Annotated in this window: 104 protein-coding genes and 1 riboswitch (1 of these 105 running past the window's edge); of the genes, 60 read left to right on the forward strand and 44 right to left on the reverse strand. The window is 52.3% G+C overall.

Annotated elements, in window-relative coordinates; genetic code table 11:
- Nucleotides 1–99: 99 nt before the first annotated feature.
- The 9 genes from VV869_RS06615 to VV869_RS06655 form a co-directional block, all read right to left on the reverse strand.
- Nucleotides 100–402, reverse strand: coding sequence for a hypothetical protein (locus VV869_RS06615; RefSeq protein WP_337734197.1), 303 nt, complete (start codon nucleotides 400–402; stop codon nucleotides 100–102).
- A 3-nt stretch (nucleotides 403–405) separates the two neighbouring features.
- Nucleotides 406–912 (reverse strand): hypothetical protein, encoded by a 507-nt coding sequence (locus tag VV869_RS06620; protein WP_337734198.1) that lies wholly within the window; start codon nucleotides 910–912, stop codon nucleotides 406–408.
- Between the two features lie 113 nt (nucleotides 913–1,025).
- A complete protein-coding gene (locus VV869_RS06625) occupies nucleotides 1,026–2,000 on the reverse strand; it encodes a hypothetical protein (RefSeq protein WP_337734199.1) in 975 nt (324 codons plus the stop codon).
- Nucleotides 2,001–2,374: 374 nt separating this feature from the next.
- Nucleotides 2,375–3,214, reverse strand: coding sequence for an abortive infection family protein (locus tag VV869_RS06630; RefSeq protein ID WP_337734200.1), 840 nt, complete (start codon nucleotides 3,212–3,214; stop codon nucleotides 2,375–2,377).
- Nucleotides 3,215–3,370: 156 nt separating this feature from the next.
- Nucleotides 3,371–3,952 carry an SLATT domain-containing protein gene (locus VV869_RS06635; protein WP_337734201.1) on the reverse strand — a complete coding sequence of 194 codons (582 nt, stop codon included), beginning with the start codon at nucleotides 3,950–3,952 and terminating at the stop codon, nucleotides 3,371–3,373.
- A gap of 447 nt (nucleotides 3,953–4,399) precedes the next feature.
- Nucleotides 4,400–5,659, reverse strand: coding sequence for a Y-family DNA polymerase (locus VV869_RS06640; protein ID WP_337734202.1), 1,260 nt, complete (start codon nucleotides 5,657–5,659; stop codon nucleotides 4,400–4,402).
- Nucleotides 5,659–6,063: a LexA family protein gene (locus VV869_RS06645; protein ID WP_337734203.1), complete on the reverse strand. Its 405-nt coding sequence runs from the start codon at nucleotides 6,061–6,063 to the stop codon at nucleotides 5,659–5,661. Before VV869_RS06645 ends, VV869_RS06640 begins: the two co-directional genes overlap by 1 nt.
- 397 nt (nucleotides 6,064–6,460) lie before the next feature.
- Nucleotides 6,461–7,492 carry an L-threonine 3-dehydrogenase gene (tdh, locus tag VV869_RS06650; RefSeq protein ID WP_337734204.1) on the reverse strand — a complete coding sequence of 344 codons (1,032 nt, stop codon included), beginning with the start codon at nucleotides 7,490–7,492 and terminating at the stop codon, nucleotides 6,461–6,463.
- 156 nt (nucleotides 7,493–7,648) lie between these two features.
- On the reverse strand, nucleotides 7,649–8,842 hold the full coding sequence (locus VV869_RS06655) for a glycine C-acetyltransferase (RefSeq protein ID WP_337734206.1): 1,194 nt from the start codon (nucleotides 8,840–8,842) through the stop codon (nucleotides 7,649–7,651).
- Between the two features lie 186 nt (nucleotides 8,843–9,028).
- Here VV869_RS06655 and VV869_RS06660 point away from each other — a divergent pair, with 186 nt between their 5' ends.
- From VV869_RS06660 to VV869_RS06675, 4 genes are all read left to right on the forward strand, one after another.
- Complete coding sequence (locus VV869_RS06660) at nucleotides 9,029–9,955, forward strand: LysR family transcriptional regulator (protein ID WP_337734207.1); 927 nt, start codon at nucleotides 9,029–9,031, stop codon at nucleotides 9,953–9,955.
- A gap of 183 nt (nucleotides 9,956–10,138) precedes the next feature.
- Complete coding sequence (locus tag VV869_RS06665; protein ID WP_337734208.1) at nucleotides 10,139–10,642, forward strand: DUF4174 domain-containing protein; 504 nt, start codon at nucleotides 10,139–10,141, stop codon at nucleotides 10,640–10,642.
- 142 nt (nucleotides 10,643–10,784) lie between these two features.
- Nucleotides 10,785–12,638, forward strand: a complete 1,854-nt coding sequence (gene malZ / locus VV869_RS06670; RefSeq protein ID WP_337734386.1) for a maltodextrin glucosidase — start codon at nucleotides 10,785–10,787, stop codon at nucleotides 12,636–12,638.
- A gap of 562 nt (nucleotides 12,639–13,200) precedes the next feature.
- Nucleotides 13,201–14,634, forward strand: a complete 1,434-nt coding sequence (locus tag VV869_RS06675; RefSeq protein ID WP_337734209.1) for a glyceraldehyde-3-phosphate dehydrogenase — start codon at nucleotides 13,201–13,203, stop codon at nucleotides 14,632–14,634.
- A 127-nt stretch (nucleotides 14,635–14,761) separates the two neighbouring features.
- Here the strand turns inward: VV869_RS06675 and VV869_RS06680 are convergent, their stop codons facing one another.
- Complete coding sequence (locus VV869_RS06680) at nucleotides 14,762–15,244, reverse strand: hypothetical protein (protein WP_337734210.1); 483 nt, start codon at nucleotides 15,242–15,244, stop codon at nucleotides 14,762–14,764.
- 177 nt (nucleotides 15,245–15,421) lie between these two features.
- On the opposite strand from VV869_RS06680, the gene VV869_RS06685 reads away from it, so the two are divergent.
- From VV869_RS06685 to VV869_RS06695, 3 genes are all read left to right on the forward strand, one after another.
- Nucleotides 15,422–15,862, forward strand: a complete 441-nt coding sequence (locus VV869_RS06685) for a DUF3319 domain-containing protein (protein ID WP_337734211.1) — start codon at nucleotides 15,422–15,424, stop codon at nucleotides 15,860–15,862.
- A 31-nt stretch (nucleotides 15,863–15,893) separates the two neighbouring features.
- Complete coding sequence (locus tag VV869_RS06690; RefSeq protein WP_337734212.1) at nucleotides 15,894–17,108, forward strand: Lcl C-terminal domain-containing protein; 1,215 nt, start codon at nucleotides 15,894–15,896, stop codon at nucleotides 17,106–17,108.
- Between the two features lie 71 nt (nucleotides 17,109–17,179).
- A complete protein-coding gene (locus VV869_RS06695; RefSeq protein ID WP_337734213.1) occupies nucleotides 17,180–17,674 on the forward strand; it encodes a hypothetical protein in 495 nt (164 codons plus the stop codon).
- Between the two features lie 41 nt (nucleotides 17,675–17,715).
- Here VV869_RS06695 and VV869_RS06700 read toward each other — a convergent pair whose 3' ends face one another.
- From VV869_RS06700 to ppsA, 3 genes are all read right to left on the reverse strand, one after another.
- Nucleotides 17,716–18,966, reverse strand: coding sequence for a sugar efflux transporter (locus tag VV869_RS06700; protein ID WP_337734214.1), 1,251 nt, complete (start codon nucleotides 18,964–18,966; stop codon nucleotides 17,716–17,718).
- A gap of 122 nt (nucleotides 18,967–19,088) precedes the next feature.
- Nucleotides 19,089–19,862, reverse strand: a complete 774-nt coding sequence (locus tag VV869_RS06705) for an alpha/beta fold hydrolase (RefSeq protein ID WP_337734215.1) — start codon at nucleotides 19,860–19,862, stop codon at nucleotides 19,089–19,091.
- Nucleotides 19,863–20,098: 236 nt separating this feature from the next.
- Nucleotides 20,099–22,468, reverse strand: a complete 2,370-nt coding sequence (ppsA, locus tag VV869_RS06710; RefSeq protein ID WP_337734216.1) for a phosphoenolpyruvate synthase — start codon at nucleotides 22,466–22,468, stop codon at nucleotides 20,099–20,101.
- 219 nt (nucleotides 22,469–22,687) lie between these two features.
- Between ppsA and ppsR the strand changes: the two genes are divergently transcribed.
- A complete protein-coding gene (ppsR, locus tag VV869_RS06715) occupies nucleotides 22,688–23,521 on the forward strand; it encodes a posphoenolpyruvate synthetase regulatory kinase/phosphorylase PpsR (protein WP_337734217.1) in 834 nt (277 codons plus the stop codon).
- Nucleotides 23,522–23,890: 369 nt separating this feature from the next.
- Nucleotides 23,891–24,556 (forward strand): hypothetical protein, encoded by a 666-nt coding sequence (locus tag VV869_RS06720; protein ID WP_337734218.1) that lies wholly within the window; start codon nucleotides 23,891–23,893, stop codon nucleotides 24,554–24,556.
- A 344-nt stretch (nucleotides 24,557–24,900) separates the two neighbouring features.
- On the opposite strand, the gene fruA is transcribed toward VV869_RS06720, so the two are convergent.
- Genes fruA through fruB form a run of 3 tightly spaced genes read right to left on the reverse strand, consistent with a single transcriptional unit; the run spans nucleotide 24,901 to nucleotide 28,744 of the window.
- A complete protein-coding gene (gene fruA / locus VV869_RS06725) occupies nucleotides 24,901–26,646 on the reverse strand; it encodes a PTS fructose transporter subunit IIBC (protein ID WP_337734219.1) in 1,746 nt (581 codons plus the stop codon).
- A complete protein-coding gene (pfkB, locus tag VV869_RS06730; RefSeq protein ID WP_337734220.1) occupies nucleotides 26,643–27,626 on the reverse strand; it encodes a 1-phosphofructokinase in 984 nt (327 codons plus the stop codon). Before pfkB ends, fruA begins: the two co-directional genes overlap by 4 nt.
- Nucleotides 27,623–28,744: a fused PTS fructose transporter subunit IIA/HPr protein gene (fruB, locus tag VV869_RS06735; protein ID WP_337734221.1), complete on the reverse strand. Its 1,122-nt coding sequence runs from the start codon at nucleotides 28,742–28,744 to the stop codon at nucleotides 27,623–27,625. The genes pfkB and fruB overlap by 4 nt, the downstream gene beginning before the upstream one ends.
- A 267-nt stretch (nucleotides 28,745–29,011) precedes the next feature.
- Here fruB and cra point away from each other — a divergent pair, with 267 nt between their 5' ends.
- From cra to VV869_RS06770, 8 genes are all read left to right on the forward strand, one after another.
- Nucleotides 29,012–29,995, forward strand: coding sequence for a catabolite repressor/activator (gene cra / locus VV869_RS06740; protein ID WP_337734223.1), 984 nt, complete (start codon nucleotides 29,012–29,014; stop codon nucleotides 29,993–29,995).
- A gap of 441 nt (nucleotides 29,996–30,436) precedes the next feature.
- Nucleotides 30,437–32,410 carry a S8 family serine peptidase gene (locus VV869_RS06745; RefSeq protein WP_337734387.1) on the forward strand — a complete coding sequence of 658 codons (1,974 nt, stop codon included), beginning with the start codon at nucleotides 30,437–30,439 and terminating at the stop codon, nucleotides 32,408–32,410.
- Nucleotides 32,411–32,419: 9 nt separating this feature from the next.
- Nucleotides 32,420–32,839, forward strand: a complete 420-nt coding sequence (locus tag VV869_RS06750) for a hypothetical protein (RefSeq protein WP_337734224.1) — start codon at nucleotides 32,420–32,422, stop codon at nucleotides 32,837–32,839.
- A gap of 345 nt (nucleotides 32,840–33,184) precedes the next feature.
- A complete protein-coding gene (locus VV869_RS06755; protein WP_337734225.1) occupies nucleotides 33,185–33,661 on the forward strand; it encodes a GNAT family N-acetyltransferase in 477 nt (158 codons plus the stop codon).
- A 46-nt stretch (nucleotides 33,662–33,707) separates the two neighbouring features.
- Entirely contained in the window at nucleotides 33,708–34,277 is a 570-nt protein-coding gene (locus VV869_RS06760) for an NADPH-dependent FMN reductase (RefSeq protein WP_337734226.1), read from the forward strand.
- A gap of 163 nt (nucleotides 34,278–34,440) precedes the next feature.
- Complete coding sequence (locus tag VV869_RS24435) at nucleotides 34,441–34,830, forward strand: GFA family protein (protein ID WP_443147298.1); 390 nt, start codon at nucleotides 34,441–34,443, stop codon at nucleotides 34,828–34,830.
- 121 nt (nucleotides 34,831–34,951) lie between these two features.
- Complete coding sequence (locus tag VV869_RS06765; RefSeq protein ID WP_337734227.1) at nucleotides 34,952–35,410, forward strand: GNAT family N-acetyltransferase; 459 nt, start codon at nucleotides 34,952–34,954, stop codon at nucleotides 35,408–35,410.
- 456 nt (nucleotides 35,411–35,866) lie between these two features.
- Nucleotides 35,867–37,612 carry a response regulator gene (locus VV869_RS06770; RefSeq protein ID WP_337734228.1) on the forward strand — a complete coding sequence of 582 codons (1,746 nt, stop codon included), beginning with the start codon at nucleotides 35,867–35,869 and terminating at the stop codon, nucleotides 37,610–37,612.
- A gap of 29 nt (nucleotides 37,613–37,641) precedes the next feature.
- On the opposite strand, the gene VV869_RS06775 is transcribed toward VV869_RS06770, so the two are convergent.
- The 7 genes from VV869_RS06775 to VV869_RS06805 form a co-directional block, all read right to left on the reverse strand.
- Nucleotides 37,642–38,595 carry an SDR family oxidoreductase gene (locus VV869_RS06775; protein ID WP_337734229.1) on the reverse strand — a complete coding sequence of 318 codons (954 nt, stop codon included), beginning with the start codon at nucleotides 38,593–38,595 and terminating at the stop codon, nucleotides 37,642–37,644.
- Between the two features lie 60 nt (nucleotides 38,596–38,655).
- On the reverse strand, nucleotides 38,656–39,333 hold the full coding sequence (locus VV869_RS06780; RefSeq protein WP_337734230.1) for a potassium channel family protein: 678 nt from the start codon (nucleotides 39,331–39,333) through the stop codon (nucleotides 38,656–38,658).
- Between the two features lie 105 nt (nucleotides 39,334–39,438).
- Complete coding sequence (locus VV869_RS06785) at nucleotides 39,439–40,737, reverse strand: amidohydrolase (protein ID WP_337734231.1); 1,299 nt, start codon at nucleotides 40,735–40,737, stop codon at nucleotides 39,439–39,441.
- A 68-nt stretch (nucleotides 40,738–40,805) separates the two neighbouring features.
- Nucleotides 40,806–41,900: a lipocalin-like domain-containing protein gene (locus tag VV869_RS06790; RefSeq protein WP_337734232.1), complete on the reverse strand. Its 1,095-nt coding sequence runs from the start codon at nucleotides 41,898–41,900 to the stop codon at nucleotides 40,806–40,808.
- Nucleotides 41,900–44,359, reverse strand: a complete 2,460-nt coding sequence (locus VV869_RS06795; protein WP_337734233.1) for an ABC transporter permease — start codon at nucleotides 44,357–44,359, stop codon at nucleotides 41,900–41,902. The genes VV869_RS06790 and VV869_RS06795 overlap by 1 nt, the downstream gene beginning before the upstream one ends.
- Nucleotides 44,340–45,011 carry an ABC transporter ATP-binding protein gene (locus VV869_RS06800; protein ID WP_337734234.1) on the reverse strand — a complete coding sequence of 224 codons (672 nt, stop codon included), beginning with the start codon at nucleotides 45,009–45,011 and terminating at the stop codon, nucleotides 44,340–44,342. The genes VV869_RS06795 and VV869_RS06800 overlap by 20 nt, the downstream gene beginning before the upstream one ends.
- A gap of 223 nt (nucleotides 45,012–45,234) precedes the next feature.
- Nucleotides 45,235–46,605, reverse strand: a complete 1,371-nt coding sequence (locus VV869_RS06805) for an MATE family efflux transporter (protein ID WP_337734235.1) — start codon at nucleotides 46,603–46,605, stop codon at nucleotides 45,235–45,237.
- A 284-nt stretch (nucleotides 46,606–46,889) separates the two neighbouring features.
- On the opposite strand from VV869_RS06805, the gene VV869_RS06810 reads away from it, so the two are divergent.
- Complete coding sequence (locus VV869_RS06810) at nucleotides 46,890–48,350, forward strand: SDR family oxidoreductase (RefSeq protein ID WP_337734236.1); 1,461 nt, start codon at nucleotides 46,890–46,892, stop codon at nucleotides 48,348–48,350.
- A 161-nt stretch (nucleotides 48,351–48,511) separates the two neighbouring features.
- On the opposite strand, the gene VV869_RS06815 is transcribed toward VV869_RS06810, so the two are convergent.
- The 4 genes from VV869_RS06815 to rsuA all read right to left on the reverse strand — a co-directional run bounded on the left by VV869_RS06815 (nucleotide 48,512) and on the right by rsuA (nucleotide 51,866).
- Nucleotides 48,512–49,168 carry a DUF2913 family protein gene (locus VV869_RS06815; protein WP_337734237.1) on the reverse strand — a complete coding sequence of 219 codons (657 nt, stop codon included), beginning with the start codon at nucleotides 49,166–49,168 and terminating at the stop codon, nucleotides 48,512–48,514.
- 8 nt (nucleotides 49,169–49,176) lie between these two features.
- Nucleotides 49,177–50,367, reverse strand: a complete 1,191-nt coding sequence (locus tag VV869_RS06820; RefSeq protein ID WP_337734238.1) for a Bcr/CflA family multidrug efflux MFS transporter — start codon at nucleotides 50,365–50,367, stop codon at nucleotides 49,177–49,179.
- Between the two features lie 199 nt (nucleotides 50,368–50,566).
- Nucleotides 50,567–50,917 carry a hypothetical protein gene (locus tag VV869_RS06825; protein WP_337734239.1) on the reverse strand — a complete coding sequence of 117 codons (351 nt, stop codon included), beginning with the start codon at nucleotides 50,915–50,917 and terminating at the stop codon, nucleotides 50,567–50,569.
- 253 nt (nucleotides 50,918–51,170) lie between these two features.
- On the reverse strand, nucleotides 51,171–51,866 hold the full coding sequence (gene rsuA / locus VV869_RS06830; protein ID WP_337734240.1) for a 16S rRNA pseudouridine(516) synthase RsuA: 696 nt from the start codon (nucleotides 51,864–51,866) through the stop codon (nucleotides 51,171–51,173).
- Between the two features lie 270 nt (nucleotides 51,867–52,136).
- Here rsuA and VV869_RS06835 point away from each other — a divergent pair, with 270 nt between their 5' ends.
- Together VV869_RS06835 and VV869_RS06840 are read left to right on the forward strand one after the other, a co-directional pair.
- Nucleotides 52,137–52,631, forward strand: a complete 495-nt coding sequence (locus VV869_RS06835) for a GNAT family N-acetyltransferase (protein WP_337734241.1) — start codon at nucleotides 52,137–52,139, stop codon at nucleotides 52,629–52,631.
- A gap of 166 nt (nucleotides 52,632–52,797) precedes the next feature.
- Nucleotides 52,798–54,543, forward strand: coding sequence for a DEAD/DEAH box helicase (locus VV869_RS06840; protein ID WP_337734242.1), 1,746 nt, complete (start codon nucleotides 52,798–52,800; stop codon nucleotides 54,541–54,543).
- A 108-nt stretch (nucleotides 54,544–54,651) separates the two neighbouring features.
- Here VV869_RS06840 and VV869_RS06845 read toward each other — a convergent pair whose 3' ends face one another.
- Nucleotides 54,652–56,811 (reverse strand): TonB-dependent hemoglobin/transferrin/lactoferrin family receptor, encoded by a 2,160-nt coding sequence (locus VV869_RS06845; protein WP_337734243.1) that lies wholly within the window; start codon nucleotides 56,809–56,811, stop codon nucleotides 54,652–54,654.
- Between the two features lie 482 nt (nucleotides 56,812–57,293).
- On the opposite strand from VV869_RS06845, the gene rplY reads away from it, so the two are divergent.
- Entirely contained in the window at nucleotides 57,294–57,572 is a 279-nt protein-coding gene (gene rplY, locus VV869_RS06850) for a 50S ribosomal protein L25 (RefSeq protein ID WP_337734244.1), read from the forward strand.
- 78 nt (nucleotides 57,573–57,650) lie between these two features.
- Here rplY and VV869_RS06855 read toward each other — a convergent pair whose 3' ends face one another.
- The 3 genes from VV869_RS06855 to VV869_RS06865 form a co-directional block, all read right to left on the reverse strand.
- Entirely contained in the window at nucleotides 57,651–57,920 is a 270-nt protein-coding gene (locus VV869_RS06855) for a DUF1289 domain-containing protein (protein WP_337734245.1), read from the reverse strand.
- 261 nt (nucleotides 57,921–58,181) lie between these two features.
- Nucleotides 58,182–60,560 carry a DNA polymerase II gene (locus tag VV869_RS06860; RefSeq protein ID WP_337734246.1) on the reverse strand — a complete coding sequence of 793 codons (2,379 nt, stop codon included), beginning with the start codon at nucleotides 60,558–60,560 and terminating at the stop codon, nucleotides 58,182–58,184.
- A 48-nt stretch (nucleotides 60,561–60,608) separates the two neighbouring features.
- On the reverse strand, nucleotides 60,609–61,382 hold the full coding sequence (locus VV869_RS06865; RefSeq protein ID WP_337734247.1) for a nucleotidyltransferase domain-containing protein: 774 nt from the start codon (nucleotides 61,380–61,382) through the stop codon (nucleotides 60,609–60,611).
- Between the two features lie 299 nt (nucleotides 61,383–61,681).
- Here VV869_RS06865 and VV869_RS06870 point away from each other — a divergent pair, with 299 nt between their 5' ends.
- Nucleotides 61,682–62,008: an HI1450 family dsDNA-mimic protein gene (locus VV869_RS06870; RefSeq protein ID WP_261602550.1), complete on the forward strand. Its 327-nt coding sequence runs from the start codon at nucleotides 61,682–61,684 to the stop codon at nucleotides 62,006–62,008.
- Between the two features lie 142 nt (nucleotides 62,009–62,150).
- Here the strand turns inward: VV869_RS06870 and emrD are convergent, their stop codons facing one another.
- The 6 genes from emrD to cydH form a co-directional block, all read right to left on the reverse strand.
- The gene (gene emrD, locus VV869_RS06875) at nucleotides 62,151–63,332 is read right to left on the reverse strand and encodes a multidrug efflux MFS transporter EmrD (protein WP_337734388.1); all 1,182 of its coding nucleotides are present in this window, start codon (nucleotides 63,330–63,332) and stop codon (nucleotides 62,151–62,153) included.
- A 371-nt stretch (nucleotides 63,333–63,703) separates the two neighbouring features.
- Nucleotides 63,704–64,303 carry a GTP cyclohydrolase II gene (locus VV869_RS06880; RefSeq protein WP_337734248.1) on the reverse strand — a complete coding sequence of 200 codons (600 nt, stop codon included), beginning with the start codon at nucleotides 64,301–64,303 and terminating at the stop codon, nucleotides 63,704–63,706.
- Between the two features lie 476 nt (nucleotides 64,304–64,779).
- The gene (locus tag VV869_RS06885) at nucleotides 64,780–65,142 is read right to left on the reverse strand and encodes a hypothetical protein (RefSeq protein ID WP_337734249.1); all 363 of its coding nucleotides are present in this window, start codon (nucleotides 65,140–65,142) and stop codon (nucleotides 64,780–64,782) included.
- Nucleotides 65,143–65,256: 114 nt separating this feature from the next.
- Nucleotides 65,257–66,558, reverse strand: coding sequence for an alpha/beta fold hydrolase (locus tag VV869_RS06890; protein ID WP_337734250.1), 1,302 nt, complete (start codon nucleotides 66,556–66,558; stop codon nucleotides 65,257–65,259).
- Between the two features lie 161 nt (nucleotides 66,559–66,719).
- Nucleotides 66,720–67,985, reverse strand: a complete 1,266-nt coding sequence (locus tag VV869_RS06895; protein WP_337734251.1) for a patatin-like phospholipase family protein — start codon at nucleotides 67,983–67,985, stop codon at nucleotides 66,720–66,722.
- Between the two features lie 105 nt (nucleotides 67,986–68,090).
- Nucleotides 68,091–68,180, reverse strand: a complete 90-nt coding sequence (gene cydH, locus VV869_RS06900) for a cytochrome bd-I oxidase subunit CydH (protein WP_337734252.1) — start codon at nucleotides 68,178–68,180, stop codon at nucleotides 68,091–68,093.
- A gap of 145 nt (nucleotides 68,181–68,325) precedes the next feature.
- Between cydH and VV869_RS06905 the strand changes: the two genes are divergently transcribed.
- The 5 genes from VV869_RS06905 to panP all read left to right on the forward strand — a co-directional run bounded on the left by VV869_RS06905 (nucleotide 68,326) and on the right by panP (nucleotide 73,736).
- The gene (locus VV869_RS06905) at nucleotides 68,326–68,928 is read left to right on the forward strand and encodes a hypothetical protein (RefSeq protein ID WP_337734253.1); all 603 of its coding nucleotides are present in this window, start codon (nucleotides 68,326–68,328) and stop codon (nucleotides 68,926–68,928) included.
- A gap of 388 nt (nucleotides 68,929–69,316) precedes the next feature.
- Nucleotides 69,317–70,798, forward strand: a complete 1,482-nt coding sequence (locus VV869_RS06910; RefSeq protein WP_337734254.1) for a sodium-dependent transporter — start codon at nucleotides 69,317–69,319, stop codon at nucleotides 70,796–70,798.
- 3 nt (nucleotides 70,799–70,801) lie between these two features.
- On the forward strand, nucleotides 70,802–70,903 hold the full coding sequence (locus VV869_RS06915; protein ID WP_337734255.1) for a MetS family NSS transporter small subunit: 102 nt from the start codon (nucleotides 70,802–70,804) through the stop codon (nucleotides 70,901–70,903).
- Between the two features lie 483 nt (nucleotides 70,904–71,386).
- Complete coding sequence (locus VV869_RS06920) at nucleotides 71,387–71,899, forward strand: hypothetical protein (protein WP_337734256.1); 513 nt, start codon at nucleotides 71,387–71,389, stop codon at nucleotides 71,897–71,899.
- A 172-nt stretch (nucleotides 71,900–72,071) separates the two neighbouring features.
- The gene (gene panP, locus VV869_RS06925) at nucleotides 72,072–73,736 is read left to right on the forward strand and encodes a pyridoxal-dependent aspartate 1-decarboxylase PanP (protein WP_337734257.1); all 1,665 of its coding nucleotides are present in this window, start codon (nucleotides 72,072–72,074) and stop codon (nucleotides 73,734–73,736) included.
- A 361-nt stretch (nucleotides 73,737–74,097) separates the two neighbouring features.
- Here the strand turns inward: panP and torR are convergent, their stop codons facing one another.
- The gene (gene torR / locus VV869_RS06930; RefSeq protein ID WP_337734258.1) at nucleotides 74,098–74,814 is read right to left on the reverse strand and encodes a two-component system response regulator TorR; all 717 of its coding nucleotides are present in this window, start codon (nucleotides 74,812–74,814) and stop codon (nucleotides 74,098–74,100) included.
- A 198-nt stretch (nucleotides 74,815–75,012) separates the two neighbouring features.
- Between torR and torC the strand changes: the two genes are divergently transcribed.
- From torC to VV869_RS06955, 5 genes are all read left to right on the forward strand, one after another.
- Nucleotides 75,013–76,179: a pentaheme c-type cytochrome TorC gene (gene torC, locus VV869_RS06935; protein ID WP_337734259.1), complete on the forward strand. Its 1,167-nt coding sequence runs from the start codon at nucleotides 75,013–75,015 to the stop codon at nucleotides 76,177–76,179.
- A 70-nt stretch (nucleotides 76,180–76,249) separates the two neighbouring features.
- Nucleotides 76,250–78,781, forward strand: coding sequence for a trimethylamine-N-oxide reductase TorA (gene torA / locus VV869_RS06940; protein ID WP_337734260.1), 2,532 nt, complete (start codon nucleotides 76,250–76,252; stop codon nucleotides 78,779–78,781).
- A 255-nt stretch (nucleotides 78,782–79,036) separates the two neighbouring features.
- Complete coding sequence (gene torD, locus VV869_RS06945) at nucleotides 79,037–79,696, forward strand: molecular chaperone TorD (protein ID WP_337734261.1); 660 nt, start codon at nucleotides 79,037–79,039, stop codon at nucleotides 79,694–79,696.
- Between the two features lie 202 nt (nucleotides 79,697–79,898).
- Nucleotides 79,899–80,471, forward strand: a complete 573-nt coding sequence (locus VV869_RS06950) for a hypothetical protein (RefSeq protein ID WP_337734262.1) — start codon at nucleotides 79,899–79,901, stop codon at nucleotides 80,469–80,471.
- Between the two features lie 449 nt (nucleotides 80,472–80,920).
- On the forward strand, nucleotides 80,921–82,609 hold the full coding sequence (locus tag VV869_RS06955) for a DUF262 domain-containing protein (RefSeq protein WP_337734263.1): 1,689 nt from the start codon (nucleotides 80,921–80,923) through the stop codon (nucleotides 82,607–82,609).
- A 183-nt stretch (nucleotides 82,610–82,792) separates the two neighbouring features.
- Here the strand turns inward: VV869_RS06955 and VV869_RS06960 are convergent, their stop codons facing one another.
- The gene (locus tag VV869_RS06960) at nucleotides 82,793–83,551 is read right to left on the reverse strand and encodes a DeoR/GlpR family DNA-binding transcription regulator (protein WP_337734264.1); all 759 of its coding nucleotides are present in this window, start codon (nucleotides 83,549–83,551) and stop codon (nucleotides 82,793–82,795) included.
- 225 nt (nucleotides 83,552–83,776) lie between these two features.
- Between VV869_RS06960 and VV869_RS06965 the strand changes: the two genes are divergently transcribed.
- The 10 genes from VV869_RS06965 to VV869_RS07010 all read left to right on the forward strand — a co-directional run bounded on the left by VV869_RS06965 (nucleotide 83,777) and on the right by VV869_RS07010 (nucleotide 92,333).
- A complete protein-coding gene (locus tag VV869_RS06965) occupies nucleotides 83,777–84,739 on the forward strand; it encodes an ABC transporter substrate-binding protein (RefSeq protein WP_337734265.1) in 963 nt (320 codons plus the stop codon).
- Between the two features lie 35 nt (nucleotides 84,740–84,774).
- Nucleotides 84,775–86,466, forward strand: a complete 1,692-nt coding sequence (locus VV869_RS06970) for an ABC transporter permease (protein WP_337734266.1) — start codon at nucleotides 84,775–84,777, stop codon at nucleotides 86,464–86,466.
- Nucleotides 86,454–87,491, forward strand: a complete 1,038-nt coding sequence (locus tag VV869_RS06975; protein WP_337734267.1) for an ABC transporter ATP-binding protein — start codon at nucleotides 86,454–86,456, stop codon at nucleotides 87,489–87,491. The genes VV869_RS06970 and VV869_RS06975 overlap by 13 nt, the downstream gene beginning before the upstream one ends.
- Nucleotides 87,488–88,588, forward strand: a complete 1,101-nt coding sequence (locus tag VV869_RS06980) for an MBL fold metallo-hydrolase (RefSeq protein WP_337734268.1) — start codon at nucleotides 87,488–87,490, stop codon at nucleotides 88,586–88,588. Before VV869_RS06975 ends, VV869_RS06980 begins: the two co-directional genes overlap by 4 nt.
- Nucleotides 88,572–89,126 (forward strand): histidine phosphatase family protein, encoded by a 555-nt coding sequence (locus VV869_RS06985; RefSeq protein ID WP_337734269.1) that lies wholly within the window; start codon nucleotides 88,572–88,574, stop codon nucleotides 89,124–89,126. The genes VV869_RS06980 and VV869_RS06985 overlap by 17 nt, the downstream gene beginning before the upstream one ends.
- Before the next feature lie 5 nt (nucleotides 89,127–89,131).
- Nucleotides 89,132–89,584, forward strand: a complete 453-nt coding sequence (locus tag VV869_RS06990) for a phosphatase domain-containing protein (RefSeq protein ID WP_337734270.1) — start codon at nucleotides 89,132–89,134, stop codon at nucleotides 89,582–89,584.
- Between the two features lie 133 nt (nucleotides 89,585–89,717).
- A complete protein-coding gene (locus tag VV869_RS06995) occupies nucleotides 89,718–90,008 on the forward strand; it encodes a hypothetical protein (protein WP_337734271.1) in 291 nt (96 codons plus the stop codon).
- 174 nt (nucleotides 90,009–90,182) lie between these two features.
- Entirely contained in the window at nucleotides 90,183–90,794 is a 612-nt protein-coding gene (locus VV869_RS07000; protein WP_337734272.1) for a rhomboid family intramembrane serine protease, read from the forward strand.
- Between the two features lie 483 nt (nucleotides 90,795–91,277).
- Nucleotides 91,278–91,628 (forward strand): hypothetical protein, encoded by a 351-nt coding sequence (locus tag VV869_RS07005; RefSeq protein ID WP_337734273.1) that lies wholly within the window; start codon nucleotides 91,278–91,280, stop codon nucleotides 91,626–91,628.
- 105 nt (nucleotides 91,629–91,733) lie between these two features.
- Complete coding sequence (locus VV869_RS07010) at nucleotides 91,734–92,333, forward strand: GNAT family N-acetyltransferase (protein WP_337734274.1); 600 nt, start codon at nucleotides 91,734–91,736, stop codon at nucleotides 92,331–92,333.
- Between the two features lie 63 nt (nucleotides 92,334–92,396).
- Here the strand turns inward: VV869_RS07010 and VV869_RS07015 are convergent, their stop codons facing one another.
- The 3 genes from VV869_RS07015 to hutX form a co-directional block, all read right to left on the reverse strand.
- Nucleotides 92,397–92,600, reverse strand: a complete 204-nt coding sequence (locus tag VV869_RS07015) for a hypothetical protein (RefSeq protein WP_337734275.1) — start codon at nucleotides 92,598–92,600, stop codon at nucleotides 92,397–92,399.
- Nucleotides 92,601–92,739: 139 nt separating this feature from the next.
- The gene (hutZ, locus tag VV869_RS07020; RefSeq protein WP_337734276.1) at nucleotides 92,740–93,300 is read right to left on the reverse strand and encodes a heme utilization protein HutZ; all 561 of its coding nucleotides are present in this window, start codon (nucleotides 93,298–93,300) and stop codon (nucleotides 92,740–92,742) included.
- Nucleotides 93,301–93,305: 5 nt separating this feature from the next.
- Nucleotides 93,306–93,782 carry a heme utilization cystosolic carrier protein HutX gene (gene hutX / locus VV869_RS07025; protein ID WP_337734389.1) on the reverse strand — a complete coding sequence of 159 codons (477 nt, stop codon included), beginning with the start codon at nucleotides 93,780–93,782 and terminating at the stop codon, nucleotides 93,306–93,308.
- Nucleotides 93,783–94,314: 532 nt separating this feature from the next.
- On the opposite strand from hutX, the gene VV869_RS07030 reads away from it, so the two are divergent.
- From VV869_RS07030 to VV869_RS07100, 15 genes are all read left to right on the forward strand, one after another.
- Nucleotides 94,315–95,127, forward strand: a complete 813-nt coding sequence (locus tag VV869_RS07030) for an energy transducer TonB (protein WP_337734277.1) — start codon at nucleotides 94,315–94,317, stop codon at nucleotides 95,125–95,127.
- A gap of 3 nt (nucleotides 95,128–95,130) precedes the next feature.
- Nucleotides 95,131–95,823 carry a MotA/TolQ/ExbB proton channel family protein gene (locus VV869_RS07035; RefSeq protein WP_337734278.1) on the forward strand — a complete coding sequence of 231 codons (693 nt, stop codon included), beginning with the start codon at nucleotides 95,131–95,133 and terminating at the stop codon, nucleotides 95,821–95,823.
- Entirely contained in the window at nucleotides 95,820–96,242 is a 423-nt protein-coding gene (locus VV869_RS07040; RefSeq protein WP_337734279.1) for an ExbD/TolR family protein, read from the forward strand. Before VV869_RS07035 ends, VV869_RS07040 begins: the two co-directional genes overlap by 4 nt.
- Nucleotides 96,239–97,075 (forward strand): heme/hemin ABC transporter substrate-binding protein, encoded by an 837-nt coding sequence (locus VV869_RS07045; protein WP_337734280.1) that lies wholly within the window; start codon nucleotides 96,239–96,241, stop codon nucleotides 97,073–97,075. Before VV869_RS07040 ends, VV869_RS07045 begins: the two co-directional genes overlap by 4 nt.
- A 20-nt stretch (nucleotides 97,076–97,095) precedes the next feature.
- Nucleotides 97,096–98,133: a FecCD family ABC transporter permease gene (locus VV869_RS07050; RefSeq protein ID WP_337734281.1), complete on the forward strand. Its 1,038-nt coding sequence runs from the start codon at nucleotides 97,096–97,098 to the stop codon at nucleotides 98,131–98,133.
- Complete coding sequence (locus VV869_RS07055; protein WP_337734282.1) at nucleotides 98,130–98,945, forward strand: heme ABC transporter ATP-binding protein; 816 nt, start codon at nucleotides 98,130–98,132, stop codon at nucleotides 98,943–98,945. Before VV869_RS07050 ends, VV869_RS07055 begins: the two co-directional genes overlap by 4 nt.
- A 470-nt stretch (nucleotides 98,946–99,415) precedes the next feature.
- Entirely contained in the window at nucleotides 99,416–100,423 is a 1,008-nt protein-coding gene (gene purR / locus VV869_RS07060) for an HTH-type transcriptional repressor PurR (RefSeq protein ID WP_337734283.1), read from the forward strand.
- A gap of 276 nt (nucleotides 100,424–100,699) precedes the next feature.
- Nucleotides 100,700–100,805, forward strand: a riboswitch (cyclic di-GMP riboswitch).
- A gap of 127 nt (nucleotides 100,806–100,932) precedes the next feature.
- The gene (locus tag VV869_RS07065; protein WP_337734284.1) at nucleotides 100,933–101,526 is read left to right on the forward strand and encodes a TfoX/Sxy family DNA transformation protein; all 594 of its coding nucleotides are present in this window, start codon (nucleotides 100,933–100,935) and stop codon (nucleotides 101,524–101,526) included.
- 320 nt (nucleotides 101,527–101,846) lie between these two features.
- Nucleotides 101,847–102,239, forward strand: coding sequence for a hypothetical protein (locus tag VV869_RS07070; RefSeq protein ID WP_337734285.1), 393 nt, complete (start codon nucleotides 101,847–101,849; stop codon nucleotides 102,237–102,239).
- 149 nt (nucleotides 102,240–102,388) lie between these two features.
- Nucleotides 102,389–102,979 carry a carboxymuconolactone decarboxylase family protein gene (locus VV869_RS07075; protein WP_337734286.1) on the forward strand — a complete coding sequence of 197 codons (591 nt, stop codon included), beginning with the start codon at nucleotides 102,389–102,391 and terminating at the stop codon, nucleotides 102,977–102,979.
- Between the two features lie 12 nt (nucleotides 102,980–102,991).
- The gene (locus VV869_RS07080) at nucleotides 102,992–105,220 is read left to right on the forward strand and encodes an FAD-dependent oxidoreductase (protein ID WP_337734287.1); all 2,229 of its coding nucleotides are present in this window, start codon (nucleotides 102,992–102,994) and stop codon (nucleotides 105,218–105,220) included.
- 4 nt (nucleotides 105,221–105,224) lie between these two features.
- On the forward strand, nucleotides 105,225–106,403 hold the full coding sequence (locus tag VV869_RS07085; protein WP_337734288.1) for an ABC transporter substrate-binding protein: 1,179 nt from the start codon (nucleotides 105,225–105,227) through the stop codon (nucleotides 106,401–106,403).
- 64 nt (nucleotides 106,404–106,467) lie between these two features.
- Nucleotides 106,468–108,198 carry an ABC transporter permease gene (locus VV869_RS07090; protein ID WP_337734390.1) on the forward strand — a complete coding sequence of 577 codons (1,731 nt, stop codon included), beginning with the start codon at nucleotides 106,468–106,470 and terminating at the stop codon, nucleotides 108,196–108,198.
- Complete coding sequence (locus VV869_RS07095) at nucleotides 108,164–108,871, forward strand: ATP-binding cassette domain-containing protein (RefSeq protein WP_337734289.1); 708 nt, start codon at nucleotides 108,164–108,166, stop codon at nucleotides 108,869–108,871. The genes VV869_RS07090 and VV869_RS07095 overlap by 35 nt, the downstream gene beginning before the upstream one ends.
- Nucleotides 108,872–108,912: 41 nt before the next feature.
- Nucleotides 108,913–109,527, forward strand: a complete 615-nt coding sequence (locus VV869_RS07100; RefSeq protein ID WP_337734290.1) for a CDP-alcohol phosphatidyltransferase family protein — start codon at nucleotides 108,913–108,915, stop codon at nucleotides 109,525–109,527.
- A gap of 94 nt (nucleotides 109,528–109,621) precedes the next feature.
- Here the strand turns inward: VV869_RS07100 and VV869_RS07105 are convergent, their stop codons facing one another.
- Entirely contained in the window at nucleotides 109,622–111,946 is a 2,325-nt protein-coding gene (locus VV869_RS07105) for an FdhF/YdeP family oxidoreductase (protein ID WP_337734291.1), read from the reverse strand.
- Between the two features lie 779 nt (nucleotides 111,947–112,725).
- On the opposite strand from VV869_RS07105, the gene VV869_RS07110 reads away from it, so the two are divergent.
- The 3 genes from VV869_RS07110 (at nucleotide 112,726) to VV869_RS07120 (ending at nucleotide 114,942) form a co-directional block, all read left to right on the forward strand.
- On the forward strand, nucleotides 112,726–113,631 hold the full coding sequence (locus tag VV869_RS07110; protein WP_337734292.1) for a LysR family transcriptional regulator: 906 nt from the start codon (nucleotides 112,726–112,728) through the stop codon (nucleotides 113,629–113,631).
- Nucleotides 113,632–113,746: 115 nt separating this feature from the next.
- Nucleotides 113,747–114,577, forward strand: coding sequence for a formate dehydrogenase accessory sulfurtransferase FdhD (gene fdhD, locus VV869_RS07115; protein WP_337734293.1), 831 nt, complete (start codon nucleotides 113,747–113,749; stop codon nucleotides 114,575–114,577).
- Between the two features lie 167 nt (nucleotides 114,578–114,744).
- Nucleotides 114,745–114,942 carry a DUF2986 domain-containing protein gene (locus VV869_RS07120; protein ID WP_337734294.1) on the forward strand — a complete coding sequence of 66 codons (198 nt, stop codon included), beginning with the start codon at nucleotides 114,745–114,747 and terminating at the stop codon, nucleotides 114,940–114,942.
- Here the strand turns inward: VV869_RS07120 and punR are convergent.
- Nucleotides 114,939–115,343 carry the end of a DNA-binding transcriptional activator PunR gene (punR, locus tag VV869_RS07125; protein WP_337734295.1) on the reverse strand. It continues 498 nt past the right edge of the window, so 405 of the gene's 903 nt are visible here — the last part of the coding sequence; its start codon lies beyond the right edge, outside the window; it ends in the stop codon at nucleotides 114,939–114,941. The two genes, VV869_RS07120 and punR, sit on opposite strands and share 4 nt — an antisense overlap.

Genomic DNA, 115,343 nt, shown 5'->3' on the forward strand with positions numbered 1-115,343 from the left:
TTGTACTCTTTCCAGTTATCTGTTCGGTAAGTGCTTTTTCCCATGAGGGTGGCCTGTCAGTAAACGTCACAAGATCAGATCACTGACTGCAAGAAAAGTTCACGCCGATTTAGTCAACAAAGCCGTAAAAAACTCCTCTGTTGGTTCAACAACTTCTGTACTTAGTGGATTTTTGATAGCAGATGATAAATCATCTATATCATCATAACCATCAATAAAAAGGACTTCACCCTCATCAGGTTTATATTTACCATCAAACTCAATTTCATCTTCAGCTTTATCAAATGTTTCTTCCTGTGCTGTAAGATAATTTGTTAATTCGTTTTGTACGTCACTTGACAGTTCAAATCTTACTATTCTTTTTGAAGGATCATTTGTAAGCGCAAAAAGATTAAACGACATATATTACTCCATTAACATACTATTTGATATTTGTTTCACTTCTTTGATGCTTTTCGGACTTCTGATCACTCTTTTTGCCATAAGCACATAGACCATACCACTATCAGACTCTACTTTGTAAAACCTGAATTTAGCTATATACAAAAGAGGATGGGTTGGAATATATGAAATAAACCATACTGCCACAAACAATATCCCAACAATTAATGCAGTTATTTCAAAATTAATTTCTGCTACTTTCATGATTATGGGGGCAATATAGCTACCAAGAAATACAAGCAGCAAGTAGTCCGCAGACTCAACTTTTTTTGCTTTAAAATTAATTATCTCAGCTTGCTTTCTTACGAGAGAAAGAATTAAAAAAGGTAAAGTCATTCCCATGACGGCAACGGCTGCAAGTTGGTAAAAAACAGTGTCCAACCCCACCGAATAGTACCTTACACCAGCCAAAGCTAACAATGCTGGTGAAAAGGCTGATAAAAAGAGTATAGATTTAAGACAATTTCTCAATATGTTCTCCTTGTGAGGCTAACGCCTGAAATAAGGTGCTCCGCTCTAAACTAGCACAGCGCTTCAAGCCTCATACCAAAACCACGAATGTGGCAGTACACCTTGATTGTTTGTTATACCTTAGATTGCGAATGAGCTTCTACTTTACTACTAGGGGTATTTCGAGACATTGCTTTACTTAGTTCCACAACATTTTCCATAATTTTAGGATCAAACTCTGTCGTATTCTTCTTAGTAAAAGCGCTATCGCTACTAATATTCCAGTGCTGAAACGCATCTTTAACTTGATCCCAACTTGCATTGGCTCCATACGCTTCTAAATAAAACTTACCGAAATTGATGGCATGTCTGCGCTCTGAGTTTTTTAGCGATTCATGCATATATGAATTACTAAAAATGAATGCATAACGTGCAAGAGCAACAAACATTGCAACGACCACTAACCCTCTAAACGTTATGTAGAGAAAATATGTCCATGTAAATCCCTGTGAGTTATGGAAAATTTCAGCGCCGTAGAAAGTTGAGGCTATCATAAAGATAACGCCACAAACGATAGACAAAGCGCCGACGCCTGACCACATTTTTGAAAGCCAATGAAAATTATTTTCTTTAGATTCAAGTCCAGTCAATGCTGTGTTGACATAATTTTGTGACTTACTTTCTATCTGCTTTCTACTTTCTTCTGTATACTTTGCCTTTTCTTGTTCTAGTTCTATATAGGCTGCTTCCAGTTGTTTTTCTCTGTCTCTAATTTCTAATTGTTTACTATTTAGCTCAACTTTCTGCGCACTTATTAAAGCTTCTGACTGTTTCCGACGAGAAATAATTTCTTGTTCACGTTCCTCATAAAACCTTTCTCGTTCGCGAGTTTCCAACATAAGCTCTTTTTCATGCTTTAACTGCTCTTCTTTGAGCCTTTTTCTACTTTCGTTTAGTTGTTGCTCTTGATGGTGGAGCAGAGCTTGCTGCTGAGCAATCTGTCGCTGTAACAAATGCTGCCTTTCGTTTAACTCTTCATATGCCAAAGAATACTCTTTATTAATCCGCTTTTCTTCTTCTACATATCGAAGCATATCTTCATTTGCCATAAATTATCCTATTATTTCGGAGGCATAACGAATGAGATGGACTCCCCCTCACCAGGCTTTACCACACTTGGTAAGTCCGCTCTCGTAATTACCGGAGGCCAACTTTGGAATGGAAGCCTATAGAGCCACTCTTACACTGGCCCCGAGACTCGGTCATATACCACAATCATGGCATCAAGGAGCAGTAAACTAGCCAAATGTAGAATGGCAGTCCCAAACCTTACATTACTTGACGCTGCTGACAATCGGAAGAACCCATGTACGTGTTAAGGGGTGCTGGCATGCACTACGAAAACTACCGCATGACACCCTATACACTAAGCCCAACGCAAATCAAAAATACCACGGGCGACAAATCTCTGTTGGATGCATCGTTAGCACGCTTTTGTCGCCTTTCGCTCATCCCACGTTTCTAGTACAAACAACGCTATAGTGTGGGCTGAATGAACTGCTAGACGAGCGTGCCTTGGTTTTAGATTGTATATTTTCCGCCCAGGACCGTGAGCTGAACTAGCATGGGTTCGAAAAGCTCCGATACCATCAACTACAGACAAAATTCCAGACAAGATTTTCTTTAAGTCATCATCTTCAAGACTATTTGTATTGAAACCCAGATCCTTACGAACAACCTTCCATACATTCTGTAGATCCTGTTTCTGAGGTTTTTCTAAGTTTTCATCCTCGATGTAAACTTTAAATATTGATTCGAGGATATTACAAGCAGCCGATACAGCCTCTCTTGGTTCTGTATTTACGTTGCTAAGAGCCCTTTCAAACTCGGCATCAATAGAAGGAATGTCACGACCTTGTATTAGCTCGGATAAAGCCTTGCTCGTCGGTGATGTACCGTCAGAAATAATTCCGCCTGAAATATAAAATAAATTACATCTTGCAAGTACTTTCTCGAGTTGTGTCTTTAGTGTTTGTTTTGGATCTGCCACTTGAAACTGAGCGCCGAAAAAATTCTGGGGCTCTGGAGATTCAGGCAATTCCATATAAGGTTCTATAATCTTACCGAGGATGACTAAAGGAAAATCACACTCTTTGTTTATTTGCTTTAACCAAGCATTGACCTTAACTTGCTTTGAGCCTTCTGGTGGCTCTGATGGTGCATCAGCAAACAAAAAAAGATTATCAATGGATGCATGACTTTCAAACGTTGGAAGGCTATCAGCAAGTACTGCAATAACCGGATTTGGTATATTTTTTTTCATATCTAACCTATTTATTTCCACTTACGTGCTAACGATATGCTAAGGGATGAACAACGATATATCTAAGCTGCAATAAAAGATTTTAAACACTAACAAACAAATATTAAAAACCCTACACGTTGTGAATTCTCCTTGAACAATATGATATATTAAATTTCAAGTGACCATTAAATATATCCACAAACTTTCACCTAGAAGCAAAAGCACATAAGGAATGAACTGGATTGTGAACCTTATCCGTATGTAAAAAGGAAAGTACCATGGGTTATTATAATAATTACTCATGTGGTTCTTGGTATAAAGGTAATCCAGTGAAGAGTGGTTTTCATGTTTCTGTAAAACATCATCGTATTCTTTAGCCAGAGCCGCATACTCTTCTGCTGTGGCACCATCATTGATACTTTTATGAACACGAATTGCCAACGCATTTAGAGTCATACCGCATTGATGAATGCGATCAGAACGAACTGCAAAGTTTGCCAAACTAAGTAGTACGGAGAAAACCAGAATTAGAATAGCCAAGACAACCTGTATGAAGTTCGTATAGTTTGGTGAAAAGCGAGACTCCAAACCAAATGTATCAACTAAAGGGATAAATATCAGTCCCATTGAAAAAAATGTGATAGTCCACAATGAAGCAAGGTTGTGTAGCTGTAAGCGTTCATGAGCGTAAAACCGGCTACATGCTGTTTTACGAATTCTATCGTAAAGCTCTTCTATATGATTTTGTTTTTGCACGATATTCCCTATCAACACAACAATTTATTATACCCGCCACGTCTGATTAGTCCGTTTTAGTACAGCCGTTTAGTCTTCTTTTCCCTGATCACTATTGGTTCAATAGAACATGAAAATCAGCCAAATACCGTTTCTCACATCGGAGCTTTGAGTAGTTTCAGGCTTTTGTCTGTTGGTCTGCCCAAATTCAATGAAACCGACTACGCGTACACAGTACTTCTAAGGGGTGTGTAGTGATCGTTGAACTCTTCACAGACATGCTACCGCCCTTGGATAACGTTACCACCGCCGGACAACACGCAAGCTATCGAATGAAAGTGAGACATTCCCCCAAAATACCATAATCGTTACTGACATTTATGATATGCATCACAATCCACATTTCTTCAGACAGAAAACTAAGCACGCGATTAGCCATGGGGATGATTTCAATGAGCTATCAATGCCCTAACCGCACTTGATAATCGGCAAGTCCCGCCACTTGGTGGTGTACTGCGGGGAGAGGAATTCACGGCGCATCGCCCACTTGGGGGTGATCCCCTGCGCGGCCATGAACACAGTATCTGAACCAAACTTTCCATTGATGCCGTCGAAAGCTTTCATCAGCGTTGGATCTGCTGGGGAGGTGTTGAACAAGTCCTGCTGGGCATGGCGGGCATCTTCCAGGTCAATTAACCCGACGCCCACCTTGTAGTAGCGAACACCCGGAATAAAGAGTGATTTGGCGGCTTGGGATGCGATTTGTGTCAGCTGCCGGGTGTCATCTGTCGGAAAGGCAAACCGGTACTGAAAACGTCTGCTCACTGGCGCTTCGTCGTACGGCGAGTTCCCGGCAAAAATGAGTATCTGGCGGCACAGCGATTGTTGTCGGCGCGCCTTGGCGGCGGCAATACCAGCGTGTTTACACAGTGCCTGCTCCAGTTCGGTCAGGGACGTGATCCGCTGGCCCATACTGCGGGTTGAAAAGATCTGCTTCTTGTCTGCCCTGGCTTCATCCCAGACTTTGCAGGGCTGGCCGTTGAGCTCTCGAACAGTCCGCTCCAGTTCGACATTAAACTGCTTTCTGGCGAGACCAGGCGGCATATCGGCCAACTGCAACGCGGTTTCAATCCCCACCAGCGATAACCGCCTGGCGATACGCCCACCGATCCCCCATATGTCTCGGGTCGTCATCTGCGCCAGTACCGAACGCCATGCCCTGCTCTCATCCAACACACAAACGCCCTGGTAGCCGGGGATTTTCTTTGCCGCGTGATTCGCCACCTTGGCCAGCGTCAGCGACGGCCCCATGCCGACACATACAGGCAATCGACACTCTTTCCATACCGTCCGTCTCAGCAAGCTGCCATGGGCCGCGAAATCCGGAATCGCTTTACTGCAGCGCTGAAAGGAAAGAAAGGATTCATCAATGGAGTAGATATGTTGCTCCGGCGCAAAGCGGCCGATCACCTCCATCATCTTGGCGGACAAGTCACCATAGAGCTCGTAGTTGGACGAGCAGACAATCACGCCTTTGGCTTTACACAGCCCCTTCACTTCAAAGTACGACTTAAATTTTTCAATGCCGGCTTCGCGCGCCTGGCGGTTTGCGGCCACGATACAGCCGTCATTATTGCTGAGCACAATGATCGGCCTTCCGCGCCAGTCCGGCCGGTATACCTGCTCGGCAGAGCAATAAAAGCTGTTGGCATCAACCAGGGCAAACATCAGGCCTCCAGTAACCGGCTGGCCCGGTGGCAGCGTATCGAGCGGACCACTACGCCTTCGACAGAAAACTGATCATCGCCACCGATCCAGATCGGCGGGTACCCAGAAGTTGCAGAGAGTAACCGCCGCTGCCGGGTATCGATGATCTTACAGACGAATTCACCATTGAAATTGGCGACGATGACATCGTGGTCTGTCACCGAGACATGTCGATCTACAATCAGGATATCGCCATCGAATATACCGACACCTTCCATCGAGCGCCCCTGTGCCCGCCCGATAAAGGTGGCACTGGGATGTTCAACCAGGAGTTCATCCAGGCTGAGCGGTAACTGAAGGTAATCGGCGGCCGGGCTTTCAAAGCCGGTGATCCCGGCACTTGCACAAATTGGGATGACGTTCATATTGCAAAATACTGGTTATTTATACAGTATTATTTTCAACGCTACCGGGGCGTTTTGCAAGCGCTCTGTCACTTCAATGGATCAACAGATGAAAAGGTAAGCAGGATGTGCGGACGATTCAGTATCGACAACTGGCTGGCAGACATGGTGAGGGATGAAATGAGACTGACAGGTTTTGCTCTGGAAGGAATTTGAAGGGAGGCCGGAGTGAAAGTGCTTGGCTACGCTATGGGACTAGATGGGACCAAAAAGGAGATGCTGGGACCATCCGTGGGACCGTGATGGGACCAAAATGGGACCATTCGTGGGGCTAAATACCGTCCCATCTTCCATTTTACTGTTTATGCATACAGCACAGTAGAAACGAAAAAGCGCCCCTTTCGGAGCGCTCTCAATCTTATTCCCAATCAAGGATAACCTTGCCGGAAAGCCCGCTACGCATGGCGTCGAAGCCTTTCTGGAAGTCATCAACCTTGAAGTGATGGGTGATAATTGGATTCAGATCCAGGCCTGATTGGATCAGGCTTGCCATCTTGTACCAAGTCTCGAACATTTCGCGACCGTAGATGCCCTTGATGATCAGGCCTTTGAAGATCACCTGGTTCCAATCGATACCCATGTCTGAAGGTGGAATACCCAGCAGCGCAATCTTGCCGCCGTGGTTCATGTTGGTCAGCATGCTGTTGAAAGCCGCCGGGTTGCCCGACATTTCCAGACCGACATCGAAACCTTCAGTCATGCCCAGCTCTGCAACAACATCTTCCAGCTTCTCTTTGGCAACGTTCACCGCACGGGTCACACCCATCTGACGCGCCAGATCCAGACGGTATTCGTTCACATCGGTGATCACCACGTGACGGGCACCGACGTGTTTCGCGACTGCCGCTGCCATGATCCCGATTGGGCCAGCGCCGGTGATCAGCACATCTTCACCGACCAGGTCGAACGACAGCGCAGTGTGAACGGCGTTGCCAAACGGGTCAAAAATCGACGCCAGATCGTCAGAAATCTCGTCCGGAATTTTGAATGCGTTGAATGCCGGGATCACCAGGTATTCTGCAAACGCACCTTCACGGTTCACGCCCACACCAATGGTGTTACGGCATAGGTGTGTACGGCCGCCACGACAGTTACGGCAGTGACCACAGGTGATGTGACCTTCACCTGAGACGCGATCGCCGATTTCAAAACCGCGAACTTCCTGGCCGATGCCGACCACTTCACCCACGTATTCGTGACCGACAACCATCGGGACCGGAATCGTCTTTTGTGACCACTCATCCCAGTTGTAGATGTGAACGTCAGTGCCGCAAATTGCAGTTTTCTTAATCTTGATCAGCAGATCGTTATGGCCAAGCTCCGGCTTGTCCACTTCGGTCATCCAGATGCCTTCTTCAGGCTTCAGCTTTGAAAGCGCTTTAATTTTCATAATCTCTTGTCCGAATGACTCTCCCGCAATGGTTCGGGAGAGTAAAATCTATTCATTGCTCGTTATTCACAACCTGGTCGTACAGTTCCAGGTCATCTCAGGCCCAAGTCATTTCGGGCCTAAGTCGTTTGGGCAACACATGCCCAATTGCCTGGATTAGATGATGCCCATGTCTTTACCGACTTCGATAAAGGCATCAATTGCTTGGTCCAGCTGCTCGCGAGTATGGGCCGCAGACATCTGTGTACGGATACGGGCCTGACCTTTCGGCACCACCGGGAAGGAGAAGCCAACCACGTAAATGCCTTTCGCCAGCGCGCGCTCGGCAAACTCGGCTGCCACTTTCGCATCACCCAGCATGATTGGGATGATCGCGTGGTCAGCACCTGCCAGGGTGAAACCAGCTTCAGTCATGCGGGCACGGAAGTGCGCTGCGTTGTCCCACAGCTGATCACGCAGTGAGCCGCTTTCAGCCAGCAGATCCAGCACGCGCAGAGACGCAGAGACAATCGCCGGAGCAACCGAGTTCGAGAACAGGTATGGACGAGAGCGCTGACGCAGCCAGTCGATCACTTCTTTCTTACCGGAAGTATAACCGCCGGATGCACCACCCATGGCTTTACCCAGCGTACCGGTGATGATGTCGATACGGCCCATCACGTCGTGGTATTCGTGCGTGCCACGACCGTGCTCGCCCATGAAGCCGACGGCGTGAGAGTCATCGACCATCACCAGCGCATTGTATTTGTCTGCCAGATCACAAATCGCAGGCAGGTTCGCGACGACGCCGTCCATCGAGAACACGCCGTCAGTCACGATCAGTTTATGACGCACACCCGCTTCGTCTGCAGCAATCAGTTGTTGCTCCAGCTCAGCCATGTCGTTGTTGGCGTAGCGGAAACGCTTGGCTTTACACAGACGCACGCCATCGATGATCGATGCGTGGTTCAGCGCATCAGAAATGATGGCATCTTCAGCGTCCAGGATGGTTTCAAACAGGCCGGCGTTGGCGTCGAAACAAGAGGTATAAAGGATGGTATCTTCCATTCCCAGGAAGTCAGACAGCTTGCGCTCGAGCTCTTTGTGCGAGTCCTGCGTACCACAGATGAAACGCACTGAGGCCATACCGAAGCCGTGCTGATCCATCCCGGCTTTTGCCGCTTCGATCAGAGCCGGGTGATTCGCCAGGCCCAGGTAGTTGTTGGCACAGAAATTCAGGACTTCCTCGCCCGTGTTAATCGAAACAGCCGCTTTTTGTGCTGAAGTGATCACACGCTCAGATTTGTACAAACCTTCAGCTTTTACTTGTTCGATTTGCTGTTTGATTTGGTCGTAGAATGCAGCTGACATGATGTTCCTCTCATTAGATTCTGCAAATGCACGCCGTAACGTCATTCACCAGACAGTTGTCCATATAATCAGGTTAGGTGATCTGTCTGAAAAAATGTTCAGTTAACAGGATGTTTCAACGCCAGCCATTCTAATCCAAGCCTATTCGGACTATTATCCCCTGACCTGGAAAAGGACTCTTGAACTATGGACACAAATACCCTGATTGCCTTAATGCCGGAACTGGCGGTTTTTAAGATTGTCGTGGATGAAGGCAGCTTCACGGCTGCCGCGAAAAAACTGGGGGTGACCCCGTCAGCGCTCAGCAAGCAGATCTCCCGGTTGGAAACGACGCTTTCGGCCAAACTGCTTGAGCGAACCACTCGCAAACTGGTGATCACCCAGTCGGGCAAGGGGATCTACGATCAATGCTGCACCATTTTACAAACCACCAAGCAGATCGTGGAATTTACCAGCTCAGAGCATGAAACGCCGTCCGGCTCATTGACCGTTGCCGCCCCGAAAGCTTTTTTAAGTATCGTGCTGCAACCGCTGGTTAAGCCGTTTCTGGCCCAATACCCCAATATTGAACTGAAGCTAAAAGCCTCTGACGGAGAAATCGATTTGATCTCCGAAGGCATCGACGTGGTGTTCCGCTTAACAGAAAAGCCAAGCGAAGGGCTGGTGCTGAAACAAATCGGCAAAGTGCGCCTGAGCCTGTGCGCCAGCCCGGATTATCTGGCCCAGCGCGGCACGCCACGCGTCCCGACTGATTTGCTGAACCACGATTGCATCTACCTGGGCGAAACACCGACCGACCACATCTGGGACTTCGTGAAAGATGACGAATTTCATTCGGTTCCGGTCAAAGGACGTTATGCGGTCAATCACTCGCAGATGCGGCTGAAAGGCGTGCTGGATGGTCTGGGGATTGGGATCTTCCCGGATTTTGTGATTAAACGCGCACTGGAAGAAGGCAGCGTGGTGGAAGTGCTGAGTGACTGGACCCTGAAAGGCAACTACCAGGGGGATATCGTCATGCAATTTGCCCAGACGAAATTCATGCCGGCGCGTCTGCGGGTCTTCATTGATTACGTCTCCGAACACTTGCCCCAGTACACGGTAGAATCATAATAAACCTCAAAATCGAACTTTCTTAGCATAAATCCACCCATATTGGCCTCGCAACGCTTCAGCTATACTGGATTAAGCCTAACGCGTATCAAAACACACGATAGCGTGATCCGCCCAACCCGTGGCACCGTTACAAGGATGTAGCCAGGTTTGATTGGTCTCACCCGGTCCAGGAGAGAACCGATGAAAATGATACCGCAACGTTGCTGTCGCACCTTCACCCGTCATGCCCTGCCCCTTAGCGCTCTATGTTGCTTGGCTCTGTTTTTCGGCACCTGGTTGGCAACCGCGCCCGTCGCCCGGGCCTATCCGCCGGACTCCCTGCACTGGCACCATCGCAGTATTCTCTATTTTGCCCCGCAATATGATCAGCACGTTCAGGCATTCCAGCGTGAGGTCCTGATGAACGATTGCCTGCTGCAAGAACGGGATGTGGTCACGATTGTGATCACCCATGACGGCTTCAACCAGCCTGCGAATCTGTTCAGCCCTGAGGACATTCAGATGCTGACACAAAAATATAATATTGCCCCGGATGCCCATACAGCCATCTTAATCGGCAAGGACGGCAAGGAGAAACACCGCTGGAGTGAAGTGACAAATTGGCGCTACCTCACTGAATTAATTGACAGCATGCCCCTTCGCCAGCAAGAAATGGCGATGAAAACCAGCCGCTGTGCTATCTGAAAGAATGTGAAGCATTTCCAAAACTCTTTCTACGCCTCCCGGACTACGCCGTCTAAGCCCCTTCTGGGGTGGATTTCATCACGTGCCAGAGCCAGTATGGTGTCCCACATTAACCTCCCATGCATGGTAGAGAAGAAGAATGATGAAGACACCCTACTTGTTCCATGGTCAGGATGCCTTTTGGGTGACACCGACCCAGCACCACCTGAAAGTCACGATGGTCAGCGAATCCGACCGTCAGATTTCAGCCATTTTTGTCCGCTGCGAACCAGACAACGAGGAAGAGCTGCTCGACATGGCGCGCGGCGAAACCTGCGGCCGCCTGCAATACTGGCATGGGGAGATCCCGCTCAACAGCGATATTCCCCTCACCCACTACTGTTTTAAGATCATGCAGAACAACCGCCAGTGGTGGCTACACGCACAGGGCGTGACCCCGCGGGTGCCGGGCAAAGAAGCCCACTTTAAGTTCAACCGCCGGGATCAACCACCGGCCTGGGTCAAACAGCAGGTGTTTTACCAAATTTTCCCGGATCGTTTTGCCAACGGCGATCCAAGCATCAGCGTCCAGTCAGATGAATACTGCCTGCGGGGCGATGAACGGCCAACGGTCGCGAAAGCCTGGGGCGCGCCGGTGTCTGACTATCATGAAGGGAACGGGCCGAATGAATTTTACGGCGGCGATTTAGCCGGGATTCACAGCAAGCTGGATTATCTCCAGACGCTGGGGATCACAGCGCTCTATCTCAACCCGATTTTTACCGCGCCGAGTAACCATAAATACGACACCACCGATTATCACCAGGTCGACCCGCACCTGGGCACCAACGCACAGTTTGCGGACATGGTCGGGGATCTCCACCAGCGCGGGATGAAAATTATCCTGGATGCCGTCTATAACCATACCTCGGTTGATCATCCCTGGTTTGATAAGCACCAACGCAACACAGGTGAGCCCGGCGCCTACAATCATCCGACCTCAACCTATCGCGAGTACTATCAGTTCGACGGCGACAGCAATGAATACATTGGCTGGAAAGGGATCAGCTCGCTGCCGAAACTGAACTTCTCCAACCCGGCCGTGCAGGACTTTATTTATGCCGGTGAGGAAGCCGTGATCAAGCACTGGCTGCAACCCCCCTATCAGATTGACGGCTGGCGTTTCGATGTGATCCATATGCTGGGAGAAGGCGCCGGGGCGGTCAATAACGCCCACTACGTCAAAGCGTTCCGTGACGCCGCCAAGTCGGTCAACCCCGACAGCTATGTGCTGGGCGAGCATTTCTTTGAAGCCACCCAGTGGCTACAAGGCGATCAGGAAGACGGGGCCATGAACTATTACGGCTTTGCCCACCCGGTACGGGCCTTCTTTGCCGGGTTAGACATTGCCTATCATCGCTGCCAGATCAACGCAGAAGAACTGGTCGACTGGCTCAACGAAGCCCGCGGCAAAATCCCGTGGCAGAACCAGCTCACCCAATTGAACCAGCTGGACAGTCACGACACCATGCGATTCCTGACCATGCTTGACGGCGATCAGGACACCATGAAGCTGGCCCTGCTGATGCTGTTTGCCTATGTCGGGACCCCCTGCCTGTATTACGGCACCGAAGTGGCGCTGGAAGGCGGTCAGGATCCGGACAATCGCCGCTGCTTCCCGTGGGAGCGCACCGAGCAGCCCCATGAGATGCTGGACTTTGTTACCCGGTTGATCCAGTTGCGCAAGTCATCCCCGGCGCTTCAGGAAGGCAGCCTCCAGTGGCTCCATGCCGAACATCAGCAACTGGCATTCGCCCGTACCTTGGACAATACGTTCAGCTTATGCCTGCTGAACAACAGCGACCATGCCAAAACCCTCAGCCTCCCGATCTGGCAACTGGGCGTTGAGCACGCGGTCTTGCAAGATCTGCTCACCGGAGATGAATGGCAAGTGAAAGACGGACATCTGGCAATCACCCTGGCCGGCAAGGAAGGATTGTTGCTGACGCAAGTCTGATCAGAATCAGGGGGAGCAAATCGATATAAATGCTCCCCCGTACAACTAAAGAGCAGCACTGAAGACCAGCAGCATAAAGCGCCAGAAACCGTATACATAGAAGTGAACACCACCAATCAAAAAGAAATCAGCACTGAGTTCGGCTATTTCTTCATCGTCTGACAGCAGTTTTTATGAATGTTATGCTTCTCACGCAGAATAACTCAGCCGAAGCTCCGCCCAATCCCTAAATACCATTACTTTTCACCTGCTTTTCGCAGCCCTTCTTGAAAGAAACTCATTGTTTACGTACTTCGTTTGGACTAAGTCTCTGATCAATGAGCAAAAGGTAAATGAATCGTTAAAAAATAAGTATGACGAATTGATGTCAGCCGTATGACGCCGGACGTGAAAAACATGACCACGATCACTGGCCCGAACCGATCCCGATCACACTTTCCAAGCCATTAATTTTACTAGGATAAAAACGACGCAAACGTTACACTGCGCCGCATAAAAATGACAACAACGAACAGGGTTAATGCCTGTTTCTTTTCCCCAACGTGAAAGGTCCTAAGCAAAGATGAGTCCGGAAAAATATCTTCTAGACTGGCAAACAAGCCAAACCAATGCAGAATCCATCTCACCACTACTTGGCCAGCTATACCGTCAGAAAGGCGTTGAAGTCCTGCTGTTCGGTCGCCAAATCGTGAACGCCTCTGTCATCGATATCATCAAAGCACACCGCTTTGCACGCCGTTACACCGGCAATGAACTATCGCCAGCACAGACTCTGCCACTGGTTCAAGCACTCACCGAAATGGACCTGTCCCCTTGCCGCGTCGATGTTGGCCGCCTGGCGCACGACTATTGGAGCAAGAACGAAGACGAAAACAACCTGACAGATTACCTGCAAACTGCACTGGCTGAGTCACTGAGCAGCTCGCTGTCTCTTGAGTCACGTGATGTCGTACTGTACGGCTTCGGTCGTATCGGTCGTCTGCTGGCTCGCCTGCTGATTGACAAGAGCGGTCAGGGTTACCCACTGCGCTTGCGTGCCATCGTGGTTCGCGGTAAAGGTGGCGACTTGGAAAAACGTGCCAGCCTGCTGCGCCGTGATTCTGTTCATGGTCAGTTCAACGGCAGCATTACTGTCGATGAAGAGCGTAAAGCAATTATCGTGAACGGTAACTACATCCAGGTGATCTACGCGAACAGCCCGGCAGAAGTTGACTACACCGCCTACGGTATCAACAACGCGCTGGTTGTCGACAACACCGGTATGTGGCGTGACGCTGAAGGCCTGAGCCAGCACCTGACCTCTCCGGGCGCTGCGAAAGTTCTGCTGACTGCACCAGGCAAAGGCGACATCAAAAACGTGGTCTTCGGTGTCAACGAGTCTGTGATTCTGGATGAAGACAAGATCATCTCCGCAGCCAGCTGCACCACCAACGCCATCACACCGGTTCTGAAAGCGGTGAACGACAAGTACGGCGTACTGTCTGGTCACATCGAAACGGTTCATTCGTACACCAACGACCAGAACCTGATCGACAACTTCCACAAAGGCGACCGTCGTGGCCGTTCTGCAGCGCTGAACATGGTTCTGACCTCAACCGGTGCTGCGAAAGCCGTTGCGAAAGCGCTGCCGGAAATGGCGGGTAAACTGACCGGTAACGCGATCCGCGTCCCGACGCCAAACGTCTCTATGGCGATTGCCAACCTGAACCTGGAAAAAGATGTTTCTGCTGAAGAGCTGAACAACTACCTGCGTGAGATGTCGATTAACTCACCACTGTCCGGTCAGATTGATTACACACAATCAACCGAAATCGTTTCAACAGACATCGTTGGCTCTCGCCACGCGGGTGTTGTTGACGGCCAGGCGACGATTGCTCAAGATAAGCGTTGCGTGCTGTACATCTGGTACGATAACGAGTTCGGCTACAGCTGCCAGGTTGTTCACTGTATGGAACAAATGATGGGTGTACGTTACAAAACTTACCCAGCAGCTTAATCAATAACTAGCTGAAAGATAACTATAAATAACCTCTTGCTCTTTGCCGCCTCCGCTCCACGGGGCGGCATTTTTCATTTCAGGCCACACCTGAGTCCCTGAACCCACTGCCCGGTTCAGCCTGAACCTAAAATGCATACCCGTTGGCCCCGGCCACAGCGCCGAAGACTGCAACCAAACTGAGGCTCAGCAATCCCTGATGCATGCGGTGCAACCAGACAAAAGCCCGCTCACTATTTTTCACAGCCTGCTGATGAAACCATCGGTGCAGGACCCAAGGCTCCAGCACAAAAAGCACCAGAGTAAAGATCCCCCACACAGCGGTCATCAGGTGCATCCACCAGAACTGTGGATGCAGATAGCGATCCCAGGCATTGAGCGTTTCCAGCATGTAATAGCCGCTGGCGCCGGTGATCAGGGTCGTAAGCTTCGCCTGTAAACCAAACCGGCCCTCCAGCTGTTCAAACAGCGCTAAACGCTGCTCGGCATCCGTCGTCTTTCTGAGGGATGGGATCAGCACTGTCGTCACAAAGGCGACCCCGCCAATCCACATCACCACCCCTGAAACATGCAATACCCTGGCAAGCACCAGAAATTCAAAGTCACCCATAAGCTCTTCCCCTGATTGGATTTTTTCATCAACAGGCTGGCAAAATCACCTTAGACCAATCATACATTTAAAATGTATGTTATTCCATTTCCTTATTTCCTCCTCATTCTTTCCATTTTTGCTGACCATTGTGACTTTATTCTTAGTCACGTTAATCACCATGAGGGAGGAAAAAGCATGTCTCTGTTGAAGTTTCTGGCAAACCCACTCGGCACCCGCCGGGCGCAACGCAACACGCGTCTGTTCAGTTCAGAACCGCTTCTTCCGGTGGTTGAGCGACTGGTTTACCGGGAACATCTGGTGGAAAACGCCACCGGGAACGCCGGAGACTGGAAAGCCAAAGTCAATCAGCAAGTGATCTCCGGTGAGCTGGATGCACTGAAAGCGCGGATCGACTGGTGGTGCGACAAGCAAATCGCGCTGAAATCCGGCTCGAAAGGCCGTGACGACTCCGCCCTCAAGCGTCAGATCGTGATCCATCGCGGCTTCAAAATCATCAACGACTCCGGCGCATCGAATGAATGGTACATGCTGCACCGGGGCCAGTTGTTTAAAGGAACGCGCAAAGCCATTGAACAGAGAATCAACCAGGCCTTGGCGCGAGCGCAATATGCCTGAGATGTCAGTGATGAGAACCCGTAAGGCATTCATGATGATCAAGCTTGTTACACTATTCCTCAGTGCATTCGCCCTGACGGCATGCATCCACGAAAAGCGCCAGCCGACTTACGCTGCATCGGCTTATGATTTACAAGCCGAGACCCTGTTCCCGTATACCGTCGTCGACAGCGGCCAGGATCAATGTTTTGACCAATCCCCGCAAGCCATCCCCTGCCCGCCGACACAACAGCCGTTTGCCGGACAGGATGCACAATATGCTGCCCCAATGTCGCAATATCTCAACAATGGCGACGGCACGGTAACCGACCAGACCACGGGATTAATGTGGCAGAAGGACGCGACACAGATGAGCCTGACACAAGCAGAAGAAGCCGCAGCGCACGCGAACCTCGGCGGCTATTCTGATTGGCGATTGCCAAGTGCTAAAGAATTGTTCTCGCTGGTGAATTTTTCGGGACGCCAGGAAGTAAGCTCGCGCCAGGTGGTGACATCCGCAACCGATGCCGCGCCTTTTCTCGACACCCGATACTTTGAGTTTAAGTCCACGGGATCCCACGACCTGAATGCCGTTTTCGCCACACGGACGCGCCTGGCAAACAGCGAGTTAACCCGTGGTGAAGTGGTGTATACCGTCAACTTCACCACAGGTCAGCTCAAAGCCTATCCAGCCGAGTCCTCGCAAGAGCGCCGCTTCTCTGTCCGGCTGGTGCGGGGGAATCCGGATTACGGCAAGAACCACCTGATTGATAATGGCGACGGAACAGTCTCAGATGTCGCCACCGGGCTGATGTGGAGCACGCTCGACAGCCTGCGACCACTCAGCTGGCAAGATGCCCTGAAATATGCCGAAAACCTCAGCAGCGGCGGCTACGCCGACTGGCGGGTTCCCAATATCAAAGAGCTTCAGAGCATTGTCGACTACCGCCGTGTCGGTACCGGCAAGCCACCGATCTCGCCCCGATTTGTCACCTCACCCTTTCAACGGGAATCCGGAGAAATCGACTATGCCCTGTACTGGAGTTCAACCAGTGTGAAAGGTATTGCCGGCGCAGCCACCATCCAGTTTGGCCGCAGCCCGAGTGATGCACTGCTGGCAAGCCAACACCGTCCCGAGCAGGGGCTGGCGATTCCCGGAGTTCAGCACACCAGCCTCAAAGGCCACTGGGTCGATGATGGCCTGCATGCGCCGGGAAACAACCGACCACAGAAACATTTTGTCCGTGCCGTGAGAAATGTTCACTAGTTCGTCCGTATAACCAGACAACCCAAACTCAACATCACACAGCTCAGATTGCTCTACGAAAGGAAATTGCCATGACGTTAACCCACTCCCATACCCTACTTCCGGCTGAACCCGTCACTCTGGTTCGGGCGACTTATCTCTATCGACAGCTCAATTATTACGTTGAGTTATCCAACGGGAGCAAAGGCACGATTGAGTTTGATTCGATGGCCCATCAGCAACCGGCGTTTGCCGACATCTTCCGCCAGGGCTGCGAAAATGACTTCTATGTCAGCGGCGATCAACTGAGATGGGCAAATGGCGCTGTCGCCTCGGCCACGCTGATCCGGGCCCGTATGACACCTTCACTGTCCTCCGCTCGGCCGTCGCTGACTATCGACGCCGCACCGCAGTCTGTGACCCAACCCAAACAACCCGGAACATTCGGGAAAAGACCCAATCGGGAGCAGGTGCAAATGGCCCAGTTTTCAGAAGATATGATGAAACAACTGCACCGCCAGCAGGTGATTCAGAATATCAATCTGGCCCTGCTGGCGATGTTCGTGATGGTCTTATTCTGGCTGTAACCCACAAATGGATATCAACCCGGCATCATTTAAAAACAGAACTAATGGGAAGAACACTGCGCTGCACGCGTCTGCTGCGACTGCATCCATCGCGCACGAAGCTCGATGATCAACAACAGAGTAAAGGCCAGCGTGATCGCACCCAAGCTGATCAACAGGGCCTGCTTGTAACCAAAAGTCCCCGCAACCACGCCCATCAATGATGTCCCGACCATGGTGCCGGCGGCCATCGCATTGGTATAGAACGCAGATGCTTTCCCGACATGTTCCGGCGCTTCATCCTGAAGCAGACTGATCCCGAGGCCAACAAACACGCCGAAAAACAGACCGTTCAACACTTGCAGCGCCACAAACGTCATTGGCGTTTCGGCCAGTTGCAGGCCGATGTAAAACACAGCCGCCAGCACAAAACTACACAAAATCACCAGACGCTTGCCATAGCGGCTGGCCCAGCGCGCTGACAACAGCATCACCGGGATTTCAAACGCAGCCGTCAGCCCAATCAGGATACCGGGGAAAGAAGTCGACATCCCGAGCGTCTCGGTCAGATACAGCGGAATGCTGGTGATATAGGTACTATTGGCCATATTGGCCAGAAAAATCACCATCCCGAGGATCCAAACCCGCCGTGGCAACCGCGAAGTCCCTCGCGACCCGCTTTGCGCCGCATCCAGCGTTTTCTTTTCAGATGCCCGTGGCACTGGGCGACGGCTGTCACCGGATATCACCTGCCAGGCATACAGCCCCACCAATACCGCAATTGACCCGGCCAGAAGGAAATTTCCCTGAAACCCCAAATGATCCACCGAAGCAAACGCCAGCGCCGGGCCGATGATCCACACCAAGGAGACAGAGGATCGCATTTGTGAGTTGATCCGGGTGCTGTCCTGTCCCGAGCTTTCGGCATAGCGCCGGATCATCGCCAAGATCATCGGGATCGACGCACTGCCCAGCCCCATGAACAGCACGCCGGTCAGCAGCACCTGCCAGAACGCGGTCGCTAGCGAGAAACCCAATGCGGCCGCGGCAATCCCAGACACACCGAACAAAAAGAGTTTCTTATCCGCAACACCCCGATCAGACAGTGCCCCCAAACGGTGGCTGATCACCATCCCCGAGATGGCCACACTGACGGTGTACACGCCAATATAGCTCGGATCCAGGCCAAGCTGCTTGACCAGAAACAGACTCATGATCGGCAAGATAAATGAGAACGCCAACGCCGTGAAACCATTGACGAAAAAATAACGTCCGCCCTCTCCCCGGAAAAACTGCAATGCCGATCGATACATATAGACTCCTTGTGAAACAAACCATAAAGCTGACGCTGATGTTATTCAGCGCCAGGCCATCGACACAACCAGCACATCGCCCGGAGAACAACACCGGGGCCAGGTCAAATAAAATAAGTACGTCAGGATTTCAGAGATAGCCAGTCGAGCAAATGCTGCGCCAGTTCCTGTGGTTTTTCCAGCGGAAGCATATGCCCGCGACCAGATGTGGGCAAAAAATGACAGCGCCCATCTTGAGAATGAGTTTTCAAACGCTGAAACCAGTCGGTTTGGAGCAGTGGATCGCTGTCGCTGTAGTAAAACGAGGTAGGAAAATCAGCCGCTAACAGATCCGCCATCAGATCTTGCCGCGCCGAGGCTGTCTGTAGTTGCAGCTTGAATGTCTGCTCACCCAGCACGCGATCCATCTCAATGATGATGTCAATCACCGATTCATCTCTGCCCGTTTCATACACACGATTTTCATCCGTGCCGGTTTCATCCGACCCATCAGACTGGCGCGCTTGAGGTTTGCGATCCAGAAGATCAGCCGCGCGCTTGCGACTGATCCCCTTGTATCCATAGCGCTCTACCAGTGCCAGCGCTTGCTGTCGCGCGGTGAGTTCTGTCTGGCCCAAGGCACACGGTGTATTGGATATCACAAACAGTTGTCCGACCCGCGATGGAAACTGCGTGGCAAAACGAGTGGCGAGATAGCCCCCCAAAGAAAAACCGACCAAATGGACAGGGGTTTCAGGAAGGGACTGGTTCAATTGGTTGAAATAGGCTGAGAGCGAAGCATGCTGATACGGCGGGAGGTGAATCAGTTCAACGGCAGATTCAAGGTATGGCGTGATCCGGCACCAGAGTTGCGCGGTGCACATGGTGCCCGGTATCAGGTAAATCCTTGGTTTCATTCGCCCTTCATTAGCTCCAACCTTGATTCAGGCATACTAACTGAGCACAACTTGATTATCAAACAGATTACATATTATGAGCCGCTGTTTGCACCGGAGATCTTCTGTCCATGTGGCTCGGGTTAAGCAATCACCATTCTCCAGGTACAAAAAAGTCCGCACCTAGCTTGCCGGACATTCGCCAGCAAGTCATAGGTGCAGACCAGACAGTTAACCAGATACGGTTAGCCTGTTACTTATGCGTGTTTTTCACCCAGGTGCAACCAGGTTTCAACCACAGTGTCCGGGTTCAGTGAAACAGAATCGATGCCCTGCTCCATCAGCCAGTCTGCCAGATCTTCGTGATCCGACGGACCCTGACCACAGATCCCGACGTATTTACCGGCTTTGTTGGCCGCTTTAATCGCCATCGACAGCATCGCTTTCACCGCGTCGTTTCGCTCATCGAACATATGGGCGATTTCACCGGAGTCACGGTCCAGACCCAACGTCAGCTGTGTCATGTCGTTCGAGCCGATAGAGAAGCCGTCAAAGTACTTGAGGAACTCATCTGCCAGAATTGCATTCGACGGCAGCTCACACATCATGATGACTTTCAGGCCGTTCTCGCCGCGACGCAGGTCGAACTTCGCCAGCAGGTCAATGACGCCAGCCGCTTCGCTCACGGTACGGACGAATGGGATCATGATTTCCACATTCTTCAGACCCATGCGCTCACGAACACGTTTAATCGCTTCACATTCCAGCGCGAAACAGTCTTCAAACTTCGGCGAAATGTAGCGAGAAGCGCCACGGAAACCCAGCATCGGGTTCTCTTCAGTCGGTTCGAAGTGAACGCCGCCAAGCAGGTTGCGGTATTCGTTCGATTTGAAGTCAGACATCCGAACGATGACACGCTTCGGCCAGAATGCAGAGGCCAGTGTCGAGATCCCTTCGGTCAACTTCTGGATGTAGAACTCAACCGGATCGCTGTAACCCACGATACGCTGGTCGATTTCAGCTTTCAGCTCATCCGACTGCTCGCTGTAGTTCAGCAGCGCTTTCGGGTGAATGCCGATCATCTTGTTGATGATGAATTCCAGACGCGCCAGGCCAACCCCTTCGTTCGGGATACACGCGAAGTCAAAAGCACGGTCCGGGTTACCCACGTTCATCATGACTTTCAGCGGCAGGCTCGGTAGATCGTCCACAGCAGATCGGCGTACTTCAAAGGCCAGCTCGCCTTCATAAATGAAGCCGGTTTCGCCTTGCGCACAAGAAACTGTGACTTCCTGACCGTTCACCAGCGTGTCTGTTGCATTGCCGCAACCCACAACAGCCGGAATACCCAGCTCACGCGCGATAATCGCAGCGTGACAGGTACGACCGCCACGGTTGGTGACAATCGCCGCAGCACGTTTCATGACCGGTTCCCAATCCGGGTCCGTCATGTCAGCAACCAGCACGTCGCCTTTCTGAACTTGATCCATCTGGCTCAGGTCAGAGACCACGCGAACCTTACCGGTACCGATGCGCTGACCGATGGCACGGCCTTCAACCAGAATGTTACTCGCGCCGCTCAGGTGGAAACGCTCCATCACAGTGCCGTCATCACGAGAGCGAACCGTTTCCGGACGCGCCTGAACAATGAACAGCTCGCCGGTCACGCCATCTTTTGCCCACTCGATGTCCATCGGACGACCGTAGTGTTTCTCGATGATCATCGCTTGCTTCGCCAGGGACTCGATTTCAGCGTCCGTCAGCGAGAACTGCTTGCGCTCTTCGTCGGTGGTGTCCAGGATTTCAACCTGTTTACCCAGCTCGCGACCGCCAGCGTAAACCATTTTGATTTGCTTCGAACCAAAGGTACGACGCACAACCGCCGGATGACCCGCTTCCAGGGTTGGTTTGTGCACGTAGAACTCATCCGGGTTCACCGCGCCCTGAACAACCATTTCGCCCAGACCCCAGGATGAGGTGATAAAGACTACCTGATCGAAGCCAGACTCCGTATCCAGCGTAAACATCACCCCGGATGAAGCGACATCAGAGCGCACCATGCGCTGGATGCCTGCCGACAGCGCAACGCCTTTGTGCTCAAAGCCCTGGTGGACACGGTAAGAAATTGCACGGTCGTTGAACAGCGAAGCAAATACATGTTTCACCGCTTCAATCACCGCATCGATACCACGAACGTTCAGGAAAGTTTCCTGCTGGCCTGCAAACGATGCATCCGGCAAGTCTTCAGCGGTTGCGGAAGAACGTACTGCCACAGACAGCATGTCGTCCCCTTCGCCCAACGTTTTGTAGCATTCACGGATTTCTTGCTCCAGCTCAGCTGTCAGCGGTGCTTCCAGAACCCAATTGCGGATCGTTTCTCCAGCCTTTTGCAACGCACTGACATCGTCCACATCGAGCTCATCAAGCAGATCGTGGATGCGATCGTTTAGATCGTTTGCTTCAAGAAACTGATTGAATGCATACGAAGTCGTGGCATATCCATTTGGTACTTTTACACCGGCATTCGCCAGGTTCGCGACCATTTCGCCCAGTGATGCATTCTTTCCACCGACTTTATCAACATCGTTCATTGATAAAGCGTCATACCAAACAACATTCTGTTGCACGGCAACTCTCCTTTATTGGATTCAACAGTTTATGTGGGCAGCCCCTCAACGAAAACGATTGCTCTGGCAGTTAAAAAAATACTGCGTCACAATAGTGCCTCGCTGAGGTATTTTGTTTTACAAAAAGTATGTAAAACAAGAATAGATACCCTGTCAGGTTATTGTTATAAGTATTAATGCTCTCTAAGTTACAGATAATTTTTAAGGATTCAACTTTTTATGCAGCGCAAATCCAATTTTCGTGATGTGTTTTACGTTTCTGACGGTACAGCGATTACTTCTGAAACACTTGGCCATGCAGTTTTAGGGCAATTTCCCATTGAGACCCGCCAAACGACCCTGCCTTTCGTCGAAACTGCCGAACGCGCCCAAGACGTCCAGCGAAAAATCAATCGCGCCTATGAAGAAACCGGGATCAAACCCCTGGTGTTCTACTCCATTGTGCTGCCGGAAATCAAAGCGGTCATTGAACAAAGCCATGCCAACTTTTATGACATTCTGAATGCCCTGGTCGAGCCGCTCAAACAGGATTTGCAGATGGAGCCCAAACCCATGCTGCACCGCTCTCACAGTATTAGCAAAGATGCTGCCAGTTACCAGGATCGCATCGCGGCCATTGAATATACCCTGGCCCATGATGACGGGGTTTCTCTGAACAATTTAGAGCAGGCCGACATCATTTTGTTGGGGGTTTCCCGCTGCGGTAAAACCCCGACCAGCCTGTATCTGGCCATGCAATTCGGGATCCGCGCGGTGAATTATCCGTTCATTGCCGAGGACATGAACAAGCTGAAACTCCCGGCAGCCATCGAGCCGTTCCGCTACAAAACATATGGCCTGACGATCGGCACCGAACGCCTGGTTGAGATCCGAAATGGGCGCTACGCCAACAGTGATTATGCCAGCCAGGAGCAATGCGAAACCGAGCTGAATAAGGTCGAGGCGATGTTCCGGCGCGAAGCGATTCCGTACCTCAATACCACCTCATTATCGGTCGAAGAAATCTCCACTCGCCTGCTCGATATGAGTGGTCTGAAACGTCGGATGTGTTAATGAGAAACATTTTTATGTTTGCGAAATAACTGAGCGTTTTAGTCAGGCATTTATCTGTAATCTATCTTTAATGTGCGACATACGTCTCATCCTGCACGGTTGCTCGCACATCTTCTTGACAATCACACCCATGGCTCAAACCGGATAAAAATCGGTGTCTCGCTGCCATCTTAACCCCGTCTCACCACAGATTCTCACTAGTGAGAGCCTAATTTTCATTCCAATTCAGTTGGTTATTAAAAACTCATTTTTCTCCCCGTGATTCATCAAAAAATCACCAGCACTTGCAATATGCTTACTTTGAGCTTCATAAATAATTACAACGAGGTTCCTGACATGATGAGGGCAACGCTAGCAATCGGAGTGTTCATGGCTGTAGCCGCTTGTGGTGGTGGTAGCTCTTCCACCCAGACTGCAGACCAGGATCAATCCGCCGGAAAAGAAGTCAGCTTTGCGTTTATCAATACGACTACGCAAGCCGTAGACTACTTCCTCAAACAGAGTGGAGACAGCAGCGCCCTGTTTGATTCCGGCAACCGCGTTGCCAGCAATAGTGTCGAAGCCGTTCAACGGCATACCGAGCGCTGGACGACAAATACACCGCTCACGGTCGATGTCGGAGCAATGGAAACCAACAGCCAGACGGTACTCAATACCGTGTCGGCACTGGTCACCAACAACGGCGAAAAATACTGGCTCCTGTCCTGGAATGACACTGAAGCCGATACCGAGTCTCAACTGACGGCGATCCGCTACAGTCAGCCGACTGATACGGACAAAATCTACATTCGCTTTTTCAGTTTTGCCGATCTCGACATCAGTGTGCTGACCAGCAGTATGTTTGCCAGCAGCAAGATACAAAAAGGTCAGATTTCCAGCCAGCAGATCTTGAATGGCTGTGCCGGGGAGCTTTTTCTCGGCAGCGGCAGTAACTTATCGGCCTTCAGTTTATGCGGGGAAAATGTGGAAGCGGGTCACTCGTACCTGGTGATCATGGATGGCGAGACTCTGGTTCGGGTAGAACAAGAACAATAAAAACATAAGTCAAAACAATAAACTTGGGGAGTAACAATAAATAACAACAACAAATTATAACAATAAAGCGCTAAACACAGTGGAAACACTGTTATTCAACGCACGGAATGTCTACAAACTATAACAGATGGGTCGGCTTGACTGAGTTCTGATGTGCTTTGGCACAATGTGCATGTATAGGGGAATGAACTCACAGCTCGGCGGGCTCAATCAACTGTAGGCAGCGGTGGCAATGCCCCGGCATGAAAATCATGCCGGGGCTTTCGTTTTTATCGGCCTGGCTTAGACTGAGTCAACGGACTGGAACCGAAAACCTGTGCCGAACGCATTCACCAATGGACCAATTACTTGGCTGGTGCCGGAACCAGTTGTACTTGCTCCGTCTTCTTCAGGAAGGCATACGTGACGCCGGTGACCAGAGTACCCGCAGCAATCGCCACCAGATACATCAGCACCGGGGTGATAGCATTCGGGATCAGCAGCACAAACAGCCCCCCATGCGGTGCCATCAGTTTGGCCCCGAACAGCATCGACAACGCACCAGTCAACGCACCACCCGCCATGCAGCTTGGGATCACTCGCATTGGATCGCGGGCAGCAAACGGGATCGCCCCTTCAGAGATAAAGCACAGCCCCAGAACAAAGGACGCTTTACCCGCTTCGGCTTCATTGGTACTGAACTTGCGCTTCGCCAGGAACGTCGCCAGCCCCATACCGAGTGCCGGCACCATGCCTGCCGCCATCACGGCTGCCATCGGCGCGTAAGTTTGCGAAGCCAGTAGGCCGACCCCGAAGGTATAGGCCGCTTTGTTAACCGGTCCGCCCAGGTCGAAGCACATCATCGCGCCCAGAATGATCCCCAGCAGCACAGCATTGGCCGAACCCATGTTATTCAGAAACTCGGTCAGGCCGGTCATGGCCGCAGACACCGGTCCACCGACGATGTAAATCATGATCAGACCGGTAAACAGGCTCGCCACCAGCGGGATGATCAGGATCGGTTTCAGGGCTTCCATCGACTGCGGCAGTTTCAGGCGATCCGCGACAAACTTGGCGCTGTAACCGGCCAGAAAGCCCGCCACAATCCCGCCGAGGAAACCGGCCCCGGTCGAGCTGGCCAGCATCCCGCCAATCAAGCCCGGCGCGAGGCCCGGACGATCAGCAATGGAGAAGGCGATAAACCCGGCCAGCACCGGCACCATCAGGGCAAAAGCCGAGCCACCGCCAATCGTCATCAGCGCAGCGGCCAGCGTGCCCTCTTCTTTAAAAGCTTCAATCCCGAATACAAAGGAGAGCGCAATCGCCAGACCCCCGGCCACCACCAGCGGCAGCATGTGGGAAACCCCAGTCATCAGGTGCTTATAGGCACCGGTTTTTTCAGTGTTATTGCCAGCTTCGGGGGTCGCGCCTGATTCATGGCGGTAGACACTGGCCGTCGCGAAGGCTTTCTCCAGCTCCTGGGCTGTTTTCTTCAGCGCCAGCCCGGTACTGGTTTTGTACAGCTTCTTGCCATCAAAGCGAGCCAGATCGACTTCGATATCCGCCGCAATGATCACCAGATCAGCGGCAGCGATCTCATCCGCCGTCAGCTGGTTTTTCGCGCCAACAGAGCCGCGGGTTTCCACTTTAATGCTGTGGCCCTGGCGCTTGCCCTCTTCTTCGAGGGCTTCGGCGGCCATAAAGGTATGCGCCACCCCGGTCGGACACGCGGTAATGGCGACAATTTTCTTCGTACCCGAGGTTAATTCGGCGGATGCCGCTGTCGTGACTTGCGCTTCTTGCAGTACCTGAGCCTGCGCTACGGCCTGCTCGAGGAATGTTTTGGGATCCGCCAGACAGGCATCAATACCGGATTCATAGACCTTCTTCCCCACGAACCGACGTGTATCAACCGAAGTATTGGCCGCGATCACCACGCAATCGGCTTCGGCAATCTGCTGCTCACTCAAGACACGACCTGAGATGACCGATGACTGACATTCAATATCGGCCGCCCACTTCAGTTCGGCGGCGGCTTGTTCAAGCAAACCGGCGGCAATGATGCTATTGGCAATCCCGCTCGGGCAAGCTGTTACAACTGAAATTCTCATGATATTACCCTCTGTTCCTTGTTCGCATTCACGTGACATCCGGAGACACGGACACTTTCCTGAAGCGCCTGCACTGCGCTGAGATCCTCGACCCCAACCCCGACCTGGCTAACCGCCAGTGCCGACAGTGCGGTGGCAAAACTCAGTGTCTCTTGCTTATTCCATTCATTCAGAACGCCCCAGCACAGACCGGCAACCAGGGTGTCCCCGGCCCCGACGGTACTGACCACATTCATTGTCGGCGGCTGCCCATGCAACCAGCCTTCACGGTTGCGCCACATCACGCCTTCCGCGCCCAGTGACACCACCACATTTTCTACGCCCTGACAGGCCAGTTGCTCAGCCACTTCCATCATTTCGTCCCGGCTCAGATGCTCCCGACCGGCCCAGTCTGCCAGCTCTTCATCGTTGGGTTTCACCAGCCAGGGGGCAGCTTCCAAACCGGCCGCCAAAGCCGCTTTGCTGCTGTCAAAAAACACCTGTTTCCCGGCTTGTTGCAGCGAGCGGATCCAACCGGCGCAGCGTGCAGGCGAAATGCCCTGCGGTAAGCTGCCCGAAATCACAAACACCTCGTGCTGCTCAGCCAGCGCAAAAAGCGTTTCCTCAAATGCGGTAATTGCTGCTTCCGTGACGGCAACGCCGGGAAAGTTGAGATCACTGACCCGACCGTCCGCCTCGACCAACTTGACGTTGATCCGGCTGGCCCCCGGCACGCGGACAAAGCGATCCGCCGCGCCCAGCACTTCAAACAACTGACAGAACGGCTCCTGGTTATCGGCGCCCAGCAGGCCGGTGACCGTGACTTCGGCGCCCAGCTCAGCCAGCACCTTGGCAACATTGACCCCTTTCCCTGCCGGATGCAGGCTCCCCTGCGCGACCAGGTTGACACTGCCCGGCACCAGCGCGGCCAGGTTGCCGGTCAGATCCAGCGCCGGGTTCAGGGTGACCGTGACGACTTTTGGCTTCACCGATGTGCTCATGCTCTGCCCTCGCCCAGTCCGTCTGCAATCGCCAGACCGATCGCTGCCAGCGCCTGATCCCCGTCATCCCCCTGGACGGTAAACTCCAGCTCGTGGCCTTGTTTCACCCCAAGGGCAATCACTTTCATCAGGCTCTTGGCGTTCACGGCTTTGCCGTCCCCATGAAGGTTTTTCACCAGGATATTGGCACTGAACTTCTTGGCCACACTCACCAGCATCGCCCCCGGACGCGCGTGGAGACCATGCGCATTGCGGATCTTGAACACCTGGCTGTTCCCTTCCAGCAGTTCCTCGCTCAGCAGCGACACCACTTTTTCAGCATCTGCGCTGAACAGCTTGTCGGCCTGCTGGTTGTACAGCAGTTTCGCCAGCACATTCAGGTGCGGCAGATGCACACTATTACAGGCGGCAACCATCAACACCCCGCGTACCGGCTGACCATCGACGTCAAAAGCTTGAGCCGGCGTCACAAAAGACAGCGCAGTGCGCGTCACCGATTTGCCGGTTTTGGCCAGCCACAAGCCCTGACCGAGATAGCTCGCGCCACTGGCAATGGCATCTGCCACGCTCTCATTGGTGACCCACTGACGGTTTTTGAGCATCCCGGCAGCAACCGCAATCAGCTGGATCAGGTCGGTGGCCGGAAATGCTAACTGGATCAACCCCGGCTCCAGCTCTGGCTCTAACTGAGCTTCTCCGTTGAGAATGGCAATCAACGCATCGGCGGAGTCGCACTGCTGCAGCTTTTGTTCAACGCCGTCAGCCGACAGCACTTTGGTCAACTGCTTGAGGATCCCCAAGTGTTCATCCGATTTGGCGGCAATCCCAATTGCCAGGTAAGCGGTTTTGCCATCCCCCCAGTCCACGCCTTGTGGGAAGTGGTGGACGATAACCCCGGTTTGCTTCACCAGGCCACGGGTCTCTGTGGTGCCGTGCGGAATGGCGATGCCGTTGCCTAAAAAGGTAGAATTCTGCGCTTCGCGCGCCAGCATCCCGTTGACATACCCTTGTTCGACCAGCCCCTGTTGCTCTAATCCTGCGGCCAACGCTCGGATCGCTGCTTGTTTATTGGCGGCGGCCTGCTGTAGCTGTATATCCTGATGTCTTAGTGACAACATGCGTTATCCCTCTTGTCTGATTCACCCGCGAAAAACCTTTCGCGGCTCGACCTGTCTTCAGTCTAGTTGAGTTTTTATAAAGCTGAAACGTTTCAGCAAAAGTTGAAAATAAAAATTTCAGCACAACTTAAGTTCAATTGAATGCTCTGCTGAAACCTTTCAGCTGACATGCTGAATGGTTTCAGCTAAGATTGCAATTGTTCCGCGCAGGATCCTTTGCGATTATATGATCCGCCGCACAAATTCTGTCAGCAGTGAAAGCAGAGAATGAAACTAGATGAAATAGCCAAACTCGCCGGCGTTTCCCGCACCACAGCCAGCTATGTGATCAACGGGAAAGCCGCGAAATACCGGATCAGTGAAAAGACCCAGCAGAAAGTCATGGCCGTAGTGGATGAGTTCAATTTCCGCCCGGATCACGCCGCAACGTCGCTTCGCGCCGGCAGCAGTCGCTCGCTCGGACTGATCATTCCGGATCTGGAAAACAGCAGTTATGCCAAGCTGGCCAAGCTGCTGGAAAGGGATGCCCGTAAAGCCGGTTATCAGTTGATCATTTCCTGCTCTGATGATGACATCGACACCGAGATGAAAGTGGCCGACAACCTGCTCAGCCGCCGCATTGATGCACTGTTGGTGGCGAGTGCACTGCCGACCGACCATCCTTTCTACGCCAAGATCCAAACTGCGGGCGTGCCGGTGATTGCGATTGACCGGGCGATGAATGATGAAACCTTTGCCAGTGTGATCAGTGAAGATCTGGAAGGGGCGTTCGAGCTCACCCAGAGCCTGCTTGCTGATGACATCTGCGCCATCGGACTCATTGGCGCGGTACCTGAACTCGGAGTCTCGATTGAACGAGAGCAGGGCTTTCTCTCGGCGATTCAGGCTACCCGGCCCGATCTCAAAACACAGGTCGCCTATGGCGATCACTTCAGTCAGGAACAAGGTCAGCAACTGGTGCAACAATGGATTGACCAGGATTGCCTGCCCGACGCGATTCTGGCCACCTCTTATACGCTGTTTGAAGGGATCCTCGATTGCCTGCTTGCCAACCCGGCATTGATGCAGCGGACCCGCCTGGCAACCTTTGGCGATAACCGGCTGCTCGATTTCCTGCCGATGAAGATCCAGTCGCTTCCCCAGCAGTTCGAGCTAATTGCGGACAGTGCCCTGGAGTTGGCGCTTAACGCCACGGCCGGTCGCTACCGAACCGGGGTAGAAGTGATCCCGCGAAAAATCAAACGCCGCTGACGCAAAGACACCGGCTTTCCCCACCCCGGCGGCCCGGTTCGCCGGGAAAATATCACCCAATGATTCCCCTTTTCTGGCCTGCCCGCTCATCCAAGTGACTAAACTTACAGACAATCAAGCATATTTTTGCATTTGATTCGTATAGAAATTCAGACAATAAAGTCACTTGAATGGGAATCAGTCTTAATATTCATCTGGTTCATGTTTACTCTTCCAGTTGAATATCTGATGTGCAGCCAACTTCTTAACCTTCATCTCGTTTTTTCCTCACATCTTCTCAACACAACGGCTATACGTGTTCTGTCACTGAAAAAGTGCACTTATTCATTAAAAGTGAATAGATATCATAGATTTGAATTATAACAATGCTCAAAAAAGGAAGAGCGAATGAAATTGACAAACACAGCTAAAATGGTTCGTTGCCTGTTACCTGTTGCTGCCATGGCGTGCGGCGCTCATGCAACAGCCAACGAGTTGGCAGGTTTCGGAAAGCCGGATATGCCGATGAAATATATCGTAAAATTCAAAGATCAGTCGCAGTCTGGTTTGGCAGTCAGGAGTGCCAGCCCATTCTCCGGGAACCATTTGGCGCAACAATCTTTGCTTGATCGCGTCAACGCTAAAGCCGTTGAACCGATTGGGAAAAAAGCCATTTATAGCGCCGAATTGGATGTAAGTGCGATTCAGACCCTGGCATCAAACCCGGACGTTGAATACGTGGAAATTGACCCGCCACGTTACTTACTGTCTGAAACCCTGCCCTGGGGACAAACCTTCGTCGGTGCCACACTGCTGAGCGACAGCAACGCCGGTAACCGCACCGTCTGTATTATCGACTCCGGTTATGACTTAGCCCACAACGATCTCAGCGGTAACCAGGTCAGCGGCACCAACGACAGCGGCACAGGCAGCTGGTCTTCGCCAGGGAATAATAATGCACACGGCACACACGTTGCCGGGACCATTGCTGCGATCTCCAATAACGAAGGGGTCGTCGGTGTCCTGCCAAACCAGAACGTCAATCTGCACATCGTCAAAGTGTTTAATGAATCCGGCTGGGGCTACTCTTCCAGCCTGGTCAAAGCGATTGACACCTGTGTCGCCAATAACGCCAATGTCATCAACATGAGTCTCGGGGGCAGTCAATCGAGCCGGACCGAAAAAAATGCGCTGAAACAGCACTATGACAACGGCGTGCTGTTGATCGCGGCGGCCGGTAACGATGGCAACACCGCCCACAGCTACCCGGCTTCTTATGATTCCGTGATGTCTGTCGCGGCCATCGATAACCAAAAACATCATGCGGCATTCTCGCAAGCCACCAACCAGGTTGAAATTGCCGCGCCGGGTGAAGCCATCCTGTCGACCGTCACGCTGGGTGAAGGTCGCCTGGCTGACATTTCGCTGGCCGGTCAACGCTATTTTGATCGTGGCGTTGTTCCGCACAACCGCTTGATCAATACCAACGGCAGCTACGTTCCGGCACCCGTACCCGGCAGCATCACCGCAGAACTAGCGACTTGTGATACCAGCGCCGGCAACTATCAGTGTGGCGACATGAACGGTAAAGTCTGTCTGACCGAGCGTATCGGCAATCAGGCTTCCGGCGTTTATCCGGAAGTCGACGCGGTGGCAGCCTGTTACAACGCCGGGGCTTCTGCAGCCATTGTCTACAGTAATACCGCACTGGCCGGCTTGCAGAACCCGTTCCTGGTCGATACCAACAACAGCTATCCGATGGTTTCCGTTTCGGTTGATCGTCAACTGGGTCTGGATCTGACCAACGCTATCGGTCAGGCCATCACCGTCAGCAGCACAACCAACGAAGACTACGAGTACTACAACGGGACGTCGATGGCGACACCGCACGTCACCGGCGTTGCAGCACTGGTGTGGAGCTATCATCCACAGTGTAATGCCAGCCAGGTTCGTCAAGCGCTGACTGCATCCGCAGAAGATATCGATGTTGCGGGTCGCGACAACCGCACTGGTTATGGTCTGATCGATGCCGCGGCAGCCAAAGCTTACCTGGATGCGGGTTGTAATGGTCCGGACGGTACAGGTTCAGGCGCCGAGAGCTTCAGCAACACCACATCCGTTGCGATTCCGGATAACAACCTGAGCGGCATTACCAGCGTGATCGATGTGACCCGTACGGGCGACTCTGGTTCAATCACTGTGGATCTGGATATTACGCACACCTACATCGGCGACCTGAATGTCACCTTGGTGGCACCCAACGGCGCCAGCGTGGTGCTGCACAACAACAGCGGCGGCTCAGCCAACGACATTGTGAAAACTTTCACGGTCAACTACGCTGGTGTGGACTCCCAAGGAAACTGGCAGCTGAAAGTGTACGACAACGCACGTCGTGATACCGGTACCCTGAACAGCTGGCGCATTAACTTCCAATAAGGTTGGATTATGCAAAAATATTGTGCTCCGCAATTGCTTCGCGGGTTCTTCCTGAAAAAAACGCTTCTGGCTTCGCTGCTCATCACCGCAGGTCTGGCCGCCGCGCCGAGCCATGCGTACAACCGGGGAATGCCGATGCCGGGAGAATCTTCGAAAGCGACTCAGTCTCAGGAACAGCAAGCCATCAGCTATTACCTGAAATACAAGCCTGAGATGGAAGCGCAAGCCAAGTCACTGGTTGCCAAGTTGGGTGGCACGGTCACCGATGCCATGCCGGAACGACGCGTACTGATCGTTCAGTTCAAACCCCATGTCGTGGACGAGCTGAACGCAAACAGGCAACGTTACTCGGAGGTCATCGACTATATTGAAGTCAATCCGCAGCGACAGTTGCTCAACGGCACTACCTCGTCACTTAAGCTGAAGTAAGAGTTTACGAAAGCTGACATCAGCAACCAGCATTACCAAGGGAGAAGGCCAACCTTCTCCCTTTCATTTTCAGCACCTCAAACCATGTTCCAGCCGCTCTCACACGCAATTTAACCCGTTGAAACTCATTGATTTTATGAAACATGTCGCACACAATACCCAACACTGTCTGACGCTCTTCAACGTAGAGCATGAAACGATATCGCTCAATCAACACCATCAACGCTTTGTAGATGGACCGAGGTGTTTCATCACCAGAGAGTCAAGCGGGGAGCAACCTAATGAAAAGCTCCCCATGTCATTCGTTCGTTTTAACACCAAATGACGATAAGGAAGGTGCGACGTATGATCTCTTATCGGAATATGACGCAGAAAGATTTTCTGGAATATCGGTCCTATTCAAATGAATTTAGAGGCCAAGAGCTCGCTGATGCCCGGAAAATTTCTTTCGCTGAAGGCATTCAATTAGCCAATCAGGAACTTGATGAATGTCTGCCTCAGGGCTTGGAAACTGACAAAAACTTCCTGCTTTGCCTGGAGGTTGAACAAAATAGCGACACGCATGCCATCGGTTATTTTTGGTACCGCTTAGATGATGATTCCGCGTTTATTTATGACTTTCAAATTTTTCCGCAATACCAAGGCAAAGGGTATGGGAAAGGACTTTACCAGTTATTAGATAGCGCTTGGTCAGATCACGGAATTCATCGCGTTGAACTTCTCGTTGCCTATGACAATGAGCGTGCATTCAAACTCTATCAGGAGATCGGCTTCCAGCCGACAGGCATCAACATGACTAAACCCATCATCAGTAAACAATGAATTGGGCGTCAGCACTCAACAGAAGAAAGTAAAGGGATTATTGTCAATGTACATATTAATTGTCAGCTCAAGCCAGGATCCAAACAGCAGGAGCCGTATTTTGGCCCAAGAATGTCAGCATGCATTCGATGACATGGGGATCAATGCCAAGCTTGTTGATTTAGATGAGCTCAAGGTACCAAACTTTGACAACGATACCATCTATCAAACCGAGCAATATCAATATCTGCACAGCCTGACGATCGAGGCCGCCGGCGTGGTGCTTTGCAGCCCGACGTACAATTGGGGCTGTTGTTCAGAACTCAAAAAGTATATCGAATATGTGGGGTCAACCGATGAAAATCATGTCAGCGCCCTCTTTGACAAAGTGGTGACGTTCGTCAATGCCGCAGGATTACCCCACAGCTATATGGCGCACTCGGCATTAGCCACGTCGTTGATGATCGACTTCAAGTGCATTATCAACCCCTACAATGTCTACGTGCATAACCGACACTGGCTGGATGGCCGCCTGACCGATGAACGCCGGCCTCGCCTGGTCAAATCGATGAAAGTGATGGCCGAGCTGTGCACACTCCTGGAAGGTCGCACCTATCAATCAGAGTGGGAACTCTAAGTTTCCAATTGGATGTGTCGCGCACTTGCAGTAAGGCTCTCAAAACGCGCAGAATAGTGACACTGTCACCCACCAGGAAAGCCGCAATCATGTTGTGCTCATTCGCTGATGAATTGAAAGCCATGTCATTTGCGGCTACCTCAGAAAATTCGGAGTTCAATCAATGGGAAGAACGTATCAAGGCGGTTGCTTGTGTGGCAACATCCGTTTTACCGCAACGGGCGCCCCCAGGAATCCCCACACTTGCTCATGCAAAATGTGTCAACGTCATTCCGGCGCCCTGACACAGGCCTGGGTCGAATTTGATCAAGACCAGGTGACTTGGGATGGTCCGGGTGGACAACCTAAAACCTGGCGTTCCTCAGAGGTATCTTCCCGAAACTTTTGTGACATTTGTGGCAGCACATTAGGTGCCATTGATGATGCCCCGGCGATCGCCCTCGTGCTCGGTGTCTTTGATTCCCCCAACCGCAAAGAACTCCGCCCCCTTGCACATTCCTATGTCTCCAAAAAGCCCAAATGGTGGCGTGTTCAAGTGGATCACGATACCTGACAAACCCGTAAGTGATTGGGTCAACCGCAGCAGATACAGAACTGCGTCCCGTGCCCCGTGATGTAAAGTGATGCCAATGCATCGCCATGTTTCAGCGGTTATATATCCAATAGGAAAATCAGTGCAGTACAAGATTCGAAAAGCATCAATCGATGACGTAACAGCAATTGCTGCAATTCATGTTGCTTCATGGTCTGAAGCTTACGATAGCTTAATGCCCAAGCACTATATTGATCGCTTTACGCTGGCCCATCGTGAAAAGCAATGGGCCAACATTATTGGCCATGAATTGGCTTGGGTCTTTGTTGCTGAAGATCAATCCGACTTACTTGGTTTTCTTTGCTGCGGGCAACCAAAAGGCTACTACAATCCGAAAACTTATGAACTCAGCGCGCTCTACATTGCACCAACGCGATATCACAGCGACATAGGAAGTTGCCTCTATGACACCTGTGAAAAACATTTACTCAATCTCGGGCTGAGCAAATCAAGCTATGGGCGCTGGAGGGGAACCATCGCGCCCATCGCTTTTATCAACGGCACGGTTTCCTGCCAACCGGCAAGGTCAGTGAGGAAGTGATCGATGGGGCCGAGCTCAATGCAACAGTGCTCATCGATCTGGAGTTTTCCAAACACCTCTCTGAATCACTGACGAGCTAGCCCGTTGGGAGCCCTGCGATTCAATACATGATCAATTGCGTTTTCGCTGAACAGATCACCGTTTTCTATTTATCAATCCCTTTACAATGACTGAGAGCATTTTATCCGGGCTAGGTTTTTCCCGGTGTTGAGGCCGGGGAAAACCACACGTTCAGCTTTGGGTGGAATACCAGTAACAAAGTGACATGGATAGACACAGCTCCATGGATTCACAAGCTGACCGAGTGCTTCCGGTCGGCATCACCACACTCAACCTGAAGCCCTCTCAATTGATTGTTGAAATACCCATGCAACCAAGGCCAGAAAAACAGCTACGTTTATAGAAGGTAAGACGCTTTGCCGTGCTTGATAAAATCAGGTCTTACAAGGAGTTGACATGATGAATCATACGAGCGCCACGCCACTCGACGGTGACCACTGGGGCCAGATCAAGGTCCTGATCGTCGATGATCAGAAAAGTGCGGCATTCATTCTGAAGCATATGATGAATGAATTCGGCATTGAAGCGGTTGACATTGCTACGAGCGAGAGTGAAGCATTCAACTTATGCCGGATGAAAAGCTATTCCATCATCATCGTTGACTTTCATCTGGACGGGAAAATTAACGGCTGTGAACTAGTGGATATCTTAGTCGCGCAGGAACTGCTCCCGCCGGATTGCGGGCTAATGATGATCTCGGGCGATCATACGGTCAAAACCGCGATGACCGTCATCAGCTCATCGGTTGATGAATTTCTGTTAAAGCCCGTGTCATCAAGGGAATTGAAAGAAAAGTTACACCGTGTTTATGAGACGGTCATGCTCAGAAGGCCGATCCAGAAAGCCCTGGCAGAGCAAGGCATCAGCCAGGCCATTACCGTGTGTAAGATGCAGCTGGGCACCTATGGCTACCAATTCTCGTTAATCCAAACCCTGGTCGAGTTGCTGATCAAAAACCAAGACTGGCAGCAAATTCAGCGCCTGCTTCCGGTATTGAAAAAGCACAGCCAGCACCCGTTTATTACACGCACGGAAGCGCGCTTACACTATCACCAAGGTGATTTCGAAACCGCCACAAAACTTTTAGAATACCTGCTCCGGTACTCACCACTCACCATCGAGGCCATCGACGAGCTGGTGATTTACCATGAATCGGCAGGAAACCTGGGCCATGCCTTCAAGTACGCGAGCAAGGCCTTAGCGCTGACCCCTCGTTCCTGCAACCGGATCTTGTCGGTATTCCGCTTGTCGGCCACATTTCATGACACCGAAACGCTCGCCAATTTAACCCGGCAACTGGCAGAGAGTCTTCCACTGATGAATGATTCCTGGCGCTATTATTTAGCCGAGTGCTGCGCCAGTATTGAGCGAACTTATAGCGAATACTTGGCCCGGGGGACGGCCCCCCAGTACAGACATCTCGTGAAAACGCTGGTTAACCGGGCCCGACTTAAACTCCCGGCTCCGCAGAAAACCATCGCGATCGCCTATGGCTACCTGACGTTTTCCCGCCTCTACCTGCTTGAGCAAAACGAGGAAAAGGCCAGGCGCTGCCTGATGAAAGCCTTTGCCCGTTTTTTCCATGAGCCTGGCAAGCTGCCCGCAGATTTTCTGGTGAAGGCCATTTTTCCCTCACTGGCATTAGGTGAGCTATATCTCGCCACCCAACTCTATGCTGAGCTTGAGCTCAAAGAAAAACTGTGCAGAGTCACATTTGATGATTTTCACCTCATTCAACACAATGAAGCGTTAACGTCCCGCATCTTGACGCTCTTTGACCAGGTCAAAGAAGCACACCAGCTATCCTTTTGCCACCAGCAACACTCCCTCAGCCTGTATCAACAACTTCTACAGGACTTTCCTTACAGCAGCGAAGTTAACTTAGGCTACCTGCACTGTTTGCTCGCCAGCCGTTTTCTCAATGACCAGGAGATAGAAGCCACCCTGCGAAAACTGAAAGCCGCCCCGCTGCCGATCCCGCACCACGATTGGCTGATGCAACTCACTGAAAAGTACCACCAATGCGGCTTTCACGAACATGATAACAGCGATCACCAACAATCATCTGAGCTTTGGCAACCCGCAGTCGACAAAGCTCGGCTCTTGAAGCTAAAGGCGCGCTGTGAGAACAAAGAGCAATAACATCACTGCCGGGCAGGCTCATCGCCCCCTTAATCTTCCAAAAACAGATCCCGCTGCAACGGATGACCCGGCTTACAGGCATAGTGGTCAAAATCCGTGATGCCCTGCTCACGCAGTACATCTTCATCGATGAAGAAATTGCCGCTGCAAGTTTTGGCATCCCGGGTGATCACCGCATAACAGGCATCGGCCATAATCTCGGGTTTGCGGGAGCGATCTTCAAGCAACTTACCGCCGACCATGTTCTCAATCGCCGAGGTGGCGATGGTGCTCTTCGGCCACAGGGCATTCGAGGCGATATCATACGCTGCCAGCTCTTCGGCAAACGTCATCGCCATCATCGACATCGCATATTTGGAGGTGGTGTAAGCGCCGTGGGCCGCAAACCATTTCGGTTGCAGGCTGATGGGTGGGGATAAGGTAACAATATGTGGATTTGCCGAGCGTCTAAGATACGGTAAGCACGCCTGAGTTAGCAGAAACGTCCCCCGGACATTAATCGAGAACATCAGGTCAAACTTTTTGCTGGGTGTATTTTCCATATCCGCCAGGTGGATCGCGCTGGCATTGTTGATCACCACATCAATGCCGCCGGTTTGTTTGACCACCTGGGCAACCGCCTGCTCAATCGCATCTTCGTCACGAATATCCAGCACCACCGGAATGGCTTTGCCAACGCCCAGCTGATTGATTTCATCCGCGGCCGAATAAATCGTGCCCGGCAGCTTCGGATGCGGCGCTGTGGTCTTTGCGGCAATCACCACCGTCGCTCCGGCTTGGGCGCACCGCTTGGCAATCGCCAAGCCAATTCCCCGAGAGCCGCCACTGATAAAAACCGTTTGGTTATCCAGGGCATTGTCCGGCACATCACCGCCGACCACGCCGAGTTCTTTCTTCTCGACTCTGGGAAGGCTGAACGTCTCGGCCAACACTTCCAGCTGATTGATGAGCCGCCGGGCTTTTTGAAAAAAATTGCGTTTCATGTCGTGCTCCTTCACAAACAAAACGGCTTGCGCTCCAGACTTTCCTCCTGAAAGCCGAAACTATGGGGGATCCTGCTTCTCTCCCCGGTGCTGCTGGCTGGCGCCCACCAGACTGGCCACCACGATAGCCATATAAAATACACCGGTAATGGCTTCAAGATAAACCATGACCCGCGCAACCAGCGACACCGGACTAATGTCACCATAGCCTAAGGTGGTGAGGGTCACAAAGCTGAAATACGTGACGTTGGCAAAATTCTTGCCCCAGGGCAATGGCGACATCCCAGTAAAGGCTTGGGGCGAAAACTCCAGAATAATCAGATACACCATGGCCCACATCAGGCCGAGCAGTAGAAACAGCGCCACCGAGCCGACCACTTTATTGACATCAATAGAACCGGTGAACAGGATCTTTCGGGCGATGATTTTGAACGTACCGAGGAAAAAGCAAAGCATCAGCGCCAAAACCAGAGCGTCCATTTCGCGGGAGGGGAAAAATGCTTTACCGATCGAAACCATCCCCCAGCCGATGACGACAGAGATCAGAAAGCGAAACCAGACTTTGTCGACCTGTAAACTGACCAGGCAGACGGCAAAATTGAACAGTGTGACCCCTTTGAGCACCCAGTCAAACCAGCTGCCGCTGAGGGCCTGGGTCAGGGTGGCGCTGATCAACAGAATGACCAGCGAGGCGGTCAGATAGAAAAAGTTATTCTTGGCACTGATGGTTCTGCCCATGATGACGCACACTCCTCTGCCGAAAGCTGCCAGCAGCTTGATTGCCCTACCCTACAGCTTAGCTGGTGGGTAGGGCCATGCTGACAGATTTCATGCAGGCGCACGTCAGGCCGGGTGCATTTGCAACTCGCTGATCGCATTTAAGAACAATTTGACCGCCGGCAACATCCGACTCTCATCAATGTCAAAATCACCGCTGTGGTGACCGGCAGCCAGATCAGAGCCCACCAGACAATAAATGGCCTTGCCGCCGTTCGCCTGAACCCGCTCGACCAGATAGCCGGCATCCTCACTGGCACCGAAATCTTTTTCCAGCACCACCTGGCTAAATCCGCTACTCAGGCCCAGTTTGGCCAGCATCGCCACCAGCGCCGGATCATTTTCCAGCCCAATGGCCTCGCCCTGGGTTTTGATCTCCAGCGCCACCCCGTGCATCTGGGCCGCGGCTCGGGCAATCTGTTCGACCTGCTGGTACATATAGCTGTTCAGGGTTCGGTTCTCACCCCGGGTTTCCCCCATCAGCACGGCTTTGGCCGGGATCACGTTCCGTCCGTCACCGGCATGAAACTGACCGACGTTGATCCGGGTCATCCCGTCACGGTGGCGGGGGATCGCCAGCATTTGAGTGACTGCGGTACAGGCTGCCGCCAACGCATTACACCCGGCATTGGGTTCGATCCCGGCATGGGCCGCTTTGCCCGAAAAATGCAAATCGAACTTCGAGCTGCAAAGAAAATGCTGCGGATCGCACACCAATGTGCCACTCGGCACATTCATCCCGATATGGGCGGCAAAGAAATAATCGACGTCATCAAGCCAGCCACTTTGCGCAACTGCCTTACCGGCTCGGCACCCTTCTTCAGCAGGTTGGAACAGCAGCTTGATCGTCCCGCACAAAGCATCACGGTTGGCCGCCAGAATTTCAGCAACGCCGAGGCCAATCGCCGTATGCGCATCATGGCCGCAGGCATGGGCCACGCCCGCCTGGAGCGAAGCAAAGCCCAGAAACCGCGGCCGATGTGCATCTTCCTGACTTTCGCGGACTTCGACCGCATCAATATCAAAACGCAGGGCGATGACAGGTCCGGGGCGGCCGGTCTCCAGCACGGCGCCGACACCGGTGATCCCGTCCATTTGGGCCATGAAACTGGCATCAGCCCCCCAGCTCATCGCCCGTTCCCGAGCATGGGCTACTTCGGTTTCATCCCGTCCCATGATGGCGTCACGATGGATAATGGCATCCGAAAAATGCAGTGCATAACCGAGCGACTGCAACAGTCCGGCAATCCGGCTGGTGGTGAAAAACTCACACCAGGCCGATTCCGGGTAGCGATGAAACTCCCGCCGGTGGTTAATCAACCGTTGTCCCAGCGTGTTTTCATCAATCGTTATCGTATTGGTCACAATTTCATCCTAATTCTTTTTATGGCAAACCGACGATCAAGCACAACATCCACCTGTGATGTCGTCACCTAATAGCCGGTCAACTCCATAAATCCCTGTCCGGTATGACTGCCGCTGACCCTGACCGGGCCTTCCCAATAGGAAAACATAAACGGCAACCATTGTTCCTTACGGACCACATCCACTTTCACTTGAATCTGTTGACTCGGGACAGCGATCTGCCACTGCACCGGGTAAAGCTTGCCTTCATGACGGGCATTGGCTATCGGGATCATCCGGATCTCGTCCGCAGAGAGCATCACGGCCCTGCCGTCCGGCCAACTCCGCGAGCCAAAATAATACGGCACCGAATCCGCTTCCCGGATCTGATACAGCATCAAAGCACTGCCATCGTCGAGATGCAGCGAGAACCAGTCCCAGCCCAGCTGACTTTGCGCCAGTCCTTCACTGCTCCATTCCCGATCCAGCCAACCCGGTCCGGAGACCTGATAAGGCAGGCCGTCCAGCACCAGGGTGCCCTCCAGATGCAGAAACGGCGCACTGTAATAGTAAGAAGCGATATCCTGACTGGCGTGTTTGCGGCTGTAGCCGTTCTCGCCCTGAAAAATCAGGGCGCCCTGATTTTGAACCTGCAGGGTTGCGACCATACGCTCATCCGCAAACGACAGCGTCCCCGGAAACGGATTGCTGTCCTCGGAGCGCCATGACCAGTTGTCCAACCAAGCCCGGAATGGATTGCCGGTAACGCCCGCCTGACCAATTCCGCCCCGGGCGAAGCGCTCGGCATGCCAAAGCTGCTTCTCGCCAGTCACGGCCACATGTGCCATGTACATTTGCGGGCTGTGCCAGCCTGCCTCGGCCGTATTACGACCTGCGAAACGGAATAAGGTCCACTGAACACCGAAGGTTTTTCCTTCCGGTGACGTCAGGTTCGCCGTCAAATACCACCACTCTGTTTTAAAGCTCGGGTGGCTGAGATGATCCTGCGGAAACTGCCAGGTCTTGCCGGGCACAACGGTTTCAAAATTCTGATCGTCACCGTCTAGTCCCTGACTCAAAATTTCGACCGTATTGGCCCGCTCCTGCCCAGCAGGCTCACACCCCAGCAACCCGACTGTCAGCAATATCCCCGTCAGCCACGGCACTAATCGTCTGCTACGCATCAGAAAGCCTCCCGCAGTGACAGGATGGCCGAGCGCTTCACCAGCCGCCAGACCGGCCAGGCGCCTGCGGCCAGCAGCACCACAAGTGCCGAGCCCAGCGAAGTCAGGTACTCAAACGGGAAATATTGCACCGGCATGGTCCAGCCGAACGAATATTTCAACACCACGTCAATGAGCAGCTGGGCGAGGATCAGCCCCAACGGCAATGCAATGATCGATGTCAGCAGCCCGATCAGCAGGAGTTGTCCCCCGCCAAGCAAAGCCAGTTCGCGGCCCGTCATGCCCATACAGCGCAGCAGAGCAAACTGGCGCTGACGGGAGACTTCACCGGCCACCGTGGCGAAGAACAAACCGCAAACCGCCACAAATAACGTCAGTTTGCCCAGGGTCGCGGTAATAATGAAGGTCCGGTCAAACACCCGCATCGCCTGCGCCATCAGTTCGACATTGTTACGCACCCGCTCCGGCGGCAGACGGAACCGCTCGCCAATGGCTTTCATCACATCCATGCTATCCGTGCCCGGCTTCAAATGAACGGCCAAACCGACCTGTCCGTTTTGCGGCCACAAGGTCTGCCAACGTTTATGCGACATCATGATCTGACCATAGGGGTTGCCGTAGTCGTAGTAAATCCCGGCGATCTGCCAGCGCTCATTCATCGGAGACGGCAGGTTGATGAACTCACCCGGCTGCCAGCCGCGCTTGAGCGCCAGTGATTCACTCACCAGCACCGCCCGCTGATGATGAAGCTTTTGCCAGTATTCTGGGATCGCGACCTTGATCGACAATGCCTCCTGCTCCTGTTGCGTCCCGCCGATGCTGACCACCTGCAGGGTGCCTTCATCCGTCGGCAGCTCTTTCCGCCACTGCCACCACACCTGGCGCACATCATCGCGTTTCTCCAGCCACTGGGCGATACGCGGGGCAACGCTCATGGACGGACGCACGTAAATGTCTGCCGCCAGACGCTGATCCAGCCAGACCTGGGTGGTATTGCGAAAACTGCCGACCATGGTTTCCATCCCGATGTTCGAGGCCAGAGCCAGCATAAATGCCATCGAAGCAACGCCACGGTAACTCAGGCTGGCGGCGGCATCCGAGAAAAACCAGCGCAACCGGGCCGAGCGTACGAGCAATCCCAGGCTCCTAAACAACTGCCACAGCAAGAACGGCATCACCAGCGCCGAGGCAATCAGAATAAAGGCGATCAGTACAAATCCGGCCAACTGACCATGAGGCAACTGATACACCCCCCAGGCCGCTGCAATAAAGAGACCGGAGAAAAAGGCCTGCCAGGCGAATTCCCGGCCGCTGAAACGCACCAGTGCCATGTGGGTCGACAACCGGGCCGGCTGGGTTTTGATCAGACGGATCAACGGCCAGCCGCAGGACAACAAACAGCCGCACATGGCAATGGCCAGCGAGGCCAGACCCCACTGCCAGTGCCACGCCACTTCCAGGCTGACATTGGCCCCGTACAGGCTGTTCAGCGTCTCCGCAACCGACGGCAACAATTGCTGCGCCAGCACCAATCCCAATAAATTCCCGCCAATCAGACCGAGGACAATCCACCCCAGCAGTTCCAGCAACAACGCCTGGGTCAGTTGGGTCCCTGACACCCCGGCCTGTCGCAACAGCCCGACCAGCGGCTGACGCTGGGTCAGCGAGAGCGACATCGCCTGATAGAAGATGAATAAGCCGACCACAAACGCCAGCATCCCCATCGCAAACAGATTCAGGTGAAACGCATCGGTGAGCGGCTCCAGCGTTTCGCTCTGGTTGTGCTCCAGCTGCAAGGCGGGCGGAAGTTCGGCGGCCAGTTGATTTAATCGCTCATGAGACATCTCGGCACACAGAATGGCAGACAGCCCGGCACTCGGATACAGATCCCGCACCACCGCCATATCGGCGATCATCCGCGGACCGCGGACCCGCTCTTCTTCAACCACCCGCAGCGGGCCTATCGATTTGCCGTTGTCGAGCTTGAGAAACTGCCCGTCCTCAACGCCCATGTAGTACGCCAGTTGCTCACCGACCATGATCGGATACGGCGGCTGCATCAGCGAGAGCATCTGCGCCTGACGATCAGCCGCAGCGCGCACCTTGAAGCTGGACATCATCGCCACCGGATCAATGCCGACGATCTCATAGTCCCGATTGTCATCGGTCACCACCCGGTGTTGATCCATCGGAACGCATTGAGAAAAGCCGGCCCGGCGCAGGTCAATATAGAAAGCCTGAGGCACTTTCATGGCCGGTTGCTGATGACGAATTCGGTAAGGAAAAGGATTGGAAAAAAGTTGCTCGCCCTGGCGGTAGCTTTCCCTGGCTTGCTGATTGACGCCCATGACGCCGACCAACAAGGCAATGCCGAGCGTCAGGCCCAGCCACACCAAAACGATTTGAAACGGGTGGCGTTTGTAGTGCCCCCAGAGCGCCTTAGCTACGGGGCTTAACATGCAGTTGACCTCCCTGCAGTCGAATACAGCCACTCATGTGCTCTGCAACCTGCTTGCTGTGCGTGACCAGCAACAGGGTACAATCGAGCTGGCGGGTCAGGTTCACCAGCAAGCGGATCACCGCCCCGGCGTTGCGTTCATCCAGGCTGCCAGTCGGCTCATCCGCCAACAGAATTTGCGGTTCCATATACAACGCCCGGGCGATTGCCGCCCGCTGCTGCTGGCCTCCGGACATCTCTTCCGGGTAACGGCCGAGCAACGGCATTAAATCCAGCGCTGAGATAATCTGACGCCATAACTCCGGCTTTTCTTCCAGCCCTTTGAGTTGGCGGCAAAAGCGGATATTATCGGCGGTCGTCAGCGTCGGCAGTAAATTAAACTGTTGAAAAACAAGACCAATATTGTTACGACGAAACGCTGTCCGCTCCCGTTCGCTGATGGCATGAATCGGCGTTTCCCCCAGCCAGACTTCGCCGGAGTCCACCGTATCCAGCCCGGCAATCAGGTTCAGCAGGGTACTCTTGCCCGAGCCGCTTTCGCCCATCAGGGCCAATTGCTCACCTTGATTCAGCGCCAGCTCTGCACCCTGCAGTACAGAATGGTATTCAGCCCCATCCTGATAGCCTTTGCACAGCTCCACGAGTCGTAACATCCAATTCCCCAAACGTTTGTAGGTGGTTTCGGCAACGAAATGTACAGCAAAGCCGGGGCATGAGAAAGTACTTTACCCGGCTTACTCGCCATTTTGGTGCAATGCGTTTCAAACCATCTACAAATTAAACAGTCCGTTTAATCCTCAACCACAAAGTTCTTAAAAATCAATAAACTTTATCCATACCACGCGCCCTGTCAGACGAATCGTCCCCAACGAAAACTTAACCGTCGGCCACCAGGTTATTCATCCATGAACGGGACTTAAGCCGAATCGTCGAGCCGACAGACTTCACCAGCTCTTCCACAATTAACATGGCATAAATCCATTCTAACGGTAATTGTAAGATAAAGGCACAGAAAGCCGTCAGCGGGATGCCGATCAACCACTGCGCAACCATGTCCTGATACAGGCAAAACCGAATATCCCCACCCGCGCGTAGCACACCGACAATCATCGTCATCGGAATACTCTTGACCACCACGGCCACGGCGAAGATCAGGAAGAAATGCTCTGCCAGCGCGCGGCTCTCGCCGGATAACGCCGAGAACAGATCCAGCACCAGATCTTTACACAGCACCATCACCAAGGCGACCACCACGGCACAGCAGAAGTTAAACAGAGACACCGCCCAGGCCTGATAGTACGCCGCCTCATGGTTGTTCGCGCCGAGCTGATTGCCGATCAATACCGCCGAAGCGTTGGAAATACCGATCAGCAGTGCCAGTGCAAAAGACTCAATCGGCGTCATCACCGACAATGCAGCCAGCCCCTGCACACCGGATTGTCCGATAATGGCGTGATAGGCAAAAATCCCCAGCGACCATGCCAGGTGGTTGAACGTAGTCGGCATCGACAGCGAGAGGAAACGGCGGATCTTGCCCAGTTCGACAGCCCCCAGCAGCAACCGCAAGTTCATCGCCAGAAGATGCTGACGACGGCTGAGATAGACATACAGTAACACGGCTTCAATCAAACCACTCAGCAGCGTCGCCCAGGCCGCCCCGGCAATCCCCAGCGCCGGAAACCCGAAGTGACCGAAAATCAGCACCCAGTTCAGGAAAATATTCAGCACAATGCCAATCGCACTGAAGAAGGTCGCAATGCCCGGTTGGTGCATCGCCCGCAGGCCAACCGCAATACTGCTGCCCCAGGCCATAGTAAACAGACTGAATGCGGTAATCATCAGGTACTCAGAGCCGAGGGCAATCACCGCCTCAGAATTTGTCGCCATACCGATCACCGCTTGCGGCGCGAACAGAAAAATCAGCCCGGCTCCCAAAGCGGCAAGCAGCGTCATCAAAATCGTCAATGCGGTACTTTGCTGAACGCCCCGACGATTCCCGGCACCCCAGTATTGCGCCGTCAGCAATGCCCCGCCGGTTGTGACACCGAAGATCATCAGGGTTGCGACAAATACCGCCCGGCCGGCAATGCCGATTGCGGCCACATCCAGCTCCCCCAACTGACCCAGCATCATAATGTCAACCAGACTACGGCTGGAGAACAACATGGTTTGCAAAGCAATCGGGAAAGCGATCAACAATAAACGGCGAAGAAATTCACCTTGAAAATGGCGCAGGATAGTGTTCATTTCGAATTACCAACGGGCGAGGCCGACTACAGGACAATGACGGAATCATCTTGAGGCCCGATCGTGAGGTCCTGCTCTCAAAACCTGCTCTTGAAAGCAAGCGGTTGAAAGCAATCACGATCAATGGCGAAGACAGTTCGAATTTTATCCGCTACAGTTTTATAAACAACCAATTTTATTAATTTATCATCGGCTTCCCTCTCGCAAAGTGTCGCCGAGATCTGTTTGGCCGGGCGCGGCAGTACCTGTTATCAGGCGTTAAGTTGCAGGGAGCATGACCATCCATGAGTAAAACGATTCTGGTTGTCGGGGCCTCCGGCTATGTCGGCAGCCACCTGGTTCCGGCGTTAGCCAGCAGTGGCTATCAGGTCAAAGCCACCGGCCGTAACCTGGATCTGCTGCGCAAGCGGGGCTGGACCGAGCTTCCCAACGTATCGCTGGTTGAACTGGATTTAAACCAGACCACAGACTTAGAGCCGCTGCTTGCCGATGTCGACGTGGTTTTTTTTCTGGTGCATGGCATGAACCACGGCCATGACTTTATTGATATCGAAATCGATGCCGCGCGTAACTTCAGTACCGCCCTGAGGCGAAGCACGGTTCAGCGGGTCATTTACCTCGGCGCGTTGCAAGCCAAACAGGGGCATTCCAAACATCTGGCGGCCCGAAAAGCCACCGGCGAGATCCTCCGCGACAGCGGGATCCCCGTGACGGAACTCCGGGCCGGAATTATCGTCGGGCCGGGCTCCGCCGCCTTCGAAGTGATGCGTGATTTTGTTTTCCACCTCCCGGTGATGATCGCGCCCAAATGGGTCAAATCCAGAAACGCCCCCATCGCGCTGCGCAATCTGCTGTACTACCTCCAGGAGTTGCTGCACTTTACTCCCTGTCGCCATCAGATTTTTGATGTCACCGGCCCGGAGATCCTGACCTATGCCGATCAAATGCGTATTCTGGGCAAGTACGCCGGAAAGCAGGTCCGCATTGTGCCGCTGGCTCTCCTGACCCCCACCATTGCGGCCTACTGGCTGAAATTTATCACCTCGGTGCCGACCAATATTGCCCGGGCACTGATCGGTGGGTTACAACTCGACCTGGCGGCCAACAGCTCCGCCATCCAATCCCTGATCCCCCAAACGCTCCTCAGCTACGATGAAGCCGTACAAGAATGTCTGGGCCATGAAAGTGAGGTGGTTCGCAATGAAATCTGGGGATTTGACCCCGATGCCCTCGCCCGCTGGCAACCCGGATATGGGTATTACCCCAAGCAGGCCGGATACACGCTGAAAACCAATGCGACGCCGGAGCAGCTCTGGCAACAAATCCAGCAGCTGGGCGGAGAACCCGGCTACTTTTATGCCAATGCCCTGTGGCGGCTTCGGGAATGGCTTGATTATGCCGCAGGCGGAGAAGCGCTGAACCGTTATCGCCGCGATCCCGACTCACTGGCATTGGGTGACCGGTTGGATTCCTGGAAAGTGATCAACTTAGAGCCGAACCGCTTTCTCTCGCTGCTGTTCGGGATGAAAGCGCCCGGTCTGGGGCGACTGGAATTTACCATCCGAGATTTAGGTGAGTACCGGGAGCTCGACATCCGGGCCTGGTGGCATCCGGCCGGTTTTGCCGGGCTAATGTACTGGTTTGCCATGATGCCGGCCCACCTGTTCATTTTTAAAGGCATGACCCATGCCATTGTCAAACGCTGCCAGGCCGACGCCCGGGAAGGCAAATCCGTCACTGAATAGCGCCTTGCAAAGTCGACGAAAAACAAGACACCACAATACAACAGCGAAACAACAGAAATACAAGAGCAAGACACGGGTACTGAACCCGGAAGCACATCCTATCAAGACAAACGGGGAGACGTTGCCGCCTCCCCGTTTTTACGTGTCTTGTGACATCTGCATTACTGCGCCGCTTGCGTCGGCAACTCCGGTAAATGCGTCCCGTGGTTACACGGATAAACCACATACTCGCCGTGATACTTCACCTTCGACTTGTAGTCCGTGACTTTAAACAACAACAAACCGTGCTGGTATGCCGTATCAATCACCGCTTTGGCATCCCCGCGCAGATACAACGACAGCGGTTTCACCACGTCGCCGGACTCAGCAATGGCTTCGCGGTATTGCTTGGCGCACACCACCAGCGATGCCTGACCATTGGTATGATGGGTGACCTTACGGTTCACTTCAAACTCGGTGGTCACCAGCCAGCCCGCCGCGGTCAGCGCCTGATACAACGCCTGGATCTGCGCGGCTGTTACCGCCGCGGTCAGCGCCTCGGCCGGGTTCAACCCTGTCAGTGTGTTGCAGATCTGAACAAACTGCTGCTTCAGCTGGGCATTCTTACCCATACTACGGGCCTGCTGCTGCCAGGCCAGTAACGTTTTCGCCACACTATGGTCGTAACGCTGCTGCTTGATGGACTTCGTAACCCAGGCGCTGAGAAAGTGTGTTTCACTCACCGGGTTACCGGGTGTTTTCCCGCTTTCAACCGACTCAGCCAGCTCACTCAACCCGTCAGAGACCAATTTTCCGATCTCTTCAATATAAACTGCCATGTGGCTCCTCATGCATCTCGCGACATTAACCAATAAAAACCCGCAGATAATACTGCACAGGACGCCATGGTCAATGCCATTGGCCAGGCTGTGGCATCCGGCATCATCGCCACCGCGCCGCCCACCAGGGTTCCGGTCCCGAAACGCATGGTGCCAGCCAGCGAAGAAGCCGTCCCGGCCATGTGCGGATATTTGGCCAGCAGACACGCCATGGTGTTACTGCCGATGATCGAAATGGTGCCGACAAACAACATCACCGGGATCACCACGCCCCACAAACCCAGCTCAAACACCTGACCACACACCAGACCAGCCCCGGCAAGCAATTGGATCCCCAATCCGAGGCGCAGCATCCAGTGCGAGCCCATTTTGCGCACCAGTCGGCCGTTGAGGCTGGTCATTAGGATCAGCACCACAATATTCAAGCCAAAGAACAGACCGAAGTTTTCGGTACTGACATGGTAGAGATCGATATAAACAAACGAGCCAACCGTCAAAAACGTAAACATCCCGGCGAATGAAAAACCGCTGCTGAAAATCAGACCCACGGCCACAGGCGTGATCAGCATCCGGGCATAATTACGCAACGTCGCACCAAGGTGAAACGGCAAGCGTTTCTCAGGCGGCAGGGTTTCCGGGATCTTGTTCAGCACCGCCAGAATCACGATGACCGCGACCCCAGCCAGCACCCAGAAGATCGAGCGCCAGCCAAACCACACCGACAAGTAACCGCCCACCATCGGCGCCGCCAACGGTGCAATCGTCATCACCAACGTGATGAAAGACATGGTTCGGGCGAACTCTTCCCGTTCAAACATATCCCGCACCAGCGCCTGAATAATCACCGCAGCCGAAGCCCCGGCAAACCCTTGCGCAGCCCGAACCCAGGTCAGCTCGGTGATCCCCTGACTCATAGCACTGACACATCCCGCCAGCGCAAATAAAAGCACGCCAATAATCAATACCGGACGGCGACCGTAACTGTCTGCCAACGGTCCGTGTAACAACTGCCCCACCGCAAAACCGGCGGTATAGGCCGTCAGGGTAATTTGCACCGCCCCGGGCACAACCCCCAAATCTTTGGCAATGCTCGGCATCGCGGGCAGGTACATATCAATGGCTAAAGGCGTGAGGGCAGCGATAGCCCCGAGGATCAGGATCAGTTGAAAGCTCAGCTTCGGGCTGTCAGATGTGGTCATAAAATCTCTTTGCTGGAGGATGTCGGAAGGGTGCTATTGTACGATGAATTAATAGAAAAGACTCTTTCCTGATAGGAAATTATTTATTTCTGTATACCGGAGCCCGATCACGGTTTGTATAAAAAACCCCCGACCCAGGGCTTCACAATTTGCAGTGCTTCAGGCCATTTGATCACAAGGTTAAACCAAGCGGATGCATTCAGCTGAATGTGAATGGAGGGGCGCGGGATGAAAACCACGAGAATGGCCACAACTGCGGCGCAAAGTGATACAGACTGACGAGCTGCTCCCGCCCGGCTACCCCGAGTTCGAGCCGTGGGCTTTCAGCATGAGCCAAACTGAATAAGCCGATCGGACAATGGCTCAGGGAATCGTGCTGGAGCTGCGGTTGACCGTCAGCCAGTTTCACCAACTTGAAACCGGTTAAGGTACAGAGAGAGGCCCACGTGCCAGCAGGCTGGTTGTGGGCATTCACCACAGGCATTGCAACAAGTAATCCCCAGCTTAACAAGCTGGCGGCAAACATCATTCTGATGATGGATTTGCGCATGGATAATTCATTCAATCACTATGGGGAAGCTTGAATACTAAGAGTTTCACCCGGTCATAACAACAAGATGTCATCAAAAGGTGATGAAATTAACAATAAAAAATGCAGGGATAAACACAACCCACCGCTGACGTGGCGCTGTGGCCATTCTGATCGTGGCAGAGCTGCTCTGAATGACATAAAAAAAGGCGGGAAACCCGCCTTGTACTTCGCTATTTTTGCCTGAAAAATCAGACCATCGATCCGATGTGCCTTACTTCATAAATGCGGCAATTTCTTCATCGGTCAGCGGACGATACTCGCCGGGCTCCAGCGTGTCATCCAGCTCAATGCTGCCGACTTGCTCACGATGCAGGCCCACGACTTTATTGCCGACCGCCGCGAACATCCGCTTCACCTGGTGGTACTTCCCTTCCGTAATGGTGATCAGCGCTTCCCGCTCATCCAGAATTTCCAGCTTCGCCGGACGGGTCAGCTCTTTTTCACCCCGGAGTTGCACCCCTTCGGCAAAAGTTTGCACCGTTTCCGGCGGTAGCGGATCGGCCAGTTCAACGTAGTACACTTTTTCACATTCATAACGCGGCGAAGTGATCCGGTGCGACCACTGGCCGTCATCCGTCAGCAGGACCAGTCCGGTGGTATCCCCGTCCAGTCGACCGGCCACATGCAGTTTTTCCGGACTGACTTCATCAATCAGAATAAATACGGTTGGATTAAAGTCATCAACGTGAGAGCAGACAAAGCCCTGTGGCTTGTTCAGCATAAAGTAACGTGGTCCGGTCAGTTGCAGCGTACGGCCGTTGAACTCAACCTCGCACGTATCCGTCACTTTGAGGGCGCCATTTTTCACCACCTCGCCGTTTACTTCAATTTCTTTATTTTTTAATAGCTTACCGGCTTCCTTTCGGGTAATACCCAAGGTGGTGCATAAAAATTTATCAAGCCTCATGACTGGCTCCGCATGGTACAAAAACGCGCATCATATCAATTTTACGGATGAGTACATAGCAACTAAACTGTGCGCATACATGAATCTGTACACGATGAATCAATTCACGTTCTCAACCGCAGACCGGTTGAACATCACACATTGGACAAACAACACAGAATAGAACATTTATGTGATTTCGAGGTCTTTATACATATGAGCAGATCACGTATAAACGCACTGCTTTACCTGAAAGGATTCAATGCAAAACCTAACAAATAAGGTCGTACTATGAATATCTCACTCGTTGCGCCAAGCTTGTCTTCAACGGATGTCCTGTTAAAACTGGTTGAAGAACTCTTTGAGTACGAAGTGCTGCCGCAGAAGTTCGAACAAACGAGCCAGGCGATTCACCAACTCCTGAGTAACCCGGAGCTGGGCCAGGCGTGGTTCATTGAAGTGGAACAAGAAGGCGAAAAAATCATCGCCGGCCATATTGTGATCAGCTACAGCTTTAGCGTGGAACATGGCGGACGGATCGGCCTCATCGATCAGTTTTATCTCAAACCCGAGTGGCGCCAGCAAGGCATCGGGACTGAACTCATCCCGCAAATTGAACAACATATGGGAGAAGCCGGGGTGCATGCCCTCTCGCTGGAGGTCAATATCGGGAACGCCGGAGCCCGGAACTTCTATGAAAAACATGGCTTTATTCCTCGCCGCCAGTTCTGTCTGATGACCAAAGTGATCAAGCAGGAAAAAGTCACGCTCAATATCGCCTCGTAGGCACACCATCACAGCACCAGGCACGCCGGGACCAAACCGGTACTAAAATACGGCTCACGTTCCCGTGGGCCGTTCTGAACACACGACCCCTCGCTATTCTCCCCGCACTTCAGGTACACTTTGCGCTTGTTTCTCCATCGTTTTCCTGAAAAGTAGCCACCCAGATATGTACACCCTTCGCCCCTACCAGCAAGACAGTGTCAAAGCGACCATCCATTACTTTCGCAAGCACAGTACCCCGGCGGTACTCACGCTGCCGACCGGCGCCGGTAAAAGCCTGGTGGTTGCGGAATTGGCCCGCATTGCCCGGGGCCGGGTGCTGGTGCTGACCCACGTGAAGGAGCTGGTTGAACAGAACCACAGTAAATATGAAAGCTACGGCCTCAAGGCCTCGATTTTCTCAGCCGGTCTGGGCCGCAAGGAAACCGACCGCCAGGTAGTCTTTGCGTCGGTGCAGTCAATGGCCAACAGCCTGGATCAATTTGCCAACGAGTTCTCCCTGCTGGTCATCGATGAGTGCCACCGGGTGCCGGATGATGAAAACAGTGCTTACCGCCGGGTGATCAGCCATCTGCAAACCATCAATCCGGGGATTAAAATCCTGGGTTTAACAGCAACGCCTTACCGCTTAGGCATGGGCTGGATTTACAAGTATCACACCCGTGGTCAGGTCCGGACCGAGCAGGATCGCTTCTTCCGCGATTGTATTTTCGAGCTGCCGATCCGCTATCTGCTCGACGAGGGATTCCTGACTGAGCCCAAGATCATGGACATGGCCGTGATCGGCTATGACTTTTCCAGCCTGACCCCGGCATCAAACGGCAAATACCGCGAAGCCGACCTCGACAGTGTGATTGAGCAGTCCGGCCGCGCAACCCCGATGATCATTGATCAGGTCCGCGACTATGCCAAAGACCGCCGCGGAGTGATGATTTTTGCGTCTACGGTCAATCATGCGCAGGAGATCATGGGGTATCTGAACGGTGAAAATGCCGCACTGGTCATCGGCGATACCCCGATCGATGAGCGCGACCGGATCATCGAAGCGTTCAAGCGCCAGGAAATCAAATATCTGGTCAATGTTTCAGTACTGACCACCGGGTTTGACGCCCCGCATGTCGATTTGATTGCCATTCTGCGTCCGACCGAATCCATCAGCTTGTACCAGCAAATTGTCGGCCGCGGGCTGCGACTGTTCGAAGGCAAAAAAGACTGTCTGGTGCTAGAGTATGCCGGGAACTGTTATGACTTGTACCAGCCGGAGGTCGGCGATCCCAAGCCCGACAGTGACAGCGAAGTGATCATGGTGCCCTGCCCTGCATGTGGGTTTAATAACAGCTTCTGGGGCAAGCTGGATGCCGCCGGTTTTCTGATTGAACACTACGGCCGCCGTTGCCAGGGCTACTTCGAAGATGACGACACCGGCGAGCGCGAAGAGTGTGGCTACCGTTTCCGGGCCAAATATTGTGAAGAGTGCGGTGCAGACAACGATATTGCCGCCCGCCGCTGCCATGTCTGCGATGCAGTGATGGTCGATCCGGACAAAAAACTGCGCGATGCGCTGAAGCTCAAAGACGCGATGATCATGAAATGTACCGACCTGCGTCTGGAGCCGGGCAAAAACAAATTTAACAAACCGCAGCTCAAAGTGATCTACACCAGCGATGAAGGGGCTGAAATCAGCGAAGTTTGGACGCTATCGACCAAAGGGCAAAAGGACGAATTTCTTCGCAAGTTCATTAACCCGCACCTGGTTGATCGCCACCGGCCATTCACCGACACGGCCCCGACCAAAGTCGCCAGTAATGAACACCGCCTGCGCCCGCCGGAGATCATTATTGCCCGTAAGAATGGCCGTTTCTGGGCCATCCGGGACAAGCTGTTTGACTTAGACCAGTACCAGAAATCCTGAACGCCTACCCAAACAGAGCAAGCCACATCTCAAAAAGTCATATACAGAAAAGCCGCATGCAGAACATGCGGCTTTGACATGGATACGCACTGTGACCGGTGATTAAGCTTAGAAGCTGTAATCCAGCGTCACGCCCCAGTTACGGCCGGGTTGCGTCCGGCGGTCAATCCCTTGCTCGGAGGCAGTCACCCCTTCCAGGTCCTGATACTGCCAGTATTGCTTATCCAAGGCGTTAAACAGACCCGCACGCAACGTCAGATCATTCACCGGACGATAGTACGCTGTCAGGTCGACCACCGCGTAACCTGGTGCCTTTATGTTCGGCTTCTCGGCAGCTTCCCAGTCGCTACCCGATTTATCATCGACCAACGTGACATTCAGGGCACTCCCCCAGTGTTCGTTCGGCGCATCGTAGCCCAGACCCATCACAGCCGTCAGCGGTGCAATGGTGTCCAGACTTTCACCGGTACGCTTATCCTCGCCATCCAGGTAAGCCACCGACAGTCGTGCATAAGAGCCCATCGGCGCGCCGACCATTTCATCCAGCCACAGGCTACCCTTGAATTCGACCCCGAAGATTTCAGCTTCATCGACGTTTTCATTGGTCGTGATATCCAGACCATTCTCCGTGGTTTTGCTGCTCTTAATGAAGTTGCTGTAGTCGTTGTAGAACGCAGCCAGCTCCAAGGCACCCGTGCGATGATTGGCACGCATCCCGACTTCATATGAACGGCTTTCCTCTGGCTTCAGGTTCGGATTCGATACAATCCGGTAGCCACGAGCTGAGTTGTCCTTGTCATAATACAGCTCATAGATACTCGGAGAGCGGAAGCCCTCACTGTATTGCGCATAAGTACTGAAATTCTGGTTCCAGTGATACACCGCCCCCAGTCGCGCCGTCAGTGCATCACTGTTGTGCTCGGTCAGTCCTGATGTCTGATCCGGCTTTGCAGTATAATCGTCGTAGCGCAACCCTGCGGTCACCACCAGCTGATCCGCCATGAAATACATCTGGTCCTGGATAAACACCGCACGTTTCTCTGAATCTGAATCAGGAACCTCGACATCGCCTGCACGCGATGTGCCGCGATCGAGGAAGTAATCGGTATAATCCAGTTCAAACGAGGCATCCGATGCTGCAGCGCCGTAGGTCAGTGCATGACGATTCCCGGCCAGCGTCAACTCTTTCTCAAGTTGAATATCAAATTGCAGGCTTTCATTTTCACCTTGCCGCACCCGATTCCGGTTGCCGTAACGGCCGGTATGGTCAATGTTATCGTGCTCGGTTTTATTCTGGCTCCAGCTCAATGTCCAGTTCAGCGCATCAAAAGCTGCATTACCCGCCAGCCATTCGTGCTCAATCCCCAGGCGAACCCGCTCATCTTTATCATCGGTACGAACATTGGTGTAGACAAACCCCGGGAACATTCCCCGACCGCCGTCAAAGCCTTCTCGCGACAACGTCCTGCCGTCTGCGCTTCGGGTATAGTATTCCCCCACCAGGCCCACGCGGTGATGCTCATTGAGCTGATAAAATGCTTTACCCAGCACATTGTGTGAGGTCAGGTTTTGCGGATCGGCTGCGCCGCGTTCCGGCCCTTCGATCTCAGCCCCGTCCCCATGAGTTTCGGTTTCATGGCCGTCACGGTGGGTATAGATCAGCAAGGTTTCCAGATCACCGGTACGATTGGCCAGCTCAAATGTAGCCTTGTATTCATCACTTACACTGGCATACCCGGTTTTCACGCCGACATGGGTATCATCCCCGACTTGCAGTACATCTTCCGGGTTCTTGGTGCGCATCAGCACCGTCCCGCCCAGCGCATCACTGCCATACAGGGTCGAGGCCGGGCCTTTATTCACCTCGATTGCGGTGAGCGTGTCCACCTCATAGGTATTCGCATTCATCCGCATCGCATCAGCACCCGGGTTATACGATGAAGGCTGCTCAACACCATCCACCAGCACCTTCACACGATTGCCACTCATCCCTCGGATTGTGAAGTCTTCCATCCCGAAACGACCCCGACCATTCACTGTCACACCCGGCTCATATTTGAGTGCCTGCTTCAAATCGATCGACAAATTATTGTCTATAGCTTCTGAGCTGACCTTCGAAATGCTCCCCGGCACATCCTTGATACTGGCTTCTGAGCGTGTCCCTGAAACCACGATCTCATCAAAGACGGAAACACTTTCCTGTGCCTGAAGTGTTGGTGACATTGCCAGAACGACGGCGCTGGCAACGAGACTGAGCTTAGATTTCATAACCCCTGCTTAATAATATCATTATCGATAAGAAACTTTAGACGAAGTATTACAAATAAAAATGAGAATTACTATCATTATCACGGTGATCTGGATCAAGTTTTCCTAAAGACATCACAGAACAGCAAAATATCGCTTGCGTTATTCCACATTCCCATCATTCAGATTTCCATTCATCGAGATACGGGCCCCAACACCAAACAATGTTGAGCATCCAAGACCTGATAACGAGTCCACAATGAAACGCTTGAGTGCAAAAAAAACGTATTTCCAGGATGGGACAACCCGCACGAGCGCTCATATTTCAAGTGACATGAAGAAGAAGTCACCGGATGAGGGTAGGCCGAAGTTTTTTCTCACGGCTGAAGGTGTTTTTTCTTGCCCCGCGGCCGGGGCAATGTTAGTATCCGCGCTCGATTTACGACATCGAGTAAGGTCGCATTACTCGATATCTTATTTAGTTAATTTAAAGAGATTTTAAGATGAAATTTGAAGCAGTAGTACGTACTGACCTGGGTAAAGGTGCGAGCCGCCGCCTACGTCACGAAGGTAAATTCCCAGCAATCGTTTACGGTGGTGAAGCAGCACCAGTTGCTATCGTCCTGAAGCACGATGACGTGATCAACAAAATGGATGAAGCATCTTTCTACGAAGCGATCACTCTGGTAATCGACGGTGCAGAAGTTCAGGTGAAACCACAAGACATCCAACGTCACCCGTTCAAGCCAAAAGTTGAGCACATGGACTTCATCCGCATCTAATGCGAGTTCATCTCATCGAAAAAAGCGCCCTTGTGGCGCTTTTTTTATTTCCGAATTTGATTCGTTGATCAACACCGGTTACTCATCAAATAAAGAAGTCTGAGGATTTTCAGCGGCCGCTACCGGTTGACTCTGATCCTGTACCTGCACCGCAATCGCCTGCCTTCGCAAACGGAGATATCGCTGACGACACAAGCGGATGGTGTTGCGCTGCTCAGCCGCGGTCATCTTCTGCCAGTTAAAACGCTCTTCCCGATTGCGCATGCAGCCCTTACAGTACCCGCGCTCATTCACCTGGCACACGCCCACGCACGGGCTGGGAATAGAAAAAAATTCCAGCTGTTCCATTCATCCTCCCGTACTGACAGTATTCTAATGATCATAGACCGCTTAATCATAACCCTCTCGATCATCGCCCTTTGAACATAGCCCTTTGCTCGTAGCCCTCAATTCAGCAGCAACATGCCTGCGGTGACACCCCGTCATCATCCTGAGGCGAAGACGTGTTCCGAGACCCTGTCCCCTGCATTTGAAGCCGTTCCCGGATCATACTAAACGAAAAGAAACCGTCTGGAAAAGCCATCCGGGCCCAGGGGGCGGCTATCGCGGCTAAAACAAACCCAACTGCGGCGCGGTGATCTCATCAAAGTGTTTGCCGATAAACGGTAAAATTCCGTCTGCAACCGGTTTGAGCTGTTTTTCAATATAGTGGTGATAATCAACCGTGCTCTGCAAGGCTTCTATCGGCTCCGGACCGTTCAGTGTGATCAGATATTCGATCCAGCCACCGTTCTGATATTGCAGCGGCCTGCCCTGCTGACGGTTCACTTCATCGGCCATTCGCGCAGCCCGGACATGCGGCGGCACGTTTTTCTGATATTCAGATAAGTGACGACGTAACCTTTTGCGATATACCAGCTTGTCATCAAACGCCCCACTGTTGGTCTGCTCGACGTACTGGCGCACATAGTCTTCCACATCCAGGTTATGGAAGACGCGATGATACAGCTGCTGCTGAAACTCTTGGGCCAGCGCAGTCCAGTCGGTCCGGACCGTTTCCAGCCCTTTGTAGACAATGGTTTCCTCGTCGCCTCGCTTCACCAGACCGGCATAACGCTTTTTGCTGCCGGTTTCCTGGCCGCGAATCGTCGGCATCAGAAACTTGTGATAATGCGTTTCATATTCCAGTTCCAGGGCCGATTCCAGGTTATAGGTTTGCCGCAGATGCTCCCGCCACCACTGGTTAATATATCCGACCAACGCTTGCCCGATGGCATCGGCGTCCGCCCCGTCATGAGCCCGTTTTAACGACACAAAAGTCGAGTCTGTATCGCCGTAAATCACTTCATAACCTTTGCCTTCAATCAGCTCGCGGGTCGTTTTCATGATTTCATGACCCCGCATGGTAATTGACGACGCCAGCCGGTGATCAAAGAAACGACAACCCGATGAGCCCAGTACGCCGTAAAATGAGTTCATGATGATCTTAATCGCCTGAGAAAACGCTTTTTCCCCGTCACGCTTGGCCTGATCCCGGGCCGACCACAAAGCTTCGATCATTTCCGGCAGGAAATGTTTTTCCCGATGGAAACGCCCGCCCCGAAACCCGGCAATAGCTTGGTCGTCGGCCTTGCCCTCTTCGAGCAACAACCCTTCAACCAGCCCCAGCGGATCGATCCGGAACGAGCGAATAATGGAGGGATACAGCGATTTGAAATCCAGCACCAGCACCGAATCATACAGGCCCGGTTTGGAATCCATGACGTAACCGCCCGGGCTGGCAATCCAGTTGTCGCTATCGAGGCTGGGCGCAACATATCCGGCCCGATGCAACTGTGGCAGATAAAGGTTGGTAAACGCGGCAACAGATCCACCGACCCGATCCAGCTCTACCCCGGTCAGCCGGCTCCGCTCAATGGCAAAATCGAGCAGATGCGTTTTTTCAAAAATCCGCGTGACCAGTTTGCAGTCCTGCAAGTTATAGCGTGCCAGTGACAGCTTGTCGTGACGAAACATCTGGTTGATTTCCGCCATGCGGTCATGCACGTTGTGGATCTGCTTCCCTTCCCCCAGCAATTCCTGTGACACCGACTCCAGCGACCAGGAACGGAAATTGTAGGTTGCCGTTTTCAGGGTATCGATCCCGTCCAGCACCACCCGTCCCGGTACCGTGATAAACCCCTGATTGGGGTTCTGGCTCGACTGACGCCAGTGCGGAGTTTGTCCGCCCCGCCCGATCCGCAGCGGCAGTTGGTGCCACTCGGCGCGTTTCATCAGCAAACGGCAGTCAAAATCAATCACATTCCAGCCAATGACAATATCCGGGTCAAACCGGACGAACCACTGCTCCAGGGCCTGCAGCAATTCTTTCTCCGACGCAACCCACTGGATCCAGTTCACCGGCTCATCATCAGGTTTCGGCGCCCCGACCATGATCACCCGGCTGTCCATCTCGCTATGCAGCCCGACCGAATAAAGGATGCCTTTCTCAGAACATTCTATATCCAGAGAAACCACTGACAGCTGGGGAATATAGTCAGCGGCTTTGGCCTTCACCTGCTGAAAATCGGTATAACCGGCCCGGGCCTGGCTGACACCGGCAAAAGCAATTCCGCCGCGAATAAACCGTTCCATTAAATAGCGATCCGCCAGACGAATATCGGCTTCAAAGGGCTCAATATGCTCGCTGCGAAGCAAAGCCGCCCCTTGCAGACTGTCCCGGACCGTCTGGCTGTAACAGCCATACATGCGCCGATGTTGAAAGTTTTTCAGGGGCAAGGGACGCCAGGTCGCCGGGATCCCGGCCTCGCGCAGCAGCCGCTCCGCCTGCGGATAATCCTCCTCAGGAATAAAGCAAACCGGATGATCTCCCTGCACCACCAGGCGGCACGGTCCTTCATCCGTTTTGACCCAAAGCACGATCTCAGTCTGACCGCGCGAATCTCTGCTCTGCCTGGTCAGCACAAAGCCTGTTCGTTGCGTTTGCAAAAATACCTCAGAAAACTTCCGGTGACATCAGCAGGCAGGCGATGTCCATCAACCGATCTTACGATCAATTTTATCAAATTCAGCCGCGATCCAGCCGCCGAACGACTCAACCATAAACAGCGACGCTTTTTTCGGCACCTGGGTCCGCTCCACCAGGATAAACAAACGCTCGATTTCAAGGATCTTGTCAGGATAGTGCCGCAGAAAAGCATCCGCACACTGCGGCAAAGAGAGCGCTAAACGTTGCTCACGATGCATGACGAGTGAATAGCAGCTCCAGAGCATTTTCCGGGCGACCGCTTCACAGTAATCGAGATAATTCGCCACCACTTTGGTGGCCATAATTTTGGTGCGGTATTCACCGAGCTCCGCTTTGATATCCCCGTTCATCGCTTTGGCAATGTCCCAACTAGCTTCAAAGCAACCGAAGCGGCTGGCCAAATTGTCGCCATACAGACAGAGACAACAATGTTTGAGCCAGAAACCCCAGCTAAAAATCGCGTCCAGCGATAATACCTCTGCCAGATCGCCGACTTTCAAATCCACTTGGGGGATGATTGGGTGATGCGAAGCAATCCGCCACCGTAAGGTACTCAGAACCGACTGCTCCGAGGCATTCAGCGGCCGCTCCAGAATCAGCGTCAGGTTCAAATCCGATTTGCCGGGTCTCGCTGCGCGTCGGGCTACACTGCCGTGAACATAAATGCTGTGCAGATTTTTGCCCAAACCGGCCTTGAGCTGTTTCACAGCATCCAACAGGACCGGCAGATATTCATCCTGAAACGGCGTTGTGCCGTCAATGACAGGGAGAGTACGTGCCACGCTTTATCCTTTCCAATTGATTACACGATCAAGAATGGTGTTTACGGCTCGCAATTCTAGCAAATCATGCCCCCTGAACGAATCACTGCGATCGATTCGCTGCATTTTTCTCGTGGTACTGGCGTCTCTGTCACCAAGTTGCTCAAAACAGCGCAGATCCCGGAGATGAAGCCGCCCTGCGCACCCAGCCTGCATTATATGCGGCCACTGAATACGATTCGGCACTGACGAGCCATCGCATCTTGATGCCGTTTCAGTATATAATTCAGGCTCACTCACACTTGAGATTTAACGAGTTTATGGATACATCAAACCTGATCGACTATGACGATGTCATTGACGCGGCTTACGATATTTTTCTTGAGATGGCTGCCGACAGCCTGGAACCGGCGGACGTGATCCTGTTCACCGCCCAGTTTGAAGACCGCGGTGCTGCTGAGCTGGTTGAAACTAAAGACGACTGGGCCGAACATGTCGGGTTTGATGTCGATAAAGACGTGTTTGCCGAAGTTCGTATCGGACTGGTGAACGAAGAAAATGACGAGCTGGATGATGTCTTCGCCCGCATGCTGGTCAGCCGCGACCCAGACAATAAGTTCTGCCACATTCTGTGGAAGCGCGACTAACGCCGATTCGGCTAGCACGATGATACGAACACAAACAAAAGGGAGCCAGCGGCTCCCTTTTGTTTGTGTTCGACAAGGCGTTTGTGCCCGTGTCGGTTGTATTCAACCATCAACCACCAGACGCGCCTTGGTCGGTTCACGTTTACGCCATAATCGGCGCGTCCTGACGATGCCCGCGACGAACCCAAACCAAGCTAAAGGCCACTAGCAACGCCATCACTGCCATCACGATCCCCAGGCTCAGTTGATCATTCACGCGCATCAGCGACGCGGCTAAAGTTGCCAGCCCCGCCCCCAGGTTCTGCAAGCCACCCAGGATCGCACCGGCCGTTCCTGCATGATGCGGAAACGGTTCAATCGCAGCCGTCGTGGCTGCCGGGAACAGAACACCGGCCCCGATAAAGTAGATAAAAGCACCGCCAATCAGTGAACTCACCGTCACGAGTCCCGCCAGGCCCGGCAGCAAGATCGTCCCGGTCCCCAGGATCACTGCGCACATCCCCAGGAATAGCACCCGTGCGCTGCCCAGGCGCTTCATCAGCCGAGCTGACATCCAGGACCCGGCCAGATAACCCGGCAGCGGCACCACAAACAGCCAGCTCACCGTTGTCGGGTCCAGTTTGAGCACACTGCCAAGCAATACGCCCGCCGCGGCTTCAAAGACGGCCAAGCCGGCAAAGGTCGCCACCAAGCACAAAACATACCCCTGAAAACGACGGCTCGACAACACATACCGGTAACTCTGCCATACCCGCTCGTTCCGACGCCGCTCTGCCGGTAGCGTTTCCTTAAACCAAGCCATCATCGCCAGCGTGATCACCGCACCGAAAATCAGCAGGAAAACATAACTGGCGTGCCAATCGAATGCCGAGGATAAATAGCCGCCCAGCACCGGCGCAATCAATGGCGAGAAGATGACTCCCATGCTCACCAGGCTATTGGCCCGGTGTAATTGATCACCGTCATAGCAGTCCCGGGTCACTGTCCGGCACATGGCCCCACCACACCCGGTGCCAATGCCCTGAACAAAACTGGCCAGCAGAAACAAGTCATAGTTCGGCGCCAGCAAGGCGCCCACGGTGCCAATCAGGAAGATCGTCATCCCCATCAGGATCACCGGTCGACGACCGATGCGATCAGATAACGGGCCATAGATAAACTGTGATAAGCCGTAAGGGATCAGGTATGCAGCCATCACCGCCTGCAAGTAGGAGGACTCGACAGCAAAAAAGGCAGACATGGCCGGGATCGACGGCACATACATGGTCTGGGTCATTTGACCGGCCGCCGCCAGAATGATTATTAAAAATAACAGCTTTGCCATACCGGCAGCAGAAGATTGCTGGAACACAACCTATCCCTCATCACAGAATAAAATAATGAAAACTTGTCTAAAACTGAGAAAAACAGCCAAAAGGCAGGATAAAACACCAAATCTAAACAACTGGTAAAACTTGATACTCAGTTTTTGCGGATACTTAGATTCAAGTCCTGTTTTACGCTGGAGATACTAATCCGGAAGGTAATAACTGGCAAGCAATTAACTCAGCGTCAGCACGAAAGTTTATTATGAATTGGATTAGTATATCTAATGAATTGGAGCGAATTCAGAGCATGTTTTCGCTCGTTAATGTGAAAAAAGACAATAAAAAAACCCTGCCAGGCAGGGTTTGATGATTCAGGCTGAATGTCGCTTTAATCGAAATTGAACCGGTGCTTACCGTGGCTGGCTTTGGTCCGCAGGTACTGCTCATTGCCTTCTTTGACATGCGCCTTAGTCCCGACAACTTCGGCAATCTCAATCCCGTGGTCTTCCAGCTCTTTGATCTTTTTCGGGTTGTTCGTCACCAAACGGATGGTTGAAATCCCCAGTGCTTTCAGCATAAATGCCGCTTCACTGAAATCCCGCAGATCGTCGCCAAACCCCAAATGGTTGTTGGCTTCATAGGTGTTCATGCCCTGGCTTTGCAACTCATAGGCATCAATTTTGTTATAGAGGCCAATCCCGCGTCCTTCCTGACGCAAGTAGAGCAGCACACCGCCCTCTGCCCCCATTTTTTGGATCGTTTCATCCAACTGCTCACCACAGTCACAACGTGAAGAGTGAAACACATCGCCGGTCAGACACTCTGAGTGCATCCGAACCAAAGGCGGGACAGATCGTTTGTCCGCCTCTTGAAAAATCAGGGCAACATGCTCTTTCCCTGATTCAAGGCCGTTGAAAGAAAGTAGTTCGGCCGCGATGTTACTCTGCAAGCCCACTTTAAAAGGCACACGTGCCCTTACATTCACCATGTTGTTCCTAGTATTTCCGCATCAGCAATGAGACCCGAACGAATACAGTGCCAGCGCACCTCGTCTGCCTGAAGCAGCCATTCGTCCCGTCCATCATTGCCGGTCATGTGACTTCATGTCCAATTACCATCCTAAGTCGTTGATTAAGATGTTCTGGGGCAATTGAACACGCCTTGGTATGGCCTAGATGATATCTAAAATTATTACACTAAAACAGCGCAACCGTGGTCCTTCGGCGCATCAATCCAAGAGACGCAACGCTCTGTGCGCACGAATTGTTATGTTATAACAATCACACCCACAGATCATTATGCACTGATGTGCAATCCTGCGATGAGAAAGAGCACCGAACAAATGAACCAGTATCAGACCGTTTTCCATGCAGCGAAAACGTGCGGTCTCCGTTCAACATCGTGTCGGCAGACACGCTTGCGGTGCTATTTTCAAGGTATTTATTCAAGATCGACATTCAAGTGCTACATCAAGCGATAACGACGCTCTAACGCCGGATGAAGAAACGTGCAGACGGACAACAGCGTCAGGCAGATCACTGTGCCCATAATCACCAGCATTCTCCCCCAGTTGTCTCCCATCATCAGACGATCGACCAGCATCTGGGCAGTGATCATCACCCAGCCAGACGCCACGGCCAATGTCGCCAACTGGACGAACCTTGCTGCCCACGCCTGTCGGACGCACAGGGCAGCTGGGAGCAGCAATAAACACAAAAACCAGCCGATCTCACCACCCCGGAGAAAGTGTGCCGCCAACAGCCAAAAACTCAGCACATTGGCCGATAACAGTCCAATGACGGACAACCTGTCATTGTTGTGTGCCATATCTGCTCCCGTTCATCACTTAGCAATTAAGTTGCAAATAATATACACCTTAATCGAACGTCACGGAACGGGCTCTCGGTCACATCATCACCGGACTGGGTGAGTCGACGATAATTATGGGCGCTGCGCGATGATCACTTCCTGCTCATCGGCCAGCCGGATCAACCGATCCAGGATCCGCTCACCATCCGCGCGCAGCCCGTTATGCTCATATTCGTTGGTCATCCAGGCTTTGGCATTGCCTAACTGACGCAACGTGTCGCAGCTGTAATCAAACTCGACATACATATCTTCCACATAAACAGCAGCAGAAACCGGCACCGGGTTATTCGCCAGCTGCGTCGGATCGTAGAGCTGCGGCCAATCGGATTTCTCGGCCAGGATCTCCGCAGCTGCTTTCAGGGGCTTCAGCGCGTCGAGTTGGTCAAACATCCAGGGGTAGACCATTTCGCCAGTGAAGCAAAACGGCTGGCCCGACGTATACGTGCACTGCGGGTACTCATCCCGGACTCGGTGTGCTGACCAACTGGAGGCACTATGCTGACAATAAATCGCCTCATGCAAAATCGCGTAAATCGGGTTGGTCTGGTAGGACTGCTCTGCCAGCATGGCATTGAGGAAACTATAGCTGAGGGTCGGCTGACCATCGACGTCGACAAAGGCTTGTTCCAGCAGATGATACAAAGCAAGCCCGCCACCGCTGCGGCCCAGGTTAATCCCGATCAACTGAAATTGCTCAACGGTAAAGCGCTGACCGTTCGGCAACCGGACATCGTTTTGCAGTAAGTGATCGGCAATCTGGCAACACAACAGCTGAGCCTGGGGGAACTGAGCAAAAAACGCCGCGTTCTTATCCAGCACCCGCTGGTAAGTCGCACGATAGACATCATCTGCATGTCGGGTCAGCGGCGGGATCCCGCCAGTGATATAGGCCCGACTCAAGCTGCCCGGGTACGCGGATAAATAAGTGAGAATGCAAAAGCCGCCAAAGCTCTGGCCTAACAGCGACCATTGCGCGATCCCAAGCTGAACACGAATCGCCTCCGCGTCACGGACGATATTGTCTGCCCGGAACTGGCTCAGATACGCAACCTGCGCATCTACAGATTGACCGGCCAGGGTCTGAGCACTCACCACCTGGCTATTGCCGGTTCCCCGCTGATCCAGCAACAGCACCCGATATTGTTGCAATGCACGCTTTAACCACCCCGCATTGGCCTCAGGACGTGGCGACGGAAATCCCGGTCCCCCCTGTAGATACACCAACCAAGGCAGATCCTGGTCTTGTTTGTCTTTGGCAACAACTTCGCGGGCGAATACTGAGATGGTCTCCCCTTCAGGTTGCGCGTAGTCCAGAGGCAGTTGGAATTGGTGTGCGCGGCACAACATCCCATCGACAACATAAGCTGACTGCACGATATACTCCTTGTCTGTCGGATTGTCCGTTTTCACGGGATTGATTGGTCAAAGTCGTATCATATCAGACAGATACCCCACAGGCATCCGGCGACCAGCATCACGCCGCTCGGAGAGACATCGAGAAATGAGTATCGCGGGCCGATGAAGCCAGCAGAGCACTAGCGAAACAGGGTGGTTTGTGCGTTGAGCAGCTCGGCGAAGTGTTCCAGGAACTGGCGCCCGACGAGCCGGCCTTCCCGGTAGTCGACTTCGAGATCATCCTTGTCACTGAGTAACGCCCGACTGCGCAATGCCCGCTCCGGGGCGATTTGGATCACTTTCAGTCCATCCGGCGGCTCCAGTAAGAACTGGTTCAGATCTTCGTAAGTCCGATAATAACGGTTCAGCATTTCGATAATTTCGGTACTTTTTCCCTTCCCGGTAATAGCCAGAAAGCGTTCAATGTTATCCGCCGACAGCAACCGCCACTGACCGCTCTTCTCCACAGCGCCTACGGGTTCAGGCGTCGCGGCCACAACCTCGATTTCAGCCTCGATTTCCGTCGAAGGGAGCACCACATGGCTTTCCGGAAACGGCGCATCGTCAGCTTTCACAGGTTTGTCATGCCAGCCTTTCCATTGCTCGAATCGCTGGGTTAGATCGGTGCGGAGCGCTTTGACCTTATCTAACGACTGGTTCAGGCTCAGCTTGTCGATATACTCCGGCAGGACCGCTTCAATTTTCTCCCGCCAGTCGTTGAATGCACCGGTTTCTTCACCCTTCGGACGCTGTAACGGCTCGGTCCGGACAACGATCACTAAATCTGCACCCCGGTGCCAAGCTTCTTTTACCGGAACCGCAGCACTGACACCACCATCCACCCACTCCAGCTCACGTAAACTGACCGGCAGGTTATACAGCACCGGAATTGCACAAGAAGCCCGCAGCACTTCCTGCCAGTCATCCTGGAACATCGGCAGATAAATATCTTCAAGCGTATCTTTACGGGTTGCGCAAGCCAGCGCCGTACGATGACGCAAGACCTGCCGGGCGGTTGCAAGATCCAACTGCAAGGGCCCATGTTCTGCTACCCGCTGCAATGCCCAATCCAAATTCATGGGTTTTTGCTTGCTCAGATACTTATAAAGGTTAAAGAATTCGTTTTCCGTGGTGTAGTCGACGATGAAATGATAGCCAAACTTCTGTTGGCGACTAATAAAAGAGGAGAGATTCAAAGCACCGGCGGAGGTGCCGATATAGAGTTCAAAGGGGTCGAACCCGGCTTCAAGAAATGCATCAAAGACACCCGCAGTAAAAATACCCCGCTGTCCACCGCCCTGGACCACCAAGGCAATTTTGCGGTTACGGGTGCCACTGAGTTTCGCCGAGAAACTGTTAACACGTTGTAAATCAAGATCGCTTAAACTAAAAGGCAGATGATTCATCGAAGTCACTCGTGTCAAAGTTCGTTGGCCACGTCAAGCTGACAGCGTATCACCGATAGTCTAATTGATACAAAAATCATCAAAAGCCCTTGTAGAACAAGGGCATTACATGGTGACCGAGATAATCCCGAAGCTTAACAGCACGCTCATCACAATCACAGCAGTAAAGAGCGCTAGTTTTAAATCGAATTCCATGTTTATTTCCCTACACAAAGCAATGTTTTAACACATTATTAACTCTAATTGGGGGTCAGTTCAAGCTTATTTACAATAAAAGCGCATCATTTTCCGAATGCTGTCACAATTAACTTAACTTAGATCAAAGGAAACTTATCAAGCTATGAAGGTACTGCCTCTTGCATCGGTGATAGGTCTGCTGATGCTCACAACAACGTCTTCCCTTGCCGCAGCGGACAATAACGTTTATGTCACGCCTTATGTCGGCTACAGCTTTTCTGAATCCGCTACTGACGAAAACGGAAACAAGGTTCGGGTTCAGGATGATCCTCATTTCGCGCTAGCCCTGGAAACCGATTTGGACAACGGCCGGGTCGGGTTATTTATCAGCCACCAGCCAACCGAAGTGAAAGGAATTCAGGGCGATGGCTCCCTGACCTACGTTCATTTCCAAAGTGCCGTTCGCTACCAGAGCTATCCCCAGGTCGATACCATATTCGGCCTGTCGCTGGGCACCACAGTCTCGCAAGTCGACTGGTTAGATGAAGATTTACTGTTTTCTGCGGGCGTTTTTACCGGTGCCGAATATAAAATCAGTCACAACACCCGTCTGGTGTTCGAAGCACGGTGGTTAGCAAACCGGCTCGACGGTCAGTCGAAACGGGCCTGCCAAGTGCAAGGCAGCGGTGCAGACTGCCTAATTCGTTTCGATTCTGAATGGCTTAGCCAATGGCAAACCAATCTCGGGCTGAGCTTTTCTTTCTGAGCACATACTCTAAAGGCTAGATTATCTAGCCTTATGCCACCTCCGTATTAAGAACAGCTGTATTTTGATGATTTAACAGTCAGAGTCATCCTTTTCTAAAAATAATATTTCTCCCTATCGAGTTGTGGAACATTAGTTAGATCCTCTAATTATTCCATTTACCCATCTAATTTAGCTTATCTGTCCTACACTCAAACAAAAGTTAACACTAGAACCTAACAGGGTTAACAAACCTACACTCTATTGCTTTACATTCTTAGTCTGGCTAATCTCAAACCAAGAGCGTGGTTGTTCAATCCAGAACCCACGTTACAGGAAGTAAAAATTCAGAATAATTAACTTTGATTCCAAAGTTACATAGAGAATTGAAGTGCATAAGGAGATGCTTATGAAGCGTGAACAATGGGGCTCCCGTACCGGGTTTATCCTGGCAGCGGTCGGCTCCGCAATCGGTCTGGGGAACATCTGGCGATTCCCGTATATGGCTTATGAAAACGGCGGCGGCGCATTTTTTATTCCTTACCTTTTCGCCATGCTCACTGCCGGTATTCCATTTATGATTATGGAGTTCAGCCTGGGTCATAAACTCCGTGGCGCTGCGCCACGTGCTTTTGCGAAGGTTGGCGCTAAGTTTGAATGGCTGGGTTGGTTCCAGGTTTCTATTGCAAGTGTGATCGCCGTCTACTATGTCGCCATCATCGGTTGGGCAATTTCCTACCTGGGCTACTCGTTCACCCAGAACTGGGGCAGCGACACCAACGCCTTTTTCTTCGGCGAGTACCTGAAGCTGGGCGACAACACCCCAACCCAACTGGGTAGCCTGCAATTTCATATCGCGATTCCAATGGCCATTGCCTGGGCGATCACCTTTGCGGCGATCTTTACCGGCGTCAAAGGCGGGATCGAACGCGCCAGTAAGATCATGATGCCGCTGTTATTCCTGTTGGTCCTGGTCCTGATCAGCCGCGTCGTGTTCCTGCCTGGCGCTCTGGATGGTCTGAACTATCTGTTCCAACCGGATTTCAGTAAAATTCTCGATGCCAAAGTCTGGTCTGCAGCCTATGGCCAGATCTTCTTCACCCTGAGTGTCGGCTTTGCCATCATGATTGCCTACTCCAGCTATCTGCCAGAAAAATCAGATATCAACAACAATGCGTTTATGACGGTGTTGATTAACTGTGGTTTCTCCATCACGGCAGGTGTCTTGATCTTCGGCGTACTGGGTTACATGGCACAAGAGCAGGCGAAACCGCTGACAGAAGTCGTTTCGGCTGGGGTTGGCCTGGCGTTTGTCACCATTCCGGCGGCTATCAACTTACTGCCGGCACCGTACATCCTGGGTCCACTGTTCTTCCTGGCCCTGGTTGTTGCAGGCCTGAGCTCGCACATCTCAATCCTGGAAGCGGTCACGTCGGCCATCATTGACAAACTGCATTGGTCCCGGAAGAAAGCGGCCACAGTGGTATGCGGGATCGGATTTGTCGTGTCGATGGCCTTCGCCACCAATGGCGGCCTGCTACTGCTAGATTTGATCGATTACTTCATCAACAACGTAGCCCTGCTGACCAGCTGTCTGATTGAACTGCTGATTATCGGTTGGCTGTTCAAAGCGGCTGATGTTCGCAGCTACACCAACAATATTTCGGAATTCTCGGTTGGAAAATGGTTTGAAATCTGTATCCGCTTCCTGAGCCCTGCCATGCTGGCGGTGATTCTGGGAACCAACCTAGTGAATACCTTTAACGAAGGCTACGGTGGTTACGCGGTTTCTGACCTGATGCTACTGGGCTGGGGACTGGTTGCTGCGATGTTTGTCTTGGCGGTCATCATCAATCTGGCATCCAAAACCCACACTCACCAGGAGGCATAAGTTATGACATTCGGCGCAATTATCATGATGCTGTTCGGACTTGGGATCACCTGGGGAGGCGCGGCTTACTGCATCTCCGTGGCGATGAAACACAAGCAACCGTAATCCTTGATCTCAAAAGAGGCTTCCGATGAAGCCTCTTTTTTATTGATGCGCGCGTATTCAATGATCCTGCGTATTCATTGCTCGTTGCAAATTAACAGCTCCTGGCAAATTAATAGCTCCTTGCGAGCTAATAACTGCTTGCGTATTGATTGCTGCCTACGTGTTCTCAAGGACGGCTACTCCGCTCGATTACTCAGCTCGGATGACATGATTCACTCAGCGCTTCAGCAATAAACTATGAGCCAAATCAATACAGAAACGCATCAAAATTTATCACACAAATGCAAGCTTATAAATTCAACTTTGTTAGCCATGATTCATTCCGGCAAAGATCCCTTTTCCTTCTCGTAATCCTGCCGTTACAATCCACCGACCTTCTGTTCAATTCGATGCACTATTATTCGCTGCTTTTGGGCCGCTTATCAATAGTTCGCGATGCGTTCAGCCATAAATCTAAGAACAGTCTATTCACAAGGAAAGGCAATGAAGTTACCTGCTATTATACTCTCGCTTGCACTCCTCCCTTCTACCGTGCTTGCTGCCGATACCAGCTGTCAGAGTGATAAATATCACCAGTATATTGATGCTTCCCTATCGTGGTACCAGAGTCTGGTCGATATCGCGGTCAAAAAAAATCCGAGTCTGCAAGAAGTTGGGGATTGGTTCCTGGAAGGCCGGAAACACCATTTTGAGCTCAATCGCGAAGCCGTTGACTGGTACTTAGAGAATGATACCGACAAGCTGGCGTTGTCTCAGCCGATCGAATCCTGGCTGAAACTCACGCAGCAGGATGTAAAAGCCCTGTCACAGCAAGACAATGCCCTGGGTCATATGGCGAAACTGTCGTTTGACGATCGCCAAAGCCAGCCGCACCCGAAAAACTATGAGCTGCGCAGTGCCTTTGCCGATCTGCTGACCCACCCGGGCGACATCGATCAGCCGCTCAATATGTACAACGAAAAAATGACCGCAATCGCAGCCATTGAATGTGACTAACGCGCGGGCAGGCCGGACCGTACATGGCCCGGCCTGGCGCCAACTTGCCCCTGATAAGTTCCCCAAAAGCCACCGTGAACGCAACCCATTTGGGCTTTTTACGGGACATAACAGGTAAATTGCATTACATTAACAGCAATTTGCCAATTTCAATTTGAAGCACATATGTCCTATGGCAGTAGATAATCGAAAAGCCGATGCGACGGAAGAATCGCTGCATCGCATCTTTACCGTGCCGGAGGCACCCGATTCGACCCTGGGCCGAATTGAAAAAGAGATTTCAGAAAACCTGAATGCGTTTCTTCAAACGCACATCGCGGCAACGGAAAAGCCGCTGGTCGACATTGAGAAGGACTTTTCTTCGGCAGATATTCCGGAAACCCCTTCTTTTGTCTCTGACCATACCCATTTCCTGCTAAATAAACTGGTTGCCCAGTCGGTCCATACCTCAGCGCCGACTTTTATCGGCCATATGACTTCGGCATTACCTTATTTCCTGATGCCGCTGTCCAAAATCATGATTGGCCTGAATCAGAATCTGGTCAAGATTGAGACCTCCAAAGCCTTTACGCCGCTGGAGCGTCAGGTGCTGGGCATGCTGCACAACCTGATCTTCCACGAGTCTGAAGACTTCTATCAGCAATGGATGCACAGCGCCAACCATTCGCTGGGAGCCTTCTGCTCCGGCGGGACCATTGCCAACATCACGGCTCTGTGGGTGGCGCGCAACCAGGCGCTTCGCCCTGACGGCGACTTCCGGGGCGTGGCTCAGGAAGGCCTGTTCAAAGCCATGAAGCATTACGGCTATGACGATCTGGCGGTGCTGGTGTCCGAGCGCGGCCACTATTCACTGAAAAAAGCCGCCGATGTCCTGGGCATTGGACGCGACAGCCTGATTGCGATTAAAACCGACGACAATAACCGGATCGATCTACAGGCACTGTCACACACGCTGGCAGACCTGAAGTCGCGCAATATCAAGCCGTTCGCCATCGTTGGTGTCGCCGGGACGACCGAGACCGGTAACATCGATCCGCTGGAGCAACTGGCCGATATCGCCCGAGAGCACGACTGCCACTTCCACGTCGATGCGGCCTGGGGCGGTGCGACGCTAATGTCCAACAAGTATCGCTCTCTGCTGCGCGGGATCGAGCGCGCGGACTCCGTCACCATTGATGCCCACAAGCAGTTGTACGTGCCGATGGGTGCCGGTATGGTCATTTTCAAAAACCCGGCTCTGATGACGGCGATTGAGCATCATGCCGAGTACATCCTGCGGAAAGGCTCGAAAGATCTGGGCAGCCATACCCTGGAAGGCTCGCGGAGCGGAATGGCGATGCTGCTGTTTGCCAGCATGAATATTATCAGCCGTCCCGGCTATGAAATGCTGATCAACAACAGCATCGAAAAAGCCAAGTACTTTGCTACCCTGATAGAAGCGCACCCGGACTTTGAGCTGATTTCCGAGCCGGAGCTGTGCCTGCTCACCTATCGCTACGTCCCGGCAGCAACGCAAAAAGCGCTGACACTCGCCTCAGCGGAAGAGAAAAAGGCGTTGCTCAATGCGCTTAATGATCTCACCAAATTCATTCAGAAGCGGCAACGGGAATCCGGGAAGTCATTCGTCTCCCGAACCCGGCTGAATCCAGTGAAATGGGGGCGCAAACTCACCACCGTGTTCCGCGTGGTACTGGCCAATCCGCTCACTACCGAAACCATCCTGAAGGATGTGCTGACGGAGCAACAAGCACTGGCCAAAGAAAGTAGTATCAGCTTGCCGACGATCCAATCGCTGACGGATCGCATCTTAAAACGTGAGCAAATTTCGTACTCCTGAGTGATATAAAAATAGCCTGGCATCAGCCAGGCTATTTCATTTCCATCTCATTTCATATCAATACAAATAAATAAACCACAAATATCTAACACATCATTTTTAATAAGTGCCGGCCAATTATCAGCACTTTTTTCATTCTTGTTTTGCCTGGGTTAAATAGCCGTTAAATCGCGATAACATTACCCAATAAACCCTAACAAACGCCTGATTTTACACGGGAGATTCTTCTTGATTCAGATCAACGAAAGTGCGATTAACTCAAATGACTTTCGCTGGAATCGCTGAAAAACCAGCGATTTATGACAATTTATGAATGAGTCAATTGTGGCCAAGCGATGCTGAAAAAATAAAATTGGTCGGGCTATGAATCCCCGGCAAACATATATCCTTCCCCATGAACCGTGACAAATATCTGTGGGTTTTTCGGGTCAATTTCCATTTTGGCCCGCATCCGGCGAATCAACACATCAATCGTCCGGTCATTCGGCGCTTCAACCCGATGACTCAGCATATTCAGGATCCGCTCGCGGCTCAGCACCACATTCGGATGAGAAGAAAAGGCCACCAGCAACTCGTACTCCGCCTTGGTTAGCTTCACCGGCTCACCATGATGGGTCAGCGCCCGGCGGTTGATATCAAACTGCCAGTTACCGAACGAAATGATATGGCTGTCGTGCGAACTCACAGCCCCTTTTTCACGGGCCTTCTCCGCTAAACCAATGCGCCACAACAGATTTTTCACCCGAACCAGCAGCTCGCGTAGCTCAAAAGGCTTGGTGACGTAATCATCCGCCCCCATCTCCAGGCCGACAATCCGGTCAATACTGTCCACCCGTCCCGTCACCAGAATAATGCCGACTTCAGAGCGGCTTCTCAGCTCCCGGGTCAACAACAAACCATCTTCCCCCGGCAGGTTAATGTCCAGCATCACCAAATCAATGCGTTCATTGGCCATAATTTCCCGCATCTGATCCCCACTGTCGGCCTCACTGACTTGATAACCCTCATTTTCAAAATACCCCACCAGTTTGGCGCGGGTTACAACCTCATCTTCGACAACAAGAATGTGATGACTCATTTTTTACTCTTACTTAAATTCAGCAACTTTTTAAACGGTAGCACAAGGTATACCTGTTAACAATTTTTAATAAAGCAGGCAATCCTGTTCACCCCAGGCCTTAACCTTATTCATATCATGGAATTAAGATAAAACCAGAAAAAATATTAGTTCACCGTCATTTACGAACATATTCATACTGTAACGGAATCTTCCAATATGAAAAAACTTTGGCAAAAAATAATAAAGCCAAGCAGCAAGTATTCCATCCTTGCGCTGGTCGTGGTCGGGATTGGGATCTCCCTGGCGGGAACCTTTGTGGTTCATAAAGGATTTGAAGTCACCTCAACCATCGAGTTTTGTACTTCTTGTCACACCATGGAGCAGAACTACGCCGAGTATAAAGAAACGGTACACTTCAAAAACGCTTCCGGCGTCCAGGCGCAATGCGTGGACTGCCACCAACCGAAAGATTTTCCAGGCAAAGTGTTCCGTAAATTAGAAGCGGCCAAAGATCTCTATCACCACTTTGTCACCGGCAAAATCGATACACCGGAACAATTCGAAGATCACCGACTCGAAATGGCCCAGACGGTGTGGGACCGCATGAGTCGCCAGAACTCGAAAACCTGTAAGAGCTGCCATTCCTATGACGACATGGATCACAGCAAACAATCGGCGAAAGCGGCCTTCGAAATGAAGAAAGCAGCCGCTGAAGAGATGAACTGTATCGAGTGTCACAAAGGGATTGCCCACGAACTGCCAAACATGGCCGGTGGCTTCCAGAAAGACTTCCAGGCACTGCAAGCCACTGCCAATGCTCAGGGCGCGACCGCAACAACCCTTTACTCACTGGGTGAGAAAATACTGTTTGCCACTGCGGATGCCAACGGCAAAGTGCAAGGGAAGCTGCTGCCGGCTTCTGAAATTGAGGTGCTGGGCCGTCAGGACAACATGCTGAACATTAAGATCACCGGCTGGCTGGAAAAATCCGGCAAAGGACGGGTAATGACCGAGTACATGGGGAAACGTGTATTCAAAGCCACCATTCGCGGCGATGTGAAAGCAACCCAACAAGTGCTCACCGAAGAGACCGACCACGCGACCGACATCGTCTGGCAGCAGGTGTCGGTGGAAGCCTGGGTGACTGCCGAGGACATGATCGACAACATTCAACCGATCTGGCAATACGCCGAGCAGATGTACGGCTCAACCTGCAACGCCTGCCATGCAGCTCCGGATCCGGCGCACTTCTCCGCCAACGGCTGGATTTCAGGCCTGAACGCCATGAGCGCCTACTACCGCCTGAGCAAGACAGAAGAGCGCACGCTGCTGAAATACTTGCAGAACCACGGTAAAGACACCGGTGGCGCCGGCGCCCACTAATGACGAACCGCGGCGGGAGCATAGCCCTTCCCGCCGCTATTCACTCCAAATTTTTGTAAAGGATTCAACTATGGCGACTCCAACTCAAACTCAAGGCATCACGCGCCGTCGCTTTCTCTCCGGTCTGGTCGCTGCCAGTGCCGCATCTGTGGTCGGCACCAGCCTGCTGGCGCCACGCAAAGCCATGGCCGCCCACGAAACCAAAGCGAACTTCACCGGTGAGGTTCTGTCCGGCTCCCACTGGGGTGCCTTCCGCGCCAAAGTCGAAAACGGCGTCTGGGTCGATACCGTACCGTTCGAAAAAGACAAGCACCCAACCACGATGATCAACGGCGTGCGGGAAGTGGTCTATAACCCGGCCCGGGTCAAATATCCGATGGTTCGCCTCGACTGGCTCAAGCACGGCTACAAATCAGATACCACTCAGCGTGGTGACAACCGCTTCGTCCGCGTGCCTTGGTCTCAGGCGCTGGACTTCTTCTATCACGAGCTGGAGCGTGTCCAGACGTCTTACGGCCCGAGCGCGCTGTATGCCGGTCATACCGGTTGGCAGTCGGTAGGTAAACTGCACTCCGCCGGGACCATGATGAGCCGCGCGATTGGCCTGCACGGTACTTACCTCGGCAAAATGGGCGACTACTCGACCGGTGCCGCTCAGGTGGTGCTGCCGTATGTGGCCGGTGCCATGGAAGTGTATGAGCAGCAAACCTCCTGGCCGCTGGTGCTGGAGCATTCTGACACCATCGTGATCTGGGGCTCTGACCCAATCAAAAACCTTCAGGTGGGCTGGCTGGTGCCGGACCACAGCCCGTATGCGTACTACCAGCAACTGGCTGAGAAAGTGAAGAACAAAGAGATCAAAGTGATCTACATTGATCCGGTGCGCTCTCAGACCCAGAAATTCGTCGGCGGCGAGCAGATCCCGGTCAACCCGCAAACCGATGTGCCGCTGATGCTGGCCATTGCCCATACCCTGTATAAAGAAGATCTCTACAGCAAAGACTTCATTGCCGACTACACGACTGGTTTTGACAAGTTCCTGCCTTACCTGCTGGGTGAGAAAGACGGCGTCGAGAAGACCCCGGAATGGGCTGAAAAAATCTGTGGCATTGATGCCGGGACTATCCGTGCACTGGCGCGCCAGATGGCCGGTGGCCGCACGCAGATCATCGGCGGCTGGTGTTTGCAACGGATGCAGCACGGCGAACAATACGCCTGGATGCTGGTTGTTGTGGCGGCGATGCTGGGTCAGATCGGCCTGCCTGGCGGCGGTTTCGGCTTCGGCTGGCACTACAACGATGCCGGTTCAACCACCTCGAACGGCCCACTGATGTCCGGCTTTAGCGGTGTCACCGGTGTCGATCCGATCCACAACGGCTCGTTCAAGGGGTACTCCACTTACATTCCGGTGGCACGATTCGTCGACTGTATCGAAAACCCGGGCAAAACCATCCAGTGGAACGGCCATGATGTGAAATTCCCGCACATGAAAATGGCGATTTTCTGCGGCAACAACCCGTTTCACCACCACCAGGATCGCAACAAGATGATCAAGGTCTGGCGCAAGCTGGAAACCGTGATCAGCATCGATCACCAGTGGACTGCGACCTGCCGCTTTGCCGATATCGTGCTGCCGGCGACCACCACCCATGAGCGCAACGACATCGAGCAATACGGCAACCATTCGAACGCCGGGATCATTGCCCTGCCGCAAGTGGTCGACCCGATGTTCGAAGCTAAAGACGATTTCGATATTTTCCGCGATCTGTGCCGTCGCTTCGACCGCGAGGAAGAGTTCACCGGTGGCAAAAGCCAGATGGAGTGGATCGAACACATTTACAACGGTGCCCGCCTGCAAGGCCGTGGCCTGGGTGTGCGGATGCCGAACTTCCGCAAGTTCTGGGATGGTGAAGGCTTTATCGAGTTTCCGGCTGGCCAGGACTGGGTCCGCCACGCCTCGTTCCGTAACGAGCCGGACCTGGAGCCGTTGGGCACCGCTTCGGGCCTGATTGAAATCTACTGTAAGACGATTGCCCAGATGGGTTATGACGACTGTCAGGGCCACCCGATGTGGTTTGAGAAGAAAGAGCGCAGCCACGGCGGCCCGCGTTCAGACAAGTTCCCGCTCAACTTGCAGAGTACGCACCCGAATCACCGTCTGCACTCGCAGCTGTGCTCCTCAACCGAGCACCGGGCGAGCTACGCGGTGGCCGATCGTGAGCCGATCTACATCAATACCAAAGATGCCAAAGCGCGGGGCATTCAGTCCGGTGATATCGTGCGTGTCTTCAACGACCGGGGTCAGGTGCTGGCCGGTGCCGTCGTGACCGACGACTATAAAACCGGGGTTTGCCGCATCCATGAAGGTGCCTGGTACAGCCCACTGGAAGGCGGCAAGCCGGGTACCCTGTGTACTTACGGCGATCCGAACGTCCTGACTCAGGATATCGGCTCTTCCAAACTGGCACAGGCTACTTCAGCGGCCTCAGCGCTGGTCGAGATTGAGAAATTCACCGGCACGGTTCCACCAGTAACCGGCTTCAGCGGCCCGACGGAAGTAACCGACATTAACCCGCTGTTCCCGGCGATGGATCTCGACTAAATCTATCGGTGTAATCAGGTAAACCCCAATGGCGAACGGTGCCAGAAAGTCTGGCACCGTATCCCGAACAGTTTGTGCCTGTGCGGGCCTTTTGCTGCCGGGGGTTTATAATCAAGACGATAACGCGGGCTGGTGCGCAGTGCTCTAATCTGGAAACAGATAGCGACATATCCAACAGCGCCCTAAACAACACCTTGAAAAGCACCTTGAACAAAGCCCAGAACAATACCAAACAAGCGAGACTCAGGAGCCGCCATGCAAGAAATGATTGCTTTCAACGAACAACGTGCGGAAATCTACTGGTGGATGTCTTCCCTGCTCTCACGCGAGCTGACGGCTGAAGATCTCAACCACTATCACAGCGGCGAGATCCTCACATTTCTCTCCGGTCTGGCCATGACGCCGGAGCTCAAGCAACCAGCAGAAGATTTCCAAAACGCGCTGCAACGTCTGGCAACCCGTGCCGATGCGCAGCTGGAGCTAGCGGCAGATTTCTGCGGCCTGTTTCTCAGCACCCCGAAAACCGGCGCCCTGCCTTATGCGTCGATCTACGTCGGCCAGAGCGGCCTGCTCAATGACCAACCGGCGCAAGAGATGAATCAGTGGCTTGAACGCTACGACATTGCCCAGCGCAAGGACTTTAACGAACCGGCAGATCACCTTGCCGTTGAGCTGGATTTCATGGGGAACCTCATTATCCGCGCCAATCAGCAAGCTGATGAGCAAGCAGCAGAGCCGTTGATGCAGGCGCAGCTAACCTTTCTTGAGAGCATGCTGCTCAACTGGCTGCCGGCATTCGCCCAGGCTTGCCAGTCGCGGGATCCGTTTGGCTTCTACGCTGCTGCCGTCAACCTGCTGCTCGCCTTTTGTCGGCTTGACCACACCTTTTTGGCCGGTGAAGCCCAGGAAGCATAACCAGCAACAATCTCCAGACTGTTTGCCGGCACCCTGCGTGCCGGCTTTTTTCTGCCGCCTTCCCAACCTGAAATGACCAGCTGTTCAGCAAAGACACAGCTTTCATGACACATCACTGACATTTCCCGCCCGGCGCTTCGCTACATTAATTGCCATACCACGCTCATTGAGCGATCAATTGATATAGCAAGAGGTATCTGTCATGACCAATACCCGTTCAAGTATTGCCCGTTCGCTGTCGGTGAAATCATCCGCGCAGCGCTGGTTCATCAGCCTGTCACTGCCTCTGGTTCTCCTTGCCATGATGCTGACGCCGCAGGCCAACGCCAGCCTGGCCAACAAAACCGCCACCCCGCCGAAGGAGACCGTCGAGCGTATTAATGCGATCCAGCGCGATCTCACCAGCATCCGCCAGCAGGCGATGCAGTCGAATCCAGAGCTAGCGGCGCAGGCCAAACAGCTGGAGCAGGCGTTTGAGCAAAAAGCCAAAGATATTGGTTACGATCCGGAAGCGTTTGTCACCCAGGCGCAGGAAATCCAGACCAAAATCCAAACTGAACAGCTGTCAAAAGAAGAGCGCAGCGAGCTGATCCAGAGCTTCATTGACGCCAAAAACAAAATGGCGGAGCAACGTCAGCAAATGATCTCAGACAAACAGCTGATGGGCATGCAGGAAAAGCTGCAACAAGAAACCCTAATCGCGATGAAAGATCAGGATCCGAACACCGAAGCGCTGGTGAAAGAACTCAACACCCTGGTTGAGCAAATCCAGTAAGCGAAACAAACTTTAATTCCACCTCCCCCACAAGCCCCTGCCAGCTCAGCGCTGGCAGGGGTTTGATTCGTTATAACCGTCCTATCTTCAAATTTTCACCCTGCAACCTGAACGCCCATCGACTCAGATATCCCACCGCCCTTCTCCTTCAGCCTTCACGGCACAGACATTGCTTACTTTGCACAACAGTGGCGAACCTATCCGACTGAAAAGACAAGGCTTTCGTCGTGATCCCCGGTGCATACGAGATCTCGTTAAACAGAGATGCTTCCTTTGCCCGGAGCCATTACATCCGTACCATACCGTTTTAGTGATCTAACCGACTGAAAGTAAAATCAATTTTTGGATATAGTGTGCGAAAGGATCCATGCGGTAGCTGTGGGGAAATGAGCATAGTGAATAATTCACAACTAGTATTAGCCAGCTAGGTTTAATAAAAAGGGGGGAATATGTCGGCAGAAAATTTCTTGAATGCTGAAACAGACACATTTGCTGGAATTATAAAAGGTGATAATAAGTTTGCAGTACCACTATACCAACGAGATTATTCTTGGGATGAAAGTAATTGGAATGATCTATGGCTTGATATAGAAACGAACAGAAAAAGTAACTCTAAGCACTATATGGGCTCAATTGTTTTAGTTTCAAAAGACAAAAAAAAGTACGATATCATTGATGGACAACAACGACTTACCACTCTAACAGTACTGATACTAGCCGTAGTTGACATAATAAAAGACTTAATCAAGAATGAGGTCGACATTGAAAATAATTCAAAGAGAGTTGAATTACTAATTAATGACTTTGTAGGAAAGAAGTCGTTATCGTCTCTAAACTATGAAAATAAAATTGAGCTAAATGAAACTAACAATCCATTTTTTTCAACATATCTAACAAACTTCAGAAATCCAGTAAATATTAAATCCGAAGTTAAAAGCAATAAACTTTTGTGGAAGTGTTTTGGATATTTTAAAGCTATGTTATTAGATGAGGTATACAAGAATGATGACGTAGCGACGTTAGTCGACTTTGTTGAGTTTATGTCAGATAGTTTACTATTTATTCAAATAACTGCGACTGACGACCTTAGCGCTTATTTAATTTTCGAAACTCTAAACGATCGTGGCCTTGATCTTTCAGTAACAGACTTACTAAAAAATTACTTATTTTCTATTGTAGATGACAATGATAAAAATCACGTAAAAAACATCTGGGATGTGACTATTAATCACGTCTCTTATTCGTCATTCCCTAAGTTTTTGCGACACTATTGGATGATGCAAAATGGTGTTATACAGGAAAAAGAGCTATTTAAAACTGTAAAACGAAACATCAAAGACCCGCAAGCAGCTTTTGAACTGTTGAATGAAATGAGTGAAGTATCTGAAATATATTCTGCCCTATCTAATCACAATCATCCCTTATGGGACGGTGAAGATAAAGTCAAAAAGCATATTAGGGAGTTGAATCTATTTAATGTCACACAATGCTATCCATTACTAATAAACGCAAATTTGTATTTTGACCGTGATGAATGGCTAAGTGTTCTAAAAATTTGTGCTGTCATATCGTTTAGATATATGGTTATTTCCGGCCTAAACCCGAATGCATTAGAATCTAAGTATAATGATGCATGTAAAGCCATTCATAATGGAAATGCAAAGACCGCGAGAGATATATTTAATATACTAAAACCACTTTACGTCGCTGATGATGACTTCGAACGTAACTTTGAAACAAAATCCATTCGGACTAAAAGATCCTCTAAGTTAGCAAGATATATCGTCTATTCAATTGAGAGTCATTTATCAGGTTATGCATACGACTATGAAGCTGACAATGGCTCTTTAGAGCATATTCTCCCCGAAAACCCGACAGAGGCATGGGTAGAAGAATTCCCTGCTGATATCGAAGAGAGTTTTATCTACAGACTAGGTAATTTCACTATTCTAGAAAGTGATAAAAACAGATTGTTAGGTAATAAACCATACAGTGAAAAAGTTAGTGTTTATAAAATTAGCAGATATGAACTAAGTAAAAAGATCGGCTACAAAGTTTGGTCACAAGAAAACCTATCCAATAGACAAAAATACCTTGCAAAGCAAGCTAAAGCCATTTGGTCTTTACCATATAGTTAATACTACTCCTCAATCCATAACACTTATGAGCATTCTCGGTATAAATGGTAAAGCAAGTCTGTTGGCTACTTCGCTTTGTCATTATCGCCATTCAGAATTGCGTACGGCAAACTCAGATTGAGGAGTTCTTACTGCGGTCTCACCGCAGCCTGCTTGTGTTGTATTGCATGGTTGCTAGACAGATCAAACCTTTTCCCATTGCGTATTTTTTTCATCTAATCGAGACTGAATTTCCTGAGTTGGCGAGAAGTCTGCGACAACTAAGTCAAAGTCATTCACATGACCATTCTGACAACTCGCGACAACGCCCATTTTTCCACTATCGACAACCAATATCGTAAATTGGGCAGACCGGCACAGCGCTTCACGCGCCATCACCTCGGTATCGTTGTAGTCATATAAATATCCTTCAGAATCTATCCCACCCACAGAGACAACTCCAATTTGTGCCCGATAGCGTTGAAAGAAATTCAACGCACCCCCACCAATAATATCTTGATCACGTTTACGGAGCTTCCCGCCGGCAATGGTAATATTGACTTTCGGGTATTCACATAAATACGAGGCGGCGTAAAGATTATTGGTAAAGACATCAAGCTCTGTCTCTTTATTCATTGCACGAGCAACCATTTCCACCGTCGTTCCGGTTCCGAGAAAACAATTACTCGCCCGATGAAGATATGAGGCGGCCGCTTTTCCGATGCGTTTTTTCCCTTCACGGTTAAGGCATTCACGAGAATGGTATTCGACATTTTCGCGCTGAAATGCCGCGACGCCACCATGAGTTCGGAAAACCTTGCCTCTTTCGGTTAGAAAACGAATATCGGCCCGAATGGTTTGCAGTGACACCTGACACCATCGGGATAATTCCTCGACACTCTTCTCTCCTTCCGAAATTACTTTCTGCACAATAATGTGACGTCGTTCATCTTGAGTGAGCATAAGCATTCAACCCATTCGTACTTCGTATTTTCTGTTTCGGGTTCATCGTGTTGAAAACAACATATCATCAGTTTCCCCCTATACAAATCATTTTCGATTAGAAAATCGAATAACATTAAAACGAAATTAAAATGCATTATTTATTTCATCTTCCGATGATTAACTAACCACCAATACACAGTTCAGAACATCTAATTTCAGCGTTATATAGACCATGAGGAATGTATGAAAAAAGTCACTGCGCTTCTATTCGCACTCGCATCTGCCTCTGCGAGCGCTCAAACAACACTGATGCTCTACACAAGCCAGCCAAATCAGGATGCTCAACAAACAGTGGCTGCTTTTGAAAAAGCAAACCCTGAAATTCGTGTGAACTGGATCCGCGACGGCACAACAAAATTAATGGCCCGCTTCCAGGCAGAAAAGGAAGCTGGCGTTCAAAGTCCGGATCTTCTGCTTATTGCTGACAGCGTGACGATGGAATCCCTGAAAGAGAAAGGACGTCTCTCCCCTTACGTCTCCCGTTATCAAAAAGATTATGATCCTTCTTTATATGATGCCAAAGGGTATTACCACGGGACAAAAATGATCACCACAGGTATCGCTTATCATACCCAAGCGAGCTTCAAGCCAGATTCATGGTGGGATTTCACCAAGCCTGAAATGAAAAACCTGGCCGTGATGCCGAGCCCGCTGTATTCAGGTGCAGCGCTGATACATTTAGCCACCTTAACAGAGAACAAAGCAATGGGTTGGCACTATTACCAGCAACTCAAAGATAACCAGGTTCAGGCACAAGGCGGCAATGGTGGTGTACTCAACGCACTTTCATCCGGGACCAAAGCCTATGGTGCAATTGTTGACTACCTTGCTATCCGTGAGAAAGCGAAGGGCGCACCGATAGAATTCGTTTTCCCTAAAGAAGGCGTCAGTATGGTGACCGAGCCAGTGGCGATTCTGTCTGACAGCCAGAACAAAGTAGCAGCTCAGAAATTTGTTGATTTTCTGCTCTCGGAGCAAGGTCAGGAAATGGTGAGATCACAAGGCTATTTACCGGCGTCGAACAACGTCGGAACACCCGCAGGTTTTCCGCCACGCGAGCAAATTAAAATGATGGCCTTTCACCCGAAAAGTGCCCTCAACAATGCGACCGAAAATAAACGTCAATTCGCAAAAATATTTAATTAACATCAACCGTTAAAATATAAATGAATACTATAACCATGACGAACAATACAAGCCTCTATAAGGGGCTTGTATTTCTCTTGTTGATGATCGTATGTGTGCTGACCATTCTGCCGTCACTGCAACTTTTCATCACATCGCTCTCAAATATCAAAAATGGCGTAGACTCCAGTCTCTGGCGGATGCTGTCTGATCCGTTAACCTGGAAAGCACTCTGGCATAGCTTCTATACCAGCACGCTGGCTATGTTGCTCTCTTTATTCATTGGCGGCCTACTCGCGCTGTTGATCGCTTTAACTGATATTCGCTTCAAACCCCTGTGGGCGTTTCTGTTTATGCTGCCGATGATGATCCCCCCGCAAGTGACCGCGTTGTGCTGGATCCAACTTTTTGGCCCCAGTAGCACTATTTTAAAAAGTATCGGACTGGCGCCACCGCTGGGCAGTTCAAACCCTATTTATTCCGCCGAAGGCATCGCTTTTCTGCTAGGGATTCAACATGCACCGCTGGTATTTCTGGCACTGAGAACACAACTCATCGCCCTGCCGAAAGAGCAAATTGAGGCGGCGCGACTGTGTGGCGCTTCGACCCGTGCTGTGATGTCGGATATTATTCTGCCGCTTTGTTATCCCGCGTTACTTGCGGCCGCAGCCCTGGCTTTTGTCTCTGCACTGGGTAACTTTGGGATTGCCGCGATGATTGGTATTCCGATTTCATATCTAGTGCTCCCGACGCTGATATACCAACACATGGCTAATTTTGGTGCCGGTGTGTTGAACGATGTTGCCAGCCTTTCAATCCTGATGGCGATTTTGGCGTATGTCATTGTCTATTTACAGAACAAGGCACAGCAAGCCAGTTCTGTCCACCTCATCGGGAACAGTGGTCAGGCGCTGCAAATACAGCTGGGGAACTATCGCAATACCGCAGAGATGACGCTGGCTCTCCTGCTCTTTGTGATTCTGGTGCTCCCTCTGCTGGCGCTCATCTTCAGCTCTCTGATCCCGACCATGGGCGTTCCTCTGAACTGGCAGACATTGACCTTTGATGCCTACCAGACGATTTTTTCCCGACAAAGTGCCACCTATACGGCATTGATAAATAGCCTGTTCCTTTCCATCTCTGCGGCATGCGTTTTGATTGTTCTCTGTGTGTCGCTTGCCTATTTAACGACGCGTTTTCCGGGAAGAAAGTCTCGGCTCCTGATCAGCCTGATCGATATTCCATTCACGCTTCCCGGTGTCGTGCTGGCAATCGCTTGTATCCTCCTGTTTGCCCGCCCATTCCCCTGGCTGGAATGGAGCCTTTACGGGACTTTAGGCATTATTTTTATTGCTTACCTTGCGCGATTTATGGCGGTTTGTTTCAAGCCTGTGTTGACCCAGATGACACAAATTGATCCCGCCATGGAAGAAGCCGCGCAACTGGCAGGGGCAAACCTGTTCACCCGCCTGAAAGACATAATTTTCCCGCTACTGGCACCATCCGCCTTTGCCGGCGCTTTACTTGTATTCCTCACCGCGGTGAATGAACTGACCGTCTCCGCCCTATTGTGGAGTGCGGGTACAGAAACGCTTGGCGTTGTTATTTTCAACCTGGACGAAAGTGGTAATAAAGTGCTCGCCTCTGCCGTGTCAGTCATCGTCGTTTTGCTGGTCGCAGCCGTCATGTGGTTGCTCAACAGCTTCTCTCGCTTTTTACCCAAAGGAGTGATCCCATGGCAGAATTAATCCTTGAAGATGTTTGTAAAACGTTCCGGAACCAAACAGCCGTTGATCATTTATCGCTCACCATCCCTGATGGTGCATTTTGTGCCTTACTCGGGCCGAGCGGCTGCGGTAAAACAACCACGCTACGAATGATCGCCGGTTTAGAGCATCTGACCTCGGGAAGGCTGACCATGAATGGCATGGTTCTGGATGATGGCCGTGTCGCGGTTGCGCCCGAAAAACGCCGTATGAGTATGGTGTTCCAATCCTATGCGTTATGGCCCCATATGACCGTGATTGAGAACGTCGCTTACCCCTTGAAAGTTCAAGGGCTGCCATCTCCACAAGCTCAAAAAGCAGCAAGAAAGATGCTGGAAATTGTCGATATGCGTGGCTACGAAAACCGAAAAGTTCAGGAACTCAGCGGTGGTCAACGTCAGCGAGTCGCGCTGGCTCGCTGTCTCGTCGCAGAGCCCGAAGTCGTACTGCTCGATGAGCCATTGGCGAACCTTGATCGACATCTGCGAGCGACAATGGAAGAAAGCTTCAGAGAGTTTCACCGTGAGACAGGCGCCACATTTGTCTTCGTCACGCACGATCAGGCCGAAGCGATGGCGCTAGCAACCCATGTCGCGGTGATGCATCAGGGCGGCTTAGTTCAGTGGGGCACGCCCGAGTCGCTTTATCAACAACCAGAAACGTCGTGGTTAGCTCAGTTTATTGGCAAAGGGAGTGTCATCAACCTCCCCGTGAATACGCAGAGCGACAGGCTCCTGAAAAATCAGGATTTTGCTCTGACTGCTTCCACAATTCAGCAGCCCATAACCCAGCAGCCCGTTTTAATACGTCCCGAGCATATTCATATCACCAATACGGGCACGCCAGCACAAGTGACAGACTGCGTGTTTTTAGGGGAGCGCTACCTGTTGACCTTGCGCTTTGCTGATGATCAGCAGTCCGTGAGTTGCTACCACCATACCGCTTTGCCACAAGGCTCGTTGGTGAATATAGAGATAGAACAAGGCTGGCGGGTGGATGTCGCATGATGAAGTCGATTGAAATTCTGAGCGGCCTGGCACCGAAAGCCCCCGCAGCCATCATACTCAACACGCCCCATCAGCGATTCTTGCTCGATGCCGGCGCCTGCATTGGAACCGCTGATGTCCCCTGGTCGTGTCCTGCTGATATCGATGCGGTGTTTATCAGTCATGATCACGTGGATCACATCGGTGGGATTGGTCAAATACCTCAACACATTCCCGTCTACTGCTCCGCATTTGTCGCTTCACAGCTCCCCGATCGGGAGAACATTCATGTGCTTCCCGTTCAGGGATGCACCGACATTATGGGCGTCACCGTACGCACCGGCTCGGCCGGACATGCCCTGGGCGGGATCTGGTTTCATTTTGATATCGACGGGGGTGTCTTTTACAGCGGTGATTTCTGTTTTGAATCCGAGCTATTTCGGTTTGATTTACCACCACCAGCCAAGGTGGCGCTGCTCGATATGTCCTACGGAAACTATGACTCCCCGATGAATCATCAAAAAGTGCTGTTTGAGGAAGCGTTAACACAACACAATAAATCCGGTGCCGTTCTACTACCTGTCCCCGCTTCCGGCCGCGGCATAGAAATGGCCATGTGGCTGGCAACCCGATACCCGGCGCAAGTTTGCATCGACAGAAACGGCTTTAGGCACATCAATCAGGCGATGGCGCAACACGACATCGGGCTTCAACCAGAACAACAAGCGCAACTAAAGGCCCTGTCAGAATCCATTCGAGTCATCGAGCATCCATCGGATATCCGTTCGTCCGATATCATTCTTGCAGGCTCGGCTGATTTAGACTGCGGGCTGGCCAAAACATTGCTCGACCAGAAGCACGATGCTTTACAGAAGATCATATTCACGGGCTATATGGGCCCTTTGGTCAAGGCAATTTACCAACAAAGGCCCTCTCGCTTTATTCGGTGGAATGTCCACCCGACATTTTCTGACAATGCACGACTTATTCGTCATCTGGGATGCGAAACAGTCATTCCCCTGTTTCATCCGGATCTTTCTTCTCTTCAGACTCAACTGGGTGACAGCAAGATTCATAATCATTCATATTGGAGCCCCTTCAATGCAACTTATGCGTAAGCCATTTATTTTCATGCGTCACGGTGAAACAGATGCGAATCAGAACCACCTGTTTTGTGGTGCGACAGACATCGCGCTCAATGCCATGGGCAGACAGCAAGCGATCAATGCCAGAAACAACCTGGCGGCCATCAAAACCGACCATATGACGGTCATCTCCAGTCCCATGAAGCGGGCGATAGAGACAACCCGACTCGCCCTGCCTGATGCGAGTTTTGTAACGGAACCGGGCCTCACGGAACGTGACTGGGGAGCATTAGAAATGACCGCTCTCACAAAGCCAGTCTGTTATCAGGAAACACCCTCTGGTGGCGAGCCGTGGCAAGATTTTATCGAGCGGGTAACCACGGCACTCAATACTATCCTTCACAATTACGAACACCCCTTGATCATTGCGCATTCCGGCGTCTATCGGGCAATTCAGTTTCATCTCACCGGTTCTCCAGCTGGCCCTAGAATCCCCAATGCGACGCCCGTTCGCTTCTGGCCGGACCAAGCTGAAACATATGGGTGGCAACAAAGCATGAACACGGAGTAATTCATATGACTAAAAGCTGTATCGTCGTTGATGTAGATGGCACACTTGCAGAGTTTAATCCGGAGATCGTGAAACCTTGGGTTTTAGGTGAGACCAAAGACTGGGATCTGTTTTTTAATCACATGCAAGATGCGCTGCCCGTCGTCAATATTGTGAAGCTCGTGAATCATCTGGCACAGAACGGGGAAGCGGTCCTCATCTGTAGTGGCAGACCGGATAGCCATCGGCAGCATACACTGGACTGGCTGGATAAACATTGTATTCCCTATGATGACGTCTATCTTCGGCCGGCGGGAAAGGATGCTGAATCTGATGCGCGGGTAAAACAAGAATTGCTGGCGAAGATTCAGAAAGACGGCTATTCGCCATGGCTCGTGTTGGATGACCGAAACCTGGTGGTGGATTTCTGGAGAGAAGCGGGCCTGACGTGCCTGCAGGTCGCTCCCGGAGATTTTTGATACTCAATGTTAAGTTTCTGGGGCACACTATTTTTCTACCAAAATGGCGACGAACGCCCCAGGGTCGCCATTGCATGACTTCGGCGAATCAAGATATAGTGCCCTGCAACGATGTGAACGCCGGACGATTCAAATGGATATGGAAAAAACTGAATTCTTCGATTATTTGAGACACGAATTTCAAGAATATTGCGCAATTCCCTTGGATCACACCGCAGCGAAGCTTGAAAAGAAGCAATTTATTAATGGCCTGATGAAAGCATCACGCTTTTTTGGCGTCAGCTATGATGAGTTAAATGACGTCATTAACAGTCAGCCAAAATATTCATGGGCCAGCCTGGAAGCAATCCTTGATGTCCCAACCTACATCCGTGATGAGATCAAAATTAAAGGGTCACTTGTGTCAGTCACCGATACGGAATAACGGGTATCTCATGTTTTATTCTTTATCTCAGATGATGGTATCAAAGCAGACCTGAAACATTTTATCGTCATGCCAGAAATCGTGACTCAGCAGAAACCGAAATTCATGAGATCAAAGCGAAGCACTTGGTGATCGAAGCCCCATACCATGAATTCATCACAAAGAAGTCATAAAATGCAGATAAAGCAAATGCCTTACATGACCATTATTCTGGTCATTACCACAATCATCACCTCTCTGACTGTGAATTACCTTATTTCAGGGATGTTTTTCGGGAAAATTAAAGTATCGGATTTAGAGCCATTCGGTGGTTACACAATCGAACATATTGCCGATTTTGAGCTGTGGCGGCCTGTCGTATCTCAGCTCATTCACGTCAAGCAAGTCCATATGTTTTACAATGCGCTGTCACTTCTTGCGCTGGGTTATCTGCTTGAACGTCGAATTGGCAGCCTGCCTTTTATTTTCATCTGGTTGTTTGCAGGGGCTGCCGGGACTTTCGTCAGTACGTTTACGGTTCCCGCACCATGGAATTTAGGCACTGGTGGCTCTCAAGCCATTTTAGCTTTGGCTGCAGTCGGGCTAGTCCTGTATATCAGCGGTCAACTCAAAAGCAAGTTCATATTGTCTGTATTAGCGTTGACAATATTACCCGCATTTACCCTCGACCTGATTTACGCGGAAAACCACCTTCCCAAGCCAGGTCATGTAGTTAGCTTTTCGCTGGGACTTGTCTTTGCGGTTTACTTTCTTCGCCAGTCGAATGCGAACTATAAACACATATAAATAGTTCGGTGTCAGAGTCTATTCAGACCGCACTCTGCACAGACGTGAACGAAGTCATATCGTCAGGTCACACTGCTCCAGGGTTAGCGCCATTCTTATTTTATGCCTGTTCGCGGCAATGTGGTAAGGAACATCAATAGAACAACTTATCTTATTCAATTTTATTACCGGCGTTATTTGTGAACTCTGGACCATTTGTTCATCATTCAAGAAAACAAAAGAAGAACTGAACCAAAATCCCCAGGCGTTTAAAGACAGATCAATCGATGACGATTATAAACGTCGTTATTGGTTCATATCCATGTCGAGATTGACTTAGCAGTACCTGTGACGGCGTATCAGTCAAATCATGCTTCTCCCGTATATGTCGCTTCTTTTGATTGATTCATTAGAACCGGATCGAAGATTAAACATTTAGCACTGGATTTTTATTCATGAAGTCATAATCTGCTGACATATCTGAAGAATGATGAGTCGCATAATATGTTGCAGGACATTGAAGATACCTTAAGAAACAATCGTCTCAAATATGATCGGTCTGATAATACCATCCGTTTCAAGTTCAGCAGTCTTAGTACAAAGATTAATATCGACTGGAACGAAGCGTCCAACTCTTGCACGCTCAATTGTGGTGAAACGAAACTCGCGCTTTCGAGCTTTCTTGTTTTCTTCTCAGCTTTCTTAATCTTGCCCTCTTCCTACGGGATACTCGGTTATATGTCTGCGGGGCTGTTAATTTCAGGTGGCGTGATCAATCTATGCACCCTGGTCTTGACTCAGATTAAACTGCTGGATTTGAAAGCACAGCTAAGAGCAAATGGTATCTATCTGTAACACGTACCACATGTATTCAAGGCAGGTAATCTCGCACAGCATCTTCAGTGTCATTGGCAGTGTGGATACCATGCGGTATACCAATGGGAATAGAGGGAGATCGCGATGAAACTCATCAGCGGCCATGAGAAAGAACAGTTCATTGTGACCATGCAAGATGCCTTTCTTGAAGATCCACTCTATCGATTCTTATCTGATGATCTGGCAGTTAGAAAAAAGGTAATTCGTATCATTTTCGACATGATCACGAACAATGACTATGGAACACAATATATCAACAACAAGATTCCAAATGCAGGCGCTGTTTGGTTACACCTGGGCCCAAAAGGCCATAAGTCTTTAATCAAAAGCATTCAGTTACAATTGAGACTGATTTTATCCGGATGTATCCAAAGATTTGTCGACATGAATAAACCTTTTCAGAAGATGGAAGCCAAGCAAAAAGAGCTATACCAATCTTCAGATGCATATCTTTCCTTGCTATTTGTGTCACCAGATTTTCAGAACCAAGGCATCGCCTCTTTGCTGTTAACCCCCGAACTGGAAAGGTTTGATCGGGAAAATTTAATCTGTTCTCTGGATACATTCAATCAACGGAACATTCCATTCTATGAAAAATTTGGGTTTAAATTGGTGAGCGAGATTCATTTCAACGAGCACCTAACGAACTACCAGATGCAAAGAAGACCCCGTTCCAATGCCTAAAAGTATTAGGACGACTTTGCACTTCCCCCGTTACAGTGGACTCGCTTTGATTTCAAGGGATGGTTAACGGGGTTCACCGGCTTCATCGTCACTCAGCTCAATCCCCAGCTCTTCGGCGACCTCGGCCCAGTACGGCTCGGCTTCACAGACGCAGCAGTCGTACCATGTGGCGATGCCCTCATGCATGCTCATCCGCTGCACCGTCTTAGTTTTATCTGCATGTTGCCATGACTGTCGGACTGGAAGTTTGCGTTTTTCAACCATCATCCGTCCTCCCTTCGATACCGCTGTTTTAAGTGTATCTCACACGTTGAGCCTGTGCCCAACATCCGCCATACCGCCCCGGAAACAAACAGGGCCTGTCGACAGTATCGACAGGCCCTGAAATTCTCTGTTAAAGCAAAAACTACAGCTCTTCTTCGGATGTCGAAGTCACTTCAGTGCCATCTTGAATCCGCTTGTGGCCTTCCTGCAAGTGAACGAAATCCACCAGGTCGTCACCGCTCACCTGGAACGCCTGACCAAAGCCTTTCACAAACAGGCCCTGGGTCGGTTCCAGACGGAACAGGGTGAAATCTTCCAGACCGCTCAAACCGTCCACAATCTCACCGAAACGCGCTTTCAGGCCGGCGATGGCTGCCAGCCAACGCTCGCTCTGGCGCTCAACCACAACCACATTGGCTTCAAACGTCAGTCGCTTACGAGCATAAATGGTCTTTGAAGCGCTTTCGTCTTCGATCATCATCAGCGACACCTGAGGATTGTCCAACAGGTTGCGCGCATGCTTGGCAATCTGGCTGATCAATACATAGTAACCATCATCCAACAGCGCAAACGGCGCGTAGCTGACATTTGGCTTCCCCTCGGCATCCACCGTCGCCAGTTGCAGCGTCTGGCAGGCTTCACGAAATTCTTTGATTTCCGGACCCAGGCGGTTTTGCAGGCGCTCTTGTTTCACATCACTCATGATCGTTACTCTCCAAGAATTTGTTGTTTGAGTTGTTTGAATTTTTCAATTTGCTCCGGGAACAGCTGGCGTTGTTTATCACGCCCCAAATACACCTTAAAGATACATTCGCCATTCTCCGCCAGGAATCCGATAAAATAATTGGCGTTGCCGTTCGCCGGTTTGCTGACCAAAACCACGTTGCTGACGTTTTCCAGACGAAGGTGACCATGGAGCTCACCTTCTTTCCCCATCAGGTTATAAAATCCACGTGCTTCCTTCCCTTTCGGGAAAGGCGCTTTAATCTCGAAAATCGAACCCATGGAATGAACAATGGTGGTCATCGGTCCCCAGGACGGCAAGGCTTCCAGCACTGCCTGGGCATGCTCGCCCGGTAGGGTTTCGACCCATTCTGGCGGGAAAGCCATAATCACCTCCCCTTCGGTGATCGCCAGCTCCTGGGCAATCAGCACCGCATGCAGTCCCGGATTAGCTGCCAGCATCTCTGCAACTTGGATCTTCAAGGCCTCTAAAGATATTTTTTCAAACACTGTTTCTCTCCGAATCACACTGTCGCAGCCAGAAGGGATTGCTGACAGTGCATGATGGTTCGACTGACGATGTCACGCTTCAAGGCACAAATCGGCGAATTGACCATGGTCGTTGTTTGCTTTCGGGACAGCCGACTCACGCATCGATTCCAATCAACAAAGCACCGCCGCATGCCTCTACAGAATAGCGGATCGTATTTGCACGCATCATAATCACCCGAAAACAACATTGCAAATGATAATTGATATTATTCGCGTTTCGTGGATAATGTGAAAACCTTCGTCCCGGAAAGCCATGTTGATAAGTCTATCTATATAAAATATCGATAGATAACAAATGGTTAATTCCTGTTTTTCACTATATCGAGCTTGGGCGAAGACACAGTTCAACAACATTGCTCTTATTCAACAACATAGCTCTAATTCAAAGACATAGTTCTACAACATCCGGTTTCAAAAGCAAGCGTAAGGTAGGTCCACCCAAATGAACTCGACACGTTATGTCATCGCTGGCGCTGTCTCCATACTGGTTCACGGTGTGCTGCTCTCTGCCGTACCCAATCGTGTGGCGATGGCGATGCCGACGGGCACCCATGCCACCCAGGTGTCTGTCAATCTGGTCGCCCCCCCACCTCCGGCGCAACCGGCGCAGGTTAAACCGCCGGTTCAGCAACCGGAATCGAAGCCGGTAACCACGCCGGTTCAAACCCAAGCGCCACCAGTTCCGGTCAAAACGAAGCCGCAACCGGAAACAAGCCGGGTCAAAAAGCTGGTGAAAAAAGCCGAGCCGGTTGCCGACATGCATATCGAACGCACACCCATGGCTCAAGCCAAACAACCGCAGCCTGTAGTCAAGCAGCCAGAACCGGTTCAGCAGCCTGTTCAGGAAGTCGTGAAAACGCCGATCGAAACGCCAAAAGACAAGCCGGAGACAACAAATGCCGAGACTCAGTCCAGGCCGGATTCCCAGCAACCACCGCAAGCTGCACAGGCGACAGCCGGGGTCAACAGCGTTCCCAAAATGGTTTCGAAACCAAGCTTCGCCACCCGTCCCAGCCCACTAACCTATCCATCGCTGGCCAAACGTCGTGGCATTGAGGGGGTGGTCAAGGTTGAAGTTTGGATTGATCCAAACGGCAAGCAGATCAGACACCTTCTGGTGAAATCCTCCGGGGCAGAAATTTTGGATCAGGCCGCGCTGGAAGCAATCAAGCGCTGGCACTTTTCCTCCCATATCGTCGACGGACAAGCGATTGCGCATCGTGTGCAAATCCCTGTTCGCTTTCAACTGGACTAACACATGAACACCATCGCGCAACTTCAAACCCAATTTGGCCTGATGACCTGGCCGCTGCTGCTCTGCTCAGCCTTGACCCTGATGATCCTGCTGGAGCGCAGTCTGCAGGTCATGCTGTGCACCGGCGTTGGCCGTCGTAAGATTAATGCCCTGCTGGCAGAGCAAGATCGCCAGAATGAAGCAGGCCTGACTCAACTGGCCGAGTCCCTGCACGGCAAGCGCCCCCTGCTCTATCAGGGCATTGCGATGCTGCTGTCCTACCGCCACTTTGACAAACCGCTACGTGAAGATGCTGCCGGGATCTGGCTCCAGCAGAAGCGGGCCAATTTACGCTCCGGGCTACGATTGCTGACTTTGATTGGCGTGATCAGTCCGCTGATCGGACTGCTCGGCACCGTGCTGGGCCTGATTGAAATGTTCAAAGGGATTGCGGCCACCACAGGCTCAGTCACTCCGGGCGATCTGGCCGACGGCCTGGGCTTGGCGATGCGCACCACAGCCGCCGGTCTGATTATCGCGCTGCCCGCCATTACCGGTGCCCAGTTGCTGGGCCTGTGGGCCGATCAGATCACAGCCAAAATGGAACACACCCTGAACTATTGCAACCTGTGGCTTGAAGGATTGAGCCTGAACCCGGCCAACCCGAACCAGGTGACAGCTTCAGCGACGGCCCAAACCGGCGAGACACAACCATGATCCGGGTCGCCAGTAACTCCCGGGATGAGGACCAGCTGACACCGGATCTGACCCCGCTGATCGACATTATTTTCATCGTGATGGTGTTCCTGCTGCTCACGGCCAGCGTGAAGTTGCAGTCGCTGGAAGTCGAGCTGCCGCAAACCGACACCCGGGCACTGCAAACTACCGAGGCCGATCCGGTCACGATCAACCTCATGGCACATGCACCGTATTGGGCCTTGCAAGGCAAACCATTCGAGACTTGGGATGCTTTCAGCCAAGCCCTGTTAAATGAGGTCAAGACACATCCGGACAAACCCGTGGTGATCGGAGCAGACAAATCCGGTTCGGTCGAACACATGCTCAAACTGCTCGCGTTCCTGCAGCAGCAGGATATCAAAGCCACACAACTTTTAATGGAAGAGGATAAATCATGAAGCGTATTGCTCTGGCAACCGCACTCCTGCTCACGGCAAGCTCGGCCTGGGCCAATGAACGGATCATCAGTGCGGGGGCCGCCGTTACCGAACTCATGTATGCACTCGGTGCCCAGTCGCAAATCGCAGCGGTAGATATTACCAGCAAGCCGTTAGTCGAACCTTCAGTGCCGACGCTGGGCTACCACCGTCAGCTTTCTGCTGAAAGCCTGATTGCATTAAATCCGACCCGTTTGCTGGGTTCGAACGAGATGGGGCCGAAATCGACCCTGGACCTGCTCCGCCAGGCCGGGATCACCGTGAATATCCTCAACTCCGGGGAAACCGTGGACGATTTGCTGATCCGAATAGACCAGGTCGGCGAGCTCACCGGCAAGCAAACTCAAGCGGCAGCACTGCGTGAAGACGTCCAGGTGAAACTGGCGGCTATCAAAGCGAACCTGGCACAAACTCAAACGCCGAAGAAAGTCCTGTTTTTGTTGATCCGCGAAGGCCGTCCGGCCAGTGTGGCCGGCCGCAACACCACCGCCGATACCGTGATCGCTTTAGCCGGTGGGGTGAATCCGGCTGCCGAAGCCGTCGAGTCCTACAAGCCTATTTCCGTGGAAGCCATGGTCGAGATGCAACCCGATATCATTCTGCTGAGTTCCCGAACCATGGCCAACCTTAGCAGCGCGGATGATTTGTTACAACAAATGCCGCTGCTGATCGCCACCCCGGCCGGACAGAACAAAGCCATCGCCACCATCGATGGTACCGCGCTGATTGGCGGGCTGGGCTTGAAAAGCCTGAGCGAAGCCGAACGTTTAAACACTGTGTTCTACCCACACTAACAGAGCCGAAATTCACCACTATGCAGTTTCAACGCATTCCTGCCGCCATTATTTTCCCGCTGGGCCTGCTGAGTCTGGCCGTGGCGATCACCAGCTCGGTGGTTGTCGGCCCGATGGGGATTAGTTTTAGCGACAGCCTAAAGGCATTACTGCCCTGGCAGGCCGAGCTTCCGGCACATATTCAGATTGTGATCCACCAAATCCGCCTGCCGCGTACGCTGCTGTGTATTGCCGTGGGTGCCATCCTGGCTCTGTGCGGTGCGGTCATGCAAGGCCTGTTCAGGAACCCGCTGGCAGATCCCGGCATCATCGGCGTCTCCGGCGGGGCGAGCCTGGGGGCTGCGCTGGCGATTGTCGTGTTTGCGCCGTTGGCTGCGAGTTATCCCTTGCTGCTAACCCTCGGAACCGTGCCCGTGTTTGCATTTATCGGCGGTGCGGTCAGCACCTATCTGGTTTACCGTCTCGGGACCGATAAAAACGGCACCTCTGTCACCGTGATGCTACTGGCCGGGGTAGCCATTGCGGCGCTTTCCGGTGCTGCGATGGGGCTGATGAACTATCTGGCCGATGATCAAGCGCTGCGGGATCTGTCTTTGTGGAGCATGGGCTCGCTGGCCGGGGCAACTTGGCCGGGGATCATCCTGGCATTTGTCACACTTGGTGTGCTGGTGCTGATGTTTGATCAGGACGCCAATGGTCTCAATGCATTTTTGCTGGGGGAGGCGGAAGCGCGGCATATGGGCGTCAACGTCCAGCGGCTCAAGCGTCGCCTGATCCTGCTCTGTGCCGCGGGTGTTGGCATTTGCGTTTCATTGAGCGGGGTGATCGGTTTCCTTGGGCTCATCATCCCACATCTGGGCCGGATGCTGTGCGGCCCGAACCATAAAATCCTGCTCCCGCTCTCAGCCCTGCTGGGCGCACTGGTGTTGCTGGTGGCCGATATGCTGGCCCGCGTCGTGGCGGCCCCGACGGAACTGCCGGTCGGAATCATTACCGCTATTCTCGGCGCGCCGTTCTTTATCATCATGCTGGTCAAACAACGAGGCAGAATGTCATGAATATCGCCATGAACCCTGTCTCTGCAACAACGCAAACGGCACCAGCGATTGAAGCCCGCTCGCTCAACCTGACCCTGGGCGGCAAAACACTGCTTGATGACTTCAGCCTGAGTCTTGCCAGCGGCGAACTGACCGCTTTGCTTGGTCCGAATGGGGCCGGGAAAAGCAGTCTGCTCAAGGTGCTGAGTGGCGAAGCCGACGGCGGCGGCACGATACATTTTTTCGGTCAGGATCGGGAAACCTATGCCCCGGCGATGCTCGCCAGACACCTTGGGGTCCTGCCGCAACACAGCAACCTGACTTTTGCGTTTACAGCGCGGGAAGTGGTTGAGCTGGGCAGCCTCCCACTGCAACTGACGAAAAAAGACACCCAAGCGCTGGCGACTGAAACCATGAGCCGGGTCGATGTCCTGTCACTTCAGGACCGACTGTACCCCACCCTGTCCGGCGGTGAAAAACAGCGGGTTCACCTGGCCCGGGTGCTGACCCAGCTCAGCCATGCGGGCGAGCAATGTATCCTGATGCTGGATGAACCGACATCCGCCCTGGATCTCGCGCATCAGCACCGGACCTTGCAAGTGGCCCGGGAGCTGGCCCGGTCCGGTGCTGCTGTCATTGTGGTGATCCATGATCTCAATCTGGCCGCCCAATATGCCGATCGGTTAGTGATCATCAATCAAGGCAAAGTACAGGCTGATGGCACGCCATGGCAGGCTTTAACGCCCGAAATCATCCAGCGGGTCTATGGCTGGCCGGTCCACGTCAGCAAACATCCGACCCAAGATTTTCCGGTCGTGATACCCGCAGGATAAGCAAGCCTGTCCAACCGGCATAAACACCGGCACGCTTCTCCCGGTTTCCCCGGGAGAAGCGATGGCCGAGATGAAAAACACCACCAGATATGCATCCAATTTGAGAAAATTTGCAGTGAGTTTGTTGATATCTATCAAGAATTACTACCTTGCGATACAGAAACGTTGCACTGTGCGCTACACTCAGTAGAATGTGATCGCAAGCGATTACACAATGCAACGCCTGAAAGGCGAGAAGAACAAGAAAGCCGCTCGGAAGAGAAGCGGCTTTTTGACGTTTTATACGCAGTATGAAACAGCATGATGATCTCTGTGAACGCAGATCATCATGCCAAACTGAACAAGTATCTGGCCTGACTCCAAGAAGCAAACCAGATACTTATTCAGTTTGGTGCGCGGCTGTTGAATGCTGTTCAGATCAATGAAGAGAAATGGGCCCAGGCCCGCTTTGAATTATTAGAAGAATAAGTATGGCAACGATTAAAGATGTTGCACGTTTGGCAGGTGTTTCAACCACAACAGTGTCTCACGTGATCAATAAAACCCGGTTTGTTGCAGAAGCAACCCAGAAGAAAGTTCTGGCTGCCGTAGACGAGCTCAACTATGCCCCAAGTGCCGTGGCGCGTAGCCTGAAATGTAACACCACCCGAACCATCGGCATGTTGGTGACCAAATCAACCAACCCGTTCTTTGCCGAAGTTGTACATGGGGTTGAAGAATATTGCTATGGCGAAGGCTACACGCTGATCCTGTGTAACACCGAAGGGAACCTGGAAAAGCAACGTGACTATCTGCGCATGCTGGCTGAAAAGCGGGTCGACGGATTACTGGTGATGTGTTCCGATCTGGACGATAAACTGCTGGCCCTGCTCGAGCGCCAGAAAGATCTGCCGATGGTGGTCATGGACTGGGGTCCGGAGAGCCCGCACACCGACAAGATCCAGGACAATGCGGAATTGGGTGGCTATGTCGCGACCAAGTACTTTATTGAACACGGCCACCAGAAAATTGGCTGCCTGACCGGTCACAGTGAAAAACTCACCTGCCGCGAACGCCTCAAAGGCTTCCATAAAGCCATGGCTGAAGCCAATCTGAGCGTCAATCCGGACTGGTTGATTGAAGGTGACTTCGAGTGTGAGTCTGCCGTGGCGGCTGCCAAGCAATTCATTGCCATGGAAGAGCGCCCGACCGCGATTTTTTGCTTTAACGATATCATGGCGATGGCGCTGATCAGTACGTTTGAGCAAGCGGGTCTGCGCGTACCGGATGATGTCTCCATTATCGGTTATGACAATATCGACCTGGCGCCGTACTTCTCACCACCGCTCACCACCATCCACCAGCCGAAACAACGGCTGGGTAAGAAAGCCATTGAAATCCTGATGGCGCGGGTGAAAGACAAACAACATGAGCGCCGGATCTTTGAAATGGCACCTGAGTTGGTGGTTCGAAAATCAGTTAAGAACCTAAACACCTGATTTCATAACCACTTCAATTTTTCCATTCAAAAAAACCGATAGCTTGCTATCGGTTTTTTGTTGCAATTTTGACCTTCCCCTGACAGAAGCTTTACATTCTCAATTTCTCAAAGCGTATAACGTGTTAAATGTGGCCCAATCCCAATCAACCTGTTCAAAATTTAATAAGTTTTAAATTTTCTCTAGCAGGCTTTAGAATCTATTTATGGGAGCGGTATCACACTTTTAAAAATGGGACCAAGTTCAAAAATATCTTCTGAGATATGCTTATTAATGTCACGAACAAGGCAAACCATTCGAAAGGATGGGACGCAAAGCCTCCGGCCTAAGAGTAGCTTAATTATCAATAACTAAGTGGACTTATGGTAGCGGGGTTGCCGATGGATGTAGCAAGAAGTCATGTTCAGAATCCTGACAAATCCCTGACATTGCTTTTCTTCGTATTTTGCTAATCTGAATCCTCGCTCTGTTGTTAGGTGACTCGAGAAATTTTTCACCGAGAAAGAAGCATGGACAAACCAGTACTTAAAGATTCTCTTCGACTGTTTCAATGTTTTGAAAATGTAAAATCACGTTCAATGTTTGGTGGCTTTGGGATTTTCTCAGGCGAAACCATGTTTGCGTTAGTTGTTAACGACAAACTTCACCTGCGTGCCAATGCCGAAAACGAAGAACAATTTAAACAAGCAGGCCTCAGCCCATACGTTTACAAAAAGCGTGGCTTTCCGGTCGTCACCAAACACTTCGCAATTCCTGAGGAGTGGTGGGATGCGCCGGAAAAAATTATCGAACACGCACAGCAGTCTTTTGAAGCCGCTAAACAGGACAAGGAAAAGAAAAGTCAGACCGGCCCGAGTCGGATTAAAGACTTACCTAACCTGCGCTTAGCCAACGAACGAATGCTGAAAAAAGCAGGGATTTGTAGCGTCGACGAACTCTACGAAGCCGGGGCATTGAACGCTTTTAAAGCCCTGCAGGAAACGCATCAGGAAACGGTCAGTCTCGACTTGCTCTGGGCGTTGGAAGGTGCAGTAAGCGGACGTCACTGGTCCGTCATTCCGCCGCAGCGTCGTTCCGAGCTGTTGTCAAAACTCAACAGCTGAATCCTTCCCGATTCATTCTGAAAAAGAGGCGGCTTCCGTCTCTTTTTTTATGCTTGGCTTCCCCATCCCTCAGCCAATCCCTCCCCGCCCAGAACGCGCGCGTTGAAGGCACCACAGAGCGCCGCTCAATGCGGGTCAGAACGGCTTTTCTTGCTGCTCCGTATCATGTCAAATTTGTACCATCAGAAAGACATTTTTCTGTTAAAAAATGACAAAGATTGACACCACTCCCAAAGCTGTTCACAAATTCATCAACAGGGTTTTCATCCCATGCGACCTCAGTAGAATTGGGGCGTCAACGCAGCCGGAAGGAAGGTATCATGTACAGCTCGCAGCCTTTTCCAGGACAATCCAATCAGATGTTCAAAGACAAGTTTTGCAAATGGCCAAAACTGATGCGCCTGTTGGTCCTGCTGAACCTTCTGCCAACCACTGTTATTATCTTTGTTGTTCATCAGCAACTGGCCCCGTTTTCAATGCTCGATGAAGTGCTGGCATTGACTGCTGGGTTCAACGGCCTGCTGCTTTTATGGGGCATTTTGCTCAAAATCCGCGCCAAGAAATACTGGTACCGCAACTATCATATCGGCAAAACCATGGCCCTCGCCTTACTGCCGGTACTGGCCTCCGGTTATCTGTTTGTATCCCAGCCTGTCATTCCGGATATGGCAAAGCAACAAGAGGTCAAATCCGTCTATATTTCGCTCAACTAAACGAATTTAAAGATTTTTTCTCTCAAAACTGAAAGTTTTCCAACCGTTGTTCGGTCTTGTCTCATACCATTCGGTAGAGCTGCATCCTGCGCAACGATTCGTGCTATCTTTGTTGCATATGTGGCCCGCAGGCAACCTAAGAGGCACACGTGCGTATTTCAGCCAAGCAACATTACTCATTTTTGATCAAGCCGCTCCTCTGGCTTCAGAAGCGCCATTACGGCCACCCTCTGAATCCGGCCTTGTTATGGGGACGACGCCCCACCCTGTTTTGGCTGGTTGCCGGATTCTTTGGCTATCTGGACCGCAAATCATCGCCATTAACCCCGGTGATTCGCTCACTGATCTGCGTCCGGGTGTCGCAACTCAACCACTGCGCGTTTTGTGTCGATGCCAACGGCATGAAGCTGGCCGAACGCTGCGACTCCATCGAAAAAATCAAAGCACTGTCACACTGGCAGCAAAGTGATTTATTCAGCGCCGAGGAACAAGCAGTGCTGGGCTATGCCGAAGCCATCACCATCACCGGACAACAGGTCACCGATGCCATGCTGTCGGCACTCACACAATGGTACGACGAGGATGCGCTGGTCGAATTGACGGCCTTGATCGCATTTCAAAATCTCTCGGCCAAATTTAACACCGCTCTGGACGTCCCTGCGCAGGGATTCTGCTCCCTGCCTATCCAGCCGGAGCAGACGGATCAACAGCCAACACGGCAAACGAACAGCCCCAAGTAGGTCATCACCACTATGAACAAGAAAAAGATACTCGTTTTCGGCATTGTTGCCACCCTGATTGGGCTGTGGTTTGCGCTCGATCTCGGCCAGTACTTCACCCTGGAGCAAGCCAAAACGCAGCAACTTGCCCTGCAGGATGCGATTGCCAGTCAGCCGCTCGTTGCCAGCCTGATTTACTTTATGGTTTATATTGGTGTGACGGCACTATCACTGCCCGGCGCAGCCATCATGACCCTGCTGGGCGCCGCGCTGTTCGGCTTCTGGTGGAGCCTGCTGCTGGTCTCATTTGCCAGCTCCATCGGTGCCACCCTGGCTTTTCTGTTCAGCCGCTATATTCTGCGTGACTGGGTTCAGGACAAGTTTGGCCACCGTCTGGCCCCCATCAATGCAGGCATCGAAAAAGATGGCCCGCTGTATCTGTTTACCCTGCGCCTGATCCCGGTGTTCCCGTTCTTTCTGGTCAACCTGCTGATGGGCCTGACGCCGATTTCCACTCGGATGTTCTACCTCATCAGCCAGCTCGGGATGCTGGCCGGCACCATGGTTTATATCAATGCCGGGACCCAGCTCGGTGAAATTGACTCGCTGAGCGGGGTAATTTCACCGCAAGTCCTCTTCTCGCTGGCCCTGCTCGGTATTTTCCCACTCTGTGCCAAAGGACTGATGAACCTGTACAACCGCCGTCGGATCTACACCGGCTGGACCCGCCCGGCTCGGTTCGACCAGAACATGGTGGTGATTGGTGCAGGGGCTGGCGGGTTAGTCAGTGCCTACATTGCTGCTGCCGTCAAAGCGAAAGTGACCCTGATCGAGCGCCATAAAATGGGTGGCGATTGCCTCAATACCGGATGCGTGCCGTCGAAAGCACTGATCCGTGCTGCGCATACCATGGCTGAAATCAACCGTGCCGATGAATTCGGCATCACCACTGACCACCCGACCGTCGATTTTGCCCGGGTGATGGCGCGGGTGCAGCAGGTGATCCGCAAGGTCGAGCCCCATGACTCGGTGGAGCGCTATTCAAAACTGGGGGTCAACTGTATTCAGGGCGATGCCCGGATCCTGTCGCCGTGGGAAGTTGAGGTCAACGGCCAGCGCATCACCACCCGCAATATTGTGATTGCCACCGGGGCCCGCCCGCTCGTGCCGCCGATCCCCGGCTTAGAGAAAGTCAACTACTACACCTCCGATACCATCTGGTCGCTAAAAACCCAACCGAAGCGCTTGCTGGTACTTGGCGGCGGCCCGATCGGCTGTGAATTGGCCCAGAGCTTTGCCCGCCTCGGCAGTCACGTTACGCTGGTCGAAATGGCCGAACAACTGCTGGTGCGTGAAGACGCCGATGCCGCTGCACTGGTGATGCATAGCCTGCAATCCGATGGCGTTGACGTCAAACTCGGCCATCGCGCCATGCGCTTTGAAGCAACGCAAGATGCCCAGGGGCAGCCCGTGTTCCGGGCTTACCTCGATTGGAATCAGGAAAAACAGGTGGTGGTTGAATTCGATGCCCTATTACTGGCCCTCGGCCGGGTCGCCAATGTGCAGGGATTCGGGCTTGAAGCGCTGGGGATCGAAACCACCGAGCGCGGCACCGTGCAGGTCAACGCCTTTATGCAGACGGCGTACCCGAATATCTTTGCCGTTGGTGATGTCGCCGGTCCGTTCCAACTGACCCATGCCGCGGCACATCAGGCCTGGTATGCCGCGATCAACGGCCTGTTTGGTCAGTTCAAGAAATTCAAAGCCGATTACTCGGTGCTCCCTGCGGTGACCTACACTGCGCCGGAAGTGGCCCGGGTCGGGATCAATGAAACAGAAGCCAAATCGCAAGGCATTGATTATGATGTGATCACCTACGGCCTGGATGATTTGGATCGGGCCATTACCGATGGTTCGGATCACGGTTTCGTGAAAGTCATTACACCCAAAGGCAAAGATACGATTCTCGGGGCCACAATCGTCGGCACGGGTGCCGGTGAATTGCTGGCTGAGTTTACCCTGGCGATGCGGCATGGCTTAGGCTTAAACAAGATCCTCGGCACTGTGCACCCGTATCCGACCATGAGCGAGGCCGCCAAATACACGGCCGGGGTGTGGAAACGAGCTAACGCCCCGCAGACACTGCTGGCCTGGGTCGAAAAGTACCACCGCTGGATGCGTCGTGAACGCGCCGGTGCCGAGGCAGACACCTCGAAACGCACGATATCCGAAACCCGATTCAACCAAGAAAGGGACAACTGAATTCATGAAAAAATTACTCGCCGGGTTCGCCCTGTCATTGGTCGCCGGATTTGCGACCGCCGATAACCAAGCACCTCTCTCTGCTGAGCAATGGCAGCAAACGGTCGACAAAGCCAGAGGGCAGACCGTTTATTTCAATGCCTGGGGCGGCAGCCAGGAGATCAATAATTACCTGCGCTGGGCCGATCGCCAGTTGCAACACCAGTACGGTGTCAGCCTTAAACATGTCAAAGTTGCCGACATCGCGGAAACCGCGCAGCGCCTGCTGGCGGAAAAGACCGCTGGGAAAAATCAGAACGGCAGTGTCGATCTGGTCTGGATTAACGGCGAAAACTTCCGCTCGATGAAAGAAAACAACCTGCTGTACGGACCATTTACCCAGTCGCTGCCGAACTGGTCACTGGTGGACAAGTCCCTGCCGGTCAATGAAGATTTTACCGAGCCGACCAATGGCCTGGAGGCGCCGTGGGGCGTCGGCCAGTTGGTGTTTATTCATGACAAGCTGACCCTGAACAATCCACCGCAGAACTTTGCAGAGCTCCTGAGCCTCGCCAAGGCCTACCCCGGCAAAGTCAGCTACCCGCAGCCACCGGAATTTCACGGCAGCAGTTTTCTCAAAGCCGCCCTGCTGGAACTGACCGCAGACAAGGCAGCCCTGTATCAGCCCATTGACCCGAAGACGGAGCACGACAAGTTCGATCGGATCACCGCGCCGCTGTGGCAGTATCTGGACCAGCTCCATCCGGTTGCCTGGCAACAGGGCAAACAGTTCCCGTCTGGCACCAGCGAAATGATTCAATTGCTGGATGACCGGCAATTATTGCTGGCCGTCACCTTTAATCCGAACGCCGCCAACGCCGCCATTGCCAATGGCAATCTGGCCGAAACTGCCCAAACGTATGCCTTTCAGCAAGGGGCTCTGTCGAACATCCACTTTCTGGCAATCCCCTGGAATGCCAGTGCCAAAGAAGGTGCACTGGTGGCGATCAATTTCCTGATGAGCCCGCAAGCCCAATTACGTAAGGCCGATGCCAAAATTTGGGGCGATCCGTCCGTACTCAAACCGGATTCGCTGGCAACGGGCGGTTCGCAAGGGTTTTCCCTGTTCAAGTCCATTTCGGAACCGCACCCGAGCTGGTTAACCGCGCTGGAACTCGAATGGCAAAAACGCTACGGCAGCTGATCACCAAGAAGGAAAACATGGCAGGGCGCGAGTCCAATCTCGCGTCCTGTCATATAGATGTATGATGATTCGCCTGTTGTATTTACTCACCCTGATCCTGTGCGCCCTTCCATTTGTCCCCGGGGTATTGGGGATCCTGATCCCGGCTTTTTCCTGGCTGCCCGCATTGGGTATGACCACCCCCAAGGTCCAGGCCTTTACCACTGTCCTGCACTGGCCGGGGCTGAGTGCCGCAATCGGCCTCACCTTGTTCACCGGCCTTGGCAGTACGTTGCTGGCGGCGATGTTTTGCTTCGTGATCCTGAAGCGCTACTGGGGCAGTCGCCGCTGGCAGTTCTTAGAACACACCTTGTCACCCATGCTGGCGATGCCCCATGTCGCCTTCGCCATCGGTTTTGCCTTTACCTTTTCTCCGACCGGCTGGTTGTTCCGGCTGCTGGAATTTTTCGGATTCAACACCGACGGGTGGTTTAGCCTGATCCAGGACCCATACGGTCTTGGCCTGATGGTTGCTCTGGCCATCAAAGAAACCCCTTTTCTGCTGCTGATGAGCATTGCCGTGTTGCAGCAAATTCAGGTCAGCCGGCTACTGGCCGTGTCCGCCGGGCTGGGTTACAGCCGACACGAAAGCTGGATCAAGGTGATCCTGCCGCAATGGCTGCCCGGGATGCGGTTGCCGATCTTTGCTGTCACCGCCTACGGGTTATCCGTGGTTGACGTTGCGCTGATCCTCGGTCCCACCCGGCCGCCCACGTTAGCTGTGCTGGTGTGGCAATGGTTTAACGAACCGGATTTAACCCTGCTGCCGCGCGCGGCAGTCGGCGCCCTGCTTTTGCTGGCAATTGCCTTGCTGACACTCGGGATGCTGCGCGCAACAGAATGGCTGAGCTTACATTACGACCGACGCTGGCAGCTCAGTGGTCCTGCCCTCAACCCCGAAACGGGGCGGACCCGGTCACAGTTAACCGGACAGCGTTTTTGGCCGATCGCATTGCCTTTTATTGCGATCCCGCTGATCGTGGTCCCGGTATTGATGATTTGGTCGGTCGCCCAGCGGTGGCGATTCCCGGATCTGCTGCCGAGCCGCTACAGTGGCTGGTTCTGGCAACAAGAATCTGCCTCGCTGATTGAACTGGCGACCAGCAGCGTCACCCTGGCCCTGATCAGCAGTCTGGCTGCTCTGGTGCTGGCGATCGCGTGTCTGGAGTATCGACAGAAATATCAGCGCGGCCTGCCCGGTTGGCTGATTGCCCTGCCTTTGGTGATCCCGCAACTGTCACTGCTGTTTGGCATTCAGATCACCACTTACTGGATCCCCGGCCAGTGGTACTGGCTCTGGGTTTGCTGGAGCCATCTGCTGTTCGTCTTCCCGTACCTGTACCTGGCGTTGGACGGCCCGTGGCGGCATTACGATATTCGCCTCGATCAGACGGCCCGGAGTCTGGGCCTGAACGGCTGGCAGACTTGGTGGCAGGTCAAATGCCCACTGCTGTTGCCGGCGATCTGGCTCGGCCTCGCGGTCGGGATCAGCGTCAGCCTGGCGCAATACCTGCCGACCCAGATGCTCGGTGCCGGGCGCATTTCCACGATCACCACCGAGGCCGTGGCGCTGGCGAGCGGACAGGATCGCCGGGTCAGTGCCGTCTATGGTCTGATCCAGGGCATTCTGCCGCTCATTTTCTTTACCCTGGCTATGGCGGCCAGTCGTTTTAGCGCACGGTTCCGCCGAACCAGTCCCCAACAACGGAGCGAGCACACGGATGACCTTATCTGTGGAAAACCTCACTATAAATAACCGGGATCAGGCGATGTTTTCGCCACTCACCTTTCAGATCGCGCCCGGCGAAATCCTAACCCTGATGGGGCCGAGCGGTTGTGGGAAGTCCACACTGCTCAGTGCCGTTGCCGGTCATTTAAGCCCGGTTTTCCAGCTCTCGGGTAAGATTGAACTCAATGGCGAGAACATGTCACCTCTGGCACCGGATCAGCGCCGCATTGGTATTCTATTTCAGGATGACTTGCTGTTTCCGCACCTCAACGTATGGGAAAACCTGGCGTTCGGCTTACCCAAGACCGTCAAAGGTGCTGCTCGCAAAGCCCAGGCACAGGCAACTCTTGACCAGCTCGGGCTCAGCGGACTGGCCAATCAGATGCCCGACGAAATCTCCGGTGGCCAGCGTGCCCGGATCAGCCTGATGCGCACCTTGCTGTCCAAACCCCATGCAATTCTGCTCGATGAGCCGTTCAATAAACTGGATAAAGCACTGCGCAGCGAGTTTCGCCAGTTTGTGTTTGAGCAGATCCGCCAGCAGGCCATCCCAGCGCTGATGGTCACCCATGATGATGATGACATTCCGCCCGGGGGCGACGTATTACGTTGGCCCTGGCATACCGAATCGGTTGAACAGGATTCTGGACGCGAATCCGCCAGAGCAAGCCATCACAACGCCCGAAAGGCGAATTCCTGAACCAGAAGACAAAAGATTATGAAACAACTTGAGAAAATCGTATGTTAGATCGTTATGCCATCAAAGTGATCCGCTGGCCGCTGCAATCGCTGTCCGCGCTACCGGACAAAATGGGGCTCAACGCCAACCAAATTACTCTGGCCGGATTTATCATCGGGCTGCTGGCCCTGCCCGCCCTTGCCTGGGAGCAATATGGCTGGGCGTTGGCATTCATTGTCATCAACCGGCTCTTTGACGGGTTGGACGGCGCAGTTGCCAGACGTCAGGGGATCACCGACTGCGGCGGGTTTCTCGATATCACGCTGGATTTCCTTTTCTACTCTTTGATCCCGTTCGGTTTTGTACTGGCAAACCCTGAGGCCAATGCGGTTGCCGGGGCGTTTCTGATCTTTGCCTTTGTCGGGACCGGTTCCAGCTTTCTGGCCTTTGCGGTGATGGCCAGCAAACGCAACCTGGAAAGCCCGGTCTACCAACAAAAATCACTGTACTATGTCGGCGGGCTAACCGAAGGCACCGAAACCATCGCCTGCTTCGTATTGTGCTGTTTGCTGCCACAGTACTTTGCGCTGATCGCCTGGATCTTCGGCGGGCTGTGTTGGATCACCACCATCACCCGGATCTGGGCCGGCTATCAGACGCTCAAAGCGCAGCCCTGAAAACGCTCACGGAAACCACTCACTCAATCCAAAAATGCCGCAGATCGTTTCCGATCTGCGGCGTCGTTATTAATGCGTGATCCCGTTGTATTTGCTAGCTTTGCTGGGTCGGGATCATCATGCTTGGCTTGGCCTTTTCCAGCTTGATCGCGATAAACTTGGAGGTCGGGGTAAACGTGCGATCCCCGTAGCTTTCCAGCGGGACCAGCGGGTTCGTTTCCGGATAGTACGCTGCAGCCTGACCCGGTGGAATATCATAAGCCACCAGCACAAAGTCGGACACCCGGCGCTCACGACCATCGTCCCACAGCGAGACCAGATCCACTTTTTCACCCGGTTCAAAGCCCAGGCGACGAATATCGGCTTCATTGGCAAACACCACTTCACGCAGGCCAAACACCCCGCGATAGCGGTCGTCCAGCCCGTACACTGTGGTGTTGTACTGATCGTGTGCACGCATGGTTTGCAGGATCAAATCCGGTTTATCACCGTTCTCCAGCACGCTTTCTTTCACCAGCTGCGTAGGCAAGGCGTTCGCCCTGAACTGCGCTTTACTGCTTGGCGTGTTCCACATTCGGTTTGCCGCCGCATTCCCCAGATGGAACCCACCCGGGTGCTTGATTTTCTCATTAAAGTTGTCAAAACCGGGAATGGTATCCGCGATCAAATCACGGATCCGACTGTAGTCGGCCACGACCCAATCCCAATCAACCGGATGGTTGCCGAGTGTCGCCTTGGCAATCCCCGCCACAATCGCCGTTTCCGAACGCAGCATGGGGGAACGCGGCTTCAACTGCCCATAGGAGATATGGACCATGCTGAAGGTATCTTCCACCGTCACGCCCTGCGGTCCTTCGGCCTGCTGGTCAATTTCAGTTCGTCCCAGACAAGGCAAAATCAGTGCCTCATGTCCGGTAACCAGATGCGAGCGATTCAGTTTCGTCGCGATATGCACTGTCAGCTCACAGTTGCTGAGCGCACCGTGTGTTCTCGGGGTATCCGGCGTAGCTTGGGCGAAGTTTCCGCCCAGGCCGATAAAGACTTTGGCACGTTTCTCCTCCATCGCCTGAATGGCCTGCACTGTGTTGTGACCATGCATGCGCGGCACTTGAAACTGAAAGCGTTTTTCCAGCGCATTGAGGAACGCTTCCGACGGGTTCTCATTGATCCCCATGGTGCGGTCTCCCTGCACATTACTGTGACCACGGACCGGAGACAATCCCGCCCCGGCCTTGCCGACATTGCCGCGCAGCAATTGCAGGTTCACAATTTCCTGAATAATCGGCACTGAGTGACGATGCTGGGTCAGCCCCATCGCCCAGCACATCACGACTTTGTCAGCCCGGCGGTACATCCGTGCCAGTACTTCAATCTCTTCGATAGTTAAGCCGGATTGCTCGACGATATGCGCCCAGCTTGTCGCATCCACCGTGTTCAGATAATCATCTAAGCCGCTGGTGTGCTCTTGAATAAAGGCATGATCAAATACCGCCGGTTCGCCGTTTTTCTGCGCTTCGCGATCCCAGTTCAGCAAGAATTTCGCCATGCCACGGAATACGGCCATGTCACCGCCAAGTGCCGGACGGAAATAGGCAGTGTTGGTTGGTTCCGAGCCATTACGCAACATTTCAATCGGGAGCTGTGGATTTTGAAAACGTTCCAGCCCGCGTTCTTTCAGCGGGTTCAGGCAAATCACCTGCGCGCCGCGCTTAACCGCTTCTCGCAGCGGATCCAGCATTCGCGGATGGTTGGTACCGGGGTTCTGGCCAATTACAAAAATTGCATCAGCCTCTTCTAAATCCTGAAATACCACAGTTCCTTTACCCACGCCGATGGTGTCAAACATCGCAATCGCGCTGGCTTCGTGGCACATATTCGAGCAATCAGGGAAGTTATTGGTGCCGAAAGCGCGCACAAATAACTGGTACAAATAAGCAGCTTCGTTACTGGCCCGGCCGGAGGTATAGAACTCCGCCTGATCGGGTGAATCCAGATCGTTCAGGTGCTTCGCAATCAGCGCAAAGGCATCTTCCCACGACGTATCGACGTAGCGATCGGTGGTGGCATCATAGCGCATCGGGTGTGTCAGACGTCCCTGATATTCCAGCCAGTAATCTGTCTGTTGTTTTAAATCAGACACGCTGTATGTCGCAAAAAAGTCCGGGTCGACCCGTCGGTTGGTCGCCTCCCAGTTCACAGCCTTCGCACCATTCTCACAGAACTTCACCATGCCATCTTCAGGCGATTCACCCCAGGCACACCCCGGACAGTCAAACCCACCATTCTGGTTCGTTTTCAGCATGATTCTCAGGTTACGAAAGGCGTTCTCGCTGCCCAGCCAGCTCTTGGTGACACTTTTCAGCGCGCCCCATCCTCCGGCCGGTGCCTTATAATCTCTGATATGTTCTTTTTGACTCATGAAGGTATTCCTCGATTGGCGAGAACAATGAACGAGACAGCGAATGTGCTGCTTCTGACAAAGGCACCGGACGTTTGACTAAAAACGGGTTTTCAGGAACGGGTTTTTCTCAAACGTGCTGTTATCTAAAACAAACGGTTATCTAAAACAAACGGCTTTCTCAAACAACCTGTATGACGCTCATTGATTGTGGTTCAGGCAATTGCAACCCAGCAGATGGTCATGCAATTACTTTGATTTGCGTCAAAGATTATTCACTTCGCTGATGAGCGTCCAATTGAAAGCATTTACCTATCCATCAATATTATCTATCACGAAGCCTGCAAGCAGGATTACCTCCCCTGCAAGCCGCCCAAAACCACCGATGTAAGCGACTGCTTTTTTTGAGATGTCTATCCATTGAGCGGTGACGCAATCGCGTCGCATGATAGATGGCATCTATCACACCATAAATACAACTCATTTGACTCAAATGTACCGCAACCCTACCCTTGATTTAGATCAAATTGATGGTTCGTTTTATCTGATATATGGCGAGACTGATCGGATTGAGAAGGTCCCTTGCGTCCCAGCCTTGCAGCACGCCCCGTAAATCATGGCCACCGATTCGACGTGGCCACAGCCCACTCGTTTCAGTATTCGTGTATCCTGAAAGACTCATATGAAATGGTGCGCAATAAAAAAGCACCAGATAAGCAACCATCGTGCGACAGATCATTGGGCCCCATGCAACAAGCAAGTGTGGCCGCTCTGCCTGCGAGAATGTGACCCGGAATTTTATGGATATCAAGCAACTCAAATACCTCATCGCCCTGGATCAGACCCGGCACTTCGGCCAGGCCGCAGCACTGTGTCATATCACACAGCCGACGCTGTCGATGCGGATCCGGAATCTGGAAGATGAGCTCGATCTGGTCTTGATCGAACGGGGGCAGCGCTTTGAAGGGTTTACCGAGGCCGGGGAGCGAATCCTCGCCTGGGCGAGAACCGTGTTAGCCGCGCACGACGGGCTTCAGGCAGAAGCAGCAAACTGCCGTGGCCAGTTGGTCGGTAGCCTGCGTCTGGGCATGGTGCCGCTGGCGAGCCAGAATCCGATGCAACTGCTCAAGCCCCTGTCACAACGTTTCCCCGAACTCCGCTATCAGTTGTCTTCCATGACATCAGAGCAGGTGATTGATGGCCTCAATCGCAATCAACTGGATCTGGGCTTGTGCTATCTGGAGCAGGTCGATACTACGCATTTCGACGTCATCAAGCTCTCTGCCACCAGTATGGGGCTGCTGCATGACGTACGCCATTTTGATTTTTCAGAACCTGAACTCACCTGGGACCGACTGGATCAGATCCCGCTCGGTTTACTGACCAAAGGCATGTATTACCGGCAGTCGATTGATCTGAGTTTCAGCAGTAAGGGATTAGTGCCGCAAATTGTCCTGGAAGGCGATTCAACCTTCCAGCTCATCCAGGCCGTCAGTGCCGGCATCTGTTGTGCCGTGATGCCGCTGCGCAGCGGGCTGGAAGATCTGAATGACCACCTGCGGATCGTGCCGATCCGCGGCGCGGATGTAAAATCGCCCATCGGGTTATTGATGCGCCGGACCGCGCCACGCTCGGCACTGGCTGAGCAATGTTTTGCCGAAGCAAAAACCATTTTTGCAACCGCAGCAATGCCCTCACCGGCTTAATCCGGCAGCGACGAACAACATGCACATCATCCGAACACCCGACGCAGGTGGCCCAAACAGCAGCAACAGCACCTTAAGGCCATCAATATAGAACTCACAACAGGAAGGCATGACCATGAATGACCCCGTGATACCGCTGTCCGAAGCTTGCGATATCAACACCGCACCGCCGCTCCCGGATCTGTTCTGTTATCAGGCGCTGGGGGAAGAGCAAACTGTGGGGCATTTTGCCCTGGCGAGCGAGTCTGCCTTGTCCATTAGTTATAACGGCATCAATCAGGCAGTCATGATGGTCACCCCGGGGAACCTCGAAGATTTTGTCAGAGGGTTCAGCCTGAGTACCGGCATGGTTCACTCCTTTCGCGAAATTTATGATATCGAGATCACGGCCGCGTGCGAATCCCACCATGCAGCCGTTGAGATTTCGAACCGGGCTTTCTGGGCCATGAAGCAGAATCGCCGCCATCTCGCGGGCACCAGCGGGTGCGGGATCTGTGGTGTGGAAGCCCTGGAGCAGGCCCTGCCCCAACTTGAGCCGCTCCAACCCGCTCCCCTGCCCCGGACATCCAGCCTGGAAGGTTTACGCGAGCGCATCCGTCTGGCTCAGGTTGCCGCGCGACAAAGCGGTGCCCTGCATGCCGCCCTGTATGCCAATCCGGCCGGAGAAATTGTCCTGTGCCGCGAAGATATCGGCCGTCACAATGCGCTGGATAAACTCATTGGTGCGATGGCGAACGACGATATCGATCCGAGAGAAGGCTTTGCGGTGATGACCAGTCGTTGCAGCCTAGAGTTGATCCATAAAGCCGTGCGAGCCCAAATCGGCACACTGGTCACCCTTTCTGCCCCCACCGCACTGACCGTACAATGGGCCCGCCGAAACCACCTGAATCTGATCCACCTTCCCAAACACAGCCCGGCCCGCTGCTACAGTCCTGCGCCATGATGTCAAAGACAATGGCGTGTACCCGAATGTTTTCTGGTATGCTTGGCCCTCGCCAGCGTCACACTGTGCCAACCGGACTCACGCGATAGACGAGGTGAAACCGGCACAAAACCCGGCTCAGACGCCGTGGCGTGCTTAAATCGTATTAGTTGACCAGCAGAAGCACCATGAATCGTAAGAAAAAAATAAACGAAGCCCTGAAGAAAAGACAGAAGAAACAAAACGCCAAACTGCACCGGAGCAATAAGCCCCGTTATATTTCCAAGGCTGAACGGGCCCAAATGGACGCAGAAGCGACTGATAATCAAACCGATACCGTCGTACCGGCCGCCGAAGCATGTGCGTCCGATCAGTCCGCGGACTAACGCATCCACTCCCGGTGCAATTGCTCGCTGTCTCCCAGATAATCCAACAGCCAGCTCAGCGCCGGGTTTAAACGTTCCTTGTTCCAGGCCAGGCAACAAGGACTCACCGGCGGGTGATTGGCCAGTTGCTTTTCCACCAGCTCACCAGCCGCAATTCTGGGCCTGGCCATGTGCTCCGGCACCACAGTGATCCCTAATCCGGCCTTCAGACACTGCATTGCACTGTGCCAGTTCGGCACCATAATCCGACGCTGGTTATCCATCAGCCAGGTGACCCGTTTGGGCAGCACCCGGGCGGTATCTTCCAGACAGATCGCAGGATACTTTGCCAGCGCTTCCGGTTCCAGCGCTGTTTCCGCTGTTGCCAGCGGATGATCCGGGGCGACCACAAACGTCCAGCC

It is taken from the genome of Photobacterium sp. MCCC 1A19761, assembly GCF_037389125.1.
Lineage (GTDB): Bacteria > Pseudomonadota > Gammaproteobacteria > Enterobacterales > Vibrionaceae > Photobacterium.

Excerpts from the sequence above, each read along its gene's own strand:
- rsuA (WP_337734240.1), bottom strand. The coding sequence starts at position 51,866 with ATGAGGCTTGATAAATTTTTATGCACCACCTTGGGTATTACCCGAAAG.
- VV869_RS06675 (WP_337734209.1), top strand. The coding sequence starts at position 13,201 with ATGAGTCCGGAAAAATATCTTCTAGACTGGCAAACAAGCCAAACCAAT.
- VV869_RS07010 (WP_337734274.1), top strand. The coding sequence starts at position 91,734 with ATGAAACTCATCAGCGGCCATGAGAAAGAACAGTTCATTGTGACCATG.
- VV869_RS06965 (WP_337734265.1), top strand. The coding sequence starts at position 83,777 with ATGAAAAAAGTCACTGCGCTTCTATTCGCACTCGCATCTGCCTCTGCG.
- VV869_RS06655 (WP_337734206.1), bottom strand. The coding sequence starts at position 8,842 with ATGTCAGCTGCATTCTACGACCAAATCAAACAGCAAATCGAACAAGTA.
- VV869_RS06760 (WP_337734226.1), top strand. The coding sequence starts at position 33,708 with ATGTACATATTAATTGTCAGCTCAAGCCAGGATCCAAACAGCAGGAGC.
- torR (WP_337734258.1), bottom strand. The coding sequence starts at position 74,814 with ATGAGTCATCACATTCTTGTTGTCGAAGATGAGGTTGTAACCCGCGCC.
- VV869_RS06690 (WP_337734212.1), top strand. The coding sequence starts at position 15,894 with ATGATGATCAAGCTTGTTACACTATTCCTCAGTGCATTCGCCCTGACG.
- VV869_RS06855 (WP_337734245.1), bottom strand. The coding sequence starts at position 57,920 with ATGGAACAGCTGGAATTTTTTTCTATTCCCAGCCCGTGCGTGGGCGTG.
- VV869_RS06815 (WP_337734237.1), bottom strand. The coding sequence starts at position 49,168 with ATGGCAGTTTATATTGAAGAGATCGGAAAATTGGTCTCTGACGGGTTG.
- purR (WP_337734283.1), top strand. The coding sequence starts at position 99,416 with ATGGCAACGATTAAAGATGTTGCACGTTTGGCAGGTGTTTCAACCACA.
- tdh (WP_337734204.1), bottom strand. The coding sequence starts at position 7,492 with ATGAAAATTAAAGCGCTTTCAAAGCTGAAGCCTGAAGAAGGCATCTGG.
- VV869_RS06795 (WP_337734233.1), bottom strand. The coding sequence starts at position 44,359 with ATGTTAAGCCCCGTAGCTAAGGCGCTCTGGGGGCACTACAAACGCCAC.
- VV869_RS06835 (WP_337734241.1), top strand. The coding sequence starts at position 52,137 with ATGAATATCTCACTCGTTGCGCCAAGCTTGTCTTCAACGGATGTCCTG.
- VV869_RS06780 (WP_337734230.1), bottom strand. The coding sequence starts at position 39,333 with ATGGGCAGAACCATCAGTGCCAAGAATAACTTTTTCTATCTGACCGCC.
- VV869_RS07095 (WP_337734289.1), top strand. The coding sequence starts at position 108,164 with ATGACCTTATCTGTGGAAAACCTCACTATAAATAACCGGGATCAGGCG.
- VV869_RS06870 (WP_261602550.1), top strand. The coding sequence starts at position 61,682 with ATGGATACATCAAACCTGATCGACTATGACGATGTCATTGACGCGGCT.
- torA (WP_337734260.1), top strand. The coding sequence starts at position 76,250 with ATGGCGACTCCAACTCAAACTCAAGGCATCACGCGCCGTCGCTTTCTC.
- VV869_RS07035 (WP_337734278.1), top strand. The coding sequence starts at position 95,131 with ATGAACACCATCGCGCAACTTCAAACCCAATTTGGCCTGATGACCTGG.
- VV869_RS07005 (WP_337734273.1), top strand. The coding sequence starts at position 91,278 with ATGTTGCAGGACATTGAAGATACCTTAAGAAACAATCGTCTCAAATAT.
- VV869_RS06805 (WP_337734235.1), bottom strand. The coding sequence starts at position 46,605 with ATGAACACTATCCTGCGCCATTTTCAAGGTGAATTTCTTCGCCGTTTA.
- VV869_RS07045 (WP_337734280.1), top strand. The coding sequence starts at position 96,239 with ATGAAGCGTATTGCTCTGGCAACCGCACTCCTGCTCACGGCAAGCTCG.
- VV869_RS06645 (WP_337734203.1), bottom strand. The coding sequence starts at position 6,063 with ATGAACGTCATCCCAATTTGTGCAAGTGCCGGGATCACCGGCTTTGAA.
- VV869_RS07090 (WP_337734390.1), top strand. The coding sequence starts at position 106,468 with ATGATTCGCCTGTTGTATTTACTCACCCTGATCCTGTGCGCCCTTCCA.
- VV869_RS07105 (WP_337734291.1), bottom strand. The coding sequence starts at position 111,946 with ATGAGTCAAAAAGAACATATCAGAGATTATAAGGCACCGGCCGGAGGA.
- VV869_RS06640 (WP_337734202.1), bottom strand. The coding sequence starts at position 5,659 with ATGTTTGCCCTGGTTGATGCCAACAGCTTTTATTGCTCTGCCGAGCAG.
- VV869_RS06995 (WP_337734271.1), top strand. The coding sequence starts at position 89,718 with ATGGATATGGAAAAAACTGAATTCTTCGATTATTTGAGACACGAATTT.
- VV869_RS06810 (WP_337734236.1), top strand. The coding sequence starts at position 46,890 with ATGAGTAAAACGATTCTGGTTGTCGGGGCCTCCGGCTATGTCGGCAGC.
- cydH (WP_337734252.1), bottom strand. The coding sequence starts at position 68,180 with ATGGAATTCGATTTAAAACTAGCGCTCTTTACTGCTGTGATTGTGATG.
- VV869_RS06895 (WP_337734251.1), bottom strand. The coding sequence starts at position 67,985 with ATGAATCATCTGCCTTTTAGTTTAAGCGATCTTGATTTACAACGTGTT.
- VV869_RS07050 (WP_337734281.1), top strand. The coding sequence starts at position 97,096 with ATGCAGTTTCAACGCATTCCTGCCGCCATTATTTTCCCGCTGGGCCTG.
- VV869_RS24435 (WP_443147298.1), top strand. The coding sequence starts at position 34,441 with ATGGGAAGAACGTATCAAGGCGGTTGCTTGTGTGGCAACATCCGTTTT.
- VV869_RS06665 (WP_337734208.1), top strand. The coding sequence starts at position 10,139 with ATGAAAATGATACCGCAACGTTGCTGTCGCACCTTCACCCGTCATGCC.
- VV869_RS06905 (WP_337734253.1), top strand. The coding sequence starts at position 68,326 with ATGAAGGTACTGCCTCTTGCATCGGTGATAGGTCTGCTGATGCTCACA.
- fruB (WP_337734221.1), bottom strand. The coding sequence starts at position 28,744 with ATGTTGTCACTAAGACATCAGGATATACAGCTACAGCAGGCCGCCGCC.
- VV869_RS06680 (WP_337734210.1), bottom strand. The coding sequence starts at position 15,244 with ATGGGTGACTTTGAATTTCTGGTGCTTGCCAGGGTATTGCATGTTTCA.
- VV869_RS06750 (WP_337734224.1), top strand. The coding sequence starts at position 32,420 with ATGCAAAAATATTGTGCTCCGCAATTGCTTCGCGGGTTCTTCCTGAAA.
- VV869_RS06880 (WP_337734248.1), bottom strand. The coding sequence starts at position 64,303 with ATGGTGAATGTAAGGGCACGTGTGCCTTTTAAAGTGGGCTTGCAGAGT.
- VV869_RS07040 (WP_337734279.1), top strand. The coding sequence starts at position 95,820 with ATGATCCGGGTCGCCAGTAACTCCCGGGATGAGGACCAGCTGACACCG.
- VV869_RS06825 (WP_337734239.1), bottom strand. The coding sequence starts at position 50,917 with ATGCGCAAATCCATCATCAGAATGATGTTTGCCGCCAGCTTGTTAAGC.
- VV869_RS06915 (WP_337734255.1), top strand. The coding sequence starts at position 70,802 with ATGACATTCGGCGCAATTATCATGATGCTGTTCGGACTTGGGATCACC.
- panP (WP_337734257.1), top strand. The coding sequence starts at position 72,072 with ATGGCAGTAGATAATCGAAAAGCCGATGCGACGGAAGAATCGCTGCAT.
- VV869_RS06990 (WP_337734270.1), top strand. The coding sequence starts at position 89,132 with ATGACTAAAAGCTGTATCGTCGTTGATGTAGATGGCACACTTGCAGAG.
- VV869_RS06920 (WP_337734256.1), top strand. The coding sequence starts at position 71,387 with ATGAAGTTACCTGCTATTATACTCTCGCTTGCACTCCTCCCTTCTACC.
- VV869_RS07055 (WP_337734282.1), top strand. The coding sequence starts at position 98,130 with ATGAATATCGCCATGAACCCTGTCTCTGCAACAACGCAAACGGCACCA.
- VV869_RS06745 (WP_337734387.1), top strand. The coding sequence starts at position 30,437 with ATGGCGTGCGGCGCTCATGCAACAGCCAACGAGTTGGCAGGTTTCGGA.
- VV869_RS06975 (WP_337734267.1), top strand. The coding sequence starts at position 86,454 with ATGGCAGAATTAATCCTTGAAGATGTTTGTAAAACGTTCCGGAACCAA.
- VV869_RS06970 (WP_337734266.1), top strand. The coding sequence starts at position 84,775 with ATGACGAACAATACAAGCCTCTATAAGGGGCTTGTATTTCTCTTGTTG.
- ppsR (WP_337734217.1), top strand. The coding sequence starts at position 22,688 with ATGCAGCGCAAATCCAATTTTCGTGATGTGTTTTACGTTTCTGACGGT.
- VV869_RS07000 (WP_337734272.1), top strand. The coding sequence starts at position 90,183 with ATGCAGATAAAGCAAATGCCTTACATGACCATTATTCTGGTCATTACC.
- hutX (WP_337734389.1), bottom strand. The coding sequence starts at position 93,782 with ATGCTGGCAGCTAATCCGGGACTGCATGCGGTGCTGATTGCCCAGGAG.
- VV869_RS06820 (WP_337734238.1), bottom strand. The coding sequence starts at position 50,367 with ATGACCACATCTGACAGCCCGAAGCTGAGCTTTCAACTGATCCTGATC.
- hutZ (WP_337734276.1), bottom strand. The coding sequence starts at position 93,300 with ATGAGTGATGTGAAACAAGAGCGCCTGCAAAACCGCCTGGGTCCGGAA.
- VV869_RS06845 (WP_337734243.1), bottom strand. The coding sequence starts at position 56,811 with ATGAAATCTAAGCTCAGTCTCGTTGCCAGCGCCGTCGTTCTGGCAATG.
- torC (WP_337734259.1), top strand. The coding sequence starts at position 75,013 with ATGAAAAAACTTTGGCAAAAAATAATAAAGCCAAGCAGCAAGTATTCC.
- fruA (WP_337734219.1), bottom strand. The coding sequence starts at position 26,646 with ATGAGAATTTCAGTTGTAACAGCTTGCCCGAGCGGGATTGCCAATAGC.
- pfkB (WP_337734220.1), bottom strand. The coding sequence starts at position 27,626 with ATGAGCACATCGGTGAAGCCAAAAGTCGTCACGGTCACCCTGAACCCG.
- VV869_RS06980 (WP_337734268.1), top strand. The coding sequence starts at position 87,488 with ATGATGAAGTCGATTGAAATTCTGAGCGGCCTGGCACCGAAAGCCCCC.
- rplY (WP_337734244.1), top strand. The coding sequence starts at position 57,294 with ATGAAATTTGAAGCAGTAGTACGTACTGACCTGGGTAAAGGTGCGAGC.
- VV869_RS07070 (WP_337734285.1), top strand. The coding sequence starts at position 101,847 with ATGTACAGCTCGCAGCCTTTTCCAGGACAATCCAATCAGATGTTCAAA.
- VV869_RS06960 (WP_337734264.1), bottom strand. The coding sequence starts at position 83,551 with ATGCTCACTCAAGATGAACGACGTCACATTATTGTGCAGAAAGTAATT.
- VV869_RS06695 (WP_337734213.1), top strand. The coding sequence starts at position 17,180 with ATGACGTTAACCCACTCCCATACCCTACTTCCGGCTGAACCCGTCACT.
- VV869_RS06705 (WP_337734215.1), bottom strand. The coding sequence starts at position 19,862 with ATGAAACCAAGGATTTACCTGATACCGGGCACCATGTGCACCGCGCAA.
- VV869_RS06885 (WP_337734249.1), bottom strand. The coding sequence starts at position 65,142 with ATGGCACACAACAATGACAGGTTGTCCGTCATTGGACTGTTATCGGCC.
- fdhD (WP_337734293.1), top strand. The coding sequence starts at position 113,747 with ATGAATGACCCCGTGATACCGCTGTCCGAAGCTTGCGATATCAACACC.
- VV869_RS06770 (WP_337734228.1), top strand. The coding sequence starts at position 35,867 with ATGATGAATCATACGAGCGCCACGCCACTCGACGGTGACCACTGGGGC.
- VV869_RS06800 (WP_337734234.1), bottom strand. The coding sequence starts at position 45,011 with ATGTTACGACTCGTGGAGCTGTGCAAAGGCTATCAGGATGGGGCTGAA.
- VV869_RS06755 (WP_337734225.1), top strand. The coding sequence starts at position 33,185 with ATGATCTCTTATCGGAATATGACGCAGAAAGATTTTCTGGAATATCGG.
- VV869_RS06625 (WP_337734199.1), bottom strand. The coding sequence starts at position 2,000 with ATGGCAAATGAAGATATGCTTCGATATGTAGAAGAAGAAAAGCGGATT.
- VV869_RS06720 (WP_337734218.1), top strand. The coding sequence starts at position 23,891 with ATGGCTGTAGCCGCTTGTGGTGGTGGTAGCTCTTCCACCCAGACTGCA.
- VV869_RS07015 (WP_337734275.1), bottom strand. The coding sequence starts at position 92,600 with ATGATGGTTGAAAAACGCAAACTTCCAGTCCGACAGTCATGGCAACAT.
- emrD (WP_337734388.1), bottom strand. The coding sequence starts at position 63,332 with ATGGCAAAGCTGTTATTTTTAATAATCATTCTGGCGGCGGCCGGTCAA.
- VV869_RS06700 (WP_337734214.1), bottom strand. The coding sequence starts at position 18,966 with ATGTATCGATCGGCATTGCAGTTTTTCCGGGGAGAGGGCGGACGTTAT.
- VV869_RS07120 (WP_337734294.1), top strand. The coding sequence starts at position 114,745 with ATGAATCGTAAGAAAAAAATAAACGAAGCCCTGAAGAAAAGACAGAAG.
- VV869_RS06685 (WP_337734211.1), top strand. The coding sequence starts at position 15,422 with ATGTCTCTGTTGAAGTTTCTGGCAAACCCACTCGGCACCCGCCGGGCG.
- VV869_RS07065 (WP_337734284.1), top strand. The coding sequence starts at position 100,933 with ATGGACAAACCAGTACTTAAAGATTCTCTTCGACTGTTTCAATGTTTT.
- VV869_RS07085 (WP_337734288.1), top strand. The coding sequence starts at position 105,225 with ATGAAAAAATTACTCGCCGGGTTCGCCCTGTCATTGGTCGCCGGATTT.
- VV869_RS06790 (WP_337734232.1), bottom strand. The coding sequence starts at position 41,900 with ATGCGTAGCAGACGATTAGTGCCGTGGCTGACGGGGATATTGCTGACA.
- VV869_RS06615 (WP_337734197.1), bottom strand. The coding sequence starts at position 402 with ATGTCGTTTAATCTTTTTGCGCTTACAAATGATCCTTCAAAAAGAATA.
- VV869_RS06775 (WP_337734229.1), bottom strand. The coding sequence starts at position 38,595 with ATGAAACGCAATTTTTTTCAAAAAGCCCGGCGGCTCATCAATCAGCTG.
- VV869_RS07080 (WP_337734287.1), top strand. The coding sequence starts at position 102,992 with ATGAACAAGAAAAAGATACTCGTTTTCGGCATTGTTGCCACCCTGATT.
- VV869_RS06630 (WP_337734200.1), bottom strand. The coding sequence starts at position 3,214 with ATGAAAAAAAATATACCAAATCCGGTTATTGCAGTACTTGCTGATAGC.
- VV869_RS07110 (WP_337734292.1), top strand. The coding sequence starts at position 112,726 with ATGGATATCAAGCAACTCAAATACCTCATCGCCCTGGATCAGACCCGG.
- VV869_RS06985 (WP_337734269.1), top strand. The coding sequence starts at position 88,572 with ATGCAACTTATGCGTAAGCCATTTATTTTCATGCGTCACGGTGAAACA.
- VV869_RS06660 (WP_337734207.1), top strand. The coding sequence starts at position 9,029 with ATGGACACAAATACCCTGATTGCCTTAATGCCGGAACTGGCGGTTTTT.
- VV869_RS07100 (WP_337734290.1), top strand. The coding sequence starts at position 108,913 with ATGTTAGATCGTTATGCCATCAAAGTGATCCGCTGGCCGCTGCAATCG.
- VV869_RS06840 (WP_337734242.1), top strand. The coding sequence starts at position 52,798 with ATGTACACCCTTCGCCCCTACCAGCAAGACAGTGTCAAAGCGACCATC.
- VV869_RS07030 (WP_337734277.1), top strand. The coding sequence starts at position 94,315 with ATGAACTCGACACGTTATGTCATCGCTGGCGCTGTCTCCATACTGGTT.
- cra (WP_337734223.1), top strand. The coding sequence starts at position 29,012 with ATGAAACTAGATGAAATAGCCAAACTCGCCGGCGTTTCCCGCACCACA.
- VV869_RS06955 (WP_337734263.1), top strand. The coding sequence starts at position 80,921 with ATGTCGGCAGAAAATTTCTTGAATGCTGAAACAGACACATTTGCTGGA.
- torD (WP_337734261.1), top strand. The coding sequence starts at position 79,037 with ATGCAAGAAATGATTGCTTTCAACGAACAACGTGCGGAAATCTACTGG.
- VV869_RS06950 (WP_337734262.1), top strand. The coding sequence starts at position 79,899 with ATGACCAATACCCGTTCAAGTATTGCCCGTTCGCTGTCGGTGAAATCA.
- VV869_RS06910 (WP_337734254.1), top strand. The coding sequence starts at position 69,317 with ATGAAGCGTGAACAATGGGGCTCCCGTACCGGGTTTATCCTGGCAGCG.
- malZ (WP_337734386.1), top strand. The coding sequence starts at position 10,785 with ATGAAGACACCCTACTTGTTCCATGGTCAGGATGCCTTTTGGGTGACA.